Consider the following 113,415-nt stretch of genomic DNA (forward strand, 5'->3'; position numbering starts at 1 on the left):
GACCGCCCGCCCCTCAACGCCGACGGGCGGTCACCAGGTGGGCGGCGGTGCGGAGGCGGACGCCTTCGGGGCGCTGGTACCCGGCCAGGGCGGACGACAGGGCGACCCTGGCCCGCCCGGCGGCGTCGGGGTCGCCCGCGGAGTCGAGCAGGCCCACCAGGTGCCGGCCGGGGCCGGAGCCCAGCAGCAGGTCGGCCGCGGCGTCGGCGTCGCGCCCGAAGTCGCCGTCGGCCTCGACGGGCTCGGTGCGCACCTCGGCGAAGCCGGCCGCGTCGAGGACCTCGCGGATCACCTCGGGGTCGGCGAGGGAGAACATCCCCGGACCCTCCGTCCCGGCCTCCTCCGGCGAGGGAAGCGGCAGGGCGGCACGCACCGCGCCGTACACCTGGACCCATTCGGTGCGGGCCGGGTCCGACATGCAGACGAAGGCGAGGCGGCCGCCGGGGCGCAGGGCGCGGCCGACGTTGCCGAACGCGGCGACCGGATCCGCGAAGAACATGATTCCGAAACGGCTGATCGCGGCGTCGAAGGCGGCGCTCGGGAGCGGGTGGACCTGGGCGTCCCCCTGCTCGAAGACGATCCGGTCCAGGCCCTCCTCGGCGGCCAGGGCGCGGGCTCTGGCCAGCATGGGAGCGGAGAGGTCCAGGCCCAGGACGGAGCCCCGGAAGGCGGTCGCGGCGGCCAGGCGGGTGGTCTGGCCGACGCCGCAGCCGACGTCGAGGACCCGGTCCGCGGGGCCGATCGCGGCCGCCGCGAGCAGCAGCGGGTTGAAGCCTTCGTTGACCGCGTTCCAGCGGTCGTGGTGGTCGCTCCAGTAGCGGCCCTCGTCGCCGTTCCAGGCCTCGGACTGTGCGGTGTTGACGATCGTGCGCATCGGATCGCTCCTGTCGGAGAGCTAGTATGGGCACCTGCCCATTCCACGGTATGGGCAGGTGCCCATACTCGCAAGAGCCGATCCGGAGGACCCGATGTCACCGCGTGGCGTAGCCATCCCCGATGCCAGGGAGCGGCTCTTCGCCGCGGCCGAGCGCGTGCTCGCCAGGGAGGGGCCGGCCGGGCTGACCAACCGGGCCGTCACCGAGGAGGCCGGGTGCGCCAAGGGCCTGCTCTACAACCACTTCGCCGACCTGGACGACTTCGTCGCCCGACTCGTCCTCGACCGCTTCGAGCGGATCGCCGCCCAGGTCGGCCCGCTGCCCGAGCAGGCGGGCCGGGGGGACGTCAGGGAGAACCTGGCCGAGGCGGCGCTCACCCTGCTCGGCGCGAACGGCCCGGCGATCGCCGCGGCCGCGGTGTCCCGGAACGGCGTGGCCGAACGGGTACGGCAGGCGTGGGCCGAGGGCGCCCCGGGACCGGGCGCGGTTGAGGACGCGATGGCCAGGTATCTGGCGGCCGAACAGCGGCTGGGCCGGATTCCCGCGGACACGGACGGCGCGATGCTGGCGCTGGCTCTCGCGGGGACCGTCCACCATCTGCTGATGCACGACAGCGCCCAGCCGGCCGACCGGCAGGCGCTGATCCGCCGCCTGGTCGCCGCGCTGGTGCCGCCGCCGCTCGGGTCCGGCGCGCCCGGCTGAGCCGGACACGCGGCCGCCGGCGGACCCGTACGGCGTATCCGGCAGCGAAAGCCGCGGCGCGCATCTATCGGCGGGGCGGGGTGTTCGCGGGAGACTGGAGGGACCCGCTCCGGGAAAGGACTCCGCGCCGTATGGCTGATTCACCGCTGCTCTCCCTGCGAGACGTCTCCAAGCGCTTCGGCGCCGTGCACGCCCTCGTGAACGTCGACCTCGACGTGAAGGCGGGCGAGGTGGTCGCCGTCGTCGGGGAGAGCGGTGCCGGCAAGTCGACCCTGATCCGGGTGATGGCCGGGGTCGAGGCGCCGGACACGGGCAGCGCCAGGTGGGACGGCCGGGCCGTTGACCTGTCCAGGCCGCGGACCGTCCGGCGGCTCGGCGTGGCCGCGGTGCACCAGGACCCCGAGCTGTGCCTCAACCTGGACGTGATCTCCCAGCTCTTCCTGGGGCGGGAGATGCGGCGTTTCGGGCTGCTGGACGACGTCGGTATGGAGCAGAAGGCCAGGCGGCTGCTGGAGAGCCTGCACGTGCACATCGCCGACCTGCGGGCGCCGCTGGCGACGCTGACCGCCGCGGAGCGCCAGTCGGTGGCCATCGCCGCCGCCCTGATCGACGATCCGGCCCTCCTCCTGCTGGACGAGCCCACCGCCGGGCTCGACCCGCAGCAGAGCGCCCTCCTGCTCAACCTGGTGCGCCGGCTGCGGCGCAGCGGGCTGGGGGTCGTCCTGGTCAGCCACAACATCGACGACGTGCTGGCGGTCGCCGACCGCGTCGCCGTGCTGCGCATGGGCCGCAACGCCGGGGTCTTCGAGACGCGCTACGCCAGCCAGGAGCAGATCGTCTCGGCGGTCACCGGCAACCAGATCCTCGCCGCGGCGCTGCAACGCAGCCTGCTGCCGCGGGACCTGCCGAAGCTGGAGACCCTCGACACCGCCTTCCGCTACCTCCCCGCCCAGGCGGGCGCGGGCGGCGACTGGTTCGACGTCATCCCGCTGTCCGGGGCCCGGATCGCCCTGGTCGTCGGGGACGTGGTCGGCCACGGCCTCAGCGCCGCAGCGACCATGGGACGGCTGCGCACCGCCGTCCACAACGTCTCCCATCTCAACCTTCCGCCCGGCGAGCTGCTGGCCCACCTGGACGACCTGGTGAGCCGACTCGACGAGGAGCGCGGAGCCGCCGGGGGACACAACGACATCATCGGCGCCACCTGCATCTACGCCGTCTACGACCCGGTCGCCCGGCAGTTGGAGGTGGCCCGCGCCGGGCATGTGCCGCCGCTGCTGGTCCAGCCCGACGGCCGGGCGGCCTTCGCCGACGTTCCGGCCGGGCCGCCGCTCGGCCTCGGCGGGATGCCCTTCGAGACGGTCGAGCTGCCGCTCCCCGACGGCGCCCGGTTCCTGCTCTACACCGACGGACTGGTCGAGCGGCGGGACCGCGACATCGACGCGGGGCTGGACCGTTTGCTGCAGGCGGTCCGCCAGGACGGGGACCCCTCCCCCGGCCGCCTGTGCGACGACGTGATCAAGGCGCTGCTGCCTGACGACGCGGTCGGTGGGACGCCGGACGACGTCGCCCTGCTCGTCGCCCGGGCCAAGGGGCTTCCCAACGGCCACGTGGCCTGCTTCGACGTCCCCACCGACCCGGCCGCGGTCGCGGAGATCCGCGCCGCGGCGGCGCGGCGGCTGCACGAGTGGGACCTGGACGACCTGACGTTCACCACCGAGTTGATTCTCAGTGAGCTGATCACCAACGCCATCCGCTACGCGAGCGGCCCGATCACCGTCCGGATGCTGCGGACCCGTTCCCTGGTCTGCGAGGTCGCCGACGCCAGCAGCACCTCACCGCACGTGCGCTACGCCGCGACCACGGACGAGGGCGGGCGCGGGCTGTTCCTGGTGGCCCATCTGTCGGAGCGCTGGGGCACCCGCTACACCGACCGTGGCAAGATCATCTGGGCGGAGCAGCGCCTCCCCTGAGAGCCGGACCCGCCGTACGGCTCACGACCCGGAGGCGCTCGCGGCCGGGCTCGCGCCGCCGCTGAAGCAGGGGCGGATGTTCTGCCGCGTGGCGGCGCTCACCTGGGCCGGGAGGGCGGCGGGGAGCGCGGCGTCGGGACCGCCGAGCACGACGGTGTTCACCGCGCCGGCGCGGCGGAGCGCCGCTGCCACCTGGTCCGCCCGGTCCGCGTGCACGCACACGACGACCGAGCCGAGGCCGGGGATCAAGGGCACCGCGTAGACCACGCCGCCCTGGCCCCGGACGGCGTCGATCATGGTCCGGCCCGCAGAAGAGGGCGAGGTCTCGAACCCGAGCACGACCTTGTTCCGCCCGTCGCCGCCCTCGAGCGCCAGCGCGGTGACGCCCGCCGCCGCGAGCAGGACGACGCCCGCCGCGGCGCCGACGACCGCCGGCCGACGCCACAGGCCGCGCCGGCCGCCCGCGACGCCCGCCTCGGCGCGCAGGCGGACCGTGTCGGGCCGGGGGCCGTGGGCCTGCGGGGCGGCGGATGCGGGCGCGGACAGCAGCTGCGCCGCGGTCGCGGCGTCAGGGCGGAGCGCGGGGTCCTTCTCCAGCAGCGCGGTGATCAGCGGGGCCAGGGCGCCGGCACGGCGAGGCGGGGGCGTCGGCGCGTCGAGGATGGCGCGCATCAACGCCTCGGGGGTGTCCGCACGGAACGGGCGTTCCCCCTCCACGAGTTCGAACAGGGTCACCCCCAGCGCCCAGAGGTCGACCGTCGCCGTCACCGGCGCGCCGCGGAACTGCTCGGGCGCCAGATAGGGCTGGGTGCCGACCAGCACGCCCGGCTGCGTGAGGCTCGTCGCCTCCGCGTCGAGCAGCGTGGCGATCCCGAAGTCGACGACGACCGCGCGTCGCCCGTCCCAGAGGATGTTGGCGGGCTTGACGTCGCGGTGCACGACGCCCGCCGCGTGGACCTCGCGCAGCGCGTCCAGGATCTGGCGGGCGATCTCCGTCGCCGACGGCACGCCCAACGGGCCCTCGCGGCGGGCGAGCGCGTCGAGTGGCTCGCCGTCGACCAGTTCCATCACCAGCACCGGCACCCCGCCCGCGTCCGCGACGATGTCGTGGACCGCCACCAGGGACGCGTGCCGCAGGTTCGCCGCGGAGCGCGCCTCCCGCCGGATGCGCCGCACGAGCTCCTCGCGCAGCGGTGCGTCGGCGCCCTCGGGCGGGAGCAGCTCCTTGACCGCGACCGCGCGGCGCAGCTGGAGGTCGAACGCCCGCCAGACCCGGCCCATACCGCCCGCGCCGAGCCGCTGTTCCAGCCGGTAACGCCCCGCCAGAACGTCCCCGACCTGCCAACCCGCCACGAGCCCTCCCCAGAGCGACCGGCGAGTTCCGCCGAACGTCGCCGGGGCCAGCGTGACATGACGACATCGCAGGGGGTCAAGTGGCCATGGGTGCGAATCCGCAGGGCGTCGTCCCGCGGGCCCGCTCCGTGGGCGGCGCGGGGGTCGTCCGTCAGGGGACGACGACCAGCTTGCCGCGGGTGTGCCCGGTGCGGCTGGCGTCGAACGCCTCGCCGGTCCGGTCCAGCGGGAAGGTCTGCGCAACCTCCACGGTCAGCGCGCCGCGGTCGGCGATCGCCGCGAGTTCGGCCAGTCTGGCGCCGTCGGGGCGGACCCAGATCCAGTGCCCGCCGTGCTGCTCCACCTGCGGGTCGGCGACCGAGACATGCCGTCCGCCGTCGGCGAGCACGGCCAGCGTGGTCTCCAGCTGGCCGCCGACGAAGTCGGCCACCGCCGACACTCCGTCGGGGGCCAGCGCGCGGACCCGTTCGGCCAGGCCGTCCCCGTAGCTCACCGGCTCGCCGCCGAGCTCGCGGACGAAGGCGTGGTTGCGCTCCGAGGCGGTGCCGATCACCCGGGCGCCGAGGTCCCGGCCGAGCTGTACCGCGAGGCTGCCCACGCCGCCCGCCGCGCCGTGCACCAGCAGCACGTCGGCGGGCCCGACCGCCAGCTGTTCCAGGCTGCGCAGCGCGGTCAGACCGGCCAGCGGCAGCCCGGCCGCCTGCGCCCAGTCGAGGGCGGCCGGCTTGCGTGCCACCGAGGGGGCGGAGACCGCGACGTACTCGGCGAAGGTGCCGGCCTGCACCGCCTCCTTGCGTGCGTAGGCGATCACCTCGTCACCGGGTGCGAACTCGGGCGTGTCGGGGCCGGTCCTGACCACGACGCCGGCCACGTCCCAGCCGGGGATCACCGGAAAGACCGTGTCCATCATGCCGTCGAGGCCGCCCGCCATGATCTTCCAGTCCACCGGGTTGACCGCCGCCGCGCGCACCTGGATCAGCACCTGGCCGGGGCCCACCTTGGGGTCCGGATGCTCTCCGTACCGCAGCACCGAGTTGTCCGGGGCGTAGGAGTCGTAGGTGATGGCGCGCATGAGCGGACCTCCAGGGGGCCTGTCGTCGTCTCGCGCACCGCCTTCCGGTGGCGGACACCACTCGCCACGCTAAGCCGCGCGGACGGGCCCGGCACGCCCACGGCCCCGAACGAGGGGCGGCCTGCGGCGGCCGGGCTGCCGGTGGAGTCGCCCGGGCCCACGAGGGCGCCGGGGACAGGGAGAGTGCCAGAGATGTCCGACCGGAACCGTCGACCGCACGACGGTGCTCCCGTCACCGCGTCCGCCCGGGTGCCCCGGTCGCGGTCCGGGTCGGCGCCTTCGTACGCGCCGCCGGCGCCCCGGCCGAACAGCCGCCGCAAGAACATCGCGGGAGGGCTGGTCTTCGGCGTCATCGGCCTGCTCCTCGTCGGCGGATGCGCGCTCATGCTGGCCTATTCGACCGGGCTGACCGGGACCCCGGGGCAGCTGCGGGTGGACGCCTGCGCGCAGGTGGGCTCGGGTCGTGGGCAGCACCTCGACTGCTTCGGCACCTTCCGGTCCGACGACGGCAGGGTCGTGGACCAGGACGCCGTGCTGGCACACCACTACTCCCCCGGCACCGAGGTGCGCGTGGAGCGCTCCGGCGGCGGCACCTACTACCCGGTCGGTCCGGCCGGGACGGCGGGCGCGCTGGCGGGCGCCGGCTTCGGGGTGATGTTCCTGGCACTCGCCGGAGGCCTGTTCGTCCAGACCTCCCGCCGCTATCCGCCGGTGGCGCCCGGGCAGCGGCTGCGGACGGCCGACGTGCCGCGACCGCTGAGCGTCTTGCTGCGGGCCCTGGCCCGGACGATGCTGGCCGCCCTGGTGCTGTTCGTACTCTTCTTCGTGATCGCTCTCGCCAACGGGATCTGACCGTCCCTCCGCTGACAACCCGCCATATCGGCTGCTGGGACGGGTCCGTCCGGGTGCTGCCGCGTGCCGAACGGGGGAAGGCGGCGCGCCGGTGGCGTGGGAGCGGGTACGGATCGACCCGAAGTCGGCCGCGCGGCGCGCCGACCCGTGGGAAAGAAGGCAGGCGGATGACGGTCGACCGACGGAGCTTCCTCGCCGCGTTGGGCGGGGGCGGAGTGGCGGTGCTGGCGGGGGCCGGCCCGGCGGCGGCACTGGTCGACGCGTGGCCGGGTCGTGCCCCGGCCACGAACCGGATGCCGCCCGACTGGGCGAAGCTGCGCAAGCGCCTGGGCAGTCGCCTGGTGCTTCCCGGTGACCCGGGATACGCCGTCCACCGGCTCGGCTACAACGAACTGAACGACGGTCACCGTCCGGCCGCCGTCGCGCGCTGCGCCTCCGCGGCGGACGTCCAGGCCTGTCTCGACATCGCCCGCGGCCACGGCATCCCGATCGCCGCCCGCAGCGGCGGTCACAGCTACCTGGGCTACAGCGTCCCGAACGGCGGCCTGGTGATCGACCTGCGCCTGATGGCCCACGTCGAGGTGGGCCGTGACGGCATCGCGTTCGTGGGTCCGGGCGCCCGGCTGATCGAGGTCTACGCGGCCCTGGCCCGCGCGGGCCGGCTGCTTCCCGGCGGTTCCTGCCCCACCGTCGGCATCAGCGGACTCACCCTGGGCGGCGGGATCGGCGTGCTGACCCGCAAGTACGGCCTGACCTGCGACCGGCTCGCCGCGGCCAGGGTGGTCACGGCCGACTGCAGTCTCCGCACCGCCTCGCCGGGCTCGGAGGACGCCCTGTACTGGGCGCTGCGCGGCGGTGGCGGCGGCAACTTCGGCGTGGTGTCGCAGTTCGCCTTCAGGACCGCGCCCGCCCCCGCGCTGACGGTCTTCTCACTCTCCTTCCCCCGCGGCTCGGCCGCGGAGGTGATCGGGGCCTGGCAGAACTGGATCGCCCACGCGCCGTTCGAGCTCTGGGCCAGCTGCCAGGTCTCCGGCGGCAACCCGCCCACCGCCCGCCTGGTCGGCTGCTACGTGGGCGGCCCCACGGCCGCGAACCGGCTGCTGGACCAGCTGGTCGCCGCCGCCCGCGTGCGGCCGAGCTCGCGCAGCGTGCAGCCGAAGACCTACCTGGGCGCGATGATGTACATGGCCGGCTGCTCCAAGGACACCGTCGCGAACTGCCACCTCGTCACCGAGGGCGGCCGCCTCCCGCGCGAGTCCTTCGTCGCGGTCTCCCGGATGCTCGGCCCGCGGCCCCTCGACGCCGGAAGGGTCGCCGCCCTGATGACCGGCCGCACCGGCGTCGACCTCCTCCTCGACGCTCTCGGCGGCGCGGTCTCCCAACTCGCTCCCAGGGAAACGGCGTTCCCCCACCGCTCCTCGCTGGCCAGCGCCCAGGTCTACGCGAGCGCGACCCGGTCCGGCCAACAGGCGGCGACCCGCACGGTGGACGCGATCCGGGACGGACTGGCCAGGCTGGGCGCGACCGGCGCGTACGTGAACTACATCGACGCCGGCCTGCCCGACTGGGGCCACGCGTACTACGGCCAGAACCTGGAACGGCTGAAGCAGGTGGCGCAGCACTACGACCCGGACCACGTCTTCGCCTTCCCGCAGTCCGTGGCCCGCGCCTGAGCCGAACGGCCGGACCTCCGGAGTTCGGCAGCCGTCCAGGCGCGGGGCCGCAGGCGTGCTCCGGCTGCCGCGGTCGATCGGGCGTCAGTCCCTGTCGAACTCCTTCAGCAGCTCCTCGGCCTGGGGCCAGGGGCCGTAGCCGGAGGCCGGGTTGAGGTGCCCGACCGCGCCGAGGCCGACGACGAGACTGCCCCAGTCCCTGGCCAGGTCGAGCACCCGGTCCAGGGCGGCCAGCGGGTCGTCGGTGCTGGTGGCGACCACGCTGGGGAACGGCAGCCGGTCCTGCGGGACGGGAAGCCAACCGTTGGCCTTCAGGTCCTCCGTACTCGGATGCGGCGGATGCATCGGCTGGTCGAGGTCGGGAGGGGTGGCGAGCAGCGCGCCGCGCACCTGGTCGGTGCGGTGCCCGCGGGCCCAGTGGACGGTGGTGATCACGCCGGCGCTGTGGGCGACCAGCACGACCGGACCTGCGGCGGAGGTCACCGCCTCCTCCAGGGCGGCGACCCTGGCGGCGCAGCTGAGCCGGTCGTCCGTCAGCGGCGCGAGCGTGCGCACCGCGCGCCCGGCGGAGACGAGTGCCGCGGCGAGGTGGGTCTGCCAGTGGTCGGCGACGTGGTCGCGCAGACCGGGGACGATGATCACGGTGGCTTCGCCGCCCGCGCCCCGGCCGGAGGGTACCTCGTCGGCGGGAGCCTGGTCGGTGGGGACGGGAAGGATCATCACAGGAGGTCCAGTCGGTCGCTGGCGATGTCGCGCTGGAGGGCGACGACGAGCCTGAGGTGGAAGTACCGGCGGCCGACCAGGAAGGCGAGCGTGGCCGGGAGGGAGACCAGCGGCAGCAGTGCGAGGGCGCTCCGCAGGCCGACGTGGTCGGCCAGCATGCCGGTCACCGCGGGGCCCGGGGCGAGACCGAGCAGGCTGTTGGCGAGGGTGAGGGTGGCGAAGGCGGTCGCCGAGATCGCGGTCGGCGTCAGGTTGGCGACCATCGCCGCGGCGGGTCCCGCGGTACCCGCCGAGAGCAGCGAACCCAGGGCCAGCAGCAGCAGTTGCGCGCCTCCGTTCGGCAGCTGGAACGCGCCGGTCAGCAACGCCATCGAGCCGAGGCAGCAGGCCATCGCGACGGTCCACTTGCGCGCCGGGGCGATCCGGTCCAGCCGGTCGGAGAGCATGCCCGCGCCGATCATGCCGATCCCGATGATCAGCGCGAACACCCCGGCGGTGGCGCCCGCCTTGGCGGAGGCCATGTGGTAGTAGCGGTTGAAGAAGCTGGGCAGCCAGGCGATGAGCGCCGCGCAGACCGCGAACTGGAGCCCGCTGCCGATGTAGGCGCACACCACCGAGACCGAGGAGAACAGTTTGGGCAGATGCCCGCGCAGCGGAGTCCTGGACCCGCCTTCCTCGCCCGCTTCCTGCGCGGGCCGCAGGCGCTGCTCGGTGACGACGAAGGCGTACACGGCGGCGAGCACCAGTCCGAAGACGCCCATCACCCCGAACGCCCAGCGCCAGCCCGCCTGTTGGGCGATCGCGCCGCCGAGCGCGACACCCAGGACCGAGCCGAAGGCGCCCCCGGCGATGAACGCGCCGGAGAGCGTGGCCCGCAGGGTCACCGGGAAGATGCTCAGCACCACGGCGATGCCGACGCTGCCGTAGGCCGCCTCGCCGATGCCGACGAAGACGCGGCCGAGGAACAGCTGCCCGTAGTTCGCCGCCAGCGCGCAGCCGATGGTGGCCAGGCTCCACAGCGTGGCGGCGAGCACCAGGCTGCGCACCCGTCCCCAGCGGTCCGCCAGCAGGGACATCGGGAAGGTGAGGACGCCGACCATCAGCGCCACCACACCGCTCAGCGACCCCAGTTTGGCGTCGGAGAGCAGCCATTGAGCCTTCAGGAGCGGAAATACCGCGTTGAGCACCTGCCGTGACATGTAGTCACTGAGCAGCAGGCCGAACGAGAGAGCGAAGACCAGCCAGGCGTACTGCCTGGAGACGGCCGGCCCTGAGGACGACGTCGTCCCCGGCACGGCCCCGACGGTGGTGGGGAACCCCATTGTCGCCACCTCACCTTTCCCGGTTCATCCGGTTCGAAGCGAAACTCAGAAGGGTCTGTCGCCGACGATCTCCGCGCGCTCCATCTTGCGAACGGCGGGCCAGTAGTCCTGGACGGCGTAGTGCTGGGTGGAGCGGTTGTCCCAGATGGCCACGGAGCCCGGCGTCCAGCGCCAGCGCACCTGGTACTCGGGGACGGCCGCCTGGCTGATCAGATAGCCGAGCAGCTGGGCGGCCCCCGGCGCGTAGTCCTGTCCGAACCGGACCCGCTCGGGCGTGTGGAAGTTGACGAAGTGCGTGGTGAAGGCGTTGACGAACAGCGCCTTCTCGCCGGTCTCCGGGTGCGTGCGCACGACCGGGTGCTCCGCGTCGGGGAACTGGGCCGCCAGGGCGTGGCGCTGCTCGGTCGGCAGCACCGCGCCGAAGGTGGCCTCGATGCTGTGGCGGGCCCGCAGGCCGTCGAGCTGCGCCTTGACGTGCTCCGGCAGCCGCCGGTACGCCTCGACCATGTCGACCCAGATGGTGTCGCCGCCGACCGGCGGGGTCTCCACGCAGCGCAGGACCGCGCCCAGGCCCGGCCGTTCGCGCCACGTCCCGTCCGTGTGCAGGGCGTTCTCGTAGTCGGGCTTCCGCTCCGACCCCCGGCTGATGCGCACCAGGCCGGGGTGGTCCGGGTCGCTGCCGGCGACGGGGTGGTCCATCAGCGGACCGAAGCGCTGCGCGAAGGCGACGTGCTCGGCGCGGCTGAAGGTCTGGTCGCGCAGGAACAGCACCCGGTGTCTGAGCAGCAGCGCGTGGATTTCGGTGAAGAGCTCGTCGTCACCGATGGCGTCGGCGAGGTTCACGTCGTGCAGCTGCGCGCCGATGGTGGTGGTCAGCGGCTCGGCCTCGACGATCCCGCGGACCTGCGGCGACGCCGGGGTGGTCAGTGTCTGGGTCATGGTCTGGTTCTCCTGACGGTCAGGGGATCAGGACGGAGGAGCCGGTGGTGCGGCCCGACTCCAGGTCCTGGTGCGCCCGCACCGCGTCGGCGAGGGCGTAGCGCTGGTTGATCCCGATGGCGATGCGCCCGGCCGCCACGTGGCCGAACAGCTCTCCGGCCAGCTCGGCCCGCTCGGCGGGGTCGGCGATGTAGTCGGCCAGCGCGGGCCGGGTGACGAACACCGAGCCGGCGCGGGCGAGCAGCATCGCGTCGATCGGCGGCACCGGGCCGGAGGCCGTGCCGAAGCAGACCAGCAGGCCACGGCGGCGGAGCGAGGCCAGCGAGGCGGCGAAGGTGTCCTTGCCGACGCTGTCGAAGGCCACCGGCACGCCGGCGCCGTCGGTCAGCTCGCGCACCCGCTCGGCGAGGTTCTCGCGGCGGTAGAAGACCACGTGGTCGACACCGTGGGCGCGGGCCAGCTCGGCCTTCTCCTCGGTGGAGACGGTGCCGATGACGGTCAGCCCGAGCAGCTTCGCCCACTGGGCGACGATCAGCCCGACGCCGCCCGCCGCCGCGTGCACCAGGATCGTGTCGCCTGCGGCCAGCGGCGCGATCCGCCGCATGAGGTAGGCGGAGGTGAGGCCGCGCATGGTCATCCCGGCCGCGGTCTCACAGCTGATCGCCGCGGGCAGCGGGATCAGCGAGTCGGCGGGCATGACGCGCTCGGTGCTGTAGGCGCCGAGCGGGCTTCCGGTGTAGGTGACGCGGTCGCCCGGCGCGACATGGGTCACCCCGGCGCCGACCGCCTCGACCACGCCGGCGCCCTCGACGCCCATGCCCGCGGGCAGCGGCGCGGGGTAGAGGCCGGTGCGGAAGTAGGTGTCGGCGAAGTTGAGCCCGACGGCCTCGTGCCGGACCCGGACCTCTCCCGGCCCGGGCTCGCCGACCTCGACGGCCTCCAGGCGCAGCACGTCGGGGCCGCCGGTCTCGTGGAAACGGATGGCCTTGGCCACGGGGATACTCCGATGCTCGATGGTGCGTACGGCGACGGCCTTGCCGCCGCCGCGAGGAAGGACCGTGCTCCCACGGGAGCCGCCCGCATGCGCGGCCGGAGGCCGCGAGGGAGGGAACCCGAAGACCCCGAAACCCTGGCCCCAGGCTCCGATGCCGGAGGACACGAGCCCGGAGGAACCAGGCCGGGGGCGGCGGGCTCCGAACCCGGAAGCCGAAGGCCACGGGCGGGGAACCCGGAAGCCCTGGACCCGGGTCCGGCTGCCGGAGGCCGCGAAGCCAGAGCCGCCAGGCCGGAGGCCTGCGAGCCCCGGGCCCGGCAGCCGGAGGCCGCGAGGCAGGGATCCCTGGACCCAGGCTCCGGGGCGGGAGACCGCGAGAGCCGACAGGTCGGGCCCGGTGGGACGGGCGGGAGGCCGATCCGGCGGTGGGGACCGCAGGAGACGCCGGATCGGCCGGGGGCGGTCACGGGCGTGCCGCGTGACGAGAGTGGGCGGTGCGGCACCCTCCCTCCCGTGACCGCCGGTCGGGGCCCCGGTCGGTCAGACCAGGGCGCGGTCGCCCTCGGGGCGCAGCATGAAGCCGCGCTGTCCGGGGCGACGGTTGGGCACCATGCCGAGGCGGGCGAGCGTCTCGTCGGCGTCGGCGTAGTACTCGCCGATGTGGTAGATCTCGCGGGCCTCGCGGCCGGTGGCGATGTCGCGGCCCAGGCCCTCGGAGATCTTCACCATCTGCTCGATCTGCCGGACCGTGGTCATCCGCTCGCCCTTGCGGGCCCACAGGTTGTCCTCGTTGCCGACGCGGACGTGCTGGCCGAGCGCGATGCCGACCGCGCACATCGGCGCGACGGCACGCATCGACGCCTCGATGGTGAGCGTGGCGCCGTCCGGGACCCGGCGGATGAACTCGACCAGGTCGGCGGGGTGGCGGCCGGCGAAGCCGCCGCCGATGGCGACGTAGTTGAGCGTCAGGGGGCCGGTGTAGATGCCCTTGCGGATCAGCCGCTCCACGGTCTCCAGCTGGGCGAGCGTGGCGAGTTGGAAGTGCGCCTGGATGCCGTTGGCCTGGAGGCGCTTCAGGTGCTCCAGGTAGAAGTCGGGTCCCGCCTCCACCACCATGTTGCGGTAGGCGGTGTGCAGGGCCGGGCTGGCGCCGATCGAGGTGCCCTCGATGTCCTCGTCGTCGAAGAGCTCGACGATGTTCATCTGGCTGGTGTTGATGGCGATGGTGACCTGGTCCGGCTTCGGGTCGACCTCGGCCAGCAGGTGGCGGGTGTCGTAGCTGAGCCACTTCGCCTGCGCGCCGTCCTCGTCGGACTCGGGGGCGAAGGAGATGGAGCCGCCGATCTGCAGCACCATGTCGGGCACGGCCTGGCGCAGCCTGCCCATCAGCTCGTTGAACATCGACATGCGCTTGGAGCCGTGACCGTCGAGCTCGCGGACGTGGATGTGCAGGACCGTCGCACCCGCGTTGTAGCAGTCGACCGCGGCCTGAACGTGCTCGTCCATGGTGAGCGGGATGTCCTCGGCGTCGCCGGGCAGCCACTCGGGCCCGTAGGGGGCCGCCTGGATGACGAGCTTCTCCTGGTTCTCCGGGTACAGCGAGTCGTCGTGGAAGTGCACGGTCCGTCTCCTCAGAGGGGTGGGGATGGCCGGCCGCTGAAGCAGGGGGCGGCGGAGTGCAGCCACCGTAGGTCGGCCGGAAGGACCGCGCTTTACCCCCGGAGACGAGGTACTTGCCAATTCGGGACATCCCTCGGATCGGGCCGCGGGGACGGCGGTGCGATCACCCGCGCCGGGCGCGCCAGTCGCGGGCGCTTTCACCGAACTGCTCGCGGAACCACCGCGAGAACGCGCTCGGCGAGGAGAAGCCGAGCAACCCGGAGATCTCCGTCAGCGACCGCCGCGGACTGGCGACGAGCTGCTCGGCCAGCTGCCGGCGGGTGGCGTTGAGCAGCGTGGAGAAGCTCTCGCCGGACTCGGCGAGCCAGCGGTGCACCGTGCGGCGGTCGACGCCCAGGCTGTGCGCCACCTGCTCGACCGAGCAGTTGCCGATCGGCAGCAGCACCTCGATCAGCTCGCGGACCCGGTCGACCGCCGTGGCCTCGTCCTTGGGCGAGGCGATGGCGTCGAAGAACTGGCGTGCGTAGGTGAGCAGTTGGGGGTCGGCGAGGGCGTTCGGCGTGTCCAGGTCGGCCGCGTAGAAGACCATGCCGTTGAACTCGCGCTCGAACTCCACCACCGGGCCGAAGACGTGTCGGTGCGTGGCGGTGTCGGCCGGGGCGCGGTGGGTGAAGCAGACGCTCAGCGGCTGCCAGCGTCCGCCCATGAAGCCGCGCAGCACCCGATGGAACGCCGCCACGGCGAGCTCGGTCGACTGCCGTATCTCCATCCACTCGCCCGGATCGACGGTGACCTTCAGGCTCGCCAGCCCCTGGGCCTCGACCAGCCGGGTGTGCAGGGCCTCGTTGTACATGTCCTCGTGCCGCAGCAGCAGCTCCACCGCGCTGCGGACGTCGGGCTCCTCGCGGACGACCAGGCCGATCGGCCCGAGCGTGGACAGGCGCCGGTACTCGGCCACGCGCAGCCCGAAGTCCTCGCGGCCCGACGCCGCGGCCGACAGCTCCAGCAGCTGCACGCAGGCCGTGGCGGAGATCCAGCGGTCCTGGACGGCGAGCGCGGCCGCGTCCAGTCCGACGCTCCGCAGCAGCGTCTGCGGGTCGAGGCCCAGGGAGCGGCTGAGTTCGACGTAACCCTGCAGCGCGGCGGTGCGGACCAGCGGTTTCACAGGCGGGTCTCCAGGACTCTCGACGCCCCCGTGTCCCGAGAAGGTAAGCGATCCGTCCCGCCAGGACAAGCACCCGGCCGCTCGGCTGCCTACTGTTCGTGCCACCGGGTGAACGCCGTCGTCGCTCCCCCGGCGTCCAGGAGGATCCCATGACTCAGCGTCCGCGACTGCGGCGGCAGCCCTTCCACCCGCCCTTCCCGATGGCGAAGGGCCCCGCGGTCTGGCGCGGCCCGGAGCTCAGCGCGACCGTAACGACGGCCGAGCTCGACCCCGGGCATGTGCGTGAGCTGGAGTCGGCGCTGCGGACCGCCAGGCGGCGGGGCGTGCCGCTGCTGCGGCTCACCGCGGAGGACTTCCCACTGCCGCGCACCGGCGCGCTGCTGCGCCGGATCGCGAAGAAGCTGGAGCACGGGCGGGGATTCGTCGTGCTCAGGGGCCTGCCCGTCGAGCGGCTCGGGCCGGCCGACGTGAGCACGGTGTTCTGGTCCGTGGGCCGCCATCTGGGCACCGCGGTGTCGCAGAACGCGGCCGGCCACATGCTCGGTCACGTCAGGGACACCGGCCGCGACCTGGCCGATCCCGCCACGCGCGGCTACCAGACCCGCGCCGCGCTGCCCTTCCACAGCGACCCGGCGGATCTGACCGCGCTGCTGCACCTGAGCGCGCCGCGCCGCGGCGGACGGACCTCCCTGGTCAGCTCGGGCGCGCTGCACAACGCGGTGCTGGAGCGTCGGCCCGACCTGGCCGCCCGCCTGTTCCGCCGCCATCGACTGGACCGCAGGGAGGAGCAGGCGCCAGGCGAGCGCCCCTGGCAGGAGCTCCCGCTGGCCGCCTGGCAGGCCGGGCGGCTGAGCCTGCGCTACGACCGGTTGCGGCTGGACTCCGTCCGGCGCTTCCCGCAGTCCCCGCGCCGGGAGCCGGCGGACCAGGAGCTCTTCGACCTGTTCGACGAGCTGGCCGCGTCCCCGGAGTTCCGCCACGGCCTGGAGCTGAAGGTGGGCGACGTGCTGTTGCTCAACAACCACGCGGTGCTGCACAGCCGCGAGGCCTTCGAGGACGGCCCCGACCCGTCCGGGCGGCGTCATCTGCTGCGGCTGTGGCTCACCCCGCACCAGCCGCGGGAACTGCCCGCCTCGTTCTGGGGCGGGGCGGCCGGGCCGGGAGGCGGCCGGGGCGGCGTCCCCCCGCGCGACGTGGTCTGCGCGGCCCGGCCCCCACTGGCCGGCTAGGCCCGGTCGCCGCGGCCCCGGCCGCCCTGGTCGGCGTCGTCCTGGGCGCGGTCGGCGTGGGTGGGGTCGGCGTGGGTGCGGAGGCGTTCGACGATGGGGCGCGTCAGGGGGTGGCAGACGGGCGGTTCGGTGCTGGTCCGCCACCACTGGCAGGGCCCCGTCCAGGCCAGCGTGCCGTCGGCGGGGACGGTGATGTCGAAGGCGAGCTGCAGGGTCTCGACGCCGTCGGGCGACTCGTAGCCGACCGTCCCGGCGAAGCCCACCGCCCAGTCGAGCAGGCCCAGATGCTCCTCGCACAGCCAGTCGAGCGCGTGCGCGAAGGTCTCCGTGGGGTGAACCCAGGCGACCGGCACCGTCCAGACGTCGTCCTCGGCGCGGTCGAGCATGAGCACCAGGTCCTCGGCGTCGCCCGGGCGCACCAGCGCCAGCACCTGGAACCGGGTCAGACCGGAACGGCGGGCGTCGTCGATCAGCCGCTGCGTGGTGCGTATGTCCGTGTCACTGAGGCCTGCCGCTCGCTCGATCATGGTCACCAGTCCAGCATGAGGCCCGGAGGGCGCACACGCCGCCCCCACTGGGCCGGGCGGGCGACTGCGGGAGCCGACGCAGATCAGCGACTGTTCAACATCTGAACGCAAGGCGAGCTTGAAGAGCTGTCATGTCACAAGGCTTGACGGGAGCATGTTGCCGGACGGTAACCTCAGCCCGTCCTGCACGAGTTGTGCAGCCGCGCGTGGGGGCGCGGTCCGGCTCTTCCTTGGAGTGCCCTTGCTCTCACGACGTACCTTCCTCACTGCTGCCGCCACCACGGCGGCGGCCGCGCTCACCGCGCCGGCCTGGCTGCCCGGGCTCGCCTCCAGCGCGTCCGCCGCGGTCTCCCTCCCCGTCACGCTGCAGAACAACTCCGGTTCCGGCGCGGCCGTCTACGCCTACATATCCGGTGCGGACAGCAGCGGGTGGCCCGGGTTCGTCGGGCCGGACGGGGCCTTCCACCGGCTGCCCAACCCCTCGGCGACGCTGACGCCGGTCCCGGACTACTCGATCGCGCTGGGCGCGTCCGGCACCTCGACCACGCTCACGCTGACCGACTACGTGATCAGCGGCCGGGTCTGGTTCTCCGTCGGCAAGAAGATCCAGTTCTTTGTGAACCCGGGCGCGGTTCCCGGCCTGGTGCAGCCGGGATTCACCAGCTCGGACCCCAACTGGCTGACCGACTGGACCTTCTGCGAGTTCACCTACAACAGCACCAACCTGTACGCGAACATCAGCTACGTCGACCTGGTCGCCTCACCCATCTCCATGCAGACGACCGGCAGTTCGGGAACCCAGACGGTCAGCCCGCTGCCCGCGGGGGCGCTGGCCGCCATCGCCTCGGGGCTGAACGCCCAGCACGCCGCCGACGGCGCGCCGTGGAACACCCTGGTGGCCACCGACAGCTCCGGCGCCGTGCTGCGGGTCATGTCGCCGATCCACGCCACCACGGACTTCGGCGGCTACTGGAACTCCTACCTGGACCAGGTGTGGAGCCGTTTCGCCGGTACGCCGCTGACGATCGACACCCAGTCCTTCGGCACGTTCACCGGCACCGTCTCCGGCGGGGTGCTCACCTTCTCCGGCCTGAACGACGACGGCGTCGCCTTCACCCGCCCCAGCGCCGCCGACATCTTCAGCTGCAACAGCGGTCCGTTCTACAACTCCGGCGGCGACGCCCGCGGGGCCGTGGCCGCGCGGCTCAGCGCGGCCCTGAACCGGAGCACGCTGCTGCTGGCCGGCGGCCAGAACCAGCCCGGCGGGGTCACGGCCGCCCAGTACTACACGAACGCCGTCACCAACCACTACGCCAGGCTGGTCCACCAGCACGCGTCGATCGGCTACGCCTTCCCGTACGACGACGTCGGCCCGACCGGCAGCGCGCCGGTCGACGGGCACCTCCAGGACTACGCCCCGACCTCCTGGACCATCTCGCTCGGCAGTGGGGTCACCGGATCGGGCGGCGGAGGCGGCGGTGGCGGTGGCGGGTCGACCGTCAGCGCGTACTCCACCATCCAGGCCGCGAGTTTCACGGCCCAGAGCGGGACCGCCACGGAGTCCTGCTCCGACACCGGCGGCGGCCAGGACGTCGGCTGGATCTCCGCAGGCGACTGGCTCCGCTACAAGGGCGTCGACTTCGGCGGCACCTCGCCGCTGCGGGTGCTGGCGCGCCTGGCCTCCGGCGCGGCGGCGGGCGTCAGCGGCGCCGTCCAGTTCCGGCTCGACAGCACGAGCGGCCCCGTGCTCGCGGAGATCGACCTCGCGAGCACCGGCGGCTGGCAGAGCTGGCAGACCATTCCGATGAACCTCGGCGCCAAGGCCACCGGCGTCCACGACGTGTTCCTCACCTTCAGCGGTGGCAACGGCGGCGACTTCGTCAACGTCCACTGGTTCAGCTTCTCCGCGACGTAGCGGTCGCCGAAGCGAGCAGGTCGCAGGGAGGGGAGGTCGTCACGGCCTCCCCTCCCTGTTCGTCTCCCTGTTCGTCGCTCGTCCCGTCCGCGGGTCAGCTCGCCGTGGTGGCCGTTCCGCCCGAGGGGACGTCGCCCCGGTGGTCGACGATCGCCCGCCCGAGGATGGCGGTCAGCCCGATGAGCATGCCCGCTTTGCCGTTGACCGTCGTGCGCACCAGGTAGTCGCGCTCTCCGAGGAACGCGTAGGTGGACTTGTCGAAGATCCACTCGTGGCGCTCGCCGCCGGACTCCACCCGCGCGATGCCCAGGCCGTGCCGACCCGCCGCGTCGACCGCGTCGGGGACCAGCTCGACGCCGGGGATCAGCGCGGTGGCCCGGTACAGCGCGGCGGTCGCCTGCGGCGGGAGCACGTTGAACCAGAGCAGCTCGCCGATCGTCTCGAAGGCGGTCTCCTCCTTGCCCGCGGAGGCGGTGGAGCCGTTGCCGGCGGTCTCCCGGTAGATCTCCTGGAGCAGGGCCGCCGGGTCGGTCGGCAGCCGGGAGGCCCAGGCATAGGTGGGATGGCCGATGTCGCCCCCCGGCGGGATCGGGGTGGTGATCGTGCTGTCGTCGATCTCCACGTCCGGGCCGCCGTTCTCCCGGTACATGTCGACGCCCTTGCCGGGGTCCTGGGTCCGCCAGTCCTCGCGCGTCTTCATCGGGCCCATCCGCCACGGCGAGTCGAAGGTCCTGTCCGCGGTGGGCTCGGTGAACTCGGAGAGGAACCTGACATAGGCCCACTGCCCCGGACGGACCGTCAACTGCGGTGCGGCGGACGCGGCGGCGGCGATCCGCTGGAGCGTGAACGCGGCGGCCTGGGCGTTGCCGGGCTCCACCGCGACGTACTGGACCGGGCGGGTCCCGTCGGCCTGCGGGCCGTGGACGGCGGCGCGGTCGGCGGCGGCTCCGTACACCACGGCCCCGCCGACCAGCGCGGCGGCGGTCGCCGCGGCGACGAGGACGGTGCGGAAGCGTGGTGCGGTGCGCGGCCCGGCCGCCGGTGCGGCGGGCCCGGAGTGTGCGGCGGTCTCGGCCGTGATGTGTCGCATGAGGAGTTCCCGGTACTGGGCGTGGCGTCCGGGAGGCAGGTCGCGCTCGGGCAGGGTCTCGTGCTCGGTCACCGGTGTGCCTCCTGCGTGGACGGGGCCGCTGTCGCGCGCCCACCCTCTTCCTGGCGTGGGACGGGATCCGGTTCCCGCCGGTTTCGCGCGGGGACCCGGCCGCGCTGTGAGCGCGTCAGTTCCCGCTCGGTGAGCCGCTGCAGCTTGGCCCGCGCCCGGGAGAGCCGGGAGCGGACGGTGCCGACCGGAACGCCGAGCGCCTCGGCGGCCTCGGCGTAGCCGAGCCCCGACCAGACGCACAGCACCAGCACCTCGCGCTCCGAGCGGCGCAGGCCGTCGAGCGCGGGCCGGAGGACCGCGAGGCGTTCGGCGTCGTCCAGGCGGCCCGCGGCCTCGTCCGCGAAGTCCGGCTGGACGTCGACCGGCGGCGGCATGTGGGCCAGCACCTCCCGGTGGCGGCGGGCGGCACGGCGCAGGCTGCGGCAGGTGTTGGTGGCGATGCCCAGCAGCCACGGCCGCAGCGGGCCGCCGTCGGGCTCCACCCGGGCACGGCAGCGCCACGCCTCCAGGAAGGTCACCGCCATCACCTCCTCCGCGGTCGACCAGTCACCCGTCATGCGATAGGCGTGGTTGTAGACGGCGCGGGCGCAGGCGTCGAAGAGCCGCCCGAAGGCCGCCGGGTCGCCCGCGCGGATCCGCTCCCGCAGTTCACGATCGATTGGTTCCACACCGGGATACTGGGCGTCCGCCGCCCGGCAGTTCCCGTGAGCTGCGTCACAGGCGCCGGCGGGGGCCCGCGGCCGTCACGTCGGGCCGGGCCCACCGGCTGATCGGCCCGGACGGGGATAGGCTCGAACCAGCGCGGGGCACCTCGACGCCGCGTGCGGGAGCAGCCATGGCCACTGTGAGCGTCCGCTACATCGTCCACGACGTGGACGAAGCCATCTCCTTCTACACCCGCAGGCTCGGGTTCACCGAGGTCATGCACCCGGCCCCGGGATTCGCCATGCTCGCCCGCGGCGACCTGCGGCTGGTGCTCTCCGCGCCGGGCGGCGGACCCGGAGGCGGCCAGGCCCTGCCCGACGGGACCCTGCCCACCCCCGGCGGCTGGAACCGGTTCATGCTCCAGATCGACGATCTCGAGCATCTGGTGGCGGAGTTGCGCGAGGCGGGCGTCCGCCTTCGCAGTGACGTCGTCCACGGCGTCGGCGGCAACCAGGTGATCGCGGAGGACCCCTCGGGCAACCCGGTCGAGCTCTTCCAGCCCACCCGCGAGGAAGCCCGGCTCCGACCCGGCGCCGGCCAGGGCGGCTGACTACGCTGGAGAGCGGCGACGGAGCAGGAGGCGGCGAGATGGCCGGAAACCCAGCTGAACGCCCGAGCGCCCCGGGTCCGCCGACGAGGGGACGGGGGCCGGCGTCGCCGGGAGCGACCGAGAGGGCGCCGCGCCCGACCCCCGCGCCGAGCACCGCAGGATCCTGATCATCCTCTCCGCCCTGATGATGGGCATGTTCCTGGCCGCCCTCGACCAGACCATCGTGGCGACCGCCCTGCCCACCATCGCCGGGGACCTGCACGGGCTGAACCACCTGTCCTGGGTGGTCACCGCCTACCTGCTGACCTCCACGATCTCCACCCCGCTCTGGGGCAAGCTCGGAGATCTCTACGGCCGCAAGCAGCTGTTCCAGGCCGCGATCATCATCTTCCTCATCGGCTCGGCCCTGTCCGGGCTCTCCCAGAACATGATCGAACTGATCGCCTTCCGCGCGATCCAGGGCGCGGGCGCGGGCGGCCTGATCGTCGGCGCGCAGGCGATCATCGGCGAGGTCGTCAGCCCGCGCGAGCGCGGCCGGTACATGGGGTACTTCGGTGCGGTCTTCGGCGCCTCCTCGGTCATCGGACCGCTGGCGGGCGGATTCTTCACCGAGCACCTGAGCTGGCGCTGGGTCTTCTACATCAACCTGCCGTTGGGAGCGGCAGCCGTCTTCGTGATCTCCGCCGTGCTGCACCTGCCGCGCAGCCGCACCCGTCACACCATCGACTACCTCGGCGCGGCACTGCTCGGCGCCGCCGCCACCGCGGTCATCCTGCTGACGACCTGGGGCGGAACCACCTACAGCTGGACGTCCCCGGTGATCCTCGCGCTGGCCGTCGGCGCGGTGGCGCTGATCGTCCTGTTCGTCCTGGTCGAGCGGCGGGCGGCCGAACCGGTCCTGCCGCTCGGCCTCTTCCGCACCCCGGTCTTCGTGGTCGCCAACGCGATGGGCTTCCTCATCGGCGCGACCATGTTCGGCGTCATCATCTACATCCCGCTCTACCTGCAGACCGTGCACGCGGCCAGCCCCACCAGCTCGGGACTGCAGTTGCTTCCGCTGATCCTGGGCATGCTGATCACCTTCATCACCAGCGGCCGCCTGGTCACCGCGCGCGGCCGCTACAAGATCTTCCCCATCGTCGGCACGGCCGTGATGACCTTCGGGGTCTGGCTGCTCTCGCTGCTGACGCCGGAGACGAGCCTGGCCGTCTCCTCCGCCTACATGTTCGTGGTCGGCTTCGGCATCGGGCTGGTCATGCAGGTCCTCGTCGTGGCCGTGCAGAACGCCGTGCCACGCGAGCAACTGGGCGCGGCGACCTCGTCGACGACCTTCTTCCGGACCATCGGCGGCTCGTTCGGCGTCGCCGCGCTGGGCGCGGTGTTCAACCGCCGGCTGACCGCCAACCTCCCCAGGTACCTGCCGCCCCAGGCCGTCGAGCAGATCCACGGCAGCACCGTGACGGTCAGCCCCGAACAGCTGAACGCGCTGCCGGCGCCCATCAGGCACGGCTTCATCCAGGCCTTCGACGACTCCCTGCACACGGTCTTCCTGGCCGGGGTGCCGCTGGGGCTCGCCGCCTTCGTGCTGTCCTGGTTCCTGCGGGAGCTCCCGCTCCGCGACAAGGCCTACGTCTCGGCGACCGAGGCCGCCGACCCCGCGGATCCCTGACCGGCGGCCCGGGGCCGGGCGCCGGGCCGCGCGCTGCGCTCAGGGCCGGCGGAACAGGGAGCCGAGGGACCTGACGGCGGTGTCCGCGACCTTGGTGATCGCCTGGGCGAGGTCGTCCAGGTCGGCGGCGAACGTGGGCGGCCCGGCGTGGTCCGCGTCCTTCGGGCGCTCGGGCTCGGGCTCGGCCACGACGGCGGCGCCGCGGTAGCCGACCGGGCCCTCGTTGACGCGCTGGGACCACCCCTGGAAGGAGCCTCCGTCCGGGGCGAGTCCGACGGACGCGGAGCAGGCCCGCTGATCGGTCCAGGCGATTCGGTCGTAGGGGCCGTCGCCGGTGACGAGGTGGAGCGTGAGCGGGCCGCCCTCGTGCCAGCGGCCGCCCCAGCCGGCCTGGGTGGTGAAGGCGAGGGTGGCGGCCGGGTCGGCGTCACCGGGGAAGGCCTGACGGTCGGTCAACGTCCCGCGCAGCTCGTACCACCGGCCGTCGGCGTCGCGGGTGTGGCCGTAGAAGGTGTGCAGTTCCAGGGCGAAGCAGACCGAGGCCTCGGCCCCGGTCCCGGCCCGCCAGTCCAGGCGCGACGGCAGCGCGCCCTCGCCGCCGTCGACGTGCAGCCGCCAGTCGCCGGCCGGCTCCCACTCCGCGGCGCCGGGGGCGCGCCGGTCGGTGCGGTAGGTGAGCAGGGAGGAAGCGAAGGAGTCCGCGAGCCAGGCGCGTTCCGCGGCGTCGCGGTCCCAGACGGGCTCGACCAGCACCCGGTACAGCCACAGCTGCGTCCGCGCGTCGGCGGCGCTCCCCACCGTCAGCGTGTTCTCGGCGCCGGGGACGAGCAGGTCCGCCGGCACGGCGAACGTGAGCTGCTGCGGGATGTCACCCCCGCCGGGTATGCGGAAACCGGTGACCACGGCCTTGCCGTTGACGGAGATCTCCAGCGGGGCGTGGCCGGGGTGCCGGCCCAGCTTCGAGACGAGGGCCCGGACCTTGACCGTGAGCTCGTCCGTGACGCCCTCCTCGGGGACCTGGAACTCGATCGTCACCGTCCCTCCGCCGCCGAGGGCGACGTGGTCGCGCGCGAAGCGGGCCCTCTCGGACCGGACGGCGGCGTTGCCCGTCCGCGGGACGGCGGTGGCGAACTCGGCGAAGACAGGCAGCACTCGGACTCCTACGGACGATCTCTGCGGCACACGGTTCGGTACGCCGGCCGGCGCACCACGACACCCTCACTGACACGGGGCGGCCGCTCGGGCGGTTCCCGCGTGCTGCCCATTGTGCTGAGGGGCTCTGACACACCGTCCCCGGTCCCCGTGCGAGGGCACCCGGTCCGCATCATCGAGCCGGCCGGGCACCGCGCCCACCGGCCGGCGGGCCGACGCCGGTACGGTGTGGCGCGTGGCTCAGTTTCGGATGCAGGGATCGCGGGTGCTCGCGGTCGATCTCGTGGGGGACAGCGTGAAGGCCCGCAACGGATCGATGGTGGCCTACGACGGCCAGATGACCTTCAAACGGATGACCGGAGGAGGTGAGGGCCTGCGCGGCCTGGTCACCCGGCGGATCACCGGCGAGAAGATGACCGTGATGGAGGTCCAGGGCAACGGCACCTGCTGGTTCGCCGAGCGGGCCACCGAGATCAACCTGGTCAGGCTGAACGGCGAGCGGCTCCACGTCGAGGCGAGCAACCTGCTCTGCACCGAGGCCACGCTGCGCACCGGCACCGAGTTCACCGGACTGCGCGGCGCCTCCGAGGGCAACGGCATGTTCACCACCAAGGTCGAGGGCCACGGCTGGGCCGCGATCACCTCGGACGGCCCGGCGGTGATCCTGCGCGTGATGCCGGGCCTGCCGCTGCGGGTGGACCCGGGCGCGTACGTCGCCCACACGGGCAGTCTGCGGCAGAGCTTCCGCACGGACGTGACCTGGCGCGCCCTGGTGGGCGAGACCGGCGGCGAGAGCTTCCAGATCGAGTTCGAGGGCGAGGGGCTGGTCTACGTACAGCCGTCCGAGCGCCGCACGATCGCGGGTGAGGTCTGATGGCACCGGCGTTCACCCAGATCAACAGCAAGATGGTGGAGGCCGCCGTCGTCCCCGGGCAGCGGCTGTACAGCCAGCGCGGCGCGATGCTGGCCTACCGGGGCCAGGTGACCTTCACCCCCGACCTGATGGGCGGGCAGGGCGGCTTCGGCTCGATGCTGGGCCGGCGGCTGGCCAACGAGGACACCCCGCTGATGACCGTCGAGGGCAGCGGAAGCGTCATGTTCGGGCACGGTGGCCATCACATCCATCTGATCGAGCTGACCGGCGACACCCTCTACGTGGAGGCCGACCGGCTGCTGGTCTTCGAGGGCTCGCTGCGGCAGTCCACGATGTTCATGGGCTCCCAGGGCGGTCTGCGCGGCATCATCCGCGGCCAGGCCACCGGGCAGGGCCTGTTCACCACCACCCTGACCGGCCACGGCTCGGCCGCGGTGCTGGCCCACGGCGGGGTCTTCGAGATCCCGATCACCCCGGCGCACCCCGTCCACGTCGACCCGCAGGCGTACGTCGCCCACCGCGGCGAGGTGCAGAGCAAGGTGACCGCCTCCATCGGCTGGCGCGAGGCCGTCGGCCGGGGCTCCGGCGAGGCCTTCCAGCTCGAACTGACCGGCAACGGAACCGTCTTCGTCCAGGCCAGCGAGGAGAAACTGTGAGCGCCCCCTACCCCGGCCCGGCGGCGGGACCGGTGATCTGGGACCCGTCGACGCTCCCCGCCGACGACAACGTCAACCCGTACGCCTTCTCCGTGGCGCTCGACGGCCGCTGGTTCCTGCAGAAGGGGAAGATGGTCGCCTACTACGGCGACATCGCCTTCCACCCCATCGGCTACGGCCCCCTGGACACGCTGATCTCCACCAGCTTCCACTCGCCGCTCCACGTCGGCGACTGGGTCGTGGCCGAGGGCCGCGGTCACATGATCCTCGCGGACCGCGCCTACGACGTGAACTCCTACGACCTGGACCGGGGCAACCTCACCGTGCGGGCCGGGAATCTGCTCGCCTTCGCGCCGACCCTGACGCTGAAGCAGTCGATCATCCCCGGCTTCCTCACCCTGATCGGCTCGGGCAGGTTCGTGGCCGCCTCCAACGGTCCGGTCCACTTCGTGGAGCCGCCCATCCGCGTGGATCCGCAGGCCCTGGTCGGCTGGGCGGACTGCCCCTCCCCCTGCCACCACTACGACCACAGCTACATGCGGGGCTTCCTGGGCGGGGTGCGCCGGTTCACCGGCATCGGCGGGGCCTCGGGCGAGGAGCACCAGTACGAGTTCGTGGGCGCCGGGCAGGTGCTGCTCCAGTCCACCGAGGTGCTGATGAACGAGCCGCCGGCGGTCGGCGGCCCGGGCTCCGGCCTCCCGCACCAGGGCGACCGGCAGCAGCCGGGGCTGGGCGTGCTGGGAGGGCTGGGCGGACTGCTCTAGCCACGGCGCGGACACGCGGCGCCGTTCGGGCGGCGCCGGCGCGGCGTCGCCCGAACGGCGTAGCCGTGCTCGCCGCCCGCGTGGACCCCCTGCTTGACTCACCAGCAAGAGCCGGGCAGGGGGTGGCATGCGCGAGGAACGCCGACCGTTCGCCCGGATCGCCGACCCGCGCGAACGGAGCTCCGATGACCACCGAGCCGGCCCACCCGTCGTTCGAGGACCGCACCGACTTCGAGGACGCCGACCGCGGCTTCATCGACCGGCTGTCGCCCGGCGTGGTCAGGGACGCCGCCGGGCGGGTGGTCTTCGACGGCGACGCCTACGCCTACCTCGACGCGGAGTGCCCGCCGACGGTCAACCCGAGCCTGTGGCGGCAGGCCCAGCTCTGCGCCAAGCAGGGCCTGTACCAGGTGACCGACCGGATCTACCAGGTACGCGGCCTGGACCTGTCCAACATGACCCTCGTCGAGGGCGACCGCGGCGTCATCGTGATCGACCCGCTGATCAGCACCGAGACGGCGGCCGCCGCGCTCGGCCTGTACCGCCGGCACCGGGGGGACCGCCCGGTCACCGGCGTCGTCTACACCCACTCCCACGGCGACCACTTCGGCGGCGTCCGCGGCGTGCTGCCGCACGGCAGCGAGCAGGGCGTGCCCATCCTGGCCCCCGAGGGCTTCCTCGAGCACGCGGTCAGCGAGAACGTCTACGCGGGCAACGCCATGGTCCGGCGCGCGATCCTGATGTACGGCAGCAACCTGCCCAAGTCCCCGGAGGGCCAGGTCAGCACCGGTCTGGGCATCGGCGTCTCCGAGGGCACCATCTCGCTGATCCCGCCCACCGTCGACATCACCCGCACCGGACAGGAGGAGACGGTCGACGGCGTCCGCATCCGCTTCCAGCTCACCCCCGGCACCGAGGCGCCGGCCGAGATGAACTTCCTCTTCCCCGAGCTGCGGGCGCTGTGCCTGGCGGAGAACGCCACCCACAACATGCACAACGTGCTGACCCTGCGCGGCGCGCTGGTGCGCGACGCGCGGATCTGGTCCCGCTACCTGGACGAGGCGCTCACCTGGTTCGAGGGCGGCTACGACGTGGCCTTCGCCTCCCACCACTGGCCCACCTGGGGAGCGGACAGGGTCGCGGAGTACCTGACCGTCCAGCGCGACCTGTACGCGTTCCTGCACGACCAGTCGGTGCGGCTGCTGAACGAGGGCCTGACCGGTCCCGAGATCGCCGAGGTCATCCAGCTGCCCCCGGCCGTCGAGCGGGCCTGGCACGCGCGCGGCTACTACGGGTCGCTCAGCCACAACGCCAAGGCGGTCTACCAGCGCTACCTCGGCTGGTTCGACGGCAACCCCGCCCACCTGTGGGAGCACCCGCCGGTCGAGCTGGCGAGGCGCTACGTCGACCTGGCCGGAGGTCCCGAGCAGGCGCTGGCCACGGCGCGCGGGTACGCCGAGCGCGGCGACCTGCGCTTCGCCGCCACCCTGCTGAACCATGTGGTCTTCGCCGCACCGGAGGACGGGAGGGCCCGCGAGGCCCTCGCCGAGGTCTACACGGCCCTCGGCCACGGCGCCGAGAACGGGACCTGGCGCAATTTCTACCTGACCGGGGCCCAGGAACTGCGCGACGCCCCCGTCGCCCAGGCGGTCGACACCACCAATCCCGAGATGGCCATGGCCCTCACCGTCGGGATGCTGATCGACTCCCTGGCCGTCTCCCTGGACGGGCCGCGCGCCTGGCACGACGCGCTCACCGTCGACCTGGTGCTCACGGACGAGCGGCGGCGCTACCGGCTGATCCTCAGCAACGGCGCGCTGACGCACCGCCGGTCATCCGTCGACGAGGAGCCGAGGGAACCCGCCGGGCTCACCCTCACCCTGGACAAGCCGCGACTGCTGGGCGTCCTGGCGGGAGGCGGGCTCGACGGTGTGGCGACGCAGGGCGACCCCGGCCTGCTCGTCCGGCTGCTGTCCTACGCCACCAGGCCGGACCGCGCCTTCCCGATCGTCACGCCCTGAACGGCGCCACGGACCGGAGGCACCGCCGTCCTGAAACACCGCCGTCCTGGAGACCGTGAGGTCTCCAGGACGGGACGGCTTGCCGGACGCCACTGCGCCTACTCGTGCAGATACGTTTCCGCAAAGCTGGTGCCGCTGGAACCGAGCGCGCCGGTGCGGGCCTCGGTGGTGCCGTTCGAGCTGGGGTCGAGGGCGACCGGGCTGTAGGACCCGAGCGACTTGCCGTTGACGGTGGCCGAACTGAAGTTCAGCGTCCCGAAGTTGGGGTAGGCCCCGGTCGGCGACTCGATGATGACCTCGGCGCTGGCCCGCGAGGCGGAGAGCGACTTCGAGGTGGTGTAGGTCCAGCCGCGTGTGGAGTCCGTGAGCTTCAGGGTGTACTTGCGGCTTCCGGCGTAGGTCACCGAGGCGGTGATGCTGTCGCCGGCCGACACCGGGTAGGAGCTGAGGCTCAGGTACACCGGGTTCGCCGGGTACATCTCGTACCAGGCCTGGTCCACGGGGCTGCCGCTGGAGCAGTCCGTCGCCACACCGGTCTGCTCGACGGTCGAGGTGCCGTAGCCGTCGATGCCGACCCACGGGGCGTAGAGGTCGTTGGTGGAGTTGCAGGTCGCGCGCGGTTCGGTCCAGGTCGCCGAGACCGAGGTGAAGCCGCTGCCGGTGGCGGCGTAACCGCCCCAGTTGTAGCCGTTGATGTTGTAGTGCAGGGGGCGGAACGACAGTCCCTGAGCGGCCGCCGCGGTGACCGGCGCGGCAGGGGCGGCGAGGGTTGCTGCGGCCGCGAGGGTGGCGACGCGTATCAGGAATCTGCGCATGCTGGCTCCTTCGTGAGTGACGATCAGGACGCTCGTTACGCGGGTCGCGGTGTGGGCGACGGAGGAGAGCTTGCCTACTGACATGTTTCATGGCAAGGGTGTGTGCGGCGCGGAGTGTGGCACGGATCGTCGGGCCGGGCTGAAGAATCACGAAGTGTCAGGCGATAACGCCCAGAAAAACTTCAGAGATTCGGCTCCGGTTCGGGCAGCAGCAGACCGAGCAGCAGTGCGAGCGGCGGGACCGCGCAGAGGGCGAGCAGGGCGCCGCGCGGGCCGTGCGCCTCCGCGACCAGTCCCAGCACCGGCGAGATCAGGCCGCCGACGCTGACGGCGAGACCCAGCGTGACGCCGGCCGCGGTGCCGGGACGGGTGGGCAGGTAGTCCTGGCCGAGCTTGACCAGCACGGCGAAGGGCAGGTTCAGCGCCGCCCCGGTGAGCAGCGCGAACACCAGCGGCGCCCACTCCCCCGGCGCCAGCAGCAGCGCGGCCAGCGACGGCAGGACCAGAGCCGCACCGCACTGGATGGTGCGGACCATCCCCCACCGGTCGGCCAGCCGTCCGCCCGTCAGGGTCCCTGCCACGCCGCCGGCCAGGAAGCAGGTCAGCGCCGCCCCGGCGAGGCCGCGGGAGGCGTGCAGGTCACGCAGCCAGTACAGCTCGACGAAGGTGCTGATCCCGAAGAACGCCACCGAACGCAGCACCTCGACCCCGGTGAGCACGGCGAACGGTCCCCACCGGTCCGTTCCGTCCGCCGCTCCGACGCGTGGCGCCACCGGAGGGGTGCGGCGGGCGCGGGCCAGCAGCACGAAGGCCGTCAGCGCGGCGGGCGGCAGGAAGAGGACGGTCGCGCCGACGCCCCAGGCGGCCAGCGCGGGCGTGGCGAGCACCGGAGCCAGGAAGAAGCCGACGCTGCCGCCGGCCGCGAAGACGCTCATCGCCGCCGCGCTGTCCCCGGCGTCCAGCCGGGCGGCCTTGCCGGCGGCCGGGTGGAACATCGCGACACCCAGGCCGGACAGCAGGATCAGGCACCACACCCCCGGGTACGGTCCGACCAGGCCCGCCAGCCCCAGGCCGAGCCCGGCCAGGCCCACCCCGGCGCCGGCCAGCCACGGCAGCCGGAACCGGTCCACGGCCAGGCCGAGGAACGGCTGCGGTACCGCGCTGCCGAGCGTGGCCGCCAGGGTGAGGCCGGTGGCGGCGAGGTAGCCGTAGTGGCGGTCGAGCACGAAGTAGGGGACGGCGGCGGGAACGAGCCCCTGGTAGAGGTCGTCCACGGCATGGGCGGCGCCCCACACACGCATGCGCCGCCACGGTGAAGGCGTCGGCGCGAGAGGAGCTCTGGATTCGACGGCGGAGGTCATGGCCACCAGGATCGCCGTCGGAGCGGGTTGCGGGCTGTCGCTATCCTGCCGTCATATGTCGTCCGACCGCCATGTTCCGACGCCGCGCCTGGAGCTGCCGGGCCCCCGGCTGAACCGGCTCGCGCGCCACGAGCGGATCGACTGGCACCACCACGACCGGCACCAGCTGATCCATCCCGGCAGCGGCCTGCTGCAGGTGGAGACCCCGGCGGGCAGCTGGATCGTGCCGCCGCAGCGGGCCGTGTGGATTCCCGCCTTCACCGACCACGCCCATGTGGCCCGGACGCCCACGCGCATGCGTTCGCTCTCGTTCCCCGCCGCGACCGACCCGGTCGGCGGAGCACAGCCCGCGGTGCTGGTCGTCGCCCCGCTGCTGCGCGAGCTGGTCGCCGCCCTGGCCGAGCCGGATCCCGGCTGCACCGAGGCCGAACTGGCCACCCTGCAGCAGGCCGCCGCCGACCGGCTGGCGCGCGCGGAACGCCTCTCGCTGCACCTGCCGGCGCCGGTCGACGACCGCCTGCGCGCGGTCGCCGCACTGCTGCACCGCGATCCTGCCGATCCCCGGTCGCTCCGCGAGTTCGGCGCGGCGGTCGGCGCGAGCGAGCGCACGCTGAGCCGCCTCTTCCGTGCCGAGACCGGCCTCACCTTCCCGCAGTGGCGGACCCGGCTGCGGCTGCACCACGCCCTGGACCGGCTGGCGGCCGGACGCAGTGTCACGGCCACCGCGGCGGACTGCGGCTATGCGACCCCGAGCGCGTTCATCGAGGCGTTCAAAGCCGCCTTCGGGACCACGCCGTCCCGGCACCGCGCCGCGCCCTGATACCCGCATTACCCATATGACCTGCGGAAACACTCGTACCGGTGATTCATTGCCCGTTACATCGACCAGGCTCTGGTCTCCCACATAAAGCCGCCGTAAAGTTGATAAATGTGAGGTCCTGATCGAGCCGCTCGGAAGGATCACAGCCATGAGCAACGAGACACCCGCGCCGTCGAGCCCCCTCACGGCGACCCCACCCACCCCCGCCCACGCCGACCCGGCACCCCTCGGGCTGGCCGGTTTCGCGCTGACGACACTGCTGCTCTCCTTCGTCAACGCCGACATCATCAAGGAGACCGGCGCGATCGTCGTCGTGCTGGGCCTGGCCGCGTTCTACGGAGGCCTGGCGCAGTTCGTCGCCGGCGTCCTGGAGTGGCGACGCGGCAACACCTTCGGTCTGATGGCGTTCTGCTCGTACGGAGCGTTCTGGCTCTCGTACTGGTGGATCGTCACCCATCTCTCCGCGGCGAGCGGGGACGTGCACCAGGCTGTCGGGCTGTACCTGATCGGCTGGTGCATCATCACCGCCTACCTGGCCCTGGCCTCGCTGCGCACGAACCTCGCGGTGGTCGCGGTGTTCGTGCTGCTGACGGTCACCTTCCTGCTGCTGGGCATCGGTTCGTTCCAGAACGGCACCCCGGCGCCCGACGCCATGACCAAGGTGGGCGGGTGGTTCGGCATCATCACGGCCGCCGCCGCCTTCTACGCCTCGGCCGCGACCGTGGTCAACGCGCAGCACAAGCGGGCCCTGCTGCCGCTGCCCACGCTCCCCGGCGCCTGAGCGACCGCACCTGCCCGTCCGAACAGGAGGGAGCAACACCCATGGCTGCGGATGAGGCGGCCCCGCAACAGACGCTGTCCAACCTGCTCCACGAGGGGCGTCGCTTCGCCCCTCCCGCCGCATTCGCCGAGCACGCCAACCTCCGCGCGGACGCCTACCAGGCGGCCCGTGCGGACCGGCTCGGCTTCTGGGCGGAGCAGGCGAGACGCCTGGACTGGGAACGCGAGTGGGACCAGGTCCTGGACTGGAGCGGCGCGCCGTTCGCCCGCTGGTTCACCGGCGGGCGGCTGAACGTCGCCTACAACTGCGTGGACCGGCACGTCGAGGCGGGCCACGGAGACCGGATCGCCCTGCACTTCGAGGGCGAGCCCGGCGACCGACGCTCCGTCAGTTACGCGGAGCTGCACGGCGAGGTGTGCCGCGCGGCGAACGCGCTCACCGAACTCGGGGTGCGCGCGGGCGACCGGGTCGCCATCTACATGCCGATGATCCCCGAGGCCGTGGTGGCCATGCTGGCCTGTGCCCGCATCGGCGCGCCGCACTCGGTGGTCTTCGCCGCCTTCTCCCCCGCCGCGCTGCGCTCGCGCATCGACGACGCCCAGGCGAAGGTGCTGATCACCGCGGACGGCTACCACCGTCGCGGCTCCGTCGTCGCCCTGAAGGCCAACGCCGACGAGGCCGTGCAGGCGGAGGGCGGCGCGCACAGCATCGAGCACGTGCTCGTGGTACGCCGCACCGGCGCGGAGACGCCCTGGACCGAGGGCAGGGACCTGTGGTGGCACGAGGTGGTGGGGCGTCAGTCGGACGCGCACACACCGGAGTTCTTCGACTCCGAGCACCCGCTGTTCATCCTCTACACCTCCGGCACCACCGGTAGACCGAAGGGCATCCTGCACACCAGCGGCGGCTACCTGACCCAGGTCGGCTACACCCACCGGGCGGTGTTCGACCTGAAGCCGGAGACGGACGTGTTCTGGTGCACGGCCGACATCGGCTGGGTGACCGGCCACTCGTACATCGTCTACGGTCCGCTGGCCAACGGCGCCACGCAGGTCATGTACGAGGGCACGCCGGACACCCCCAACCAGGGCCGCTTCTGGGAGAACGTGGACCGCTACGGCGTCACCATCATCTACACCGCGCCGACCGCGATCCGCACCTTCATGAAGTGGGGCACCGACGTCCCGGCCCGCTACGACCTGTCCTCGCTGCGCCTGCTGGGCAGCGTGGGCGAGCCGATCAATCCCGAGGCCTGGATCTGGTACCGGGAGAACATCGGCAGGGAGCGGTGCCCGATCGTGGACACCTGGTGGCAGACCGAGACCGGCGCCATCATGATCAGCCCGCTGCCCGGCGTCACGGAGACCAAACCGGGCTCGGCCATGACCCCGCTGCCCGGCATCTCCGCCGAGGTCGTGGACGCGGACGGCACCCCGGTGCCGAACGGCGCGGGCGGACTGCTGGTGCTCGACCAGCCCTGGCCCTCGATGCTGCGCGGCGTCTGGGGCGACGAGGAGCGCTTCCGCCAGACGTACTGGGCACGCTTCGCCGACCAGGGCTACTACTTCGCGGGGGACGGCGCGAAGAAGGACGAGGACGGCGACCTGTGGCTGCTCGGCCGGGTCGACGACATCATGCTGGTCTCCGGGCACAACATCTCGACCACCGAGGTCGAGTCGGCTCTCGTCTCGCACCCGGCGGTCGCCGAGGCGGCGGTGGTCGGCGCGACGGACGAGACGACCGGGCAGCGGATCGTCGCCTTCGTGATCCTGCGGGGCGGCAACGAGGAGGTGGCCGAGCTCGCCGACGAGCTCAAGGCGCACGTGGCCAAGGAGATCGGCCCGATCGCCAAGCCCCGGCAGATCCAGGTGGTGCAGGAGCTGCCCAAGACCCGCTCGGGCAAGATCATGCGCCGGCTGCTCCGCGACGTGGCCGAGGACCGCGCCCTCGGGGACACCACGACGCTGACCGACGCCTCGGTGATGGAGCTCATCGCGGCGAAGCTGCCGCACGCGGCGGACTGAGCACCGCGACGAAGGAACGGCCCGGGGCGGCGCAGCCCCGGGCCGTTGCGCTGCCCGGGCGGGAGCCCCCGTCGAATTCCGGACCACGCCCTGTTATCGAACGGATGCACTTTTCGGCGGCCGCCCCGCACCACTTTTCGTGGGGGCAGAGATTTGAGCAGGATTTGAGGCGTCGGCCCGGCGAATTCGGGCGGGGACTTCTGCGCGCCGCATTTCCCCCCTAACGTGGCGGCATGATCGCGTCAGTCGGCGACGATCGCGGCCCGGCGCGGGCCCAGAAGTTCGACCAGGTGGCAGCCCGCCCCCACGAATCGGGCGGCAATGGCCCCGGCGGCGGAGTCGTGGAGGGAGAAGACGAAGTTTCCCGGAATGAGCAGTACGGTGACCACCCGCTCGTCCACCAGCACCATGAGGCGGCGGAGGGCGGGACCGGGTCCGGACGACCGGGTGCCGTTGTCCATGAACAGCAGGGGAACGGGCAGCCCGAGCCGCTCGGCCTGGGCCAGCAGCGCGTCCTGGTGACTTCTCATGTATCCGTCGTCGAAGGGGTAGCAACGCAGATACATGGCGGAATTCGGGCAGCGACTCCTGCCCCTCCATGACAGGCGGGTGTGCTGGGACGGCTTTCTGTGCACTTCCATGGGAATCTCCGGCGGTTCACGCGTTTGCGGCAGGCGGGCACGGGTCCGGCTCGGGGCCGGAATCATCGACCGGCGGATCGCGCCGCGTCGGAGGCTGCCGGGCAGGGGGTGGCATTTCCCGGAGATGTGATCGATGATGTCACGGAAGCCCAGTAAGAGGAATGCTTGATTCCTCTGGCTGGGCTCCATACGAGGTAAGGTGATCACCATGCTGGAACTGCGCCAGTTCCAGGTGCTGCGGGCGATCGCGCGCGAAGGCTCGCTCGCGGCGGCGGCTCGCTCCCTCCACTACAGCCAGCCGACCATCGCCCACCACCTCGCGGCGATGGAGTCGCATTTCGGCGTGCCGCTGGTGCACCGGAGCCCGCGCGGAGTCCACCTCACCGAGGCCGGGCAGTTGGTGCTGCCGCACGCCGAGGCGGCGTTGCGCCGCGTCGGCCTCGCGGAACAGGAGGTCCACGCGCTGATCGACCACGGAACGCGGACCCTGCGGGTGGGCACCTTCCCCACCGCCGGAGCGCAGCTGCTGCCGCCCGCGGTGCGCCAGCTCGCCGAGAAGGGCGTCAAGGTCTCCCTGCTGGAGGGGGAGCTGCCCACCGTGGTCGAGGCGCTGCGCACCGGCGGGCTGCAGATCGCCCTGGTCTACTCCCAGCCGGGCGAGCCGCTGGACCTCGGCGAGGAGTTCGTGCTGCACCCGCTCCTCGACGATCCGCTGCAACTCGCTCTGCCCGCCGCCCATCCCCTGGCGCACCTCGACAGCGTTCCGCTGGGCCGCCTGCGCGACGAGGGCTGGATCATGGGGGCCTGCGACTGGGATCCGAGCGACCGCGTCCTCAGCTGGGCCTGCGCGCAGGAGGGCTTCGAGCCCGTCCGCGTCATGAGGACGGACGACTACGGCATGCTCAAGGGGTTCGTGGCGGCCGGCACCGCCATCGCCCTGGTGCCGAGGCTCGCCCTGACCGGCAACGAGCCGGATCTCGACCTGGTGATCCGCGCCCTCGACGGCCCGCCGCTGGCCAGGCGGATCAGCGTGGCGATGCTGCGCACCACCGTGTCGGACTCCGCGCACGCCCTGCGCGAGGCCCTCTCCGAACAGGCCTCGAGGATCACCGCCTCCTGGGACGAACGCGCCCGCTCGGCGGCCTGACCGCCCCCTCAGACCTCCTTGACGTGCGCGAAGGACTCCCGGCAGTCACGACAGGACCGCAGTTCCGTGCAGGCCGTCGGACCGTACCGGGCGACCTCCCGCGTCCGCAGGGATCGGCACCGGGGACAGCGGACCGCAGGGCGGAGCGGACCGAGGCACAGGGGTGTCGAACGGTCGTGGTTCGGCGCCGACGAGGGCGGAGCGATGCCGTGGCGAGCCAGCTTCCGCCGGCCTTCGGGGGTGATCCAGTCGGAGCTCCACGCCGGCACGAGCAGGGTGACGACGTCGACCCTGTCGAATCCGGCGGCGCGCAGCTCGGCGCGGATCGCGACCCGGATGGCCGCGACGGCGGGACAGCCGCCGTACGTCGGCGTCAGCTCCACGGTGACGTGTCCGGCCGCGTCCACGGCGACGCCCCGCAGCACCCCGAGGTCGCTCACGGTCACCACGCGCAGGAGCGGGTCGCGGACCAGGGCGACCACACGCCGCGCGAGCTCCGCCCGGTCGACGCCGCCGCCCGGAGGGCGGGTCACCGCGATGCCGCCGCGTGGAGTGGGACCTCTTGCCGAGCTTCCGTCAGCATCTGTTCCAGGTACTGGTGTTGTCCGGCACGGCCCCCGCCGGGATGGGCGCGTCGGTGTGCCGGCGATTCGTCGGGGCCGGTCAGCGCCGCAGCGCTCAGCACCGGTGCGAGTCGGCGCTCGAGCTCCGAACGCACCGCCGCCGGGTCGAGACCGCAAGGCGGCGACGCCTCGCACAGCTCGTCCAGATGGGAGACGACGGCGCTCATCGCCTCTCCCATCCTCCGGTGCGACGTCCGGGCGCCCCGCCCCAGCCGGACCACCCAGCGCGCGGCGAGGTCGGCGTGACCCGCGAGCTCCCGCAGCCCCATCGCGGCGACGGCCGCCAGCACCGGGTCCGCGGCGTCGACCAGCGTCTCGAACAGAACCGCCCGCCACAGGGAGAGCAGCAGCAGGCGGCCCGCGCCGAAGGCGAGGTCCTCGGTCGGCGCCTCGCACAGCAGGGCGTTCCTGAACCCCTCGGCGGCACGGCCCCGGGCGAGCTCCTCCTCCGTCCGCCCGGTGCCGTCGAGTTGCCCGCTCCGCGCGAGCAGCATGCGGGCCTGCCCCACCAGGTCCAGGCCGATGCCGGCCAGTGCCGCCGTGTCCGCGGGCCCGAGGTCGCCGGTGAGCCATTCGCCCAGACGCAGAGCGGTGACCAGCGCGTCGTCGCCCAACGCGAGGCAGAGCGCGGCCGTCTCCTGACGGTCGACCTCGTCGGGGACGGAGACGTCGACTCCGAACAGGGGCCGGGCGAAGTGCCGATGGCCTCCCGCGAGATCCGGGTCCCCGGGCACGGCCAGCAGTTCGTTGTCGTCGGGCATCGGCGGGGCATGCTGCTCGGTCATCCGGTGGAGACTTCCTTTCCGTCGGTGAACGCGGGGCGGGACCGGCCACCGCGACGGCCTCACGGTCGCTTCGCCCTCAGGGCGGCTGCCGGTCGTACAGCCGCACCCCCAGCCGCTCGGCCTGGGGCGCCGTCCTCGCCACGAAGCTCCGCCTCAGCTCCTCGCCGCTCGGGCGCGCCACCTTCCAGGCGTCCGCCCGCGCGTCGCCGGACGGGCCGGCGCCCGGCGGGCCGAACATCAGCAGCGCCGGCCACCACCAGCGGTCCACGGCGGCCTGGACCACGGCCCGCTGCCGCGCGGAGGCGTGCGTCGTCGTCAGCAGCAGCTCGTAGCCCTGACGCCGGTGGAAGAACTCGCCGCGGCAGACGAGCAAGGTCGCGCGCGCGAGCGGACCGTAGGAGCTGCGGCGCAGCGGCGCCAGGAGGCAGAGGGCGGCGCCGTCCACGAGCCAGCCGATGACGCCGACCTCGGCGAAGCCGCGGGCCGGGCGGCCGAGGATCGAGCAGTCGCCCTGAGGCCCTGTCAGCAGTCGCTCCGCCGTGCCGGAGCGGTCGGCGGAGAGCGTGTCGGCTGTCGAGGTGAGATGCAGCACGTGGGCGGCTCTGGCCTGGACCCTGGCGAACAGGGACGCCCGGTGCTGCAGTGTGGGCGCGCGGGTGATCCACTCCCGCTCCGCCCGGAGGCCGCGGGCGAAGTGCCGGGCGTGCTGCGCGATCTGCCGCCCCACCGCCGTCCGGTAGGCCTCGGGCATCCAGTCCCCCGGCTCGATCCGCTCGTCCCGTGCGAGCACCGCCTCGAAGCCCGAGCGATCGCGCGCCGCGGGTCGAGGCGTGCCAGGAACTCCCGGTGAGCCGTCCTGACGGCCGCCGGCGCGCCAGATGGGACGAGCCGTCACATCCAGCCCTTCTGACGGGGGAGGAACCAGGTCGCCCGGGGTTCCCCCTCGCCCGGCCGACGCGGCCACAGGCGCTGGGCGAGCGCCTCCGAGGGCGAACTGCCGGGGTTCACGGCGACCAGCTTGGTGAGCCTGAGCGCCTGGGGGGACATCCGGTTCATCCGGTCGAGCAGGCTGTGGCAGTGGTCGAGGAGCTGCCCGGCGGGAATGACGGCGAGTACCAGGCCCGCCGTCAGGGCCGCGGCCGGGTCCAGCCTTCGCCCCGCCAGCAGCATCTGCATCGCCAGTGACTCGCCCACCAGCTGCGACAGGCTCCAGCAGGCGCTGACGGCCGAGAGGACGCCGCACCCCGGCACCGGACTGCCGAAGACGGCCCGCTCGGTGGCGATCCGCACGTCGCACGCGTAGGCCAACGCCGCCCCACCGCCCAGGGCCCGACCGTCGACGGCGGCCAGCGTCGGCATGGGCAGTCGCCGGATCCGGGTGAACAGACGGCTGGTGACGCTGTGCTCCGCGTCGTCGCAGCCGTGCTCGTGCACCTCGGGGCTCTCCCGCCCGGACGAGGGACCACCGCCGTCGAATCCGGTCAGCAGGAGCAGCCTGGGGTCGACCTCCAGGGAGAGACACACCTCGTGCAGTTCGGCGACGGCACCCTCACTGACGCCGCGCCCCGCGCGGGAGTCGGCGAGAGTGACGACGAGCCGGTCGGGGAGTTCCTCGACGTACAGATGGTCGAAGTCGTTCACGGCCGGCCCGCCGGGGTGGTGGCCCGCCCGGCCAGGGACTGATCAGGCATGAGTCCTCCAGATGCGAGAGTCGAAGGAGCAGGGCGGAGCGGCCCGCGCTCAGCGCGCGGGCCGAACGAGGGCGGTCTCAGAGGACCTTGGAGAGGAACGCCTGGGTGCGTTCGTGCTGCGGGTTGGTCAGGACCTCGCGCGGGTGGCCGGACTCGACGACGATGCCGTCGTCCATGAAGACGAGGGAGTCGCCGACCTCGCGGGCGAAGCCCATCTCGTGGGTGACCACGATCATGGTCATGCCGTCCTCGGCGAGTTGCCGCATGACGTCGAGGACGTCGCCGACGAGTTCGGGGTCGAGGGCGGAGGTGGGCTCGTCGAAGAGCATCAGCTTGGGTTCCATCGCCAGTGCGCGGGCGATGGCGACGCGCTGCTGCTGGCCGCCGGAGAGCTGGGAGGGGTAGTTGCCGGCCTTGTCGGCCAGGCCGACCCTGGCCAGCAGTTCCATGGCGTGCTCGCGGGCGGCCGCCTTGGGGACGCCCTTGACCTGGACCGGCGCCTCGATGATGTTCTCCACCGCGGTCTTGTGCGGGAAGAGGTTGAAGCGCTGGAACACCATGCCGATGTCGAGGCGCTGTTCGGCGACCTCGTGGTCGCGCAGTTCGTGGAGCTTGCCGCCCTTCTCCTTGTAGCCGACCAGCTTGCCGTCGACGTAGAGGCGGCCGGCGTTGATCTTCTCCAGGTGGTTGATGCAGCGCAGGAAGGTCGACTTGCCCGAGCCGGACGGGCCGACCAGGCAGAACACCTGCCCCGGCATGACCTTCAGATCGATGCCTCGCAGCACCTGGACCGGTCCGTAGGACTTGTGCACCTGCTCGGCGCGGACCATGGGTTCGACGGTCATCCGGTACCTCCGGAACGCTTGACGCTGAAGAGGTTCTTCCGCACGGTCTGCCAGGGGGTGTCGGGCAGGAGCCGGTTGGCGCCCCGTGCGTAGTAGCGCTCGACGTAGTACTGGCCGACGGACAGGACCGAGGTCAGCAGCAGGTACCAGAGGCTGATCGCGACCAGGGCCGGGATCTCGTAGAAGGTGCGCGAGGCGATGTCCTGGCCGGCGCGGGTCAGGTCCTCCAGGGCGATGGCGGAGACCAGCGAGGTGGTCTTCAGCATGGAGATGGTCTCGTTGCCGGCCGGCGGGATGATGACCCGCATGGCCTGCGGCAGCACGATCCGGCGCAGGGTCTGTATCCGGGTCAGGCCGAGCGAGTGGGCGGCCTCGGTCTGGCCCTCGTCGACGGACTGGATGCCCGCGCGGACGATCTCCGCCATGTAGGCGGCCTCGTTCAGGCCGAGGGCCAGCACGGCGGCGGTGAACAGCCCGATCAGGTCGTTGTAGCTCCACGACACGAAGGTCGGACCGAACGGGATGCCCAGTCCCACCCTGGGCACGAGTGCGCCGAGGAAGTTCCAGACGTAGAGCTGGACCAGGACGGGGGTGCCGCGGAAGACCCAGATGTAGATCCAGGAGACCCCGGACAGCACCGGGTTCCCCGAGAGCCGCATCACGGCGAGCAGGACGCCGCCGACCAGGCCGATGAGCATGGCCAGCACGGTGAGTCCCATGGTCCGGCCGAGGCCGGCGATCACGGTGGGGTAGGTGAAGATCTGGCCGACCACGTCCCAGTGCAGGACGCTGCTGGTGAGGGCCAGATGTCCCAGCATCGCGGTGAGCACGCCGATGACGGCGACGGCGACCCAGCGGCCCGGGTGGCGGACGGCCACGGCGTCGATGGCCTCGGGGGCGTCGACGGGTGGCGAGCCCACCTTCTGATGAATCGTCATGAAGAATGTCTCTCGTGGGGAGCGCGGGGAGCGGTCAGCCGGCGGCGGCGTTGATGAGGACCTTGTCCGCGGTGAGCGCGCCGGACTCGACGCCCCACTTGGTCAGGATCTGGGTGTAGGTGCCGTCGGCGATGATGTCCTTGATGGCGCCCTGGACGGCCTGGGCGAGCCGGCCGTCGCCCTTGGGGAGCGCGATGCCGTAGGGGGCGGTGTTGTAGTCCTGGCCGATCTTGATGAGCTGGCCGTTGCTCTGCTTGACGGCGTAGTCGATGACCGGGGAGTCGGCCATCATGGCCTGGTCGCGCTTGGCGATCAGGGCGGAGGTGGCGTCGGTCTGGGCGTTGAACTGGTCGCCGTTGTTGGGGACCTCGGGCTTGCCGGCCTTCTTGCAGGCGGGGTTGACGGTGTTCTTGATCTCGTCGGCCTCGGTGGTGCCGGTCTGGACGGAGACCTTGATGCCGCACAGGTCGGCGGCGTTGCCGGTGAGCTTGTCCGGGTTGCCGGTCAGCGTGGCGATGGCCTCGCCAGCGTTGTAGTACTGGACCATGTCGACCTGCTTCTCGCGGTCCTTGGTGTCGGTGAAGGAGGAGAAGCTGAGGTCGTACTTCTTGGCGGTGATGCCGACGAGGATGCTGGAGAAGTCGGCGCTCTGCCAGTTGGCCTTGAGCCCGAGCTTCTTCATGATCGCGTTGCCGAGCTCGATGTCCATGCCGACGATGTTGCCGCCGGCGTCCTTGAACTCGGAGGGCGCGTAGGTCGAGTCGGTGGCGATGGTGACGGTGCCCTTGGCCTTGAGGTCCGCGGGGACCATGGCGACCAGCGCGGCGTCCGTGCCCTCGGCGTTGACGGACTGCGTGGCGTCGGGGGCCGCACCCGAGTTGCCGCCGATCTTGGAGCTGCCGCAGCCGGTCAGGAGCAGCGAGCCCGACAGGGCGATCATCGCGGCAGAGGTCGTGGCGCTGGTGCGTCGGGAGTGTCTCATCCGTGGTCCTTCATCTTCGAGGGGTGACGACGCGCAACGTCCGGACCTCGGGGTCCGCCGCTCCGCGTACATGGCCGCCCTGGGTCGCGGCGGTGTTCCGGAGGAAGTCGACAAGCTCGGCTGTGATCACCTCACCGGGCAGGACGTTGGGGACGCCGGGCGGGTAGGCGGCCAGCGTGCTGGCCGACACCTGACCGATCGCCTCGGCGGCGGGAACGCTGCGGGCGCCGGCGAAGAACGCCTGACGCGGCGTCATGCGGACCTCGCCGGGGACGGGAAGCTTGATGCGGCGGCCGCCCAGGGGTGCGGTGGCCCACCCGCCCGGCAGGTCGTGCAGCGCGTCCACGAAACGGTCGACGTCGGGAACCGCGCCGGCCCCCACCACACCGACCACGACGGAGTCGGTGGCCATCTCGACCAGGACGGCCTGCTCCGACTGCAGCCGCCACCGCGCCTCGTGGCCCGTGATGCCGCCGGCGCGCGTGTCGACCGCCACCCGCAGCCGGTCCGTCGCCACGATGTCGGGGAAGTCGCCGAATCCGTCGCTCACCACGCCGAACCGGCCGCGCTCCCTGATGCGCTCGCGGATCCGATCGCTCGCGCGCAGCGAGCGGCCGATCCCGACCTTGTCCGTCGCGAGTTGACGCCGTGCCAGGTCGAGGGAGGCGAGCAGCAGGGAGCTCTCGCTGGTGGACTGGGTGAGCCGGAACGCCTCCTCCAGCAAGGGCTCCAGGGCGTCGGCATGGGGGCCGTGTCCGAGATGGAGCATGGCGGACTGGGTGAGGCTGCCACCGAGCTTGTGGGTGCTGGAGACGACCAGATCGGCTCCGAGCGCGAGGGCGTTCGGCGGCAGTCCCGGATGGAACCCGAGATGCGCGCCCCAGGCCTCGTCCACCACCAGCGGCACTCCGGCCGCGTGGGCCGCGTCGGCCAGCGCCCGGACGTCGGCGACCGCGCCGAAGTAACTGGGCGTCACGACATAGGCGGCGACCGCGTCCGGGTGCGCCGCGAGGGCGGCCTCCACGTCGCAGGCCGTGACGCCGTGCGCGATGCCCAGGTCGTCGTCCAGGCTGGGGTGCACGAAGACCGCGTTCAGGCCGGAGAGGACCAGGCCGTCGATGACGCTGGCGTGCACGCTGCGCTGGACCACCACCCGCGACCCCAGCAGGCCGAGGGCAAGCGTGGCGATGCGGTTGCCCTGCGAGGCGCCGTTGGTCAGGAACCAGGTGCGCCGGGCACCCCAGGCTCCGGCGGCGAGCCGGAGGGCCTGGTCCTTCGGATTGTCGGCGCCCAGATCGATGCCGTCGATCAGCGGGGGGACGTCCGTGCCGAGCGGCACGGCGCCGACGAGGTCGGCGAGCCCGGCGAAGGCCTCGGAGCTCGCCGCGTGTCCGGGGACGTGCAGTCGCAGCCAGGGCACCTGTCCATGGGCGGCCAACGCCTCGGCGTAGGGGGCGGAAGTCTGGGAGAGGGAGGGTTGTTGCTGAGCCACGGGGCGATCTTCGCACCGGGGTCGGGCGACAGGAATGCGGGAGTTTTCTTCAGACGTCCATAGCCCGTATGGCAGCCGGCCCCGCCCATTCGGGGCGGGCCGGCCGGGTCGACCCGCCGTGGGGCGGCCGGTCAGAGGGCTTCGGCGTTCCTGATCGCTGCCTGGATCTCCGCCGTTCCGAGGGCCACCGCGACCGCCCAGTAGTACACGACCAGGGACAGGACGGTGATCAGGGCGATGTCCCAGCCCAGCGGGATCCGGCCGGCGCCGCCGAACCCGCCCTGCCAGGAGATCAGGCCCACCCCGAGCAGGTAGACCGGCAGCCACTGGGCCGGACGCATCTGCATGCTCGGCGCCTGGGGCAGGTTCATCGCCCGCGCGTAGAGCGCGTAGCAGCCCATCAGCCCGTAGCCGAGCAGGACCGCGAGGCCGAGCCGCCAGAGGGTTCCCCAGCCGGACCAGTAGATGATCAGCGTGGCGATCACGAAGGAGAGCGGCGAGATCACGCCGCCCGCGGGCAGCCGGTAGGGACGGTGGTGGCGCGGGAGGTTGCGGCGCAGCGCGCCGTAGGCCAGGGGCGCGCCCGCGTACATCAGCACCGAGGCGGAGGTGATGAACGAGACGAGCTGCTGCCAGCTGGGGAACGGCAGGAAGCAGACGACGCCGACCACCAGGGAGACCAGCAGTCCCAGCCAAGGGACGCCGCGTCGGTTGGTCCTGGCCAGCGCCTGCGGGAAGTAGCCGTTGGCGGCGAGGCCGTAGGAGACGCGCGAGGTGGAGGTGGTGTAGATCAGCGCGGTGCCTGCGGGCGAGACGACGGCGTCGATGTAGAGGAAGGTCGCCAGCCAGCCGAGGCTGAGCACCCCGGCCAGCCCGGCCCAGGGGCCGGAGATGCCCTGGTAGGCCAGGGCGGCCCAACCGTGCCGCAGCGCCGCGCTCGGCAGCGCTCCGATGTAGACGACCTGGAGCAGCACGTAGACCACCCCGCCGATCACCACGGAGCCGAGCACGGCCCGCGGGATGTGGCTGCCGGGGTTGCTGCTCTCACCGGCGAGCTGGATCGCCTGCTCGAAGCCGAGCAGGGCGAAGATGATGCCGCTGGTGCTGATCGCGGCGAGCACGCCCTTCGAGCCGTAGGGCGCGAATCCGTGCGAGGTGAAGTTGCCGGTGTCGAAATGGGCGAGGGCCACCACGAATATCGTGAGCAGCGGCACGAAGATCTTCCACCAGGTGGCCGTGCTATTGGTATGGGCCAACACCTTCACGCCGAGGAAGTTGACGGCCACGAACACGCACATGAGCACGGTCGCGAAGACGAAGCCGGAGAGGGTCAGCGTCCCGTCCGCGTGCTGCAGTCCGGCCGCCCAGGACCAGTGACCCGCATATCCGATGACCGCCTCGACCTCGATGGGGGCGACCGTCACCGCCTGCAGCCAGGAGAACCAGCCGAAGGACATGCCCACCACGCCGCCGAATGCGTAGTGCGGATAGCGTGCGGTGCCGCCGGAGACCGGGAACATCCCGCCGAGCTCCGCGTGGACCAGGGCGAGCAGGCCGATCGCCACCGCGCCGACGCCCCAGCTGATCAGCGCCGCGGGGCCGGCGGCGGTGACGCCGTTCTTGGCTCCGTAGAGCCAGCCGGAGCCGATGATCGAGCCGACCGAGGCCCACATCAGGCCGATGAGGCCGACCTCCCGGCGCAGGTTCCCCGATCGCCGCGCGGTGGTGACCGGACCGGAAAGTTGATCGAAAACCATGGAACTCCTCGTTGTTCGCGTCCTGGGCTCCCGAAAGTGCGGATCACGTTAGGTGTCGCTACCTGACACAGAAAGTCCCCGTTATCAAAAAGTCATGGCCGGGGGCCCAGGAGGCGCTGCGGAGGGGGAATCGGGCGCCATTTGAGGAAAATTTGAGGCTGCTCGTCGTATTGGCCCACTCCAAAGGCTTCGCAAGAGCCTGTCCGGCTCGTAGCGTCGCTCCATGACCTTCATGGCACGCGGTCGGCGGACCATTCCCCGCCTCGCCCCTGAGCTCGATGACGAGCCATTGGGAATCGTCTGCCGACAGCTGTGCAATACACCTGTCATGCCTGGGGCGGTGGACAATCAGGTCGACGCGGCGACCCGCCTCTTCGACAGCGCCGCCGGGGACTGGGACCGGATCGGGCACCGGATGTCCGTCCTCGCCGAGGAGTTCGCCGATCCGTCCTTCGCCCGCTCCTGGGTGATGCGGCACCCGAGGAGCGCGGACGCCCGGATCTTCCGGGCCAGGGTCGCCTACGTCCGGCTGCGCTCCGACCGCTCCCTCACCGACGAGGCGGCCGCCGCCATGCACGACTGCGCCCAGGCCGCCGCCCTGCGGACGGGCGATCCGACCCCCTGGGTGGTCAGGCTGGGCCTGTGCCGGCTGCTCAGGCGACCGGCCGGAGAGGTCATCTCGCTGTGGCAGGAGGCGGTGGCCCGCGACCCCTGGAACCGCGAGGCCGACCTGCAGATGCTGTCGTACCTGACGACGGTCGACGACTCCTCGCACTGGCGGGTCGACGACTTCGTCGACCGCCGCTGCTTCGAGATGCCCGCCGACGCCCCGGGAATCGGACTGGAACTGGCCACGACGCTCGGCCGCTCCGGCCAGTCGGCGGACACGTCCGGGCTCGGCGGACTGCTGGCGGACCGCTGGTGGCAGTCGCCCCGCCGGGCGCGGTTCCTCGACCGGGCGGTCGAGCAGTGGACCAGGCCCGGGTTCCTCCACCACGCCGGGGCGCTCGCGGACCTCAACGGCCTCGCCTTCGCCCTGGTCCAGGCCAACCGGCTGCGCGACGCCGGTCTGGTCTTCCTCCGGATCGGCCCCGTCGTCACCTCCTGGCCCTGGGCCGCGGAGGGGGAACCGGTCCGGCAGTTCGCGACCCACCAGAAGCAGGCGCTGCGCTTCGTGACGCCCTGACCCCGCGAGCCCGCCCACGAGCGCGCCAGGCCACGCCGGCCGGCGCAGTCACCGCCGCACCAGACCGCACCGCACGAGAGCCAGGAAGCAAGCAGATCATGGTGAAAGTCCGACCGACCCTCCTGCGTGTCCCCGCCTCGGTGCCGGGGGGAAGGTCGCCGGGCACCGCCTCCCTGGCCCGCAACGAGTGCCCGTTCGGACTGCTTCCGGCCGTGGCCCGGGTCCTCGCCGCGGCGAACGCCGCCACCTCGCGCTATCCGGATCCGCACGCGACCGGACTGGTCGGCGCCCTGGCCGCACATCTGCGGGTGCCGGCCGACCGGATCGCCGTGGGCGCGGGATCCTCGGAGGTGTGCAGTCAGCTGCTGCACACGGTGGTGGGCCCCGGCGACGAGGTGGTCTTCGGCTGGAGGTCCTTCGAGGCCTACCCGATCCTCACCATGGTGGCCGGCGGCGCGCCGGTCCGGGTGCCACTGGCCAGGAAGAAGCTGGACCTGGACGCCATGGCCCGGGCGGTCACGCACCGGACCCGTCTGATCTTCGTCTGCAATCCCAACAACCCGACCGCCACGGCGCTCGACGCGAGCGCGCTGCGCGCCTTCGCGGACCGGGTCCCGACCGAGGTGCTGATCGTGGTCGACGAGGCCTACCGCGAGTACGCGGCCGCGACCGCGGTGCCGGACGCGTTGGCGCTGCTCGGCGACCGGCCCAACGTGGTGGTGATGCGCACCTTCTCCAAGGCCTACGCACTGGCGGGCCTCAGGGTCGGCTACTGTGTGGGCCCCGCGGAGCTGATCGCCGAGGTCCGCAAGGCGCAACTCCCCTTCAGTGTCGGAGCCCTGGCCCAGGACGCCGCCGTGGCGGCGCTCGGCGAACGGGCCGAGGTGGCGCGCCGGGTCGGGCTCACCCTGCTGGAGCGCGAGCGGGTGATGTCCGACCTCCACGAGCTCGGCTACCCGGTCCCCTCCTCGCACACCAACTTCCTGTGGCTGCCCCTGCGGGAGGCCAGTTCGGCCTTCACCGAGTTCTGCCTGAACCGCGGCGTCGCCGTGCGCGGCTTCCCCGGGGAGGGCGTCCGCGTCACGGTCGGGCTCGCCGCCGAGAACTCCGCCTTCCTCGCCCTGGCCGCCGACTGGACGGCGGCCCGGCGGTTCACCGGACGGTGACCTGATCGCTTCGACCGGATCACGAACGACCGGCTCGACTCCGTCGGCTCCCACCGGGCCTTCGCCGCCTGCCCCGCTCACCCGGCGTCGGGACCCACCGGTCATCCCCCGGCTTCACTGCAGAGCCACGGGAGGTGCCCACCCGGGCCGACTGGTCACACAGCGTCACATCGTGCGCCGCTGCGGTGGCGGACGGAACGGGGCGGCGGCACGGTCGAGCCAGGCGGGCCGGTCCGGCGGTCCCGTCCGCCGGCCCTCGACGCCCTGACCTGGAGCTCGGACGATGCGACTCTCACGGTTTCCCGTCCTCGTCGGCGCTGCCGCGGTCCTCGCGATTCCCGGCGGGCTCTACGGCCTGACCGGCTGTACCGGCGCGCCGCAGGACGCCTCGCCGCCCGGGGCCTCGTCACCGGCGACCGCTCCGTCCGCGGGCCTGTCGGCCGCGCCGCCCGCGCAGGAGCCGCCGCAGCTGTCGCAGGCGCAGGTCACGGGGGCGCTCGGGCAGTTGGACGGGGTGGTCGAGGCGGCGATGAGACGCACGGGCGTGCCCGGGGTGGCGGTCGGCGTCGTGTACCAGGACAGGACCGCCTACGCGAAGGGGTTCGGCGTGCGCGAGGTGGGCCGACCCGACCGTGTCGACCCCGACACCGTGTTCCAGCTGGCCTCGATGTCGAAGCCGCTGGCCTCCACCGTGGTGGCGGAGGCGGTGGGCCGGAAGGTCGTCGGCTGGGACACCCCGGTGGTGGCGCACGAGCCCGGCTTCGCGCTCAAGGACCCCTACGTGACCGCTCACGTGACGGTCGCCGACATGTTCTCGCACCGCAGCGGCCTGCCCGACCACGCGGGCGACCTGCTGGAGGATCTCGGCTACGACGGCGACTACATCGTCTCGCACCTGCGGCTGGAGCCGCTGGACCCGTTCCGGGCGAGCTACGCCTACACCAACTACGGCGTCACCGCGGCCGGTCTCGCCGTGGCCGCCGCGGCGAAGTCCTCCTGGCCCGATCTGGCCGCCGCGTCGCTGTTCCAGCCGCTCGGGATGGACCACAGCAGCTACCGACGCGCCGACTACGACCGGGCCGCCGACAGGGCGTCCGCGCACGTGAAGGCGGGGGGACACTGGGAGCCCTCCACCACCGAGAACGCGGACTCCCAGGCTCCGGCCGGCGGCGCGAGCTCGACGGTGGACGACCTGACCCGGTGGATGCGGCTGCAGCTCGACAACGGGTCCTACGGCGGCAGGCAGCTCGTCGACGCCGCCGCGCTGGACGAGACCCGCGTTCCGCACTCCGTCGCCGCCCCGCCGCGCTCCCCCGGCGGCGGGGAGCCCCAGTTCTACGGACTGGGCTGGAACGTCAACTACGACCAGCTCGGCCGGCTGCGGCTGAACCACTTCGGCGCGTTCACGCTGGGCGCGGCCACCACCGTCACCCTGCTGCCCACCGAGCGGCTGGGGATCGTGGTGCTCAGCAACGGGCAGCCGATCGGCGTTCCCGAGGCCGTCGCCGCCGCCTTCTTCGACATCGCCCAGAACGGCCGGCAGACCGTCGACTGGCTCAGCCTGTACGGCAAGGTCCTGGGCAGCGCCACCGGCGCCGGCGTCTCCCCCACCGACTACGCGAAGCCGCCGACCTCCCCGGCGCCCGAGATGGCGAACAGCGCCTACACGGGCAACTTCGGGAACGACTTCTACGGACCGGCCACTGTCACCGCCGGCCGCGACGGGCAGCTGACCCTGGTGCTCGGCCCGGACAAGCAGTCGTTCCCGCTGCAGCACTACAGCGGGAACACCTTCAGCTACCGCACCCGCGGCGAGAACGCCGTCGGCCTGTCCGGCGTCGCCTTCCACCTCGGGTCCGGCGGCACCGCCGACAGCGTGACGCTGGAGAACCTGGACGCCGCCGGCCTGGGCACCTTCAGCCGTTGACCGCGTCCCGCGCGGGCACGGAGCGGGTGGTGAAGGCCGAGGCGACGGCGGCGACCAGGCAGGCCGCCAGGGCGAACCAGAAGGCGACCGCGAGGCCGTCCCTGAACGGCCCGGTGACCAGGTGCGGGAAGAAGTCACGGCCGGTCAGGTACTCCGCCCGCCCCGGCGGCAGGTGCTGGAGCACCTGCGGGCCGAGCAGCTGCCGGATCGGGTTGTAGCCGAGGAACGCCGCGAAGAGCACCGCCAGCGGGGGAAGCTGGCTGACCTTCGCCGCGACCGGCGCCGGCACGTTCTGCGCGACCAGCCCGTGGTCGAGGGCGCCGGGGAGGCTCTGGGCCAGACCGAGCACGATCAGGCTGAAGAACAGTCCGATCGACAGCACCATGGCCGCGTTCTGGAACGTCGCGGTCATGCCCGCGCCGACGCCGCGCTGGCGGGCGGGGACGGCGTTCATGATCTCGGCACGGTTCGGGGAGGCGAACAGTCCCGCGCCCAGGCCGTTCAGCACGAGGATGGCGGCGAACGCGGGGTAGGGGAAGTCGACCGGCAGCACCATCAGCAGGCCGAAACTGGCCGCGTTCAGCAGGGCGCCCGCGATCGTGAAGAGCCGCGAGCCGAAGCGGTCGGAGAGCAGACCGGAGACGGGCGCGGCCACCAGCAGTCCGACGGTCAGCGGGATCATGTAGATCCCGGCCCACAGCGGGGTCTGCTCGAAGCTGTACCCGTGCAGCGGCAGCCAGATGCCCTGGAGCCAGATCACCAGGATGAACTGGAGGCCGCCGCGCCCGAGCGCGGTCAGCAGATTGGCCAGGTTGCCTGCGGCGAAGGTCCGCAGCCGGAACAGGGAGAGGTCGAACAGCGGCTCGGCGACCTTGGACTCCACCACGCAGAACACCGCCAGGAGCACCACCCCGACGCCCATCGCCGCGAGCACCCACGGGTTGCCCCAGCCGGTGGTCGCGCCGTGGTAGGGCTGGATGCCGTAGGTGATGCCGACCAGCAGCGTGATCAGACCGGCCGCGAAGGTGATGTTGCCCCACCAGTCGATCGCCGCGGGCTGCCGGTGGCCGGTGTCCTTGAGCTTGAGGTAGGCCCAGACCGAGCCGAAGACGCCGACGGGCACGGAGACCAGGAACACCCAGCGCCAGCCGACCGGGCCGAGGACGCCGCCGAGCATCAGCCCGATGAAGGCCCCGGCTATACCGGCGATCACGTTGATGCCCAGGGCGGTCCCGCGCTGCCGCGCCGGGAAGGCGTCGGTGATGATCGCGGTCGAGTTGGCGAAGATCAGCGCACCGCCGACGCCCTGCACCACGCGCCAGCCGATCAGCCACAGCGCGGCCTGTGTCCCGCTCCCCCAGGTCAACGACAGGGCGACGGAGCACGCGGTGAAGACCGCGAAGCCGAGGTTGTACATCCGGACCCGGCCGAACATGTCACCGAGCCGCCCGAAGGTCACCACCAGCACGGCGGTGACCACCATGAAGCCCATCATCATCCACAGCAGGTAGCTGGTGTTGTGCGGGTCGAGCGGGTCGAGGTGGATGCCGTCGAAGATGTTCGGCATGGCGATCAGCACGATCGACTGGTTGATCATCACCATCAGCATGCCGAGGGTCGTGTTCGACAGTGCGATCCACTTGTAGTGGGGCCCGTGCCGGTCCTCGACCTCGGAGGGAGCCGGGGAAGCCACGTCGGGCGAGGAGGTCGGACCGCCGGACGGCGAGGCGGCGGATGAGCTGGCCATACGGGCTTCCCTTCGGTCAATGTGCCCTACAACTATTTCAGGTCGACAGTCTTCCTGTCATCATTGGTCGGTCCTCGAACCTGCGTCCCCGAAGATGGGGAGCTCTCCCCATGTGCCGGGCGGCCCGGCGGCGGATTCTCGTGGCAGCACGGAGACGAGTCCGTCGACACGAGAGGAGCCGAGGCCATGACCGGCACCGCAGGAGCACGCTTCGCCCAGGCGCTGGCCGCCAAGGACCGGGAGGGGCTGAACGCGCTGCTGGCCCCCGGAGTGGATTTCCAGGCGCTGACCCCGGGCCGCTTCTGGCAGTCCGGCGACCCCGACGAGGTGGTGGACCAGTTCGTGCTGGGCCACTGGTTCGGCCCGTCCGCCGAGATGCGCGGACTGCGGATGCTGGCCGACCGTGAGGTCGCGCAGCGCCGTCACGTCGCCTACGAGCTGCGGGTACGCCGCGAGGGCGCGGACTACCTGGTCGAGCAGCAGGTCTACTACGAGGCCGGGGAGGACGGGCGGATCGGCTGGCTGCGGCTGCTGTGCGCGGGGTACCAGCCGGACGCCTCAGCCGTCGCGGGCCCCGAGACCGTCGAGTCCGTCGTCGCCGCCGCCGGCTGAGCCCGCGTCCTGGACGGCGCCCGTCGTGGGACCGAGGCCGTGGCGGGCGGCGAACAGGCCCGCCAGGGCCCGGTTGGTGGCGCCGGTCTTGGCGTAGATGTGCTCGATGTGGTGCCCGGCGGTGCGCGGGGAGATGTGCAGCGACTCGGCGATCCGGCGGGTGGAAAGGCCCAGGGCCAGCAGCCGCAGCACCTCCACCTCACGGGTGGTCAGCCCGGCGGGCCAGGTGCCGCGGCGCGGTCTGGTGTGGCCCGCTGCGCCCAGCACCGCCTCGGCCGCTCCGGCGTCGATCCGGCCGGCCCGCACCTCGGCGCGGAGCAGCGCGGCCGCCTCCGCCGGACTGCCCGCGGGCCGGTGCGGACGGCCCTCGGTGTGCGCCCGGTACAGGTCGGCGGCGGCCAGCAGCCGGCCCTCGGGGGTCAGCGCGGCGCCGGACAGGCCGCGCGGATAGCCGGAGCCGTCCAGCCGCTCGTGGTGCTGCACCGCGACCGCCGCGATCTGCGCCAGGGCGGGTGAGCAGGCCAGCATCCGCTCCGTCAGGTACGGGTGCAGCCGCACCCGTTCGGTCTCCCCCAGGGTGAGCGGCCCCGGCTTGTCCCAGACCGTGTTGGGCACGCCGAGCCGCCCGAGGTCGTGGACCAGCGCGGCCCGGCGCAGGGTGGCGCGGGTGGGGGCGGGCAGCCCGGCGAGCCCTGCGGCGGCCTCCACCAGTTCCGCGACCCCGCGTGAATGACCGATCGTCCAGGGGGACTTGACGTCGGCGAAGTCCGCGACCGCGAGCAGCGCGGCGTCCAGCTCGGCCTCGGTCAGGGGGGTGCCGGGGGCCGGGTCGGCGCGCTGCACCTGGTCCCAGCCGCCGTCCAGGTCGGCCAGCAGCTGCGCGGCGCGCGCGGTGAACGCGTCCACCACGGCCGGATCGAACTGCGTGCCGCGCCGTTCCCGCGCCACCGCGACCGCGGCCGCCGTCCCGCCCGAGCGGTGGTAGGCCACGACCACATCGGCCAGGTTCACCAGCCGCGAGGTGAGCAGGATCTCCTCGCCGCGGGCGCCCTTGGGAGCGCCGCGTCCGTCCCAGCGCTCGAAGGTCTGCTCCACGCAGGCCCGCACCCGGGGGGCGAGCCCCAGCTGGGCGGCGAGAGCGTCGGCGGCCTGCCAGTGGTTGCTGAGGATGGCCTCGGCGTCACGCCGTCCGGGCCCGAGGAAGGCGAGGCCGAGCCGGGCCCGGCCGCCGACCCCGGCCGGCTGGGGGCCGCCGCCCAGATGACGCAGCATGAACCGGGCCTCGACGGCGGGCCCGGAGAAGTCGGTGCGCCGGAAGTCGGCCTTCAGCACGGTGTCGTCGCCGAACCACTTGGCCTGCTCGTAGGCGTCGACGTGGCAGCCCACCCAGGAGACCAGCGAGGCGTAGTAGACGACCTCCCGATCGGCGTCGTCCAGGCCGAGCTCGCCCGCCAGTCGCAGCGCCACCAAACACTGACACAGCACATGCTCCATGGGCTGGCCCATGCCGAGGTCCGCGCCGAGCGACAGCACCGCCAGCAGCTCCGCCAGCCGCACCCGCGAGAACGCAGAGGGCTCCGCCACGGAGCCGATTCTAGGGCCCGGAGGGGCCGACGGGCGGCGGCGCCCCGCGCGTGGGCGCGGGGCGCCGCCGCCTGCCGGCCGACCGGGGTCAGCCGGTGAAACCGGCGAAGATCTTCGAGAACTGGTAGGGCGACTGGGGGACGTTGGTGCACTTGGACAGACCGCCGGTGCAGGCGTTGGCGTCCCTGGTCATCTCCCAGAAGGCCAGCTCGCCCAGGTGGTTCTGCTGCGCGAAGGCCACCAGCTGCGAGGCGTCGGACAGGCCGAACACCTCGGAGGTGTTGTCGTTCTGGCCGAGCATCGGGGTGACGCCGACCATCGCCCAGGCCTGGGCCGCCGTCAGCGTGGGCCAGACGGAGAGGATCTGGGCCCGGGTGGACTGGGCCGACTGGATCGCGTAGGCGCCCATCTTCCCCGAGGGGTTGGGGGCCTCGGAGTCGCCGAAGTCCATCGCCATCACGTTGACCACGTCGACCTTGAGCCCGGCCGCCTTGGCCGACTGGAGCACGTAGAGGCCGTCGGCGGTGAGCCCGGACGGCAGCACCGGCAGGGTCAGGCTGACCTTGAGGTCCCGGCCCTTGGCGGCCTGGGCCGCCTGCAGTTGGGCGAGGGCCTGCGAGCGGCGGTCGATCGAGGCGTGGTCGGTGACGGCCGTGCCTTCGATGTCGAAGTCGATCCGGTCCAGACCGTAGGCGTCGACGACCTTCTGGTACTGGGTCTCCAGCGCGGCCGTGGTGGTGCAGGACTGCGCCAGCTCGGTGCCGTTGGCCCCGCCGAAGGAGACCCGCACGTCGCCGCCGGTGGCCCGGAACGCATCGATGTCGGCCTTGTCCCAGCCCGCGGTGGCGTCGTACGCGCCGAACCAGCTGGCGCTGCACGCGGTGCTGCCGTTGATGACGAAGGCCAGCGAGAACTGCTTGAGCCCGCTGTTGGCGGCCAGCGTGCTGAGACTGGGGGTCGGGTACGCGCCCAGGTCCACGTAGGGCGCGGCCGCGCCGGGGACCGTGCCGCTGCCGGCGACCGCGGTGACCGCGGCCGAGGCGGGGGACTCGTTGCCACTCGGGTCGAAGGCGGAGACGCTGACCGCCAGGCTGCTGCCCTGGATCAGCCCGGTCACCGTGGCGCTGGTCCCGGTGACGGTGGCCAGCACCGCGCCGTTGGCCCACAGGTGGTAGCCGGCCACCGACTGGTTGTCCGTGGCGGCGTTCCAGGAGAGCGAGAACGCGCCGGGGGCGCTGCCGCTCACCTTGAGTCCGGCAGGCGTCGAGGGCGGTGTGGTGTCGGCGGGGAGTCCGGCGCAGGGGGCGTTGTTGATGGTGCAGTTGGCGGGTGCCGTCTGCGGGTTGCTGCCGTTGGAGACGTCGAACCCGACGACGGCGGCGGTGGCTCCGGGCGCGAGCGGACCGGCCCAGCTGGGGGCGGAGATCGTGTAGTGCGTGCCGCTGGCCGTGAGCGTGCCGTTCCAGGCGCTGGTGACCGTCTCCCCGGCGGGCAGGTCGAAGGAGATCGACCAGGTGGCGACGGCGGCGTTGGTGTTGTTGGTGACGGTGTAACCGGCCTCGAAGCCGCTCGACCAGGTGGAGGTGACCGCGTAGTTCGCGATCAGCCCGGTGAGTCCCCCGGCCGCCTGGGCCGTGGTCGCGGTGGCCGCGGCGGTGAGCGGCGTGGCCAGCAGCCCTGCGGCCGTGGCGAGGGACAGAGTGACGCGCCTCATGGGCGAGTCCTCCTCGACAGTGTCAGGTGACGGCGCGGTGTGGGGCCGCGCCGCACGAGGGATGTGGGGGTGAACCGCGCGGCTCCTCCAAGATGGTCCAGACCAATACGGATCGTCAATAGACAGGTTTCTTAACAGTCCCCTAAGGCGCGTCCGGCGTTCACCGGAGCGTGGGGTTGTCCCCACCGGCGCGTCGGGGGCAGGCTCCATGGGCGCCGGGCTCGGCGACTGCCAGGCTGAAGGCGACCACCGCACCCGTCCGGACGAGGTCCCCACCCATGCGCCGCCCTCGCGTCCTCCTGCCGGCCCTCTGCGCCGCGCTGCTGGTCTGCGCCGCCGTCCCCGCGAGCGCGTCCGCCGCGGCGTCGGGCGCCGAACCCGCGCCGCTCGCCGCCGCGCTGCGCACCGCGACCGCCCGGGCGGTGGCCGACGGCTACCCCGCCGCGATCGCCTACGCCCGCCGGGGCGACGCGAGCGCCACGGCCACGTCGGGCTCGGCCGACCTCGCGACCGGCCGCCCGGCCGACGCCGGGGACCGGTTCAGGATCGCCAGCAACACCAAGTCCTTCGTCGCCACCGTGCTGCTGCAACTGGTCGCCGAACACCGGCTCGGCCTGGACGACCCGGTGCAGAGGTGGCTGCCGGGCGTCGTCTCCGGGGCCGGCAACGACGGTCGGCGGATCACCCTGCGCGAGTTGCTGAACCAGACCAGCGGCCTCTACGACCCCACCACCGACCCGGCCTTCTTCGCCCCCTACCTGCAGCGCCACGACATGGGCTACGTCTACACCCCGCGCCGGGTGGTGGCCGAGGCGACGGCCCACCCGCCGCTCTTCGCCCCGGGCACGAGGTGGAACTACTCCAACACCAACTACCTGCTGGCCGGTCTGGTGATCGAGGCGGTCACCGGACACAGCGCGGGCCGGGAGATCGCCGACCGGATCCTGCGCCCGCTCGGCCTGACCCGCACCACACTGCCGCGCACCGATCCGCGGATCCACGGCCGTCACCTGCACGGCTACGACCTCTCCCACCGCGACGTCACCGTGTTCAGCCCGTCCTACGACTGGACGGCGGGCGCGATGATCTCCACCCTGGCCGACCTGGCCGCCTTCGACCGGGCCCTGTTCGCCGGACGGCTGCTGCCCCCGGCCGAGCAGCGCGCCCTCGAGACAGTCCCCGACGTGCCCGGCGAGGACGGCTACGCGCTGGGCGTGACCAGGTCCACGGTCGACTGCGGCGACGGCCGCACGGCGGCGGTCTGGGAGACCGACGGCGGCGGACCCGGCTTCACCAGCCTCTCGCTCACCTCGGCCGAGGGCCGGGCCGACCGCCAACTCGTCCTGGTCGGAACGGTCTTCGACCTCGGCCAGGATCTGCGCAACGAGCGGCCGGTGCCCGCGTCCGGCGCCTTCGGTCCGGCCGAGACGGCGGTCTTCTGCGACTGACCCGGCGCCCGCCGTCCGGTCAGGGCCTCAGCAGGACCGCCCCGACGCTGCGGCGGTCCTCCAGGGCCGCGTGGGCCTCGGCCGCCCGCTCCAGCGGCAGGACGGCGTGGACCTCCGGCCTGAGCGTGCCCGCCGTGACCGCGCCGAGAGCCTTCTCGGCGTCGGCGCGCTGGTCGGCGTGGGGCTTGGCGAAGGCGACGCCCAGCGGGCCGACGACGGTGAGGCCGCGACGTCCGATGTCGAAGGCGTCCAGCGCGGTCCACCGACCCGAGGTGAACGACCGGCCCGTTCCGCCGCGCGAGATCGCGCTGCGGTCCCCACGCCTGGCGGGGGCGGTGATCCGCGAGGCCAACGCCCCTGGCTTCCCGCACCACGTCCCGCACCACGACGTCCCGCCCCGGCACGGTAACCCGTGAGGCCGGGGCGGACACGCCGGTCCGTCAGGCGCAGATGTACTGGTCGGCCCAGGCGCTGATGATGTGGGCCGCCCGCTTCGCCTGCCCGCGGGCGGTCAGCAGGTGGTCCGCGCCTTCGAGGGAGACGAAGCTGCGCGGGTGGCGCGCCTCGCGGAAGATCTCCCCGGCGTTGGCGATGTCGACGGTGTCGTCCGCGGGCGAGTGCAGGACGATCAGCGGCAGGTTCAACTCGCGGATCCGGTCGCGCAGGCGGGCCTGACGGACGTCGTCGACGAAGGCCCGCTTCAGCACCAGGGTGCGTCCGCCGACGAACCACTCGTGCGAGCCCTCGCTGATGACGCGGTCCACGACGGCGTCGTACTGCCGCTCGACGGTGCGGGGATCGGCCGGCGCGCCGATCGTGGCGACCGCCCGGACGCCGGGCACCTCGGACGCCGCCGCGATGGCCGCGGCGCCTCCCCAGGAGTGGCCGACCAGCAGGTCCACCGGCGTCCCCCGCTCGGCCATCAACGCCGCCGCGCGGACGGTGTCCTGGACCTTGACGGTGAAGGAGCCGTCCCCCCAGTCCCCGTCCGACTCCCCGATCCCGAGGTTGTCGTAGCGCAGCATGCCGATCCCCTCGCGGGCCAGCTGCTTGCTGACCCGCGAGGCGGCGGGCGAGTCCTTGCCGAGAGTGAATCCGTGCACGAACAGGCCCCAGCCCCTGACCTCCCCCTCGGGCAGGTCGATCGTCCCGGCCAGTTCGGGGCCGACGACGCTCTTGAATCTCACATCTTCACTCATGCTGGGCTCACTTCGGCGGAACTGTGCGCGGAACGGGGGGCGGACGACGCGGGCGGGGCGGCGGAAGGACAGGTCAGACGGCCGGCGTCCAGTCGGACCTGCTGCCGGTCAGCAGCGCGGTGATCTCCTCGGCGAGGTGCGGGCCGAGCTCGCCCCAGCCGTCCTTGTAGCCGTAGACGCCGGCCAGGGTGCGGGCCTCGTAGTCGCCGTTGAGGATCTCGATGTCGTTGGCCGTGATGAGCGCCGGGTGCGCGACGCCGACCGCCGAGGAGACCTTGGTCAGCTCCTTGCGCAGAGTGCGCAGGTAGACGGCGGCCCGGGTGGACTTCGAGCTCGGGTCGAGGCCGCGGGCCAGCCACGGGTTCTGCGTGGCGATGCCGGTGGGGCACTTGTCGGTGTGACACTTCTGCGACTGGATGCAGCCGATGGACAGCATCGCCTCGCGGGCCACGTTGACCATGTCGGCGCCCAGGGCGAACGCGACCGCGGCGTTGTCGGGCAGGCCGAGCTTGCCCGAGCCGATGAAGGTCAGCTGATCCGTCAGCCCCAGCTCGGCGAAGGTGCCGTAGACCCGCGAGAAGCCCATCCGGAACGGCAGCGCCACCGAGTCCGCGAAGATTCGCGGCGCGGCGCCGGTGCCGCCCTCGCCGCCGTCGACGGTGACGAAGTCGACACCGCGGTCACCGCGCTCCATCAGCGTGGCCAGCTCCTGCCAGAAGCCCATCTCTCCGACCGCGCTCTTCACCCCGACCGGCAGGCCGGTCTCGGCGGCGAGCAGCTCGACGAAGTCGAGCATCGAGTCGACGTCGCCGAACGCGGAGTGCCGCGAAGGGGAGGCGCAGTCCTTGCCGACCGGGATGCCGCGGATCTCGGCGATCTCCGGGGTCACCTTGGCTCCCGGGAGCATGCCGCCCAGGCCCGGCTTGGCACCCTGGGAGAGCTTGATCTCCAGCGCCTTGACCGGGGCGCTCGCGACGACGTCCTTGAGCTTGTCGAGGTTGAAGCTGCCGTCCTCGTTGCGGCAGCCGAAGTACGCGGTGCCGATCTGCAGCACGAGGTCGCCGCCGTTGCGGTGGTACGGCGACAGGCCGCCCTCCCCCGTGTTGTGCATGGTGCCGGCCTGCGCCGCGCCCTTGTTCAGCGCCGTGACGGCCGCGCCGGAGAGCGAGCCGAAGCTCATCGCGGATATGTTCACCACGCTCGCGGGCCGGAACGCCTTGGCGCGCCCGCGCGGCCCGCCCAGCACCTTGGCCGAGGGCAGCGGGGACTGCGGGTCGTGCGCGTCGGGCAGCGCGCCGGCGAAGGTGCGCTGCTTGATGTAGGCGTGTCCCTGCACGTGCTCGACGTCGACCTCGGTGCCGAACCCGAAGTAGTTGTTCTCCTCCTTCGCCGAGGCGTAGATCCAGCTGCGCTGGTCACGGCTGAAGGGGCGCTCCTCCTCGTTGGAGGTCACGATGTACTGCCGCAGCTCCGGCCCGATGGTCTCCAGCAGGTACCGGGCGTGCCCGACCACGGGGAAGTTGCGGAGCAGTGCGTGCCTCTTCTGGATGAGGTCGCGGGCGGCGACCAGCGCCACAGCTGTCGCGGCGACCGCGCCGATCCTCCGGGCGTGCATGAACGTTTCCTCCTTGGGGCACGGCTCCGTTGCCGTGCGGGGTCGAGCGTCGGAATGCGAAAGGCATCGTAGGAGGCCCGGATGACCGGCAGGTGCGCAGGGTGGCCGGTCGGCCTCGGGGACGTGAACCGGCGACTCAGGCCGGGGGCACGAAGCCCTTGAGCGCGTGCTTGCCGAGCGTGGCGCGCACGGCCTCCGGCAGGGTGGCGACGAGGCTGAACTCCAGGCCCTGTTCCTTGCGGGCCGCGTCCGCCTCGTTGCCCGCGGGAAGCACCAGGACGGTCGAGTAGCCCTTCCTCGTCGCCCGGGCCCTGCTCTTCGTCGCGGTGACGGGCAGCACCTCACCGGTCGCGGCGATGCCGCCGGTCACGGCCACCTCGGCGCGGGCGATGCGGCCGCTCAGCAGGGAGACGACGGCGACGGCGACCGCGAGCGCGGCGCCCGCGACGTCCTCGGCGGTCGCGCCGGGCGGCACGTCGCCGTAGGGCTCGTCGATCCGCAGGTCGTGCCGGGCGAACCAGTCGGCCGGGAGCTGCGGCAGCAGCAGCCCGGCGAGGGCGCGCACGGCGGCGACGGCGGTCTCGGCGTCGTGCTGCAGCACGACGCCCAGCGCGCCGGTGGCGGTCACCCGGCCCCTACCGGGCGTCAGCATCACCGCGACGGGGAGCAGCGTGTCGGCGACGGGCGTCCAGACCATGCCGAGCCGTTGGTCGTAGCGGTGGGCGAGCCGGTCGAGGTCGGCGCTCAGGTGCACCTTCTCGCGCAGGTCGGCCTCGTAGTCGACGACCACCCTGCTGTGGTCGGCCGGGTCGTACCAGACCGGCACATGGCCGCCCTGCAGCTTCATCGTGTGGACGCGGGTCAGCACACTCGCCTCGAACGGCAGCTCGGCCCGGTCCTCGGGCACCACCCTGAGCTTCATCGAGCAGTCCGTCCAGCCGGAGGAGAGATCCGTGTCGGACGCCCAGACGGCCCGGATGCTGCTGCCGCTGCCGACCGTCTTGATCGACAGGATCTCGGCCGTGGCACTGCGTCCGTCGCGGCGCAGCTCGTTCAACAGGTGCTTGTGCTTGAAGAACATCGACGCCCCTCCGCAGGACCACCCCCGGCGGGCGGCGCCCCTCACCTTACGAGCCGCGACCGCGGGCGCCGCACCCGGAGATCGCCTGGTCCCGATCGGTGCCGCAGTTGTGACGTGGCGGTGACGAGGGGCGGGGACGCCGTCGCGGGCCCTACGGCCGCGGCGCGGGCAGGCCCGCGATCGCGCGCGGGAAGTAGGTCTGCAGCGGCTCTCCGATGTGGTGCAGCCGCCGGACGAAGTCGCGGGCGCTGCGGACGGCCTCTGCCTCGAAGTAGCGGGTGGCCCCGTCCGGAGCGCCTCCGGGGGTGTAGTGGATCTGGTACACCGCCTCGTCGCCGAGCACCACCAGATCCGGCAGCGGGCCGGCGCCGACGAGAGCAGCCGCCTGGTCGTCGGTCAGCACGGAGACGTTCTCGCCGCAGCGGTCCTTGGCGTGCAGGACGTGCAGTTCCCACTGCACGTAGGGACTCAGCGGTTCCGCCACCACGCGTGCGCGACGGTGCCCGATCCCGGCCGCGGCGAGCTTCGCCAGTTGCCGCTCGATGTCGGGCTGCGACTCCCGGATCAGGCTGAGCGACTTCTCCCAGTCGCCGCCCTGGAAGGCCTCCCAGCTGGTGCACCCGCTCTCCTGGTAGTCCTGGAGGCTCTCCAGCTTCCAGAAGCCCTCGGGGCCGATACGCCAGAACCTGTCCTCGAAGTCGGCGAGGTAGGTCTCCGGGTCGAGACGCAGCCCTCTCGCCCGGTCGAGGAGTGCCCGCAGTTCGAGGAGTCCGCCCATTCGCCGCATGCGCCTTCCGCCCAGTGCCATGGCTGATGCGGGGCGAGTGCGCCGACTCACTCCGCGTACGCATCACATCCTGATCGCATCGCCCCTGCATTGACAAGGGCACATCACAGCAGCCGCCCCCGCCCACGGGGGCGAAGGGCGGCTGCCTGATCGACCCTCAGCGGAGGCTGTCCCTCAGGCGGCGGAGCGTCTGCGCCGCCTGGGGCAGGCGCGCCGAGTCCGCCTCGGCGATCGCCCTGTCGAGTCGCTCGCGCGCCGCGCCCGACCGGTCCAGCACCCGGCTCTCCACGATGGCGGCGAGCCGGATCGCCTCGAAGCGCGGTGGGGCGGCCGCGTGGCCCGCCTGCTCGTAGACGGCGATGGCCCGCTCGAACGCCGCCAGCGCCGCTTCTCCCTCCCCCACGGTTCCGTGCACCTGCCCGCGGGTGTACCAGCACTGCGCCACATCGACCTCGACGCTGCGGAACTGCTCGCGGGCGGCGTCGGGGAACTCCTCGCGCAGCCGGTCGGCCCGGTCCAGGTAGCCGAGGGCCTCCTCCATGGCCTCCTTGCCCGTGGCCTGGACAAGCTCGAACGCGAGGGTGCGCAGCGCGTCGCTCAGCTCGGGCAGGTTGGGCGCCTCCGCGTTGGACGCCAGAGCCCGCTCCAGCGCCGCGCGGGCGCCGTCCCAGTTGCCCGCCTGCGCCAGCGCCGCGGCCGCGGCTGCGGCGGCCGAGGTGAGCGGCCCCTGGTCAGGCCAACGGCCCACCATGTCGGCCAGCAGCAGGAACTCCCGCGCGGCGTCGCGCGGCTCCTCCAGCGCCAGCAGGCAGTTGGCCAGATCGATGCGGATCTGCGCGGTCAACTGTTCTGCGCCGGAGGGCCCGGACGACTCCACGGCGCCGTCCTGGTCCGCGCCGTCCTGGTCCGCACCGTCCTGGCCCGCGCCCTTCGCGGCGCCAGCGGACGGCGCGTCGAGCAGCGACTCCAGCACGGCGGCCGCGTCGCCGGTCGCGCCCTGTGCCCGCAGCACCCGGCTCAGCTCCCAGCGCGTCTCGCGCGCCTGCTGCACCTCGCCCTCGCGGTCCATCCGGGCCGCCGCCTCGGAGAACGCCCGCACCGCCGTCGCATGCTGCCCGGCCCGCAGCGCGACGGAGCCCAGCATCCGGTGCAGCGGCGTCAGCTCGTTGGGCGGCACGTCCGAGGGAGCCTCGGCGAGCCCACGCTCGAGCTCGGCCATCGCCTCGCCGTGACGCTGCTGCGCATCGAGCGCCAGGGCCAGCAGCAGACGGGCGCGGGGCAGCCGCCACGGCCAGCCCTGCTCGGTGAAGATCGCGATCGCCGCGCGGGCCGAGGCCTCACCCTCGATCGGGGCGCCGTGCAGGGCCCGGAACTCGGCGAGCAGTTCGTGCGACATCGACACCTGCCGGAGCCGACCCGCGGCCGTTCCTTCGGCGATCCCGGCCTCGGCCTCGGCCGCGAACACCTCGGCCCAGCGCGCGTGCTGCTCCGGACCCTGGGCGCGGAACAGTGCGTGGCGAGCCGTCAGGACCCGGCTCTGCCGGACCACCAGCCGCCGGTCCAGCGTCTCGCCTTCGTCCTCCCGGCCGCCGGACCCGGCTGCCGCGAGCGCGTCGATGCGCGTCAACAGCTCGTCCAGCTCCGGCATCGCCGCCTCAGCGGCGGCGACACCGTCCGCGACGTCGCTCCGCACCGACTCGCACCAGACGAGCCTCGCCTCGGACGCGATCACGCGGGCGGTCCGGCCGATCCGCCGGTAGTGCTCGATCGCCTCGCGCAGGCGGGCGGCGCAGTCGTCCCAGTCCTGCGCGTCGGCCGCGCGCTGGGCCAGCTCCGAGGAGACCTCCCCCGGCAGCAGCTCGTCCCCGTCGACGGCGGCTGCGGCAGCCTCGGCGTCACCGCCGACCGCGTCCGCACGGGCGACGCGCTCCAGCACGGCGTCCCACAGGGCCCGGACGGCCGGGCCCCCGATCCGGTCACCGGCACGCGCCGCGGCCACCAGTTCCGTGAAGTCCTCCGGCACCTCGGTCGCCGACGGCGCCGACGGGGTGCCGGTCTCCGTGGCGGTCGGCGCAGCGGTCGGCGCGGCGGTCGCCGCGGCATCGGCCCCGGGCAGCGCCGAGGTCTGGACGCCCAGGTTCAGCGAGGCGGTCAGCGGCCGGCCGGCAAGCCGTTCCCTTCGGCGCGCGGAGACGGCGTCGTTGCCGTTGCGCGCGTCGAAGCGCGACGCCAGCTCGTCCGCCTGCGCGGCGACGGCATCCCGCAGTGACGAGACGGTCCACTCCGTGCCGAGCGGCCCGGCGCACGGCAGTTCGCCGTGGCCGGTCCCGACCAGCCGGGCCAGCAGCACCTGGACGCCGGTGAGGAACTCGAGTCGACTGGACGGATCGGCGGCGAAACCGAACGCCGCGCGGTTCTGCGCCAGCAGTTCGAGGCCCCGTGCCGCGTTTCCGGTCAGTGCGCAGAACTCCAGGTGCTGACCGACCGGGGTGAGCTCCGCCTCGTTCCCGCGGACCTTGCGGTAACCGGTGAGGTGCGCGGCCCGGGCCTCTTCGAGCCGCCCCAGGCGCAGCAGCGGGAGCAGGGCCAGGGCCTGGCTGTTGTGCGGCTCCTCGTCACAGCTGTGCTCGCCGTCGAAGGTCGGCCGCAGCTCCGCCAGTCCGCGCTCGTCCTCTCCGCAGCGGAAGTGGTAGCCCGCCCGGGACCTCGCCTCGCAGGCGGCGCAGTCGCTGAACTGCGTCCGCCCCCTGGTCGCCCACAGCTCGTAGGCCAGTTCCTCGCCGTCGCCCAACTGCCGTGCCAGGAAGAACTCCTGTGCGTAGACGGGCTGCAGCTCGTGTCCTGCCTCCTGGTAGCGGCGCCGCATCTCGGCGATCCAGCCGCGGATCGAGGCGAGCGGCACGTCGGGGGTGGTCAGCAGGCCGGTGCCGACCCACTTGAAGAACCAGAACAGCCGGTAGACCTCGTCCTCGCTGAACGCCTTGGGGTTGGCGTCCCACAGACGCAGCAGGCGGGCGAAGGCGACCGGGTACTTCACCGACTCGCCGCTGCCGTGGTAGGCGCGCATCAGCTCCACCAGGGCCGAGACGGTGACCTCGTCGTCGCCGAAGGCCTCGGCGGCCTCCACCAGGTCCTCGGCGATCGCGGCCGTGGGGCGCCCCTTGGGCCGCTCCCGGTTCTCACCGAGGGCCTGGAAGAACTCGTCCCTGGTGGTGGGCGTCATGGTGGGTGCGGTCATGACTGTGCCCTCCCGTCTCCGCTGCCGTTGTTGTGTCCGCTGTCGTTGGTGTTCCCGCCGCCGATCGCCGCCTGGGCCGCGAAGTCGATCAGGCCCAGGAAGGACCGGTTGAGCAGCGCGTGGTCCGACGGCCGCAGCGGTCGCCGGGAGAGCAGCAGGGCCTGCCCGTAGAGCGCTTCGATCGCCGTCTCCGACAGCTCCGTGTGGGACGTCCCCGCGAGTTCCGCGAGCTTGCGGATCAGCGGATTGAGGTGGTTGACGATCAGTTGGGCACGCGGCGCGGACGAGCTGAGCGACCCGAGGATCCCGGCCCACAGTTCGTCCGCCCCCGCGGACAGCTCGCTGCGCCGGCGCTCGTGCCTGGCCTCGCGGTTGTCCACGAGCATCGCCGGCACCCCCACCGGCTGGAAGGAGCGCAGCACCACGTCGGTGTCGAAGCGGTCCACGACCTTGCGGGCACGGGCCAGGAACGGTGCGGCCGCAAGCTCCGCCGCCGGGTCGACGCTGTCGAGATGCGCGCTGACGGTCTCAGGGTCCAGGTCCGCGACCGTCACGCCGGGCCGGACCTGCGGGAGTTGGTGCACCAGCTCCCGGTCGTACACGTAGCCGCCGTTGACCACACCGAGCCCGGCGGCAGCGGCGATGGGAGCGACCTGCCGGAACTCCTCGACCGACTGCGTGACCAGCACCACGGGGTGCGCGCGGGCGAACTCGTCCAGGCTGACGGTGCCGTCCGTGGTCTCGAACGGCAGCCACGGCAGCAGCAGTCGGAGCAGTTGGTCGTCGTAGCGGGCCAGCGCCTTCACCGCGAGGTGGTGAACGTCGAGGAAGCGGCGCAGCAGGGAGAGGTCCGAGGCCGCGAGTCCGGTCAGCCACTGCCGGATCCGCTCGCCGATGGCGTCCCTGACCGCGCCCAGGGTCTCGTCCTCGTACAGCGCCTCGCGTGAGGCGGTCGGGCGCAGACCGGTGGTGTCGACCACGCAGGAGACGAAGAAGGCCCAGTCGGGGACCAGTTCCGTCGCCTGGTCGGACAGGAGCATCCCCTTGAGGTGCACCCGGTTGCCGGACCGCTTGGTCGGGTGCGCGGGCGTCGGCAGCACGAAGGCCACGCCCTTGAGCCCGACCAGCGGGATGTCCAGGTCGATGGTGTCGAGCGGGGTGAAGTCGAAGACGGACTTGCCGTACGCGGCCAAGGCCTCGCGGCGGGCGAAGGGCGATCCGTACGGCCGCTCCCACACCGGCGGCGTGTCGTTGACCCGGATCAGGTCGCCGTTCCGGTCGACCACCTCGACCTGGTACCGCAGCAGGGAGCCGAAGTGCCGGGCCAGGCCCACCACCTGGCCGTGCTGCAGCCACTCGCTGCCCTCGGCGCGCGGGGTCAGCGTGACGGTGGTGCCGGGCTGCGCCACGGTGCCGGCGGGCAGGGTGCGGATGCTGTACGTGCCGTCGCTGCGGCCACGCCACTCGACGGCGGGCGCGCCCGCCTCCCGCGCGCTGCGCGAGACGACCGTGATCTCGTCCGCGACGACGAAGCAGGCCAGCAGGCCGATGCCGAACTGCCCGATGAAGTCGGCGCGGGCGGCGGAGAGGTCGAGTTCCCCGTCGGCGCTGCGCTTGGAGGAACGGCCGATGGTGGCCAGGAAGGTGTGGACGTCCGATTCGGTGAGCCCGACGCCGGAGTCCTCGACGACGATGCCGCCGCCGACGCCGGTACGGATGGTGATCCGCGCCGGAGCCTCGGGGTCGAGCAGCCGCCGCGCGGTGATCGCGTCGACGGCGTTCTGCATGAGCTCCCGGAGGTAGACCTTCGGCGAGGAGTAGAGATGGTGCGACAACAGGTCGACGAGACCGCGCAGGTCGACCTGGAAGGTGTGGCCCGGCGGCTGGGGTGTGGTCACTGGAGCGGTTCCTACTTCCTCTTCTTGCTTTCCTGCCGTGCCTTGGCGAACAACCGTGCCGGGTCCCCGACGTAGGCCCAGGGGAAACGGGTCGGGTGGTCGCCGATGCGCCGGAACATCTCCGTGGCGGAGGCCCGTTCACCGGCGAGCCAGAACGCCACGGCGAAGGCGTTGAGCGCGACATAGGGCGACTCGGTCGGGGCGAACGCCGGATGCAGCACGGACGCCTGGGCCGCCGCCTTGAGCTCGGCGCGGACCTCGGCGCCCCTGATGTAGGCGGCGTCCTCACCCTTGGGGAGGTCGAGCCAGCGCTCCAGGTGCGCGTAGGCGACCAACAGGCCCATGGCACTGCCCGGCGGCGCCTCGGCCAACGCGTTGCGGGCGAAGGCGAACATCTCCTCGTGCGAGCCGCCCCACTTCTCGCACACCTGCTGCAGCATCTGTGCGTGCAGCGCCACGTGGTGCGGAGCGCGGCGGACTCCGGCCTCGAAGCGCCGCCGGGTCACATCGTGCCCGTGCTGCAGACCGCGCGAGGAGGTGGTCAGCGAGCACCAGGGCGCAGCCGACTTCGGATCCAGCTCGATCGCCGCGTAGAGGTGCTCCTCAGCGGTCCTGAGCCGCTCGTGGAAGATCCGGAACTGGTCCTGCGAGACGTGGGCTCCGGAGGCTCGACCCCGCGCCTCCCAGGCCCACGCGACGTGCCGCGCGCCGGAGACGGTGCGGACGAGCGGGTTGTCGGGGTGCTGCCGGGGCAGCTCGAGCAGGAAGTTCCCGCCGCTCTCCTCGATGCCGCCGATCAGCCAGGTGAGCCGGGCATGGTCGCCACGGTCCCGGCAGGGCTGCAGGATCGCCTCGGCCGCGGGCCAGTTCCCCGAGCTCACCGCCTGCCGCAGGGCGGCCAGCTCCGGGTCCCCGAAGGTGAGGTCGATCGGAACCGGCTTGGGCCCACGGGCCGCGGCGGGGGTCGGCTTGCGGTTCGCGAGCGCGCGGACCGCGGCGCCGGCCGCGATCACGGCAGGCACCACCAGCGGAAAGCTTGACACGTGTTCCTCCAACAACGGCCGACTCCGCTCGGCGGTTCGCGCGCGGTCGGCAGCCGCAGGTTAACCGACTCCGCTGACAGCGCGACACCGGGTTCTGGAGGGCTCCGCCGCAGATGGGAGGCCATATGCCCGGTTCTGCAGGCCTGCGCCTGAATCCTCCCCGGCGATCACCGCTCCCGTCGGGCTCCCGCCGGCCGGACACGCGAACGCCCGCGATCCCGTCCGACGGAGTCGCGGGCGCCGAGGACGCCTCAGGAAGGGCGTCAGTGCCCGAATCGCTGGAGCAGTCGGCTGCGCAGGGAGGCGCCCGGAGCGCCCGGGGCGCCGGCCGGGCGGCGGGTGAGGCGGGAGAGGGCGCGGTGGGCGGTGCGGAGGCGGGTACGGCGGCGACGGAGCAGGCTCGCGCCGGCGCCCGCGGTCACCAGGCCGAGGCCGAAGACCAGCGCCAGTGCCGCCCCAGCCAGGAAGATCTCCAGGCCGTTCATCGTCACCGTGGTGCTTCCGAAGAGCACGACGGTCTGGTCCTGGCCGCCGGAGATGTTGTTCGCGATGAGCAGTCCGGTGAAGGCCGCCGCCCCGCAGAGCAGCAGCAGGCCGAGCAGGAGCATGCCGATCTCCTTCGTCGTGACCGTCCCCCGTAGCTCATCTGACCGCTTTTCAGTTCCACAAACGGTACGGGCCGGGGCGGGCCGGGCAGGCTCCGCCCCGGCCGTGGTCAGCGCAGCGTCCAGACCTGGTTGGCCTGGGTGCCGCCGCCCCCGTAGCAGTCCCAGATCTGCAGCAGGGTCCCGTTCGCCGTGCCCTGGCCGTCCGCGTCCAGGCAGCGCCCGGACTGGGGGTTGGTGACGGTGCCGTTGGCGTTCACCTGCCACTGCTGGGCGCCCGAGCCGTTGCAGGTCCACTGGCGCACCTGGGTCCCGTTCGCCGTCGCGCCGCCCGCGACGTCGAGGCACTTGCCCGAGGTGGCGTTGACGAAGGTGCCGCCGCTGCGGGTCCACCGCTGGTTGGGCCACGTGCCCGAACCGGCGTAACAGTCCCATAGCTGGACGGCGGCGCCGTCCGCCGTGCTGCCGTTCTGGTCGTCCAGGCAGCGCCCGCTGCCCTGGCCGACGATGCTGACGCCGCCCGCTCCGCCGCCACCGCCGCTGCTGCTGCCGCTGCCGTTGGCGGTGTAGGAGAAGGAGTTGACAGCCAGGCCGGGGCCGCCCTGCCAGGGCTCGAAGCCGAACTGGACGCTGGTCAGGTACCAGGCCGGCTGGAGGTAACCGCGGGCGGTCGAGTCGTTGGTGAAGTCCTTGATGTCGACCGTCAGCGCGTCGGTCGGCTGCTGCCGCACGTAGGAGACGGTGTTCCAGGCGGGGCTGCTGCCCTGGCGTCCGTACCAGACGTCCCAGGTGGCGCCCTCCAGCGAGACGGTGCCGACCTTGCTGCCGAACGGAGCGGGCGGGCCGGAGTGGTTGGCCCAGATCATCAGCTCCTCACCGTCGTTCTGCCCGGAGGGGTTGGGCTGGGTGTCGAACCAGATGTCGTAGGAGGCGTCCCAGGAGCCGGAGGTGGTCGTGAAGGCCACGCTGGACTGCGGGTCGGCGAACGCGGACACCTGCTGCGGCAGGCCGTTGCCGGTGGAGCAGTTGCCGTAGTGGCAGCCCGCGTAGATCGAGGGATAGGCGGCCGGGGCGCCGCCGGTGCCGACGTTGTGGTTCCCGGTGGTGACCGTGAAGCCGTCGTTGGCGACGTCGATGCACTGCTGGATCGAGTCACCCCATTCGTTGTTCTGGACGATGTACGCGCCACCGGACACGGCGGCGCTGCCGAACTTGTCGCAGATCGTCGTGTCGGCGTGCGCCACGCCGGCGGACGCCAGTGGCAGCAGGCAGGACGCGGCGAGCACCGCGACCGAGACACCGGCTCGCCGGACTGCGCGCAGGGCGGATCCGAACATGCGTCGTCCCTTCGTCGTCGAGAGGTGCGGAAGTGGGCCCCGGCGCTTGGGAGCGCTCCCAGGCGGGGCCGTAGGAGTATCAAGCCAGGCATGACGGAGCAGCGTCAATAACCGTGCCGCCTTCAAGGACTGAAGACACCGACAGGCGAGCGCTCGGCCTCCGGACCCCATCGCCCGACTTCCGTCTCCCGAGCAGGGCGTTGACACCTTCACAAGTTGATGGTCCGTCAGGACGAGTTAGCATGGCAGCATGCGATCCGGCGGGGGCGGGACTGGCAGCACGGCCATGTGGGATGTCGCGCGTCCCCAGGGGCCGAGCCCACTGGCCGGGGTGACCATGGCCGGCTTCCGGGACCGGCGCGTGCTGCCGGTGGACCTCAGGGTGATCCCGCATCCCACCGTGATGCTGGCGTTGGAGTTCGGTTCCGGCTCGACCTGCGTGGAGGATGCCGACGGCCGGCGGCATCACGGCAGTCTGGTCTGCGCGCTCGGGACCGGGTCGCGAGGCACGGTCCGGGTGCGCGGTGAGGGATTCGAGCTCGTCCAGGTGCGGCTGTCCCCGGTCGTCGCCCGCGCGGTGCTGGGCGTCGCACCGGCCGAGCTGGACAGCGCCGTGGTGACGCTGGACGACCTCTGGGGCAGGGAGGCGTCCCGGCTGCGCGAACAGATGGACGACGCCTCTTCCTGGGGGGAGCGCTTCGCGCTGGCCGACGCGCAGCTCGCCCGACGTGCCGCGGCAGGACCAGCCGTGGACCCGGAGGTCGCCTGGGTCTGGCGCCGTATGGTGCTCGGCTGCGGCCTGGTCAGGATCGAAGCACTGGCCGACGAGGTCGGCTGGACCCGCAAGCGGCTGTGGTCCAGGTTCCAGGCACAGATCGGTCTGCCGCCCAAACGCGCGGCGAACCTGGTCCGGTTCGACCATGCCGTCCACCGGCTGGTGGCGGGTGACGGCGCGGCAGGAGTCGCGGCCGACAGCGGCTACGCCGACCAGTCCCACCTGCACCGGGACGTCGTGGCGCTCTCCGGGGCGACCCCGGCGACCGTGGCCAGGGAGCCCTGGCTGGCGGTCGACGAGATCGCCTGGCCGGGCAGCGGGCACCCTCGGCGAGCCTGACGCCCACGCCCACGCCCACGCGCGCACCGACGCCGACGCCGACGCCGACGCCGGGAACATTTCTTCAATACGCCTGCCCCCCGGGCTCGTCACGCTGCGGGTATGTCGAAGAACCTCAGCGGCGCACCGGTGTCGCCACCCCCGCCCCTCTCGCTCTCCGGTCCCCGTTTCGGCGTCGACGCACCCGGATTCGTGGCCCTCACCGGCGCCGCCGGCACGGCCTCCTGCCTGGCCGCCGCTCGTTGGCGGCGCGGACGGATCCCCGCGGCGCTCGCGGGGAGTGTGCTGCTCGCCTCCACGGGCGTCTATCTGCACACCACCCTGCGCGGCAAACTCCGCTTCTGGGCCGGGGAGCTGGACCGGATCGGGCTGAAGGGCGACGAGGAGCTGCTGGATCTCGGCTGCGGTCGCGGCGCGGTGCTGGTCGAGGCGGCCAGGCGGCTTCCTGCCGGGCGCGCCCACGGCGTCGACCTCTGGTCCGGGGCGGACCAGAGCGGGAACCGCCCCGAGGCGACGCTGGCCAACGCCGCCGCGGCCGGGGTGGCCGACCGGGTGGAGGTGCACACCGCCGACATGACGGAGCTGCCCTTCCAGGACGCCTCCTTCGACGTCGTCACGAGTGCGATGGCCATCCACAACATCCCCGCCCGCGAGGCGCGCCGCCGCGCGGTGGAGGAGGCGATGCGGGTGCTGCGGCCGGGTGGCCGGCTGCTGATCGCGGACATCTGGTGGGCGGCCAGGGACTACGCCGCCCATCTCGGCCAGGGCACCCTGCGTCCGCTCGGGGTCGGGTACTGGTACGGCGGCCCGTGGCTCGGCGTCACCCTGCTGCACGTCGTCAAGGAGCACTGATCATGTCGGCCCTCGCCCGCTGGTGCTGGCGGCACCGCCTCGTCGTGATCGCCGCCTGGGTCGGACTGCTCCTCGCCCTGGCGGTGCTGTCACAGGCGGTGCGGACCTCCTACGACAACACGCTGACCCTGCCGGGCACGGACTCCGGCAGCGCCCAGCGACTGCTGCAGCGGTCCGCGCCGGACCGTGCGGGCGACTCCGACCAGATCGTCTGGCGGGTGAGCCGGGGCGGTGTCGCCGACCCTGCGGTCCGGCAGAGGGTGTCGGCGATGCTCGCGCAGGTGTCCCGGCTGCCCGAGGTGGCCTCGGTCGTCGGCCCCTACCGACCGGGCGGACAGGTCCGGTCGAGCCGGGACGGGCGCACCGCCTACGCCACGGTGACCTTCACCGGGGCGGCGGACGATCTGGAGCGTGCCGACGTCGGGCGGGTGATCGCGACGGCGACCGCCGCCCGTGCGCCGGGCCTGGCGGTCGAGCTCGGCGGCAAGGCGATCGCGGGCGCGGAGGAGACTCCCGCCTCGAACGCGTCGCTGATCGGGATCGTCGCCGCCGCGGTCATCCTGCTGGTCGCGTTCGGCTCGGTCCTGGCCATGGCGCTGCCGATCGTCACCGCGGTGGCCGGCGTGGGCAGCGGCCTGCTGCTCATCGCCCCGCTCAGCCATCTGATGTCCGTCAACGCCATCGCGCCGATCCTCGGCGCACTCGTCGGCCTCGGCGTCGGGGTCGACTACGCCCTGTTCATCGTGACCAGGCACCGCCGCGGCCTGCGGTCGGGGATGGATCCGGAGCAGTCGGTCGTACAGGCCTTGAACACCTCGGGCCGCGCGGTGCTCTTCGCCGGCGGCACGGTCTGCATCGCGCTGCTCGGACTGCTCTCGGTCGGCCTGCGGTTCATCGACGGACTGGCCGTGCCCGCGGCGGTCACCGTGGTGTGCACGGTCCTCGCGGCCGTCACCCTGCTGCCCGCGCTGCTCGGCGTCCTCGGCCATCGGGTCCTCAGCCGCAGGGAACGCCGCGCGCTCCCGGCCGCCGGCCCCGTCCGGGTGGAGCGGGACGACGGCCCGTGGGCGCGCTGGTCGCGGACCGTGCGACGCTTCCCCGCCGCCCTGGCCGCCCTGGGGCTCGCGGTGATGCTCGTCGTGTCCGTTCCCGTGCTCCACCTGCGGCTCGGCTTCGCCGACGCCTCCAACGACCCTGGCGTCGACCCACACCCACCGGGCCTACGCGATGCTGGCCCAGGGCTTCGGACCCGGCTTCAACGGCCCGCTGTTCCTGGTGGCCCGAACGCGGTCCGCGGCCGACCGCGCCGCCCTGGACCGGCTCGACCACGCGCTGGCCGCGGTGCCCGGGGTGGCCGCGGTGGAGACGGGGCCGGGCGCGCCGGGTGCCGGGCCGGAGACCGAGGTGACCCAGGTCGTCCCCACCACCGCCCCCGAGGACCCGGCCACGGCCGCCCTGATCGACCGGCTGCGCGGCGACGTCCTGCCCCGGTACGTCCGCGGCACCACGCTGGAGGTCCACGTGGGCGGCCTGACGGCGACCTTCGCCGACTTCGCGACGGTGACCGCCGCCGAACTGCCCTGGCTGCTGACCACAGTCGTGGGGTTCAGCTTCCTGCTGCTGGTGCTCGCCTTCCGCAGCCTGCTCGTCCCCGCGCTCACGGCGGTGCTCAACCTGCTGTCGGCGGCGGCCTCGTTCGGCGTGCTCACCGCCTTCTTCCAGTGGGGTTGGGGAACCGACGCCTTCGGCCTCGGCTCGCCCAGCCCGATCGAGGGCTACCTGCCCGAGCTGGTGCTGGCGGTCCTCTTCGGCCTGTCCATGGACTACCAGGTGTTCCTGGTGAGCCGGATGGCCGAGGAGTGGTCGCACTCCCGCGACAACGCCCGCGCGGTGCTCGCCGGGGTGACCCACACCGCGCGGGTGATCACCGCCGCCGCGCTGATCATGATCGCGGTGTTCACCGCCTTCGTCCTCACCGGCCAGCGCAGCATCGCCGAGTTCGGCGTCGGGCTGGCCGCCGCCGTGGCGCTGGACGCCTTCGTGCTGCGGACGGCGCTGGTGCCCGCCGTCATGTACCTCTGCGGCCGGGCCAACTGGTGGCTGCCCGGTTGGCTGGACCGCCGCCTGCCGCGGCTGACGGTCGAACCACCCCCGGAGGAGGAGCGGCCCGCCCGGGCGCCGGGAGCGGCGCTGGTCTGACCGGCCGGACCGGTCGGGCCGTGGGCGCGCTCGGGCACGCGCCGAGGCGGACTTGCTATAACTGGCCATGCGCTCGGCCGAGATCTTGCGCACGAGGGCGGTTCGCCCCCGGTCCCCGTGACGGCATGGCTAAGGTGGGCGCGTGGCTGGAGCAGCAGGCAACGACGTGAACGACAGCGCACCCGTGGCGGCCCGCACGCCGGTCGGCACGGCGCGGAAGCCCCGGGTGTCGGCCAAGGGCGAGCAGACCCGCGCCCGCCTGATCGCCGCCGCGCGCAGCCTGCTCGCCGGGGCCGACGACGTGCCCTTCACCACCAGGAACGTCGCCGCCCTGGCCGGGGTGACCCACGGGATGTGCCACTACCACTTCAAGGACCGCACCGACCTCATCGTCGCGGTGATCGAGGACATCCGCCCGGAGTGGGTCACCCCCATGGAGAAGGCCGTCGCCGAACCGGGCGACTTCACCGCCCGGGCCGATCGCGTCGTCGACCTGCTCTCCCACCCCGAGGCCGCCGACCTCGCCCGGATGCACTCCGCGCTGCACTGGTTCTCGCTGACCGACGAACGGGTGCGCGAATCCCTGGAAGCCGAGTACGCCCGCTGGCGCGCCTGCTTCGTCGACCTGTTCCGGGTGCTGTCCACCGAACGTGAGGGCGGGGTCGACGCACTCACCCTCGGCGAGGCGCTGGCCGCGGCCGCCGACGGTCTCGCCGCCATCCAGTCCCTCGGCTCCGACGTCGACGCCCGGGCCATCATCCGCGCCCTCGTCCTCGGCCTGGCCACCGGCGCCGACCGGCTCTCCGACGGCTGAACCGGTGACCCAGCCCACCCCGGAGGAGAAACTCGCCGACGCGAAGAGGCTGTTGAGCCTCCCGCGTATCGTCGTCGTCTGCGGCTCGACCCGCTTCATGACGGAGATGAACGAGGCCGATCTGCGGGAGACCACCGCCGGAAGGATCGTCGTCAAACCGGGCTGCGACCTGAAGTCGCCGCACGCACTCTGGTCCGATCCGGTCGAGGCCGAGGCGCTGAAGGCTCGACTCGACGATCTGCACCGAGCGAAGATCCGGCTCGCTGACGAGGTCCTCGTCGTCGGCGACTACATCGGCGACAGCACCCGAGCCGAAATCGCCTACGCCCGCTCGCTGGGCAAGCCCGTGCGATTCACCCACCCCGACGTCGACCCTGACGCCTGACCCCCCGCCGCCCTTCCGGCGAGGCGGTCATCGGCTCGACCGGCCCGGACTCGGCATGGCGGCCGTGGCCGGGGCGGGGGTGAGCCTCGGTGGGCGGTGGCGGGCGAGGGCGGCGGCGGTGAGGGCGGTGACCGTCATCGCGGCGACGCCGACCAGTGCTGCGGTGGTGTAGGCGTGGTCGTTCGGGAAGAGACGACCGGTGTCGGTGCCGGCCGCCAGGACCAGGCCGCCCATCGCGCTGCCCAGGGAGTACCCGACGCTGCGGACGACGTAGTTGAAGCTCATCGCGCTCGACGTCTCGCTCTGTGGTGTGACGGCCAGGATGACACCGGGCATCGCGGCCGAGAAGCTGCCGACGCCGAAGCCCAGCACACCCATCGCGACGAGCAGTTCGGCCAGGTTCGACCGGGCCGCGGCGAAGAGGACGAACCCGCCGCCGACGACGACCGCGCTGCCGGCCAGGAGCACGGGTGCGTCGACCAGCGTCCGGACCCGGGGCGTGAGCCTGCCGGCGACGAACCCCAGCACCGAGAACGGGACCAGGACCAGCCCGGCGACGAAGGTGGTCAGTCCGAAGCCGTAGCCGGCGCTGTGCGGCGTCTGCGCGTACCGCGTGATGAGCGTCAGCAGGAGGTACATGCCGCTCCCGCCGACGAACATGGCGATGTTCGCTCCGGCGACCGCCGGGTGCCGTACCGCGCGGACATCGACCAGGGGCGTCCTGCTGCGCAGCTCGGAAACGGTCCACACGCACAGCAGGAACACGGCGGCGACGGCGAGGACCACCGCCACGGCGAGGTGACGGCTCCACAGGCTCTGCCGGCCGGCCAGGAAGAGGACGAGGAACAGCCCGCCCGCCAGGACGAGCGCGCCCGCCAGGTTCACGTGGGCGGATCGGCCTTCGGGAGCCGCGGGTACGGAACGCCAGGCGGTCAGGAGGGCGACAGCGGTGACGAACAGGCCGAATCCGTAGGCCGCCCGCACGCCGCCCGTCTCGGCGAGCAGCGCGGTGAGCGGGTAGCCGACGCCGGCGCCGATGATCGAGACCACCGAGATCAGGGCGATCGTCGCCGCGCTGCGCTCCTCGGGAAGGTGGTCCCGGGCCACGCCCATCATCAGCGCCGTCAGACCGAGCCCGACGCCTTGGGCCGCGCGACCGACGAGCAACCCCGCGAACGGCAGCGGCAGCACGGTGAGCGCACTGCCGACGACGACGATCGCCAGCGTGGCGAGGATCGTGGCCCGCCGGTGCGGGCCGGCTCCGAGCCGGCCCAGGACGGGCGTGGCGACGGCGCCGCTGAGAAGTGCGACGGTCAGCGTCCACTGCGCACTGTCGAGCGACACGTGGAACGTGGTCGCCACGCTGGTGATCAGCGGCGTCCCGAGGCTGCCGACCGCCGCCACGACCAGGGCGATGAACATCAGGGCGGGGACCAGCGACCGCGCCTCGGACCGCTCAGGGGTGCGCCCGGTCACCGCTTCGGCCCTTCGTGGTACTGGCTTTCGAGCTCCGCCAGGTGCGCCAGCGCCGGAAGCGCCGCCACCAGGGCCTCGACCTCGTCGTCGGCGAGTTCGTCGATCAGCCGCGCGAACGCCTCGACGCCCGCCTGGTGCCGCGTCCGGACGTACGACGCGCCGGCCTCGGTCAGACACACCAGCGTGACCCGCCGGTCGGACGCCTCACCCCTCCTCTCGACCAGTCCCGACTCCTCCATCACCCGGACCAGCACGGTCATCGCGGGCTGGGTGACACCCTCGATCGCGGCCAGATCGGTGATCCGTCGCGGGCCGGTCCTGTGCAGGGTGGCCAGGGTGGCGGCGGACGTGATGCTCATGTCGCGCGGAAGGCGCCTCACGGCCCTGGTGGCCAGCCCGTAGAGGGCCGACCCGATCGCAGTGGACGCGCCGCGGGTGGGGTCTTGACGGCTCATGAGTGAAGCATACAAGATTTATATGAATCGTTTATACATCTGGCCGATCACAGGAGGTCTCCATGGCCAAGGGCTACTGGGCCAGCGTCTACCCCGCCGTTTCCGACCCTGAGACGCTGACCGCCTACAACGAGCTGGCGGGCCCGGCGGTCCGGGCTGCGGGCGGGCGCGTCCTCTCCCGTGGCGCTCGAGTCGTCGCCCACGAGGCCGGAATCGCCCACCGTGTCGTTCTGATCGAGTTCGACAGCTTCGAAGAGGCGGTCGCGGCATACGAGAGCGAGGCGTACCAGAAGGCGCTGGCGGCCCTGCCCGCCGGCTTCGAGCGCGATCTGCGCATCGTCGAGGGCGTCGACTGACCGGCCGCCGCCGTCACGTCCGGTGAACCACGGGCCGGAGCGTCAGAAGGGCGGCCAGTCGGCACCGGGCGGCGGCGCGGGCCGCGCCCGCTCCCGCTTCTCACCTCGCACGTCAACGGGCCAGCGGCTGTCGATGACGACGGCTGCCGCCCTGCATCCCGGGCAGGCGTCGTCCCATTCGGGGACCCACGGGTAGGGCGTGGGGACCACGTCCTCCCGCTGCATGCCGCACAAGGTCGCGCCGAACCAGCCGTACGCGTGGGAGACGCCAGTGGGAAGTTCCGCGGCCTCGGCGCGCTCCCACCGCAGGTGCGCGGGCTCGTACCACGACCGGCTGACCAGGCCGGGATGAGCCCCCAGCTCGGTCCACGCGTAGCACCAGGAGCAGGCCCACCGTTCCTTCACCCGCGGGTCCGCCTTCGGCACTTGTCGCATCTCGTGCCCGCACACGTCACACACCACGGGCCGATCCTTCCACCCGGCCCGACAGCGTGGTCCGGGCCCCGTCGCCCCACGGAGGCCGCGACGTCCGCGAAGGCCGCGAAGGCCGCACGATCGTCGGAAGGCTCGACGCCCTCATGGGCCGTCAGGCCGGCGGCGTGGCCCGGTCCACCGCGAGGGATCGGCGTTCCTGGCGGACCCCCAGCGCGGCGGTGAGGGCCAGGCTCGCGGCGATCAGGCCCTCGGCCCAGAAGAAGGCGACGTAGTCGATCAGGGAGCCGATCGGCGGGCTGCCGGGAGCGGCGTTGCGCAGGCCCACGAGGGCGAACAGGGTGGCCGCCATCCATCCGAGCGCCGGCCAGACCATGCCCTGACGGCGGCGGGCCAGGACCTCGGCCCCGGCCAGGACGGCCAGGGCCAGCGCCCACATCGCGATCATCATGAACCAGGCCAGGATGAAGGTGCCGCGCGAGCGGCTCGCCCGGGCGTCGAGCCGTGCGGCCTGTCCGGCTGTCGCGCTCCTGGTGGGCTTGACCACGAAGAACGAGTCGGAGTCGCTGAAGGTCAGCGAGAGCGGCACCGGGTGTCCGTTCACCGTGGCGATCCAGCCGGCCGAGACGTCGTAGCGGTCGAAGGGGTAGTCGGTCGGGGTGCCGTTGTTGAGGCCCGCAGTGACCACCTGGAGCGGCGCGGGCTCGCCGGGCGTGGTGTGGAAGGTCGTGGTGGTCAGCGAGACCGTGGTGATCTCCACGTCCTTGGTGAAGACGATCGAGTCGGGCTCCTCGGCGAGCGAGCCGTGCGGGATCGCGAAGACGGAGAGGGAGAGCTCCAGCGCCGAGGTGTCCACGCCCTGGCTGGTGACGTCGAGTTCGATCCAGTCGTTCGCGGTCGGGTTGCCGATGACGGCGACCTGCTGGCGGCTGTTCCGTTCGTTGAGATAGAGCCCGACGCCCGCGCCGCAGAGCAGCGCGACCAGCAGCGCGAGGACGATCGGGTGCCGCAGCCTCCGCAGCCCGGCTCGGCGGCGCGGTCCGGCCACCGGCCTCATGAGGCGGATGCCTGCGGCGAGGCGGCCCCGAGCCTTGGCTGCTGCTGGGTCGAGCAGTGGATGCCGCCGCCGCCCGAGGCGACGGCGTTGATGGAGACCTGGACGACGTCGCGCCCGGGATGCAGCTCGCGCAGGGTCGAGGCGGCCTTGTCGTCGGCCGCCCGGTCGCCGAAACGGGGCGCGATCACGGCGCCGTTCACGACGTAGTAGTTGAGATAGGTGGCCAGGAAGTCGTTGCCGGTCCCCTGGATCTTGTTGAAGTCGGGTTCGGTGATCTCGACGACCCGCAGGCTGCGGCCGGCGGCGTCGGTGGCCTGCCGCAGCACGGTGAGGGCCTGGTCCGAGGCGGCCGACCAGATGTCCGGCGGGGTGTCCGGGCCCGGCCGGTGCAGCGCGACGACGCCGGGCTCGACGAAGCGGGCGAGCGCGTCGACGTGGCAGTCGGTGATGTCCTTGCCGGCCACTCCCCGGAACCAGATGACCTTGTCCACCCCGAACAGGTCCATCAGCGCGGCCTCGATGTCGTCGCGGCTGCGCCCGGGGTTGCGGTTGCTGTTGACCAGCGAGCTCTCCGTGGCCATCAGGGTGCCCTCGCCGTCGATCTCGATGGCCCCGCCCTCCCCGGTGATCGGCGCCTGGATGCGCCGGATCCGGTACCTGCTCAGCAGGTTCGCGGCCACCCGGCTGTCGGCGGCGTGGGTCTGCTTGCCGCCCCAGCCGTTGAAGTTCAGGTCCACCCCGGCGAGCCCGGCCGGGCCGGTGACGAAGGTCGGCCCCGTGTCGCGCGCCCACAGGTCGTCGACCTGCAGCGGAATGACCTCGACGTCGTTGCCGCACTGCTGCTGGGCCTGGTCCGCCTGGTCGGGGCGGGCCATCAGCACGACCGGCTCGTACGAGGCGATGGCCCTGGCGACGGCGGCGATGTCCTGCCGCACCGCGCCGAGCTGGTCGCCCCAGACCTCGCTGAGAGCGGGCCAGGCCATGAAGGTGCGCTCGTGCTCCAGCCATTCGGCGGGCATCGCGTAACCGCTCGACGCGGGACTTCCGCCTTCCGAGGCGGCGCCCGAAGGGCTCGGGGCGCTGTTGTCCGCACCGCTGGAGCCGCAGCCCGCCAGGGCGGCCGCGGTGAGCACGCCCGCTCCGGCCCGGAGCAGGCTGCGTCGGTTCAGGTCGGGCTGGTGCATGGCGCCCCGATCGGCAGGCAGAGCGGTTTTCAAGGCTTCGACGAATTATGTCGCTTTTGTTCCGCCTGCTCCCGGTCCCTCGGCCGTCCGGGCGAGCCCGGCCGCCCCTCACCATGAGCCCTGACCAGCACTTCCCTGGTTCCCGCTCGGGTGGGCCCGCCCTCGGTACCCCACGCACCGGGGACAGGCCCACCGGTTCGGGCCCTACAGCGCGCGGCGGGCCGCCGCGATGCGCTTCGGGTCCCAGCCGGGGCGCGGGACGGAGTCCAGCAGCAGCCGGGCGTAGGGGTGTCGCGGGTCGTCGAGGACCTCGGCGGTCGGCCCCGCCTCGACGATCCGCCCGTTCCGCATGACCACCACGTCGTCGGTGACGCAGCGGACCACACCCAGGTCGTGGGTGATGAAGAGGTAGCCGATGCCGGTCTCGCCGCGGATGTCGGCGAGCAGGTTGAGGATCTGCGCCTGCACCGAGACGTCCAGTGCGGCCACCGCCTCGTCCAGCACCAGCACCGTCGGTTCGACCGCCAGCGCACGGGCGATGGCGACCCGCTGGCGCTGGCCGCCGGACAGCTGCCGGGGCAGCGCTCCGGCCTCCCGCGAGCCGAGGCCGACCTGGTCGAGCAGTTCGCCGATGCGGCGCTCGTGGTCGGCCCTGCCCTGGGGGAAGTGCAGCCGCAGCGTCTCGCGCAGCACGTCGTGGACGGTGGTGCGGGGATCGAGCGAGAGGAAGGGGTCCTGGAAGACCATCTGCACCTCGCGGGCCCGCTCCAGGCGGTTCGCCCGCCCGCGCCCCGCGGGCCCCGACCGGTCCCTGCCGCGGACCAGGACCTCACCGGCGTCGGCCCGCTCCAGACCGACGACGATGCGCGCGGTGGTCGTCTTTCCGGAGCCCGACTCCCCCACGATCCCCAGCGATTCGCCCCTGGCGAGGCTGAACGAGACGTCGTGGACGGCCTGGACGCTGCCGAACGCCCGGTGCAGCCCGGTCACTTCGAGGACGGTCTCAGTCATGGCCGGCGCTCCCTGCGAGTTGGTCGGCGAGCTGGTCGCTGTGGTGACAGGCGACCAGCCGGAGCGGCTCGTCGCGCACCGGCCGGTGCGGCGGCAGTTCCTCGCGGCACTCCTGCGTGGCGAAGACGCAGCGGGCGGCGAACGGACAGCCCGTCAGCTCCTCGCGCAGGCTGGGCGGCTGGCCCTCGATGGCGGACAGCCGGCCCTGCGGGGCGTCGAGGCGGGGCGTGGACCGCAGCAGCGCGGCGGTGTAGGGGTGGCGCGGCCGCTGGAACAGCGCCTCGGCCGGGCCGGTCTCGGCGATCCGGCCGGCGTACATGACGTACACCCGGTCGCTGATGGCCGCGGCCAGACCCAGGTCGTGGGTGACGAACAGCAGACCGGTGCCGAAGCGGTCGCGCAGGTCGCCGAGCAGTCCCACGACCTCGGCCTGGGTGGTGACGTCCAGCGCGGTGGTGGGCTCGTCGGCCAGGATCAGGGCCGGATCGCCCATCAGGGCAGCGGCGATGACGACGCGTTGCAGCATGCCTCCGGAGAGCTGGCCCGGGTACTGCCGCAGCACCCGGTCGCCCAGACCCACGGCGTCCAGCATCTGCACGGCCCGTTCGGCGGCCTCGGCCGCCGCCAGGTCGGCGTTCAGGCGCAGGCTCTCGGTGAGGAAGTCGCCGATCCTGCGCAGCGGGTTGATGGCCGCCCGCGGGTCCTGGAAGATCATCGCCGCGGTGTGGGTGCGCAGCCGCCGCAGCGCCTTGGCGTCCATGGTCAGGACGTCCTCGCCCTGGACCCGGACCACGCCCTCGGTGCCGGCGCCCGGCGGCAGCAGCCGCAGCACGCTGCGCGAGGTGAGGGACTTGCCCGAGCCCGACTCGCCGACCAGCGCCACGGTCTCGCGTTCGGCGACCCGCAGGTCGACGCCGGCCAGCACCGGCCGGGCGGCGCCGGGGAGGCTCAGTCGCAGCCCCCGGATGTCGAGGGTGTCGGTCATCGGTCCCTCCTGGCGACCTGGTCGGCCCAGCGCTCGCCGACGACGTTGAAGGCGACGACCGTCAGCACGATCGCGACGCAGGGCAGGATCGCGGAGAGCGGGTATCCGGCCTGGATCGCGCTCTCACCGTCGAAGACCATCCGGCCCCAGTCGGGAATCAGCGCCGGGACGCCGAGACCGAGGAAGGAGAGTCCGGCCAGGTCGATCAGGGCGTAGCCGAAGTTGATGGTGGACTGCGCCAGGATCACCGGCGCGATGTTGGGCAGCACGTGGCGCAGACAGATCTGCGGCCCGGAGTGGCCCTGCACGCGGTACGCCTCGACGTAGGGGCGTTCCCGCTCGGCCAGCACCAGCGAGCGGGTGAGCCGGCTGACATAGGGCAGGTAGGCCACACCGAGCGCGATGACCGGGGCGGTCAGGCCCTCCCCGTAGACGGAGACGATCAGCAGGGCCAGCAGCAGGCCGGGGAAGGCGAAGACCAGCTCGGTGCTGCGCGAGAGCAGCGAGTCGAGCCAGCCTCCGCGCCAGCCGGCCGCGACGCCGACCACGACGCCGGCGATCGTGGAGAAGACCACCACGCCCAGCGGGCCGAGCAGCGAGGTGCGGGCGCCGGTGATCAGCCGCGACGCGGTGTCGCGTCCGGAGCCGTCGACGCCGAGGGGGTGGGCGGCGGAGGGTCCGGCCAGCGCGTTGCCGAGGTCCACGGCGTTGGGGTCGTGCGGGGAGAGCCACGGCGTGAACAGGGCGAGCACCACGACGAGCCCGAGGAAGCCCAGACAGAGCAGGTACCGCCAGGAGCGGTCGGTCCTGACGCGGGCGAGGCCCGGTCGGCGGACGACGGTGAGGGTCATGCCGCCGCTCCTCTCGTCCCGAGGGTGATCCGCGGGTCGACCAGCGGGAGCACGAGGTCGACCACGAGGTTGACGATCATGAACATTCCGACAACGATCAGCGAGATGGCCTGCACGACCGGGAAGTCCTTCGTGGTCGTCGACAGGTCGAGCAACTGCCCGATGCCGTTGACGCTGAAGGCCGTCTCGACCAGGACGGTGCAGATGAGCAGGGTGGAGACGATCAGGCCGCCCATGGTGAGCACGGTGCCGAGGGTGTTGCGGAACACGTGACGGTGGATCACCTGCCGCTCCGGCACCCCCCTGCTGCGGGCCACGGTGACGTGCTCGTGGCCCATGGCCTCCAGCATGGTGCTGCGGGTGACCCGGGCGAGCATGCCGATCAGGTACAGCGCCAGGGCGATCGCGGGGAGGGTGAGATGCCAGAGCATCTGGACGAACCCGGTGCCGCTGCCGCTGCTGGGGAACCAGCCGAGCTTGACGGAGAACAGGCCCTGCAGCAGCACCGCCGCCACGAAGGACGGGGTGCCGACCGCGAACGTGGTCGCCAGCAGGATCGAGGTGTCCGTGGCGCCGCCGCGGACCGCGCCGACCCAGCCCAGCACCAGGCCGAGGACCACGACCAGGATCAGCGCCATCGCCACCAGCAGCAGCGTGCTGGGCAGTCGGGACGCGAGCAGCGTGGACACCGGTGTGCGGTACTCGATGGACCGGCCGAAGTCCCCGTGCAGTACCTGGCCGAGCCAGCGCAGGTACTGCTGCCAGAACGGGTCGTCCAGGTGGTACTGCTCGTTGATCGCCCGCATCGCCTCGGGGGAGGCGGAGCGGCCCGAGAGCAGGAAGCTCGCCGGGTTGCCCGGAGCCAGGTACAGCGCCCCGAAGATCACGAAGGAGGCGGCCAGCAGGGTCGCCGCCATCTCCGCGACGCGTCGCAGGGCGAAGCGCAGAAAGGTCATCTCGCGGCTCCGACATCGGCGGCCCACGGGTAGTACAGGTAGGAGATGGTGGTGGGCGCGCCGGTGATCCGCTTGTTCATGAACACCGCCGTGGGCCACTCGGCCGCCGGGATCCACAGGTTCGCCCTGACGGCCATCTGCTGCAGCTCGGCCTCGATCGCCATCCGCTGCGCCGGGTCGTCGGTCGCGACGGCCTGCTCGACGAGCCTGTCGTACGCGGGGTCGCTGTAGCCGGGGTAGTTCTGGTAGTTGCCGGTCTCGAAGTTGGTGAGCAGGTCCATCGGGTCGGTGATGGACAGGTAGTACGTCTCGGGGAACATGTCGATCCCCTCACGTGCCTTCGGGTCGGTGAACAGCGCCGAGAAGGCGTCCGGCGCGATGGTCTTCACCTTGACGTTCAGACCGATCTCGGTGCCGGCCGACTGCACGGCGGTGGCCATCAGCGAGACGTCCTGGCCGATGGCGCTGGTGGCGACGGTCACGGTCTTGCCCGTCGCCCCGGCCTCCTTGATCAGCTCCTTGGCCTTGGCCAGGTCGGGCGTGGTGGAGGGCAGGGTGTCGAAGGCCGCCTTGAGGGTCTCCGGATTGGCCCCTGCCCAGGCGGCCCGGTCGGTGAGCGCGTTGGTGACCCTGCCGTTGCCGGCCAGTCCCTGCTTGACGAAGCCGGCCCGGTCCAGGGCCAGCGAGAGCGCCTGCCGCACGCGGGCGTCGCCGAGCGCGCCCTTCATGCTGGTGATGTTGACGTTGACGGTGCTGAGGCTCTCGCCGAACCAGAGCGTGCCCACGCCGCTCTTCTGCAGCCGCTGGTAGCTCTCGGTCGGGATCAGGTAGCCGCCGTCGACCGCGCCGGTGAGCATCGCGTTGGTGCGCGCCGAGGGGTCGGTCAGGAACTCGAAGGTGACCTTGCCGGACTTGGCCGGCGTGCCCCAGTAGTCGGCGAAGCGGTCCAGCTCCAACGACTGGCCCTTGTTCCACGCGCCGAGCTTGAACGGCCCGGTGCAGTCCACGCTCGCGCTGCCCCAGTTCGCACCCGCCGCCTTGATGCCCTTCTCGCTGGCCACCACGCCCGCGGCCGTGGCCATGTACTGCGGGAAGACCGCGTCAGGCCGCTTCAGCTTCACGGTGACCTGCAACGGGCCGGTCCTGGTGATCGAGCCGACGTTCTGGAAGACGCCGCCCCAGGCCGCGCCGACCTTCGGGTCCATCTGCCGGCCGAGGCTGTAGACCACGTCGTCGGCGGTCATCACGCCGCCGTCGTGGAAGTGCACGCCGGGGCGCAGGTCGTAGACCCAGGTGGTCGGGTCGGGGTGCGAGGCCCGCTGCGCGAGGCCGGGGACCTCCTTGAGCTGCGGCGTCCACTTCATCAGGCTCTCGCAGACGTTGGAGAGGATGGTGTTCGACGGGTAGTCGAAGGCCATCGCGTAGTCCAGCGTGAGCGGTTCGGCGTAGGAGGCCCAGGTGAAGCCGGAGATGTCGCCCGCGGCGACGGGCGTCCCCGCCGAGAGCTTGAAGGCGTCGGCGTTGCCGCCACCGGTGGCGGGCGGTCCGGAGCAGGCCGCCACCAGGCCGAAGGCGGCCGCGGCGGCGCAGGCGAGGCCGAGCGGGCCGGAAGAGCCGTGACGGCGGGATCTGCGGGCCGGCGCTTCCGATCCCGTGCCGGGCAGGATTCTTGACATCGGTGCTCTCTTTCGTGCGCGGGCGGGCCTGCGCGGGGAGGGTGCGAAAGGCTGAGTCAGCGATCAGAGCGGGCCGGGGTCGGGGCCGTGGGGCCCGACCCCGGTGGGAGGGGTCAGCCGGCCGCGAAGGCCCGGGGCACCTGCTGGGTGATGCAGTGGACGCCGCCGCCGCCGAAGGCGATCACGCGGGAGCGGACGCCGACGACCTTGCGCCCGGGCAGCGCGGCCGCGAGCACGGCGAGCGCCTCCTCGTCCTGCGGGACGTCGGCGGTCGGGACCACGACGCCGCCGTTGGCGATGTAGAAGTTCAGGTAGCCGACCTCGGTGTGCTTGCCCTCGACGTCGACGAAGGCGCTCTGCGGCAGGTCGATGATCTCCAGCGCCCGGCCCTGCGCGTCGGTGGCGGCCTCCAGCACCGCGCGGTTGACCTTCATCCGCTCGAAGTCGGGGTGCTCCGGGTCGCTCGGGAGCTGGATGACGACCTTGCCCGGCGCCACGAACGCGCAGACGCCGTCGACGTGCCCGTCGGTCTCGGTGTCGAGCAGTCCGCCGTAGGGCAGCCAGATCACCTTGGTCACGCCGAGCCGCGCCTTGAGCTCGTCCTCGATCTGCTCCTGGCTCATGCCCGGGTTGCGGTTCGGGTTGAGCAGGCACTGCTCCGTGGTGATCAGCGTGCCCTCGCCGTCGACGGTGATCGCGCCGCCCTCGAGGATCATCGACGACTCGATGCGCTCCACGCCGAGGCGCTCCAGCAGCAGGGCGGAGATCCTGTCGTCGGTGTCCCAGGGGAAGTGCTTCTCACCCCAGGAGTTGAAGCGGAAGTCCACGCCGGCGCGCTCGCCCTGCGGACCGAGCACGAAGATCGGGCCGGAGTCGCGGAACCAGGAGTCGTCGATCGGCAGTTCCACGACCTCGACGCCCTCCCCGCACAGGGCGCGGGCCCCGTCGCCCTGGCCAGGAACCGCGACCATGGTCACCGGCTCGAACTCGGCGATGGCGTTGGCGACCTGCGCGTACTCGCGCCGGGCCTCGTCCAGCGCCTCCTGGCCCCACAGCTCGGCCCTGGTCGGCCAGGCCATCAGGCAGCGCTCGTGCTCGGTCCACTCGGCAGGCATACGCAAAGTCATGAGGGCTCTTTCCTTGTGAAAGTCATGCGTCGGTCTCTCCCGACCGGAGAGCGCCCGGCGCTCCCGGCACGCCCGGCGGCGGGACGCAGCGCGCGTCCCCGTCGGTGGACGTCCCTTCGGGGGAGTCGCTCCCCACGGGCCTCGGGCCTGGGCGTGCAGGCGGCGTGGGTGTGGACGCCGGTTTCCGTTGCCCGCTGCACGGCGGCAGCGGTGGTGTCCCGAATCTTGCACCGAACTGAAACTTCAGTCAATACTTGGCGACCGGGACCCCACCCGCATCCGACGTCTGCCGAATCCGCCCCCGCGGGAGTGTGCCGTGTCCGACCGCCGTACCGAGATCCTCCGCGCCGCCACCCGCGTCATCGCACGTCGGGGCGTGCGCGGACTGCGCGTGGCCGAGCTCGCCGCCGAGGCCGGCGTCTCGGTCGCCCTGATCTACTACCACTTCGACGACCGTTCGGGGATCCTGCGCCGAACCCTGGAGTTCATCGTGGACCGGGCCGAGCGGTACACCGCCGCGAGCGAGGACGAGGACCCCGGCGATCCGCGCTCCGAACTGGAGCGGGTCCTCATGCTCGAACTCCAGGACACCCCCGAGGTGCGCGAGAACAGCACCGCCTGGGGCGAGTTGCGGGCCAGCGCCGTCTTCGAGCCCGAGCTGCGCGAGGACCTGGCCAAGGCCACGCTGACCTGGGTGCACGAGACCGCCGAACTCCTCGGCCGGGCCGACCCCGGCGGGACCGCGCCCGCCCATGCGGCGGCCGCCGAGCGGCTGACCGCCCTGCTCGAGGGGCTGAGCCAGCGCTGGCACAGCGGCTCGCTCCCCCTGGAGCACGCCCGGCGCCTGCTCAGCGAGGCGATCGAGGTGGAACTGGAACGCGGGTGACCTGCCCGCAGTCGCCCCACAGGGAGGCCGAACAGTGTTCTTCGACATAGGCGTGTTCAAGCTGGCGGCGCTCGTGGTGCTGGCCGTCCTGATCTTCGGCCCGGACAAGCTGCCGAAGCTGATCACCGAGGCCGTCGGCTTCGTCCGCAGGGTGCGGCGGTTCGCCGACTCCGCGAAGCAGGAGGTCCGCGACGGACTGGGTCCCGAGTTCCAGGACCTGGAGTTCGAGGACCTGAACCCGAAGACCTTCGTCCGCAAGCAGCTGGCCGCCCACGGCGACGACCTCGGCCTGGCGGAGATCAAGGACGCTGCTCGGCGGCTTGACTGAAGTTTCAGTCAGTGCCAGAGTGATCCTCATGAACCAACCCTCCTGGACGGGCGCACGGGTCGGTCCGGACGACGCGCCGCACTCACGCACCTGGATGTCGTGGCCCTCGGCCCGCTCGATCTGGGGACGCCACCTGGGCGGGGTCCAGCAGGACATCGCCCTGATCGCCCGGACCGTGGCGCAGTTCGAACCGGTGGTGATGTGCGCGGCCGACGAGGCCGCCGCCCACGCCGCCCGGTCCGCCTGCGGACCCACGGTCACGGTGACCGCGCTGATCCCGACCGACGACCTGTGGATGCGCGACACCGCGCCGGTCTTCCGGCGCGACCCACAGGGCCGGCTGGAGGCCGTCGGGCTGAACTTCAACGGCTGGGGCCGCAAGCAGGCCCACGGCAGGGACGCCGAGGTCGCCCGCGCGATCGCCGGGCGGGAGGGTCTCCGCTTCCACGCCGCCGCCTTCGTCGGCGAGGCCGGGGCTGTCGAGACCGACGGCGACGGCAACGTGATGGCCACCGAGAGCAGCCTGGTCAACAGGAACCGCAACCGCGGCATGAGCCGCGACGAGATCGAGCGGGCGGTCCTGAGCGCCTACGGCGCCACCAGGATGATCTGGGTGCCGGGGGTCGAGGGACGTGACATCACCGACGACCACATCGACGTGACCGCGCGCTTCGTCCGGCCGGGCGTGGTGATGGTCCAGGTCCCACCGGCGGAGCGCAACGACATCTGGGCCCGCGACGCCCGCGAGCAGTTCGCGCTGCTGGCCCGGGCCACCGACGCCAGGGGTCGGCAGCTGCAGGTGATCCGGATGGAGGGCCCGGACACCGTCCGGTCCAGGCGCTCCACCTTCGTCGACTCCTACCTCAACTTCCACGTCGTCAACGGTGCGGTGATCACCGCCCAGTTCGGCGACCCGGCCAAGGACGTCGCGGCCCACCGCACCCTGGCCGCGGCCTTCCCCGGACGCCTGGTCGTCCAGCTCGACGTCGACCGCCTGATGGCGGGCGGCGGCGGCATCCACTGCTCCACGATGCACCAGCCGCTCCCCTAGGGCCGGCCCGACCCTCCGCCCGCACGCCCGCACGTCGCTCCTGGAGTCCTGCCATGCCGACCCACCTTTCCCGCCGCGCCATGCTGCAGTCCCTGGCCGGAGCCGGGCTGCTCGCGCTCGGCGCGGCCGCCTGCTCCTCCTCCGTCCCCGCGGGCGAGTCCGACGGGAGTGGCGCGGCCGGGGCCGCCGACTCGCCCGGTCCGGCGACGAGGCCCGCCGGCCGCGTGCTCGGCGCCGAGTGGGAGAAGCACGCGCGCACCTTCATGTCCTGGCCCGCCTCCGACGGCATCTGGGGTGACCAGCTCTCCGGCGTCCGGCAGGACATCGCCGGTCTGGCCCGCGCGATCGCCGGCTACGAGCCGGTCGTACTCTTCGCCCGGCCCGGGCAGGCGGACGACGCGCAGGCGGCGGTCGGCGACAACGTCGAGGTCGTGCCGATGCCGGTGGACGACCTGTGGGCCCGCGACACCTGCCCCGTCTTCGTGCACGACCGCGGCACGCTGAAGGGCGTCGACTTCAACTTCAACGGCTGGGGCGAGAAGCAGAAGGAGCACGGCGACGACTCCGCGCTCGCGGCCGCTCTGCTCGACAAGTACCGGATCCCGCGGATCGAGACCCCGTTGGTCGGCGAGGGCGGCGCGTTCGAGACGGACGGCCAGGGCACCCTGCTGGTCACGGAGAGCTCCGTGGTCAACGACAACCGCAATCCCGGCATGAGCCGGGACGACGTCGAGGCCGAGCTGATGAAGGCGCTGAGCGTCACGAAGGTGATCTGGTTGGCCGGGGTGCGCGGCAAGGACATCACCGACGCCCACGTCGACTGCCTGGCGCGCTTCGTCGCGCCCGGGGTGGTGCTGCTCGACACGCCCTTCCCCGGAGCGCCCGCCGACGTGTGGTCGCAAGCCTCCGCGCAGGCCCGCCAGGTGCTGAAGTCGGCCACGGACGCGCAGGGCAGGCCGCTGCGGATCATCGACCTGCCCCAGCCCGACCCGGACAGGATCACCGGGCGCGGCGACGCCTTCGTCTCCTCCTACATCAACTTCTATGTCGCCAACGGGGCCGTCTTCATGCCCAAGTTCGGCGACGACGACGCCGACCGCGCCGCGCAGAAGATCGTCGGCGACCGTTTTCCCGGCCGCGACATCGTCGCCCTGAAGATCGACAACATCGCCTCGGGCGGCGGCGGGATCCACTGCTCCACCCACGACCAGCCCGGCACCCCCGCAGCCTGATCCGCACCACCCTTCGACCACGGCCTACCAAGACGAGGCACCATGCGACTGACACCCACCGAACGGGACCGGCTGCTGATATTCACGGCCGCCGAGCTGGCGCGCGCCCGGCGCGCCCGCGGGCTGCGGCTCAACGTGCCGGAGGCGACCGCGTTGATCGCCGACACGGTCTGCGAGGCGGCCCGTGACGGCCGCAGGCTGGCCGAGGCGATCGAGGCCGGGCGGACCGTCCTGACGGCGGACGACATCCTGCCGGGGGTCGCGGACATCGTGACCCAGGTGCAGGTGGAGGCGGTGTTCGAGGACGGCACCCGGCTGTGCGTCATCGACGCCCCCTTCGGCGACGCAGCCTCACTGGGTGACGAGGCGCCGGGTGCGGCACTGCCCGGGGACGGCGCGGGCTACGAGCCGGCCGAACCGGTCCTGCGGGTGCCGGTGCGCAACACCTCGGCGGTCCCTGTCAGTGTGACCTCGCACTTCCACTTCTTCGAGGCGAATCCGCGGCTCGCGTTCGACCGTGCGGCAGCCTTCGGGATGCGGCTGGCGGTCCCGGCCGGCTCCTCGGTCCGCTTCGACGCGGGCGCGGTCGTCGAGATCGGCCTGCTGCCCATCGGCGGCGACCGCATCGTGATCGGCTTCGCCGGACTGGTCGACGGCCCCCTCGACGCCCCCGGCGCCCGCGACGCCGCCCTGGCCAAGGCCACAGCCTGCGGCTACCTGACCAACTTTGAGGAGGCGGGACTGTGACCGCGAGCAAGTTCGACTACCAGGGCTGCCACGGCCGCCCCGGCGCCTCCGTCGGTTCGACGGTCAGCGCGCACGACTACATGGCGGTGCACGGGCCGCGGGCCGGGGACCGGATCCGGCTGGGCGACTCCGGACTGATCATCCGCATCGAAACCGACTCCCAACACCCCGGCGACGAGTTCCTGGCCGGCTTCGGCAAAACCGCCCGCGACGGCCTCAACCTCAAAGCCACCACCGTGAGGGAGACCTGCGACCTCGTCATCTCCAACGTCACCCTCATCGACGCCGTCCAAGGCATCCACAAAACCAGCATCGGCATCCGCGAAGGCCGCATCCACGCCATCGGCCGCGCCGGCAACCCCGACACCCTCGACCACATCGACATCATCGTCGGCACCGGCACCACCATCATCTCCGGCGAAGGCCTCATCGCCACCGCCGGCGCCATCGACACCCACGTCCACCTCCTCTCCCCCCGCATCATGGAAGCCTCCCTCGCCTCCGGCGTCACCACCATCATCGGCCAGGAATTCGGCCCCGTCTGGGGCGTCGGCGTCAACTCCCCCTGGGCCCTACGCCACGCCTTCAACGCCTTCGACGCCTGGCCCGTCAACATCGGCTTCCTCGCCCGCGGCTCCTCCTCCGACCCCGGCCCCCTCATCGAAGCCCTCGCCGAAGGCGGCGCCTCCGGCTTCAAAGTCCACGAAGACATGGGCGCCCACACCCGCGCCCTCGACACCGCCCTGCGCGTCGCCGAAGACCACGACGTCCAAGTCGCCCTCCACACCGACGGCCTCAACGAATGCCTCTCCGTCCAGGACACCCTCGCCGTCCTGGAAGGCCGCACCATCCACGCCTTCCACATCGAAGGCTGCGGCGGCGGACACGTCCCCAACGTCCTCAAAATGGCCGGCGTCCCCAACGTCATCGGCTCCTCCACCAACCCCACCCTCCCCTACGGCCGCGACGCCCTCGGCGAACACTTCGGCATGATCGTCTCCGCCCACGACCTCAAAACCGACCTCCCCGGCGACGCCGCCATGGCCCGCGACCGCATCCGCGCCGGCACCATGGGCGCCGAAGACGTCCTCCACGACCTCGGCGTCATCGGCATCACCAGCAGCGACGCCCAAGGCATGGGCCGCGCCGGCGAAACCGTCCGCCGCACCTTCGCCATGGCCGGAAAAATGAAACACGAACTCGGCCCCCTCGACGGCCACGACAGCTACGGCGACACCCAAGCAGGCGACGACAACGAACGCGTCCTGCGCTACCTCGCCAAACTCACCATCAACCCCGCCATCGCCCACGGCCTCGCCCACGAAATCGGCTCCATCGAAACCGGGAAACTCGCCGACATCGTCCTGTGGCGCCCCGACCACTTCGGCGCCAAACCCCAACTCGTCCTCAAATCCGGCTTCCCCGCCTACGGCGTCACCGGCGACCCCAACGCCTCCACCGACCGCTGCGAACCCCTCGTCCTCGGCCCCCAATTCGGCGCCCACGGCACCACCCCCGCCGACATCTCCGTCGCCTTCGTCGCCACCGCCGCCCTCCACAACGGCGACCACCTCCCCACCCGCCGCCGCCGCGTCCCCGTCCAACACACCCGCGGCATCGGCCCCAAGGACATGCACCGCAACCACCGCCTCGGCACCGTCGACGTCAACCCCACCACCGGCCTCGTCACCCTCGACGGAGACCCCCTCCACTCCCACCCCGCCGACACCGTCACCCTCAGCCGCCTCTACTTCCTCTGACCGCCCACGGACGACGCGACGGGCGCACGGCGATTGCCGTGCGCCCGTCGCGTCGTCCGTGGGCGGGCGCCGGATCAGGCTGCGGTCATGAGCGCCCAGACGGCCTTGCCGCGGGCACCGGCCGGGATCACGCCCCAGGCCTCGGCCAGAGCCTCGACCAGCAGGATGCCCCTTCCGTTGGTGCTGGTCGGGCTCTCGGCCCGGCGCTCCACCTGGGCGGGCGAGCGGTCCGCGACCGCGATGAGCAGGCGTCCGGCGCGCAGTTCGACGACAACGGACGGGTCGCAGCCGTGCACCAGGGCGTTGGTCAGCAGCTCGGTGAGGAGCAGGCACGGGGAGTCGTGGTCCAGCCGCACGGCGGTGAGCGCGTCGCGCAGAAGCCGCCGGACGCCCCCGACCCCGGCGGGCGTCGCCTCGGGACGCACGTCGAAGCGGAAGGTCGGCTGCTCGTCGTCGGGGCGGAAGATGCCCGACAGGGACGGCTGAGGGACTGGCATCAGGGGCCTCCATCGGCTGCCTGGCCGCGCCTCCCCCGGCGCGATGTCGTCGCCTGCGGCGACATGGCTTCGGCCTCTCCAGTGTCGCACCAACTAAAAATTCAGTCAATGCGTACGACCCGCCGGATCCCACGCGTTCCACGGTGCCCGGCCCGGCCCGGCCTATCCGGCCAGTCGCGCCAGTTCGGCGTCGACGGCGCCGACCACCAGGGCGCGCGCGTGCACCAGCGGCAGGCTGCCGCTGAGCCAGCGGCTGCTCAGGCCCTCGACCAGCGCGGTCAGTCGCTCGGCGGACATCGCCAGCGCGCCGGCCCCCGCCGTCGGGTGGACCCGGCCGAGCAGCTCGGCGATGTCCTGGACCCAGACGAGCGTGGACTTGGCCACGTCCTCCTGGAGGTCGGTCTCGAAGACGGCACAGGCCCTGAGCTCGCCCCAGGCGGTGCTGTTCTCGCGCACCTCGGGGACGTCCTGGAACTCCAGCAGCAGCGTGTGCTCCAGCTCGCCGCGGGCGTCGAGCGGCGGCGCCGCCGGGTCCCGCTCGGCGGTGTAGAGGTCCGCGCGGTCGTTGATGAACTCCAGGGTGGCGCGCAGGATGCCCGTGCGGTTCTTGAAGTGGTAGTAGATCAGCGCCGTCGAGACGCCGGCCTCGGCCGCGAGCTCCTCGACCCGGAGACCCCGCACCCCACGGCGCGCGATGACCCGCGCGGCGGCTTCCAGTAGCATCGTCCTGCGGTCGGCCACTGTGCGGCTTCCTCTCGGTCGCGGGCCCTGGTCAGTCCCCTCTGACTGAAATTATAGTCTGCACACGACGGGGATCTCCAGGGTGTCCGCCCACCGCTCACATGGTGAACGCCCGGCACGGGCCGGAACCGCCGTTCCGACGCGCGCACCGGGCGCCTCACGATGTTTCGGCCGCTCTCCTTACGGAGCCGGCTGCGGCTGGGTGACGCAGTGGATGCCACCGCCGCCGAGGCCGATGTAGTCGATGTTGATCTGCTCGACGACCCGACCGGGGAACATCCGGGTGAGCACCGCCTTGGCGTTGGCGTCGCCGGTGGCGTCGCCGAACTGGGCCGAGATCACCGCGCCGTTGCAGACGTAGTAGTTGGCGTAGGAGTCGACGAAGCTGCTGCTGGTCTGGCGGATGTAGTTGTAGTCGGGCGCCTGCAGCTTGGTGACCTGCATCGCGGCGCCCTTGGCGTTGGTGGACGCAGACAGCATGTTGTACTGCTGCTGCTCGTCGTTGGACCAGATGTCCGAGGGGTCCGCCGGGTTCGGCGTCTGGACGAGGGCGGTGCCGGCGCCCACGAAGCGCGAGGTCGCGTCGACGTGGTCGTTGGTGATGTCCTGGCCGGAGATGCCGGTGAACCAGATCACCTTCGAGGCCCCGTAGGCGGCGCACATGGCGGCCTCCAGCTGGGCCTGCGTCATGTTGGGGTTGCGCTTGGGGTCGATGATGCTGCTCTTGGTCGCCATGAGCGTGCCGAGGCCGTCGTTCTCGATCGCGCCGCCCTCGCTGACGAACCCGGCGGCCGTGAACGGCACCCCGGCGTAGGCGGCGACGGCAGCCGCGACGTGGGCGTCGTTGGTGACCGTCTGCTGGCCGCCCCAGCCGTTGAAGTTGAGGCCCACCGCGTCGACGCCGCCTGCGCCGTTGGTACGGAAGACCGGGCCGGAGTCCCGCATCCAGCAGTCGTTGACCGGGATCGAGGTGATCACGGTGACGTTGGCGTTGGTGCAGGCCGCCCGCGCGGACGCGGCACTGGCCGGGTTCGCGCACATGATGACCGGCTCGTACTTCGCGATCGTGTTCGCCACCCGGGCGATGTTCGACTGGATCTGCGCGACCGACGGTGACGATCCGCCCCGCCGCCCACCGCTGCCGCCGGTCCAGATGGTCGGGTCGTCCGGCCAGGCCATCCAGGTGCAGGTGTGCCTGGCGCTGTCGATCGGCACCACGAACGTTCCGGTCCCACCGCCCGACGGCGTCGGGGAGGGCGTCGGGGTGGGCGAGGAGGAGCCGCAGGGGTCGGGGGTGGTGGCCGCCCGGGCGGCCGGGGAGCCGGCGCTGTTCGCCGCCCAGACCACGCCGACCGTCGTCAGCCCCGCGATCGCCAGAAAGCTGCGCCGGTCCACCGGTCGACGGTGCTTCGCCGCAGGCTGTGGCTCCTCGGCCCGCTGCTCCACCGGCTCCACGGGCTCCGCGTGATCGTTCATGTCGTGCCTCCTGTTCGACCGCCCACGGGGCTTCCCGTCGGCTGCCGCGAAAGCTATAACTGACCATGCGCTCGGTCAATACTTTGGACCGGTCCCGTCCACTTCCCCTTCACCTCGAGAACGAAATGGGTGTCAGATGCTTGAGAACCGCGGACTTGAGATCGTCGTCATCGCCGTCGTCGTGCTGCTGCTCTTCGGCGCGAAGCGCCTGCCCGACTCCGCCCGCGCGCTGGGCAAGTCCCTGCGCATCCTCAAGTCCGAGGTCGGCGCGATGAAGACGGAGCCGGCCGGCGTCGAGGCGACGGCGTCGGAGGCCGACCCGGTGCTCCTGCCCTCGCGGCCCATCACGGCCGCTCCCGGCGAGGCCACGACCGCACGGTGACCGGAGCCTCCACCGCCGCCCCTCCTGCGACCGGCCGGGGACGCGACACCGGGACCATGCAACTGACGGACCACCTGCGGGAGTTGCGTCACCGCCTGCTGATCTCCTGCGCCGCGCTGCTGGTGACCACCGTGGTCGGCTGGATCGTCCACGGGCACGTGGTCGACCTGCTCACCGGTCCGGCCTGCGGCATCAAGGGCGTCCACGGCGTGGGCGGGCCCACCCCGCAGTGTCCCAACGGGCTGCTGGTCAACCAGGGCGTCCTCGCCCCGCTGTCGCTGAGCTTCAAGGTCTCCATGACCGTCGGCCTGGTGCTGGCCTGCCCGGTGTGGAGCTACCAGCTCTGGGCCTTCGTCGCCCCGGGGCTGCACCGTCGGGAGAAGCGGTACGGCCTCGGCTTCACCGCCGCGGCCGCACCGCTCTTCTGCGCCGGCGGCACGCTCGCCTACTGGGTGTTCCCCAAGGCCCTGGGTGTGCTGGCCGGGTTCAACCCCGGCTCCTTCGCCCTGGCCCTGCCCGGCGACCAGTTCCTGGACTTCTTCGTCCGCCTGGTGCTGGTCTTCGGGCTCTCCTTCGAGATGCCCCTGCTGCTGGTCGCGCTCAACTTCGTCGGCGTGCTCAGCGCGGCGCGGCTGCGCGGGTGGTGGCGCGGCATCGTGTTCGCGATCTTCGTGCTCTCCGCCGTCGCCACACCCACCGGCGATCCCCTCACCATGACCGTGCTCGCGCTGCCGATCTGCCTGCTCTTCTTCGCCGCCCTCGGCGTCGTCAGCCTGCACGACCTGCGCAGCGGTCGGGCCCCGCGCACAGGGGAAGCACGGGGCCCGTCCGGGACGGAGGTCGAGCGGGGGGATGACGCCTGACGCTCCGTCGGTCCGGATGTGTTGTCCGGTCACATCCGGTCCACCGGCGTCTAACCCCGGAATCCCGGCCCAAACGCCGGATCGCGAGAATTCTCGGGTGCGTGGGGGTGGACGGGGGTTCAGCGGGCGGAGCAGAGCCGGCGCGGCCCCGGCGCGGCGGGGTGGAGTGCGAAGGAGCGCCGCAGGTCGCAGACCGCGAGGAGTCGGGAGACCGGATGCGGAGGCGCCGTCAGATACACGGGCGAGCCCGCCGTTTCGGCCAGCCGCCTGACCCGCAGCAGGGCGGTCAGCCCGGCCGCGTCGCAGAAGGTGAGCCCGCCCAGGTCCAGCACCAGGCCGGGCCCCGCGGGACCCGGCGGCCGGTCGAGCGCGTGTCCGACCGCGACGAGCAGCGTCGCCGTCGCCGCGACGTCCAACTCGCCGGTCAGGTGCAGGACCCGGCAGCAGGCGCGACGGCGCGGGCGGCGGCAGGCGCGCACCCGGAACGCGACGCGGCGCGGCGCGCGGATGCCGCAGGGGCGCAGCGGTCGGTGGTGGCGCATGGCGGTTCTCCGGGAGGGGTCATCCGGCCCGGCCGGTCACGCCGGTCAGGACGGCGGTGACGACGAGGTTGTCCGGATAGGTGTGGGTGGCCGCGTTCGGGCTCCCGGCGCAGGTGACCAGGCGCAGTACCGGTTGCGGGTCGGGGCCGTAGACCTGCTGGTCGGGGAAGGCGGACTTGGCGAAGGTCTGCGTGGAGGCGACGGTGAACTCGGCGGTGGTGCCGTCCGCGCGGGCGACCTCGATCCGGTCGCCGGCGGTCAGCTTGCCGAGCCGGAGGAACACGCCGTCGCCGTACCGGCCGACGGTGACGTGCCCGAGGATGACCGAGGACCCCTGCTGCCCGGGGGTGACCGAGCCGTCGTACCAGCCGGCCGGGGAGTTCGCCGCGATCGGCGGGACCTGGACGGTGCGGTCCGGGGCCAGCCCCAGGCGCAGCAGCGAGGTGTCCACGCCGATGGCGGGGATGGCCAGGCGCTCGGGCGTCGACGCCGCCAGCGGCGCGGCGGCGGCCGGGGAGCCGGCCGCGCCGGCGGTGGCCCCGGGCGCGGGGCCCCGGCGGAGGGGCTGTCGGTGGTGAGTCCGGCGGCGCACCCTGCGGCGGCCGCGAGGACGGCCGCCGCCACCGTGAGACCGACGACCCTGGCCCGTCGCCCCGGGCGGGACGGGGCGGCCCGGCCGGGGCCGGGCCCGGCCGAGGAGCGCTCGGCGCTCCCCGGGGCCGATGCCCGGTCCTGGCCGGGAGTACCGCCGTCCTGGGGCCTGTGGCCGCTCACTTGCCGACGCCCTGGTGGTGACGGGCCCACCAGATGCCGAACACCGTGCCGCCGGCGAGCACGCCGGTGCCGGCGACGGCCAGCGGCCAGCCAGGGTCGTTGGCGCCGTTGCTGGCGACCCCGGTGTCCGGTGCGCCGGAGGGGATCGTGCCGGAGGTGCCCGGGTGGGAGGGCGTGGTCGGGGTCGTCGGGTGGGCCGGGGTGACCGGCTTGGTCGGGGTCGTCGGGGTGGAGGCGGGCGACACGGTGAACGAGCCGTTGAAGCTCTCGACCTTGCCGCTCTTGTCGGTGCAGGTGACGGTGACGCCGTGGGCGCCGGTGGGGATGTCGGGCAGCACGGTGGCGCTGCCGGTGAACGCCTGGGGGTCGTTCTTGCCGATGGTCGCGTGGCCGCCCGCGAAGAACGGCGAGGAGATACCGTCCAGCTTGACCGCGTCGACGGGGCAGGTGCCGCTCAGGTGGACGTCGCTGCCGCCGTGGATGGGGGCGGACGCGTCCTTGGCGGAGGTGACGCTGACGACGCCGCCGGTGGGGGCGGTGGCGGCGAACGCCGGGCCGGTGGTGAGGGCGAGGGTGCCGAGGGTGAGTGCTGCGCCGGTGATCAGAATGGCCTTCATGACAGTACCTGCTTCGCTGGCTCCCGGACCGCTGTGGTGTCGGTCCGTACAGGCCCTTCGGCCTGCACCACCAAGGTCCTTCGGCAGGGGCCCGCGCAGGGTCATCCGATCGGTGGACCGGGGGGATGAAGTGGTCTGAACCAGTGAGTGGTCTGCGCCGGACGGCCTACTCCAGCAGGCCGCGCCTGAGCGCCTCCGCGACGGCCGCCGCACGGTCGGAGACGCCGAGTTTCGCGTACAGGTGCTGGACGTGGCTCTTGACCGTGCTGGGCGCAAGGAACAGCTCGGCGGCCACGTCGGGGACGCTCTTGCCCTGGGCGAACAGCTCCAGCACCTGACGCTCGCGCTCGGAGAGCACCGGCTGGTCGCTCTCGTGGCGCATCCGGATCTCGGCGGCCAGGCCGGTGGCCAGCCCGGCGGGCAGCACGGTGGCGCCGGACGCCGCCTGCGCCACCGCGCCGACGATCTCGTCCCTGGAGGAGTCCTTGAGCAGGTAGCCGGCGGCGCCCTCCTGGACCGCCTTGAAGACCAGCGCGCTCTCCTCGAAGGCGGTCAGCAGCAGCACCCTGGTCGGCAGCTCGTCGCGGACCACGGCGTGGACCACGGCGATGCCGTCGAGGCCGGGCATCTGGTAGTCGACCAGGGCCACCTGGGGCCGGTGCTCCTTGATCGCCGCCAGCGCCTCGCGGCCGTTCTCCGCCTCGGCGACCACGTCGATCCTGCCGCTCTGCACCAGGGCCCGGCGCACCCCCTCCCGGTACAGCGGATGGTCGTCGGCCACGACCACGCGGATCTTGGCGTTCTCCAGGACGGTGCGTCCCATCGTGCTCACCGTCCGTTTCCGCGAGGCCCGGCGCCGACGTCGGCGCTGACGCCGGCGCCGGAGTCCGTGAGGGTTCCCGCTCCGGCCGCGGCGGCGGGCCGTCCGTCCTGGCCCGGCCGGTCCAGCGGCAGGGTGATCCGGGCGGCGGTCCCCCTGGGCTCGTTCGCCGTGAGCACCATGGTGCCGCCCGCCTCCTCGACCCGCACCCGCTGGGCCGCCAGGCCGATGTGTCCCTGCGCGAGCCGGTTGCCGAGCGGGCTCGCCCCGTCGCGCAGGCCGACGCCGTCGTCCCTGACCTCCAGCACCGCGAGCGGTCCGCTCAGCGTCAGCAGCACCTCGACATGAGCGGCCCGCGCGTGCCGCACGACGTTGGCGAGCAGCTCGCGACCGCACTGGTAGAGCACCCGGTCCGCCTCGCGGCCCGCGGTGGTCGCGTCGCTGCTGAACCGCACCTCGAAGCCGCCGCGCCGGGCGGAGCGCTCGGCCAGCTCCTCCAGCGCACGGGCCAGCCCGGCCCGCTCCAGCACCGCGGGGTGCAACTGGGTGACGGAGGAGCGCAGCTGCCGTGCGGCGTCGCGCAGCGCCTCCTCCGCGCGGCCCAGGGCCTCGCCGAGGCCACCGCCAGGTTCCGCGCCGCGCGCCTCGTCCAGGTCCAGCCGGGCGGCCAGCACGTTCTGCAGCGGGCCGTCGTGCAGCGCCTCGGCGAGGTCCCTGCGCTCGCGGTCGCCCGCCTCGACGGTGCGGGCCAGCAGCTCGGCGCGCTGCCGGGCCAGCTCGGTGATCATCCGCACCCTGGACTGCTGGATCAGCGAGAGCACGACGCCGGCCACGCTGATCATCGCGATGAAGAGCCCGTGGCCCAGGGTGAACTGCAGGTCGGGGTTGGCGTGCAGGTGCCCGACGCCCGAGGCCGCGGCGTAGGTCAGCGTCGCCGCGGCGCCGGACAGGGCGGTGATCCACGGCCGCAACTGGAAGGCGGCCAGGATCGGGACGAAGACGAACGCGTCCTCGCTGAACGGCGAGGACCACTGCGGGTCGCTGAAGTCACCGGAGACGACGACGATCAGCGTCAGCAGCGGCAGGTCCACCAGCGGCACGGCCAGCGCCAGCGGCTCGCGACCCCGCCCGCGCCAGGAGACCAGCATCATCACGGCGCTCCACGCGGTGTAGACCAGGGTCATCGCCACCGTGGCCCACAGGTGCTCCCGCGGCTGGATCAGCCCGATCACGGCGAAGGCCACCACCACGACGGAGACGCGCAGCAGCGCCTGGACCCGGACCGCGCGCTGCTGGTGGGCCCGCAGGATCTGTTCGACGGCGCTCGTGTCCGTCGCGTCCGTAGGCTCGGGGGACCACAACCGCCTGGCGTGCATGACCACCGCCCCGTCGGCGCGCCGCCCCCGGCCCGGACCTCCCGGGCGACCGCGGCGCCCTCTCGCTCGTCTCCCAGTCTGCACCGCCCCGCCCGCCGCCACCGGCCGGGCGGAACCGTCAGGAGCGGCAGCCGCGCGGGGCCCTACTGCTGCTGCGGCAGCGGGAACGGGAAGGCGACCCCGGTCAGGGTCTCCGAGACCTCCCAGAGGCGGCGGGCCCGTTCGGGGTCGCGGGCGTTGTCGCTGAGGACCGCCGGGGCCGGGTGGCCCTTGAGCTCGCCGCGGCCGTCGGGTCCCGTGTAGCTGCCGCCGGGCAGGTCCTGGGTGGCGGCGTAGAGGACGGGCAGCGCGCCCATGGACTCGGACTGGGCCACCAGCCGGTTGGTGACCGTCATCATGGCGCGCTGCAGGGCGCTCCCGGTGCCGCGCTGCAGGTTGGTGGCCGCGTACCCGGGGTGGGCCGCGTGCGCGGTGACCGCGGAGCCGGCCCGGGTCAGGCGGCGCTGCAGCTCCTGGACGAACAGCAGGTCGGCGAGCTTGGACTGCTGGTAGGCCCGCCACGGGCTGTAGTCCCGCTCGGAGTTGAGGTCCGCGAAGTCGATGTCCACGCCCGGCCTGCGGTGGGCGTTGGAGGCGACGCTCACCACCCGGCCGGTGATCTGCGGCAGCAGCAGGTTGGAGAGCGCGAACGGTCCCAGGTGGTTGGTGCCGAACTGCATCTCGAAGCCGTCGACGGTGCGGCGCTGCGGGATCGCCATCACCCCCGCGTTGTTGACCAGCACGTCGAGCGGTCCCTCCCAGCCCGCGGCGAACCGGCGCACCGAGGCCAGGTCGGCGAGGTCGAGCTCGCGCACCTCGGTGCTGCCGCCGCAGGACCGCGCGGCCTCCGCGCCGCGCGCGGTGTCCCTGACGGCGAGCACCACGTGCGCGCCGACACGGGCCAGCTCCCGGGACGTGATCAGGCCCAGACCGCTGGTCGCGCCGGTGACCACGACCGTGCTCCCGGTCAGGTCGGGCAGGTCCGCGGCCGTCCACTTCTCACCCATCCCTCGATTCTTCTCCGGCCCACGCCCCGGGGCGAGTGGGCGGGAGGACCCGCGTTACGCGTCCGGGTGAGGGTGGCCGCAGCGGGAGCGCCGGGAGGCCGCCGCGGCAGCACACTGGCAGCATGAACGCTCCCGATCCCGCCACCGTGGCCGCACGCGCGGCCGAACGCGAGCGGCTGCGCGCCGCCCATCTGCGCCCGCAGGGGCGACGCCCGGCGTCCTCCGCGCGCGGCATCCACCACACCGCGCTGATCAGCAGCGACGTGGAGGAGACCATCCGCTTCTACCAGGACCTGCTGGGCTTCCCGCTCGTCGAACTGATCGAGAACCGCGACTACCCGGGGTCCTCGCACTTCTTCTTCGACCTCGGCAACGGGAACCTGCTCGCCTTCTTCGACTTCCCCGGCCTCGACGTGGGCCCCTACGCCGAGGTGCTGGGCGGGCTGCACCACGTCGCCATCTCCGTCGAACCCGAGCGCTGGCGCGGACTGTGCGAGCGGGTCGCCGACGCCGGTGTCGCCCACGAGGTGCACAGCGAGGTCTCGCTCTACTTCCGCGATCCCGACGGCGCCCGCATCGAGCTGATCGCGGACCCGCTGGGCGAGATGTACGGCAGCGAGATCCTCGGCGCGGACGGGCCGGCCGCTACGGACGGCTGAGCACGCCCCTGGCCAGCTGCGGAATCCTGGCGCTCTGGAACGCCCCGTACCCGCCGCCTGCCACCAGCTGGAACTTGACCCCCTCACGGCCCTGGGGCCGCTCGTAGCCCCCGGGCACGAAACGCTGGTACTGCTCGCTCGCCCGCCGGAAGAACTGCGGGCGCTCGGAACGCGCGAGGCAGCCCGAGAGGTGGAGCAGGAAGAGGTGGTGACGGACCATCCGGGTGAACAGGAAGGGCGCGGCCTCGGTACGGGCGTACTCGCCCAGCAGGCCGAAGCTCTCCTCGTAGCGGTCGAAGACGTCGAAGTGCGTGGCGCCCGGCGATCCCGCGGGGTGCTGGGTGTGCCTGCGGCGGATCTGCACGCAGTCCCACTTCAGCGCGGCCACGCGGTCCGCGGCCAGCAGGGCGCGGTGCACGACGGCGACCTCCTCGTGCAGCCCCTCGGGGAAGCTCAGCGCCTGCGCGGCCCAGAAGTCCCGCCGGATCAGCCGGTCCCACACGTAGGCGGGAGCCCCGAGGAGCTCGGGCCGGTCCGCGGGGTCGAAGGGACGGGAGTCCAGGCCCGCGAGCAGTTCGGCCGCTGCGCCCGGCCAGGACCGGCCCTTGTGCAGGCGGGTGTGGCCGAGCAGCAGCACGTCCGGTTCGTCGCAGGTCCGCAGCCGGTCGGCCATCGCCTGCAGGGTGCCGTCCCAGAGGATGTGGTCGGTGTCGAGGAAGAGCAGGTACCGGCCGGTCGCCCGGTCGGCCCCGGCGTTCCTGACCCGGCCGACGCCGACGACCCCGTCCAGCCGGACGAGCGAGACCCGCTCGTCGCTCCGGGCGAAGGCCTCGACGACCGCCGGACGGCATTCGGGGGACTCGTCCGCGACGACGACGACCTCCACGTCCTTGAAGGACTGGCACAGGATCGACTGCAGGCAGCCCTCCAGGCCTCCCTGCCGGTCATGGGCGATGACGATGACACTGATCAATGGTGAGGTGAGCACGACACCGGAACATAGAGTGCCCGTTCCGTCACCGACAAGTTCGGTTGCCGCCTCTGAGCTGCATCGTTATGCAAGATCACGCAACCTTCACAGACCGTCCCCAGGTGGGCCGCTCCCCACTTCTTCTCCTCCGCCTTCGCGTGGGGCACACAAGTGCCGCGCCGCGGAGCCCCGCTTGCGCCGGAGCGCTACGCCGCGCACGCATCTGCGCCACGTCGTTCACAGAAGCCCCATTTTTCCGACCGAGCCGCCGCATATCGCACCCGTAAAACGCCGGGAATGTTCACATAAAAACCGCATCAGCGAGATTGGACATATATCCGGATTACATGCTTGGATCATGTCAAGAAAGGGAACCGCAGCCACCGGTTCCCGGTACTCGAATTACTCAGAGCCTTGAGAGGAAAAAGAATCGTGCGCAGCGACTTCACGCCCCAGGTCGAGACCCGCGAGATCGACGACACGGACCTGGACGGCGTGGCCGGCGGCATCGGCCTGGCCGGCGGCGTCCGCCTCGGCGGCGGCATCGGCGTGACCGGCCTCTCGGACACCCTGGGCGCCGTCGGCTCCGCGGTCCCGGTCGGCGGCCTGCTGAACACCGCCACCGGCCTGACCGGCCTCACCGCCCCGGTCAACAGCCTGACGGGCATCGTCTCGGGTCTCTGACCGGGATATCCGCCACCGCGCGGAGATGTGATCGACCGGGCCCCGGATCACTATTCCGGGGCCCGCGTCACGCCCTGCCGCAATTCTGCGGAATCAGCGTCGAACAGATCGAGGAAAACCTCCGTGCAGTTCCGGCAGCAGGCGCTCGCCAAACAGCAGTCGGCCGACGATCTCGACGTGCCCGCCCATCTGGCCCGGCCGCAGGGCCGCCTCGTGCTGGCCGTCACGGCCGCCGTGGTCGCGGCCGCGTGCTTCTGGGCGGTCGCCGGAACGGTCGCCTCGAAGCTGAGCGTACCCGGGGTCCTGATCCACGCGGGGGGCGACTACACCCTGCAGAGCCCCGTCGCCGGGCAGGTGGTCGCCGTCTTCGCCGGCGCGGGCGACACGCTGGCCGAAGGGAGCCCGTTGCTCGAGGTGCGGCCGGGCCAGGGTCAGAAGGTGCAGACCGTACGGACGGTGGCGGCCGGACGCCTGACCGCGCTCGCGGCCGGGCTCGGCACGGTCGTCGAGACCGGCTCGGCTCTGGCGACGGTGGAACGCGTCTCCAGCCCCGCGGAGCCGCTGGTGGCGGTGCTCTACACGCCGGCCGGCACCGCCGCGTCGATCCCGGTCGGCGCGACGGTGGACGTCACCGTGCAGTCCGTGCCCGCGCAGCAGTACGGCGTCCTGCGCGGGCGGGTCCTGGCGGTGGGGACCGGCCCCCAGACGGAGCAGCAGATCACCGGCTTCCTCGGCAGTGCGGAACTCGGCCGGCAGTTCAGCGCGGAGGGCGAACCGGTCGCGGTCGTCGTCGGCCTGGAGCGGTCCGGCCGGACCAGATCCGGATACGTCTGGTCCTCCACGCAGGGACCGCCGTACCCACTGCGGTCCGAGGTGCTGGTGAGCGCCGCCGTCCAGGTGGCCACGGAGCACCCGGTCTCCTGGATCCTGCCGTGAGCCCCCGCACCACCGCGCGGCACGGCGGCCCACCGCCAGGCGCCGGAACGCGTCGGCGCCCGAAGAACCGGACGAAGCGACAGAAGACCGTCAGGACCGCCACGGTCCTCCAGATGGAGGCCGTGGAGTGCGGCGCCGCGGCCCTGGCCATGGTGCTGGGACACCACGGCCGGCACGTCCCGCTGGAGGAGCTGCGGACCGCCTGCGGCGTCTCCCGCGACGGCTCCCGTGCCGGCAACGTGCTGAAGGCGGCGCGCGGCTACGGCCTGACGGCCAAGGGCATGCAGATGGAGCCCACCGCGCTGGCCACGGAGGTGCGCACGCCCGCCGTGCTCTTCTGGGAGTTCAACCACTTCGTCGTCTACGAGGGGATGGGACGCCGCCTCGGCCGACGCGGGGCGCACCTCAACGACCCCGCCTGCGGCCGCCGTTTCGTGGACGAGGCGGATTTCGACGCGAGTTTCACCGGCGTGGTGCTGACCTTCGAACCCGGCCCGGGGTTCCGCACCGGGGGCAGACGGCCGAGCGTGCTGAGCGCGCTGCCCTCCAGGCTGCGCGGCACCGGCGGCGCGACCCGGGCCCTCGTCCTCGCCAGCCTGCTGCTGGTCTGCGTCGGAGCCGTGGTGCCGGCGCTGAGCCGCACCTGGATCGACTCGTTCCTGATCGGCGGCCGGACCTCCCTGCTGCCGGTGCTGTTCGCGTCGATGGCGGCCATGCTGCTGTTGACCGCCGTGCTGACCGCCGTGCAGCAGGCGAACCTGCTGCGCGCGCGGATGATCTCGTCCACCCTGAGCAGCGCCCGCTTCCTGCGGCACCTGCTCAGGTTGCCGGTCTCCTTCTTCGCCCAGCGCAACCCGGCCGACCTGGTCCAGCGGCTGCGGTCCAACGACGCCGTGGCCGAGGCACTGGCCAGGGACCTCGCCGCGGCGGGCGTCGACGCCGTGGTCGTCGTCCTCTACGCGGTCCTGCTGTGGAACTACGACCCGCAGCTGACCCTCCTCGGCGTCGGCGTCGCGCTGCTCAACGTGGCGGCGCTGCGGCTGGTCGTACGGGTCAGGGGCACCGGCGTGCAGAAGCTCCGCGCCGACAGCGCCAGGTTGACCAACACCTCGTACAGCGGGCTGCAGTTGATCGAGACCATGAAGGCGACCGGCGGCGAGACCGGGTACTTCCGCCGCTGGGCCGGGCAGCACGCGGTCACCCTGAACGGGGAGCAGCGCCTCGGCGTGCCCAGCGCCGCTCTGGCCGTCGTCGCGCCGACCCTCGCCGCGCTCAACAGCGCCCTGATCCTGCTGATCGGAGGGCTGCGAGCGGTGGAAGGCGGGATCTCCGTCGGCCTGCTGGTCGCCTTCCAGGCGCTGGTGGCGGGCTTCACCGCTCCCGTGGCGCGGCTGAACGGGGCCGCCGGCCGGATCCAGGACTTCGCGGCCGACATGGCCAGGCTCAGGGACGTGGAGAGCTTCCCCGCCGACCCGCGGCTCGGCCGGTCCGGGCCCGACACCGGCGCGCGGCGGCTGAGCGGTCATGTGGAGCTGCGCGACGTGACCTTCGGGTACAGCGCGCTGGACGAACCACTGCTCCGCGGCTTCTCGCTGGACGTCGGCCCCGGCCGTCAGGTGGCGCTGGTCGGCGGGTCCGGCAGCGGGAAGTCCACGGTGGCCCGGCTGATCTCCGGCCTGTACCAGCCCTGGGAGGGCGAGATCAGCATCGACGGACGACGGCTGCCGGAGATCCCGCGCGGCTCGCTGGCCGCCTCGGTGGCCTCGGTCGACCAGGAGATCTTCCTCTTCGAGGGCACCGTCCGCGACAACGTCGCGCTCTGGGACCCCTCCGTCCCCGACGAGGCGGTGACCGCGGCGCTGCGCGACGCGGCGGTCCTCGACGTGGTCGCGCGACGACCCGGCGGCATCCACGGCCGGGTGGAGCAGGACGGCCGCAACTTCTCCGGCGGTCAGCGGCAGCGCCTGGAGATCGCCCGGGCCCTGGTCCGCGGGCCCAGCGTGCTGGTCCTGGACGAGGTGACCAGTGCGCTGGACGCGGCGACCGAGCAACTGGTCATCGACAACCTGCGGCGGCGCGGCTGCGCCTGCGTGGTGATCGCCCACCGGCTGAGCACCGTGCGCGACAGCGACGAGATCGTGGTCCTGGACCGGGGCCTCGTCGTCGAGCGCGGCCGGCACCGGGAGCTGGTCGCGGCGGGAGGGCCCTACGCCGCTCTGGTCGGGGAGCACTGACGTGACGTTCGGTCAGCAACCGGTCCCGCCCCTGACCGAGGCTCCGGCCGAGGACGGGGTGCTCGCCGCCCTCGGCGCCCTGGGCACACCCGTCGACTGCACCGGCCTGCGGCGGCTGCCGTTGGAGGGGCCCCAGGTGGTGTGGCTCGTCGTCGCGGGCGCGCTGGACCTGTTCGCGGTCGACGCGACGGTGGAGGGCCGCTGGCAGTTCCTCGGCCGCCTCGAGGCGGGCGGCCTGCTGCCCGGCCCGGCCGCCGGACCGCGGCACACCGTGATCGGCAGGCCGCTGGCGGGCTGTGCCCTGCGCCGGATCCAGTTGCGCGAGCTGTTCTTCGAGCCCCAGTACGCGCCCGAGTGGCCGTACTACGGCGCCCACGGCCTGCTGACCCCGCTGGAGGGCGCCTTCGCCCGGGGCGTCGGCCGCAGCCTGCGCCTCCTGTTCGAAGCCCGCGCGCTCGGCGGGTCCGCGAACGCAGGGGGTTCCGGTGAGCTCGGGGGGATGGGCGAACTCGGCGAACTCGGTGACGAGGACGTCCAGTGGCTGACGGTCACCCCGGGCAGCCTGATCCACGGCGGGGTCTACAGCCAGGAGACGGCCCAGGACCTCTTCGTCGCCCCGGCGACCTGGCGGCAGCTGGTCGACCAGCAGAGCCGGCTGCTGGTGGCGCTGGACCAGTGGATCGACCGCCTCGAACGCGACTACGAGGAACGCGCGGCGGCCGGCCTGAGGGCCGGTGACGCGGTGCGCGCCCAGGCGGACCAAGCGCTGATCGCCTCCCTCGACCGCCCGAACCGCGACCGGTCGACCCAGGAGCGCCCCGGCGCCGGGTCCCGGGGAGCGGCCGATCCCGACCAGGCCACCCTGGCCGCCTGCCGGATCGTGGGCCGCGCGGCCGGGATCGAGGTCCTCGCACCCACCGCAGGCGCCACGGCCGAGGACCGGCTGACGCCGGTCGAGCGGATCGCGCTCGCCTCCGGTTTCCGCACCCGGGCGGTACGGCTCACCGGGCGCTGGTGGCGGCAGGACGCCGGTCCGCTGCTGGCTCACCGGGCGGGATCCGGAGCCCCCGTCCCGCTGCTCTGGCGGCGGGGCGGGTACGTGTCGTCGGACCTCGCGGGCCGCCGGCGCACCCGGATCCGCGAGGCGAACGCGGACCAGTTCGAGCCCCGGGCCGACCTGTTCTACCGACCGCTCCCCGAACGGCCGCTCTCCGGCCGCGGGCTGCTCCGCTTCAGTCTCCACGGCACCGGGGCCGACCTGCGGCGGATGGCGCTCAGCGGTCTGGTCGCGGTGCTGCTCGGCACTCTCGTGCCCATCGCGACCGGCCAGGTGCTCGGCACGTACGTGCCGAACGCCGAGAACGGGCTCATCGTCCGGACCTCGGTGGCGATCGCCGTGACCGCTCTGGTCGCGGCCGCCTTCATGCTGATGGAGAACATCGCGATCCTGCGGCTGGAGGGACGTGTCGAAGCAGGCCTGCAACCCGCGGTCTGGGACCGGCTGTTGCGCCTGCCGACGCCGTTCTTCGCGGAACGGTCGACCGGGGAGCTGGCCTCCGCCGCGATGGGCATCAGCGCCATCCGCCGGGTTCTGTCCGGCATCAGCTCGGTGGTGGTGCAGGCCGGCACGGTCGGCCTGGTCAACCTCGGTCTGCTGCTCTGGTACAGCGTCCCGCTGGCGCTGGCCGCGATCGGCATGCTGGCGCTGGTCGGGGCGGTCTTCCTCGGTCTGGGTCTGTGGCAGTCCCGCTGGCAACGCAAGCTGACCGCGCTCGACAACAAGCTGAACAACCAGGCGTTCCAGACCCTGCGCGGACTGCCGAAGCTGCGCGTCGCGGCGGCGGAGGACTTCGCCTACGCGGCGTGGGCCCGCGAGTTCGCCCGGAGCCGTGAACTGCAGCGGCGGGTGGGCCGGATCAAGAACCTGATCACCGTGCTCAACTCGGTCTACCTGCCGTGCTGCATGCTCGTCATGTTCGTGCTGCTGTCCGGTCCGGCCCGCGGCAGCATGTCGGCGAGCGACTTCCTCACCTTCAGCACCTCCGTGACGATGGTGCTGACCTCGGTGACCCAGCTGACCGGCTCGCTGCTGTCGGCGGCGTCCACGCTGCCGCTCTTCGAGCAGATCAGTCCGGTCCTCGCGGAGGTCCCCGAGGTGCGGAGCGGCAGCGCCGCGCCGGGCAGGCTCGCGGGCGCGATCGAGGCCAGGCAGCTGTCCTACCGCTACACGGACGGCGGCCCGCTGGTGCTGGACGACGTCTCGTTCCGCATCGAGCCGGGCGAGTTCGTCGCCATCGTCGGCGCCAGCGGCTGCGGCAAGTCGACGCTGCTGCGGATGCTGATCGGCTTCGACCGGCCGACCTCGGGCAGCGTGCTCTTCGACGGCCAGGACCTCGCCTCCCTGGACCTGGCGGCGGTCCGGCGTCAGTGCGGCGTCGTGCTGCAGAACGCCCAGCCCTTCACCGGTTCGATCCTGGACTGCATCCGCGGCACCGGCGGCCACACCGTCGAGGAGGCCTGGCAGGCGGCCGCGATGGCGGGCCTCGCCGCGGACATCGAGGCCATGCCGATGGGGATGCACACCGTGCTCTCCGACGGCGGCGGCACCGTGTCGGGCGGCCAGCGCCAGCGGCTGATGATCGCCCAGGCACTGATCCGCCGCCCCGGCATCCTGCTGTTCGACGAGGCCACCAGCGCCTTGGACAACGAGACCCAACGCGTCGTCATCGAGAGCACCCGCGCTCTGCGCGCGACCCGCGTGGTGATCGCCCACCGGCTCTCCACGGTGCTGGACGCGGACCGGGTGATCGTGATGTCCGCCGGCCGCGTCGCCCAGCAGGGCCCGCCCGCCGAACTCCTCGCCGACACCGCAGGCCCGTTCCACGCACTGGTCCGGCGCCAGCTCTCCTGAGCGGGGGCGGAGGCCCGAGCGGGGTGGCGGCTTCGGGATGCCCCGCCGTCGGTGCGGGGGCAGGCTGGAGTCGCGGGGTCGGCAGGAGGTGGACGTGATGCAGACGATCGTCGGCTGGCACGTCGAGGTGGAGTTCGAAGAGGTCGACAAGAGGACGCGCGCGGCCGCGCTGCTCAGGCTTCCGGACGGCACGGAACTGCGCGCGCACGCGCATGCGACGCGGCATCCGAGCGATCCCGGCCAGCAGCGGGTGGGCGAGGAGCTGGCCGCGGCGCGGGTGCTCAACGCGCTGGCCAGGGAGTTGATGGAGAAGGCGGCGGCCGAGCTCGCCGCGGCTCCCTGATCCGGACCTGAAACGTCCGGCATACGGACAGGCGGGTGGCCACTGCAAGGAGTGGATGCGCGGACAAGTTACCCTGTAGTAGTCATAGTGGCATGAACACGCCAAGTGAGTCTCTTGGGTACACAAGCACCCGACGCGTGCCGCGCCCCCGCCGCGAGCAGCAGATCCTCGCGGCGGCCGTGGAGCAGTTCGGGCTGCACGGTTACGACGCCGCCTCGGTCGCCGCCGTCGGCGCGCGGGTCGGTGTGACGAAAACCTTGGTCCATCACTACTTCGGTTGCAAGCGTGACCTGCATCTCGCCTGCCTGGCCTGGGCCGGCGAGGAGCTGCTGGCGGACCTCGAGTCCACCCTCGTCCGCGCCTCCGCGGACGGGGACCCCGAGGCGGCCCTGCACAACCTGTTCACCCTGCTCGAGCGCAGGCGCGAGACCTGGCTGCTCCTCTCCGACGCCCTCCAGCAGGGCGCGGGCAGCCTGGTCCCCGCGGTGGGCCGCTGCCGCGTGGCGATCGACCGCGTCGCGTCCGCCTGCACCGCGGGCCTCGTCCACCCGGGCGCGGACGAGGACACCGCGGAGTCGGCGGCGCTGCGTCAGGGCTGGTGGGGCCTGGTCACCGGCATGGTCCGTTGGTGGGCCCGCCACCCCGAACAGCCGGCGCGCACCATGGCCGACCGCTGCGCCCGACTCCTCGCCGTCACCAGCCCGGTGGGCTGAGCGCGTCGGCCGGGACCGACCGGCTTGATCGTTCCGGGTCGGACCGCGGACGCGGCGCGCTCAGCCGCAGGAGCCCCCGGTCGCACGCCGGGAGGCGCCCCTCGATCGGCCCCGCCGGACGCTCTCGGCGATCCGGCCACGCGGACGAGAGGCCCCTCGTGGCCACGCCTCAGCGGCACTGGCCGGAACGGGGCCCGGCCGTGGTGTCGTCGGACTGCACGGGTGCGGGGTCGTTGCCCGCACACTGCAGCGGACCCGCGACGGTGTCGCCCGACAGCTCGACGCCGCCGGTGTTGCCGGTCAGCGTCACCGGGCCGTGGATCGCGTTGCCCGCGCAGCCGTCGGCGGCGTCGGCGGCTCCGAGCAGGACCTCGCCGGTGGTGCCGTTCACGGCGAACGGACCGTCCACGGTGGAGCCGCAGACGGTGAGGGCGAGCGAGCCGCCGGCCGTCAGCGGGCCGTGGATCTGGGCGCCGAGGACGGCCAGCGCCCCGCCGGGACGGACGGAGACGGGACCGTTCTGGCTGCCGCCGGCGGCGATGCAGAGCGAGCGGCCCGCGTCGACCGTCAGCGGGCCGTGGTGCGCGGAGGTGAGGCACGGTTCGCTGAATCCGACCGTGACGCCGGTCGGGGCGGCGGTCCCGCCCGGGGTGAAGACCGGGTCGCCCCCGTAGGTCGCCGTGATCGGGTGCGTTCCCGGCTGGAACCCGGCCGTGGCGAGGGAGGCCTGACCGCCGGTCAGTGGCACGGTGGCCAGCGTGGTGGCGCCGTCGGAGAAGGTGACCGTCCCGCTCGGGGTGCCGCCCGCGGGGTTCGCCGGGGCGACACTCGCGGTGAGGGTGACGGGATGCCCGAAGAGCGGCGTCGCCGTGTCCGCGGTCAGCGTGGTCGTGGTCCCGTAGCGGAAGGAGACGACGGCTCGGCCGTCGCCCTGCCGGACGCCCTGGAGCAGGGAGACGCCGGTGTCCGTCGGCGCGGCGAAGCTGCTGCCGCCGCCTCCGCCCGCGCCGTACAGGTCGCCGGGGTTGCCGCCGCCGGAGCCGCCCGCGCCGCCGAAGTACCCGCCGCCTCCACCGCCGCCACCGTTGCCGCCCCGGGCGCCGTTGCCGCCCGAGCCGCCGCTGCCCGGGTTGTACAGGCCGGTCCATGCGTCGTAGTCGCCGCCGGGCGCGCCGGGGCCGCCGAGCACGGAGTTGGGGCTGCCCGCGCCGGGGGCGGTCTGGGTTCCGCCGTCGCCGGCGACCCCGGATCCGTCCGGCCCGCCGCCCTGGCCGCCGGAGGCGCCGACCGGTCCGCCGCCCGCGCCGCCGAGCAGCAGCGGACCACCGTTGCCCGCGCCGCCGCCACCGCCCGCGACCAGCACCCGGTCGGCCGCGCCGAACGCCCCGACCCGGACGTCGGAGGCGCCGCCGCCGGAGCCGCCGCCGCCGTGCGCCCCACCCCCGCCCGAACCGTGGCCGAAGCCCCCGGGGCGGGCGAACTCGCCGTGCCGCGAGCTGCCGGGGATGCCGGCGGCTCCGACCGTGATCTGCAGGACCTGACCCGGGGTCACCGCCAGGGTGGCCAGCGACTCGCCGCCCAGGCCGCCGGCCGCGCCGTCGTTCGGCGGATTGGGCATCACGAACCCGGCCGCGCTGCCGCCCTCGGCCCCGAACAGGTCGACGGTGACGGCGGTGACGCCGTCGGGCACGGTGAAGGTGTCCGTGCCGGTGGCGGAGTAGGTGCAACTCGGCGTGCCGGCCGTGCCGACTGCGAGAAGCCCGCCGCTTCCGCAGGGCGAGGCCGAAGCGGGGTCGGCCGCGGCGGCGGTCGCCGCGACCGGGACGAGCGCCGCCGCGAGCAGGCCGACGGCGACGGCCTGCGCGGTCAGGGCGGAGCCGAACGGGTGCGAGTGTGTGGTGACGGGTCTGCGCATGGGAACTGACGCTGCCTCTCCGGGCGCGATGGGCGGCCCGATCGGGGGGCGGGGAACCCGCGGGCAGGACGGCATGACCGCCGTCCTGCCCGCGGTTGCGATAGGGAGTCGGTGCAGGGGTGACGTGGCGGATCAGACGCCGTCGTTGGCGCAGAGCGCCCACGCGTCGGAGTAGTTGGACGAGGACCCGGCGCCGCCGGTGTGGGTGTAGGCCGTCCAGTACGACGCGGTCGTGGTCCCGTCGCTGACCGGGTTGCCACCGGAGTCGCTGGGGAAGCTGCCGTTCAGGTGGTCGCCGCCGGAGCCCGGGCCGGTGAAGTCGGTGGTGGTGACGTTGCCACTGCTGATCGCCGCGCCGCCGCTGACGAGCTTGCCGTCGTTGGCGCCGCAGCCGACGGTCACCGTCTGGCCGGTGGTCGCCGAGTTGGGACCGCTCGCCTCGCTGTTGCGCACCGTCACGGTGACCCCACTGACGTTGATGCCACTGCCGCTGCAGATCGCGTACGCGTAGGTCTCGTTGCCGGTGCCGCCGCCACCGCCGTTCCAGCCGACCGCGGCCCAGGAGTCGGGGTTGGTCGAGCCGTCGGCCGCGGCCTTCTGCCCGTA

The 113,415-nt window shown here is 72.7% G+C and carries 104 protein-coding genes and 2 pseudogenes (1 of these 106 cut by a window edge); 43 read left to right on the plus strand and 63 right to left on the minus strand.

Features of this window, described 5'->3' with window-relative positions:
• Positions 1–13: 13 nt before the first annotated feature.
• Positions 14–874: a class I SAM-dependent methyltransferase gene (locus BS83_RS31915; RefSeq protein ID WP_037606885.1), complete on the minus strand. Its 861-nt coding sequence runs from the start codon at positions 872–874 to the stop codon at positions 14–16.
• Between the two features lie 94 nt (positions 875–968).
• Here BS83_RS31915 and BS83_RS31920 point away from each other — a divergent pair, with 94 nt between their 5' ends.
• Positions 969–1,577, plus strand: a complete 609-nt coding sequence (locus tag BS83_RS31920) for a TetR/AcrR family transcriptional regulator (protein WP_037606888.1) — start codon at positions 969–971, stop codon at positions 1,575–1,577.
• 131 nt (positions 1,578–1,708) lie between these two features.
• Positions 1,709–3,550, plus strand: a complete 1,842-nt coding sequence (locus BS83_RS49030; protein WP_051944415.1) for a SpoIIE family protein phosphatase — start codon at positions 1,709–1,711, stop codon at positions 3,548–3,550.
• Positions 3,551–3,571: 21 nt separating this feature from the next.
• Here the strand turns inward: BS83_RS49030 and BS83_RS42420 are convergent, their stop codons facing one another.
• Both BS83_RS42420 and BS83_RS31935 read right to left on the minus strand, forming a co-directional pair.
• Complete coding sequence (locus BS83_RS42420; protein WP_051944416.1) at positions 3,572–4,903, minus strand: serine/threonine-protein kinase; 1,332 nt, start codon at positions 4,901–4,903, stop codon at positions 3,572–3,574.
• 151 nt (positions 4,904–5,054) lie between these two features.
• A complete protein-coding gene (locus BS83_RS31935; protein ID WP_037606891.1) occupies positions 5,055–5,975 on the minus strand; it encodes an NADP-dependent oxidoreductase in 921 nt (306 codons plus the stop codon).
• Between the two features lie 192 nt (positions 5,976–6,167).
• Between BS83_RS31935 and BS83_RS31940 the strand changes: the two genes are divergently transcribed.
• Positions 6,168–6,827 carry a hypothetical protein gene (locus tag BS83_RS31940; RefSeq protein WP_037606894.1) on the plus strand — a complete coding sequence of 220 codons (660 nt, stop codon included), beginning with the start codon at positions 6,168–6,170 and terminating at the stop codon, positions 6,825–6,827.
• 167 nt (positions 6,828–6,994) lie between these two features.
• The gene (locus BS83_RS31945; protein ID WP_037606896.1) at positions 6,995–8,500 is read left to right on the plus strand and encodes an FAD-binding oxidoreductase; all 1,506 of its coding nucleotides are present in this window, start codon (positions 6,995–6,997) and stop codon (positions 8,498–8,500) included.
• Between the two features lie 84 nt (positions 8,501–8,584).
• On the opposite strand, the gene BS83_RS31950 is transcribed toward BS83_RS31945, so the two are convergent.
• From BS83_RS31950 to BS83_RS31975, 6 genes are all read right to left on the minus strand, one after another.
• On the minus strand, positions 8,585–9,220 hold the full coding sequence (locus BS83_RS31950; RefSeq protein WP_084714469.1) for an RBBP9/YdeN family alpha/beta hydrolase: 636 nt from the start codon (positions 9,218–9,220) through the stop codon (positions 8,585–8,587).
• Positions 9,220–10,545 carry an MFS transporter gene (locus BS83_RS31955; RefSeq protein WP_037606898.1) on the minus strand — a complete coding sequence of 442 codons (1,326 nt, stop codon included), beginning with the start codon at positions 10,543–10,545 and terminating at the stop codon, positions 9,220–9,222. The genes BS83_RS31950 and BS83_RS31955 overlap by 1 nt, the downstream gene beginning before the upstream one ends.
• Positions 10,546–10,590: 45 nt before the next feature.
• A complete protein-coding gene (locus BS83_RS31960; RefSeq protein ID WP_037606905.1) occupies positions 10,591–11,484 on the minus strand; it encodes a TauD/TfdA dioxygenase family protein in 894 nt (297 codons plus the stop codon).
• Positions 11,485–11,503: 19 nt separating this feature from the next.
• Complete coding sequence (locus BS83_RS31965) at positions 11,504–12,478, minus strand: quinone oxidoreductase family protein (protein WP_037606907.1); 975 nt, start codon at positions 12,476–12,478, stop codon at positions 11,504–11,506.
• 540 nt (positions 12,479–13,018) lie between these two features.
• Positions 13,019–14,098, minus strand: coding sequence for a BKACE family enzyme (locus BS83_RS31970; protein ID WP_037606909.1), 1,080 nt, complete (start codon positions 14,096–14,098; stop codon positions 13,019–13,021).
• A 163-nt stretch (positions 14,099–14,261) separates the two neighbouring features.
• The gene (locus tag BS83_RS31975) at positions 14,262–15,263 is read right to left on the minus strand and encodes an AraC family transcriptional regulator (RefSeq protein ID WP_037606911.1); all 1,002 of its coding nucleotides are present in this window, start codon (positions 15,261–15,263) and stop codon (positions 14,262–14,264) included.
• Positions 15,264–15,412: 149 nt separating this feature from the next.
• Between BS83_RS31975 and BS83_RS31980 the strand changes: the two genes are divergently transcribed.
• Positions 15,413–16,492 (plus strand): TauD/TfdA family dioxygenase, encoded by a 1,080-nt coding sequence (locus BS83_RS31980; RefSeq protein WP_051944417.1) that lies wholly within the window; start codon positions 15,413–15,415, stop codon positions 16,490–16,492.
• Here the strand turns inward: BS83_RS31980 and BS83_RS31985 are convergent.
• Positions 16,489–17,025: a hypothetical protein gene (locus BS83_RS31985; RefSeq protein WP_157597407.1), complete on the minus strand. Its 537-nt coding sequence runs from the start codon at positions 17,023–17,025 to the stop codon at positions 16,489–16,491. The two genes, BS83_RS31980 and BS83_RS31985, sit on opposite strands and share 4 nt — an antisense overlap.
• Before the next feature lie 235 nt (positions 17,026–17,260).
• On the opposite strand from BS83_RS31985, the gene BS83_RS31990 reads away from it, so the two are divergent.
• Entirely contained in the window at positions 17,261–18,934 is a 1,674-nt protein-coding gene (locus tag BS83_RS31990; protein WP_037606915.1) for a beta-1,3-glucanase family protein, read from the plus strand.
• Between the two features lie 94 nt (positions 18,935–19,028).
• On the opposite strand, the gene BS83_RS31995 is transcribed toward BS83_RS31990, so the two are convergent.
• On the minus strand, positions 19,029–20,096 hold the full coding sequence (locus BS83_RS31995) for a CU044_5270 family protein (protein ID WP_037606917.1): 1,068 nt from the start codon (positions 20,094–20,096) through the stop codon (positions 19,029–19,031).
• Entirely contained in the window at positions 20,093–20,755 is a 663-nt protein-coding gene (locus tag BS83_RS32000) for an RNA polymerase sigma factor (RefSeq protein WP_051945684.1), read from the minus strand. Before BS83_RS32000 ends, BS83_RS31995 begins: the two co-directional genes overlap by 4 nt.
• Positions 20,756–20,931: 176 nt before the next feature.
• Here BS83_RS32000 and BS83_RS32005 point away from each other — a divergent pair, with 176 nt between their 5' ends.
• Positions 20,932–21,351: a VOC family protein gene (locus BS83_RS32005; protein ID WP_037606920.1), complete on the plus strand. Its 420-nt coding sequence runs from the start codon at positions 20,932–20,934 to the stop codon at positions 21,349–21,351.
• A 184-nt stretch (positions 21,352–21,535) separates the two neighbouring features.
• Entirely contained in the window at positions 21,536–23,020 is a 1,485-nt protein-coding gene (locus BS83_RS32010) for an MDR family MFS transporter (protein WP_051944418.1), read from the plus strand.
• A gap of 39 nt (positions 23,021–23,059) precedes the next feature.
• Here the strand turns inward: BS83_RS32010 and BS83_RS32015 are convergent, their stop codons facing one another.
• Positions 23,060–24,172, minus strand: coding sequence for a hypothetical protein (locus BS83_RS32015; protein ID WP_051944419.1), 1,113 nt, complete (start codon positions 24,170–24,172; stop codon positions 23,060–23,062).
• A gap of 235 nt (positions 24,173–24,407) precedes the next feature.
• Between BS83_RS32015 and BS83_RS32020 the strand changes: the two genes are divergently transcribed.
• The 4 genes from BS83_RS32020 (at position 24,408) to BS83_RS32035 (ending at position 28,487) form a co-directional block, all read left to right on the plus strand.
• On the plus strand, positions 24,408–25,046 hold the full coding sequence (locus BS83_RS32020) for an AIM24 family protein (RefSeq protein ID WP_037606922.1): 639 nt from the start codon (positions 24,408–24,410) through the stop codon (positions 25,044–25,046).
• On the plus strand, positions 25,046–25,702 hold the full coding sequence (locus BS83_RS32025; protein WP_037606924.1) for an AIM24 family protein: 657 nt from the start codon (positions 25,046–25,048) through the stop codon (positions 25,700–25,702). Before BS83_RS32020 ends, BS83_RS32025 begins: the two co-directional genes overlap by 1 nt.
• Positions 25,699–26,466 (plus strand): AIM24 family protein, encoded by a 768-nt coding sequence (locus BS83_RS32030; protein ID WP_037606930.1) that lies wholly within the window; start codon positions 25,699–25,701, stop codon positions 26,464–26,466. The genes BS83_RS32025 and BS83_RS32030 overlap by 4 nt, the downstream gene beginning before the upstream one ends.
• A 185-nt stretch (positions 26,467–26,651) precedes the next feature.
• Positions 26,652–28,487 carry an alkyl/aryl-sulfatase gene (locus BS83_RS32035; protein WP_037606932.1) on the plus strand — a complete coding sequence of 612 codons (1,836 nt, stop codon included), beginning with the start codon at positions 26,652–26,654 and terminating at the stop codon, positions 28,485–28,487.
• A 98-nt stretch (positions 28,488–28,585) separates the two neighbouring features.
• Here BS83_RS32035 and BS83_RS32040 read toward each other — a convergent pair whose 3' ends face one another.
• Both BS83_RS32040 and BS83_RS32045 read right to left on the minus strand, forming a co-directional pair.
• Positions 28,586–29,302, minus strand: coding sequence for a G1 family glutamic endopeptidase (locus BS83_RS32040; protein ID WP_037606938.1), 717 nt, complete (start codon positions 29,300–29,302; stop codon positions 28,586–28,588).
• A gap of 182 nt (positions 29,303–29,484) precedes the next feature.
• The gene (locus BS83_RS32045) at positions 29,485–30,603 is read right to left on the minus strand and encodes an MFS transporter (protein WP_198035348.1); all 1,119 of its coding nucleotides are present in this window, start codon (positions 30,601–30,603) and stop codon (positions 29,485–29,487) included.
• 115 nt (positions 30,604–30,718) lie between these two features.
• On the opposite strand from BS83_RS32045, the gene BS83_RS32050 reads away from it, so the two are divergent.
• From BS83_RS32050 to acs, 3 genes are all read left to right on the plus strand, one after another.
• Positions 30,719–31,483, plus strand: coding sequence for an AraC family transcriptional regulator (locus BS83_RS32050; RefSeq protein WP_051944422.1), 765 nt, complete (start codon positions 30,719–30,721; stop codon positions 31,481–31,483).
• Between the two features lie 148 nt (positions 31,484–31,631).
• Entirely contained in the window at positions 31,632–32,264 is a 633-nt protein-coding gene (locus tag BS83_RS32055) for an acetate uptake transporter (RefSeq protein WP_037606941.1), read from the plus strand.
• 41 nt (positions 32,265–32,305) lie between these two features.
• Complete coding sequence (acs, locus tag BS83_RS32060; protein WP_037606944.1) at positions 32,306–34,288, plus strand: acetate--CoA ligase; 1,983 nt, start codon at positions 32,306–32,308, stop codon at positions 34,286–34,288.
• A 242-nt stretch (positions 34,289–34,530) separates the two neighbouring features.
• Here acs and BS83_RS32065 read toward each other — a convergent pair whose 3' ends face one another.
• On the minus strand, positions 34,531–34,818 hold the full coding sequence (locus BS83_RS32065; RefSeq protein WP_157597408.1) for a hypothetical protein: 288 nt from the start codon (positions 34,816–34,818) through the stop codon (positions 34,531–34,533).
• Positions 34,819–35,137: 319 nt separating this feature from the next.
• Between BS83_RS32065 and BS83_RS32070 the strand changes: the two genes are divergently transcribed.
• On the plus strand, positions 35,138–36,076 hold the full coding sequence (locus BS83_RS32070; protein ID WP_051945686.1) for a LysR family transcriptional regulator: 939 nt from the start codon (positions 35,138–35,140) through the stop codon (positions 36,074–36,076).
• 8 nt (positions 36,077–36,084) lie between these two features.
• On the opposite strand, the gene paaD is transcribed toward BS83_RS32070, so the two are convergent.
• The 9 genes from paaD to BS83_RS32115 form a co-directional block, all read right to left on the minus strand.
• A complete protein-coding gene (gene paaD, locus BS83_RS32075) occupies positions 36,085–36,609 on the minus strand; it encodes a 1,2-phenylacetyl-CoA epoxidase subunit PaaD (protein ID WP_037606949.1) in 525 nt (174 codons plus the stop codon).
• On the minus strand, positions 36,606–37,484 hold the full coding sequence (locus BS83_RS32080) for a 1,2-phenylacetyl-CoA epoxidase subunit PaaC (protein WP_051944423.1): 879 nt from the start codon (positions 37,482–37,484) through the stop codon (positions 36,606–36,608). Before BS83_RS32080 ends, paaD begins: the two co-directional genes overlap by 4 nt.
• A 76-nt stretch (positions 37,485–37,560) precedes the next feature.
• On the minus strand, positions 37,561–38,379 hold the full coding sequence (locus BS83_RS32085) for a Phenylacetic acid catabolic protein (protein ID WP_198035349.1): 819 nt from the start codon (positions 38,377–38,379) through the stop codon (positions 37,561–37,563).
• Positions 38,376–39,125, minus strand: a complete 750-nt coding sequence (locus BS83_RS32090; protein WP_037606952.1) for an enoyl-CoA hydratase/isomerase family protein — start codon at positions 39,123–39,125, stop codon at positions 38,376–38,378. The genes BS83_RS32085 and BS83_RS32090 overlap by 4 nt, the downstream gene beginning before the upstream one ends.
• Positions 39,126–39,252: 127 nt before the next feature.
• Complete coding sequence (locus BS83_RS32095; protein WP_037610290.1) at positions 39,253–40,005, minus strand: amino acid ABC transporter ATP-binding protein; 753 nt, start codon at positions 40,003–40,005, stop codon at positions 39,253–39,255.
• Positions 40,006–40,016: 11 nt separating this feature from the next.
• Entirely contained in the window at positions 40,017–40,958 is a 942-nt protein-coding gene (locus BS83_RS32100) for an amino acid ABC transporter permease (protein ID WP_037606955.1), read from the minus strand.
• A 34-nt stretch (positions 40,959–40,992) separates the two neighbouring features.
• Positions 40,993–41,940, minus strand: coding sequence for an ABC transporter substrate-binding protein (locus BS83_RS32105; RefSeq protein WP_037606958.1), 948 nt, complete (start codon positions 41,938–41,940; stop codon positions 40,993–40,995).
• A gap of 10 nt (positions 41,941–41,950) precedes the next feature.
• Entirely contained in the window at positions 41,951–43,432 is a 1,482-nt protein-coding gene (locus BS83_RS32110) for an aminotransferase class I/II-fold pyridoxal phosphate-dependent enzyme (RefSeq protein WP_037606959.1), read from the minus strand.
• Positions 43,433–43,563: 131 nt separating this feature from the next.
• Positions 43,564–45,189: an APC family permease gene (locus BS83_RS32115; protein ID WP_037606961.1), complete on the minus strand. Its 1,626-nt coding sequence runs from the start codon at positions 45,187–45,189 to the stop codon at positions 43,564–43,566.
• A gap of 340 nt (positions 45,190–45,529) precedes the next feature.
• On the opposite strand from BS83_RS32115, the gene BS83_RS32120 reads away from it, so the two are divergent.
• The 3 genes from BS83_RS32120 (at position 45,530) to BS83_RS32130 (ending at position 49,468) form a co-directional block, all read left to right on the plus strand.
• Entirely contained in the window at positions 45,530–46,375 is an 846-nt protein-coding gene (locus tag BS83_RS32120) for a hypothetical protein (RefSeq protein WP_051944425.1), read from the plus strand.
• Between the two features lie 98 nt (positions 46,376–46,473).
• Positions 46,474–47,541, plus strand: coding sequence for a histidinol-phosphate transaminase (locus BS83_RS32125; protein ID WP_084714474.1), 1,068 nt, complete (start codon positions 46,474–46,476; stop codon positions 47,539–47,541).
• 283 nt (positions 47,542–47,824) lie between these two features.
• A complete protein-coding gene (locus tag BS83_RS32130; protein WP_037606965.1) occupies positions 47,825–49,468 on the plus strand; it encodes a serine hydrolase in 1,644 nt (547 codons plus the stop codon).
• On the opposite strand, the gene BS83_RS32135 is transcribed toward BS83_RS32130, so the two are convergent.
• On the minus strand, positions 49,458–51,077 hold the full coding sequence (locus tag BS83_RS32135) for an MFS transporter (RefSeq protein WP_232248768.1): 1,620 nt from the start codon (positions 51,075–51,077) through the stop codon (positions 49,458–49,460). The genes BS83_RS32130 and BS83_RS32135 overlap by 11 nt on opposite strands.
• Before the next feature lie 324 nt (positions 51,078–51,401).
• On the opposite strand from BS83_RS32135, the gene BS83_RS32140 reads away from it, so the two are divergent.
• The gene (locus BS83_RS32140; protein WP_051944427.1) at positions 51,402–51,827 is read left to right on the plus strand and encodes a hypothetical protein; all 426 of its coding nucleotides are present in this window, start codon (positions 51,402–51,404) and stop codon (positions 51,825–51,827) included.
• Here BS83_RS32140 and BS83_RS32145 read toward each other — a convergent pair.
• Both BS83_RS32145 and BS83_RS32150 read right to left on the minus strand, forming a co-directional pair.
• Positions 51,774–53,411, minus strand: coding sequence for an HD domain-containing phosphohydrolase (locus BS83_RS32145; protein ID WP_232248558.1), 1,638 nt, complete (start codon positions 53,409–53,411; stop codon positions 51,774–51,776). The genes BS83_RS32140 and BS83_RS32145 overlap by 54 nt on opposite strands.
• 88 nt (positions 53,412–53,499) lie before the next feature.
• Positions 53,500–55,125, minus strand: a complete 1,626-nt coding sequence (locus tag BS83_RS32150; RefSeq protein WP_037606968.1) for a cellulose binding domain-containing protein — start codon at positions 55,123–55,125, stop codon at positions 53,500–53,502.
• A 278-nt stretch (positions 55,126–55,403) separates the two neighbouring features.
• On the opposite strand from BS83_RS32150, the gene BS83_RS32155 reads away from it, so the two are divergent.
• Entirely contained in the window at positions 55,404–56,573 is a 1,170-nt protein-coding gene (locus BS83_RS32155; RefSeq protein WP_037606970.1) for a serine hydrolase domain-containing protein, read from the plus strand.
• A 19-nt stretch (positions 56,574–56,592) separates the two neighbouring features.
• Here the strand turns inward: BS83_RS32155 and BS83_RS32160 are convergent, their stop codons facing one another.
• From BS83_RS32160 to BS83_RS32205, 10 genes are all read right to left on the minus strand, one after another.
• Complete coding sequence (locus tag BS83_RS32160) at positions 56,593–56,925, minus strand: zinc-binding dehydrogenase (protein ID WP_037606972.1); 333 nt, start codon at positions 56,923–56,925, stop codon at positions 56,593–56,595.
• Positions 56,926–57,013: 88 nt separating this feature from the next.
• Positions 57,014–57,772 carry an alpha/beta hydrolase family protein gene (locus BS83_RS32165; RefSeq protein ID WP_037606973.1) on the minus strand — a complete coding sequence of 253 codons (759 nt, stop codon included), beginning with the start codon at positions 57,770–57,772 and terminating at the stop codon, positions 57,014–57,016.
• 73 nt (positions 57,773–57,845) lie between these two features.
• On the minus strand, positions 57,846–59,387 hold the full coding sequence (locus tag BS83_RS32170) for an FMN-binding glutamate synthase family protein (protein ID WP_037606975.1): 1,542 nt from the start codon (positions 59,385–59,387) through the stop codon (positions 57,846–57,848).
• A 136-nt stretch (positions 59,388–59,523) separates the two neighbouring features.
• The gene (locus tag BS83_RS32175; protein WP_037606976.1) at positions 59,524–60,468 is read right to left on the minus strand and encodes a S16 family serine protease; all 945 of its coding nucleotides are present in this window, start codon (positions 60,466–60,468) and stop codon (positions 59,524–59,526) included.
• 151 nt (positions 60,469–60,619) lie between these two features.
• A complete protein-coding gene (locus BS83_RS32180) occupies positions 60,620–61,246 on the minus strand; it encodes a DUF6879 family protein (protein WP_037606978.1) in 627 nt (208 codons plus the stop codon).
• Positions 61,247–61,412: 166 nt separating this feature from the next.
• Positions 61,413–64,493: a hypothetical protein gene (locus BS83_RS32185; RefSeq protein ID WP_084714477.1), complete on the minus strand. Its 3,081-nt coding sequence runs from the start codon at positions 64,491–64,493 to the stop codon at positions 61,413–61,415.
• Positions 64,490–66,391 (minus strand): HSP90 family protein, encoded by a 1,902-nt coding sequence (locus tag BS83_RS32190; RefSeq protein ID WP_037606980.1) that lies wholly within the window; start codon positions 66,389–66,391, stop codon positions 64,490–64,492. The genes BS83_RS32185 and BS83_RS32190 overlap by 4 nt, the downstream gene beginning before the upstream one ends.
• 11 nt (positions 66,392–66,402) lie before the next feature.
• On the minus strand, positions 66,403–67,434 hold the full coding sequence (locus BS83_RS32195; protein WP_157597409.1) for a hypothetical protein: 1,032 nt from the start codon (positions 67,432–67,434) through the stop codon (positions 66,403–66,405).
• Between the two features lie 263 nt (positions 67,435–67,697).
• Positions 67,698–68,042 (minus strand): hypothetical protein, encoded by a 345-nt coding sequence (locus BS83_RS42985; protein ID WP_063774269.1) that lies wholly within the window; start codon positions 68,040–68,042, stop codon positions 67,698–67,700.
• 107 nt (positions 68,043–68,149) lie between these two features.
• Positions 68,150–69,376, minus strand: a complete 1,227-nt coding sequence (locus BS83_RS32205) for a GH12 family glycosyl hydrolase domain-containing protein (RefSeq protein WP_037606982.1) — start codon at positions 69,374–69,376, stop codon at positions 68,150–68,152.
• Between the two features lie 250 nt (positions 69,377–69,626).
• Between BS83_RS32205 and BS83_RS32210 the strand changes: the two genes are divergently transcribed.
• The 3 genes and pseudogenes from BS83_RS32210 to BS83_RS47965 form a co-directional block, all read left to right on the plus strand.
• A complete protein-coding gene (locus tag BS83_RS32210; RefSeq protein ID WP_037606985.1) occupies positions 69,627–70,490 on the plus strand; it encodes an AraC family transcriptional regulator in 864 nt (287 codons plus the stop codon).
• Positions 70,491–70,592: 102 nt separating this feature from the next.
• Positions 70,593–71,342: a class I SAM-dependent methyltransferase gene (locus tag BS83_RS32215; RefSeq protein WP_037606988.1), complete on the plus strand. Its 750-nt coding sequence runs from the start codon at positions 70,593–70,595 to the stop codon at positions 71,340–71,342.
• Between the two features lie 2 nt (positions 71,343–71,344).
• A pseudogene (locus tag BS83_RS47965) lies at positions 71,345–71,695 on the plus strand (MMPL family transporter); the annotation flags it as partial.
• A 14-nt stretch (positions 71,696–71,709) separates the two neighbouring features.
• Here the strand turns inward: BS83_RS47965 and BS83_RS47970 are convergent.
• The gene (locus tag BS83_RS47970) at positions 71,710–72,024 is read right to left on the minus strand and encodes a hypothetical protein (RefSeq protein ID WP_232248559.1); all 315 of its coding nucleotides are present in this window, start codon (positions 72,022–72,024) and stop codon (positions 71,710–71,712) included.
• A 45-nt stretch (positions 72,025–72,069) separates the two neighbouring features.
• Positions 72,070–72,297: a hypothetical protein gene (locus BS83_RS47975; RefSeq protein ID WP_232248560.1), complete on the minus strand. Its 228-nt coding sequence runs from the start codon at positions 72,295–72,297 to the stop codon at positions 72,070–72,072.
• Between the two features lie 272 nt (positions 72,298–72,569).
• On the opposite strand from BS83_RS47975, the gene BS83_RS47980 reads away from it, so the two are divergent.
• From BS83_RS47980 to BS83_RS32230, 3 genes are all read left to right on the plus strand, one after another.
• Complete coding sequence (locus BS83_RS47980) at positions 72,570–73,541, plus strand: MMPL family transporter (protein WP_232248561.1); 972 nt, start codon at positions 72,570–72,572, stop codon at positions 73,539–73,541.
• A gap of 142 nt (positions 73,542–73,683) precedes the next feature.
• Complete coding sequence (locus BS83_RS42425) at positions 73,684–74,355, plus strand: TetR/AcrR family transcriptional regulator (RefSeq protein WP_157597410.1); 672 nt, start codon at positions 73,684–73,686, stop codon at positions 74,353–74,355.
• Between the two features lie 4 nt (positions 74,356–74,359).
• Positions 74,360–74,740 (plus strand): hypothetical protein, encoded by a 381-nt coding sequence (locus tag BS83_RS32230; RefSeq protein WP_037606990.1) that lies wholly within the window; start codon positions 74,360–74,362, stop codon positions 74,738–74,740.
• A 27-nt stretch (positions 74,741–74,767) separates the two neighbouring features.
• On the opposite strand, the gene BS83_RS32235 is transcribed toward BS83_RS32230, so the two are convergent.
• A complete protein-coding gene (locus BS83_RS32235) occupies positions 74,768–76,162 on the minus strand; it encodes an MFS transporter (RefSeq protein ID WP_084715166.1) in 1,395 nt (464 codons plus the stop codon).
• A 50-nt stretch (positions 76,163–76,212) separates the two neighbouring features.
• Positions 76,213–76,671 carry a MarR family winged helix-turn-helix transcriptional regulator gene (locus BS83_RS32240; protein WP_232248562.1) on the minus strand — a complete coding sequence of 153 codons (459 nt, stop codon included), beginning with the start codon at positions 76,669–76,671 and terminating at the stop codon, positions 76,213–76,215.
• Between the two features lie 62 nt (positions 76,672–76,733).
• On the opposite strand from BS83_RS32240, the gene BS83_RS32245 reads away from it, so the two are divergent.
• Positions 76,734–77,027 (plus strand): DUF1330 domain-containing protein, encoded by a 294-nt coding sequence (locus tag BS83_RS32245; protein WP_037606994.1) that lies wholly within the window; start codon positions 76,734–76,736, stop codon positions 77,025–77,027.
• 42 nt (positions 77,028–77,069) lie between these two features.
• On the opposite strand, the gene BS83_RS32250 is transcribed toward BS83_RS32245, so the two are convergent.
• From BS83_RS32250 to BS83_RS32290, 9 genes are all read right to left on the minus strand, one after another.
• On the minus strand, positions 77,070–77,432 hold the full coding sequence (locus BS83_RS32250; RefSeq protein ID WP_232248564.1) for a hypothetical protein: 363 nt from the start codon (positions 77,430–77,432) through the stop codon (positions 77,070–77,072).
• A gap of 181 nt (positions 77,433–77,613) precedes the next feature.
• Positions 77,614–78,507, minus strand: coding sequence for a DUF4436 family protein (locus tag BS83_RS32255; RefSeq protein ID WP_051944431.1), 894 nt, complete (start codon positions 78,505–78,507; stop codon positions 77,614–77,616).
• Between the two features lie 5 nt (positions 78,508–78,512).
• Entirely contained in the window at positions 78,513–79,700 is a 1,188-nt protein-coding gene (locus BS83_RS32260) for an agmatine deiminase family protein (protein ID WP_037606998.1), read from the minus strand.
• A 204-nt stretch (positions 79,701–79,904) separates the two neighbouring features.
• On the minus strand, positions 79,905–80,711 hold the full coding sequence (locus tag BS83_RS32265) for an ABC transporter ATP-binding protein (RefSeq protein ID WP_037607000.1): 807 nt from the start codon (positions 80,709–80,711) through the stop codon (positions 79,905–79,907).
• Positions 80,704–81,696 (minus strand): ABC transporter ATP-binding protein, encoded by a 993-nt coding sequence (locus BS83_RS32270; protein WP_037607001.1) that lies wholly within the window; start codon positions 81,694–81,696, stop codon positions 80,704–80,706. The genes BS83_RS32265 and BS83_RS32270 overlap by 8 nt, the downstream gene beginning before the upstream one ends.
• Positions 81,693–82,547 (minus strand): ABC transporter permease, encoded by an 855-nt coding sequence (locus BS83_RS32275; protein WP_037607002.1) that lies wholly within the window; start codon positions 82,545–82,547, stop codon positions 81,693–81,695. The genes BS83_RS32270 and BS83_RS32275 overlap by 4 nt, the downstream gene beginning before the upstream one ends.
• Positions 82,544–83,503, minus strand: coding sequence for an ABC transporter permease (locus BS83_RS32280; protein ID WP_037607003.1), 960 nt, complete (start codon positions 83,501–83,503; stop codon positions 82,544–82,546). The genes BS83_RS32275 and BS83_RS32280 overlap by 4 nt, the downstream gene beginning before the upstream one ends.
• A complete protein-coding gene (locus tag BS83_RS32285; RefSeq protein ID WP_037607004.1) occupies positions 83,500–85,179 on the minus strand; it encodes an ABC transporter substrate-binding protein in 1,680 nt (559 codons plus the stop codon). Before BS83_RS32285 ends, BS83_RS32280 begins: the two co-directional genes overlap by 4 nt.
• A 113-nt stretch (positions 85,180–85,292) precedes the next feature.
• A complete protein-coding gene (locus BS83_RS32290) occupies positions 85,293–86,306 on the minus strand; it encodes an agmatine deiminase family protein (protein ID WP_037607005.1) in 1,014 nt (337 codons plus the stop codon).
• Positions 86,307–86,622: 316 nt separating this feature from the next.
• On the opposite strand from BS83_RS32290, the gene BS83_RS32295 reads away from it, so the two are divergent.
• The 6 genes and pseudogenes from BS83_RS32295 to BS83_RS32320 all read left to right on the plus strand — a co-directional run bounded on the left by BS83_RS32295 (position 86,623) and on the right by BS83_RS32320 (position 92,310).
• Entirely contained in the window at positions 86,623–87,192 is a 570-nt protein-coding gene (locus tag BS83_RS32295; protein WP_037607006.1) for a TetR/AcrR family transcriptional regulator, read from the plus strand.
• 34 nt (positions 87,193–87,226) lie between these two features.
• Positions 87,227–87,502 (plus strand): annotated as a pseudogene (locus BS83_RS32300) (sec-independent translocase); the annotation flags it as partial.
• Between the two features lie 46 nt (positions 87,503–87,548).
• Positions 87,549–88,571: an agmatine deiminase family protein gene (locus tag BS83_RS32305; protein WP_084714483.1), complete on the plus strand. Its 1,023-nt coding sequence runs from the start codon at positions 87,549–87,551 to the stop codon at positions 88,569–88,571.
• 53 nt (positions 88,572–88,624) lie between these two features.
• Positions 88,625–89,803, plus strand: a complete 1,179-nt coding sequence (locus BS83_RS32310) for an agmatine deiminase family protein (RefSeq protein ID WP_037607007.1) — start codon at positions 88,625–88,627, stop codon at positions 89,801–89,803.
• A 42-nt stretch (positions 89,804–89,845) separates the two neighbouring features.
• Positions 89,846–90,550: an urease subunit gamma gene (locus tag BS83_RS32315; RefSeq protein WP_037607008.1), complete on the plus strand. Its 705-nt coding sequence runs from the start codon at positions 89,846–89,848 to the stop codon at positions 90,548–90,550.
• Complete coding sequence (locus BS83_RS32320; RefSeq protein ID WP_269664878.1) at positions 90,547–92,310, plus strand: urease subunit alpha; 1,764 nt, start codon at positions 90,547–90,549, stop codon at positions 92,308–92,310. Before BS83_RS32315 ends, BS83_RS32320 begins: the two co-directional genes overlap by 4 nt.
• Before the next feature lie 74 nt (positions 92,311–92,384).
• Here BS83_RS32320 and BS83_RS32325 read toward each other — a convergent pair whose 3' ends face one another.
• From BS83_RS32325 to BS83_RS32335, 3 genes are all read right to left on the minus strand, one after another.
• Positions 92,385–92,807 carry an ATP-binding protein gene (locus BS83_RS32325; protein WP_084714485.1) on the minus strand — a complete coding sequence of 141 codons (423 nt, stop codon included), beginning with the start codon at positions 92,805–92,807 and terminating at the stop codon, positions 92,385–92,387.
• Between the two features lie 162 nt (positions 92,808–92,969).
• Entirely contained in the window at positions 92,970–93,530 is a 561-nt protein-coding gene (locus tag BS83_RS32330; RefSeq protein WP_037610305.1) for a TetR/AcrR family transcriptional regulator, read from the minus strand.
• Between the two features lie 198 nt (positions 93,531–93,728).
• The gene (locus BS83_RS32335) at positions 93,729–95,024 is read right to left on the minus strand and encodes an agmatine deiminase family protein (RefSeq protein WP_084714487.1); all 1,296 of its coding nucleotides are present in this window, start codon (positions 95,022–95,024) and stop codon (positions 93,729–93,731) included.
• 136 nt (positions 95,025–95,160) lie between these two features.
• On the opposite strand from BS83_RS32335, the gene tatA reads away from it, so the two are divergent.
• Together tatA and tatC are read left to right on the plus strand one after the other, a co-directional pair.
• Positions 95,161–95,406, plus strand: coding sequence for a Sec-independent protein translocase subunit TatA (gene tatA, locus BS83_RS32340; protein ID WP_037607009.1), 246 nt, complete (start codon positions 95,161–95,163; stop codon positions 95,404–95,406).
• 56 nt (positions 95,407–95,462) lie between these two features.
• Positions 95,463–96,269 carry a twin-arginine translocase subunit TatC gene (gene tatC / locus BS83_RS32345; protein WP_063774414.1) on the plus strand — a complete coding sequence of 269 codons (807 nt, stop codon included), beginning with the start codon at positions 95,463–95,465 and terminating at the stop codon, positions 96,267–96,269.
• Positions 96,270–96,388: 119 nt separating this feature from the next.
• Here tatC and BS83_RS42430 read toward each other — a convergent pair whose 3' ends face one another.
• The 6 genes from BS83_RS42430 to BS83_RS32375 form a co-directional block, all read right to left on the minus strand.
• Positions 96,389–96,811 (minus strand): STAS domain-containing protein, encoded by a 423-nt coding sequence (locus tag BS83_RS42430; RefSeq protein ID WP_051944435.1) that lies wholly within the window; start codon positions 96,809–96,811, stop codon positions 96,389–96,391.
• 19 nt (positions 96,812–96,830) lie between these two features.
• Positions 96,831–97,403, minus strand: a complete 573-nt coding sequence (locus BS83_RS32355) for a class F sortase (protein WP_157597411.1) — start codon at positions 97,401–97,403, stop codon at positions 96,831–96,833.
• Between the two features lie 178 nt (positions 97,404–97,581).
• Positions 97,582–98,202 (minus strand): hypothetical protein, encoded by a 621-nt coding sequence (locus BS83_RS32360; RefSeq protein WP_037607010.1) that lies wholly within the window; start codon positions 98,200–98,202, stop codon positions 97,582–97,584.
• A gap of 166 nt (positions 98,203–98,368) precedes the next feature.
• On the minus strand, positions 98,369–99,025 hold the full coding sequence (locus BS83_RS32365; RefSeq protein ID WP_037610309.1) for a response regulator: 657 nt from the start codon (positions 99,023–99,025) through the stop codon (positions 98,369–98,371).
• 5 nt (positions 99,026–99,030) lie between these two features.
• The gene (locus tag BS83_RS32370) at positions 99,031–100,398 is read right to left on the minus strand and encodes a sensor histidine kinase (RefSeq protein WP_157597412.1); all 1,368 of its coding nucleotides are present in this window, start codon (positions 100,396–100,398) and stop codon (positions 99,031–99,033) included.
• Between the two features lie 143 nt (positions 100,399–100,541).
• Positions 100,542–101,444 (minus strand): oxidoreductase, encoded by a 903-nt coding sequence (locus tag BS83_RS32375; protein WP_037607011.1) that lies wholly within the window; start codon positions 101,442–101,444, stop codon positions 100,542–100,544.
• A gap of 122 nt (positions 101,445–101,566) precedes the next feature.
• Between BS83_RS32375 and BS83_RS32380 the strand changes: the two genes are divergently transcribed.
• Positions 101,567–102,103, plus strand: coding sequence for a VOC family protein (locus BS83_RS32380; protein ID WP_037607012.1), 537 nt, complete (start codon positions 101,567–101,569; stop codon positions 102,101–102,103).
• Here the strand turns inward: BS83_RS32380 and BS83_RS32385 are convergent.
• Positions 102,090–103,091 carry a glycosyltransferase family 2 protein gene (locus BS83_RS32385; RefSeq protein ID WP_084714489.1) on the minus strand — a complete coding sequence of 334 codons (1,002 nt, stop codon included), beginning with the start codon at positions 103,089–103,091 and terminating at the stop codon, positions 102,090–102,092. The genes BS83_RS32380 and BS83_RS32385 overlap by 14 nt on opposite strands.
• 414 nt (positions 103,092–103,505) lie before the next feature.
• On the opposite strand from BS83_RS32385, the gene BS83_RS32390 reads away from it, so the two are divergent.
• From BS83_RS32390 to BS83_RS32415, 6 genes are all read left to right on the plus strand, one after another.
• Entirely contained in the window at positions 103,506–103,757 is a 252-nt protein-coding gene (locus BS83_RS32390) for a hypothetical protein (protein ID WP_037607014.1), read from the plus strand.
• A 123-nt stretch (positions 103,758–103,880) separates the two neighbouring features.
• Complete coding sequence (locus BS83_RS32395; protein ID WP_037610312.1) at positions 103,881–104,693, plus strand: HlyD family efflux transporter periplasmic adaptor subunit; 813 nt, start codon at positions 103,881–103,883, stop codon at positions 104,691–104,693.
• Between the two features lie 113 nt (positions 104,694–104,806).
• The gene (locus tag BS83_RS32400) at positions 104,807–106,927 is read left to right on the plus strand and encodes an NHLP family bacteriocin export ABC transporter peptidase/permease/ATPase subunit (RefSeq protein ID WP_157597413.1); all 2,121 of its coding nucleotides are present in this window, start codon (positions 104,807–104,809) and stop codon (positions 106,925–106,927) included.
• Positions 106,928–106,958: 31 nt separating this feature from the next.
• Complete coding sequence (locus BS83_RS32405) at positions 106,959–109,838, plus strand: NHLP bacteriocin export ABC transporter permease/ATPase subunit (RefSeq protein ID WP_037610314.1); 2,880 nt, start codon at positions 106,959–106,961, stop codon at positions 109,836–109,838.
• A 97-nt stretch (positions 109,839–109,935) separates the two neighbouring features.
• A complete protein-coding gene (locus tag BS83_RS32410; RefSeq protein ID WP_037607015.1) occupies positions 109,936–110,181 on the plus strand; it encodes a dsRBD fold-containing protein in 246 nt (81 codons plus the stop codon).
• A 137-nt stretch (positions 110,182–110,318) separates the two neighbouring features.
• Positions 110,319–110,894 (plus strand): TetR/AcrR family transcriptional regulator, encoded by a 576-nt coding sequence (locus tag BS83_RS32415; RefSeq protein WP_051944439.1) that lies wholly within the window; start codon positions 110,319–110,321, stop codon positions 110,892–110,894.
• A 169-nt stretch (positions 110,895–111,063) separates the two neighbouring features.
• Here BS83_RS32415 and BS83_RS42435 read toward each other — a convergent pair whose 3' ends face one another.
• Both BS83_RS42435 and BS83_RS32425 read right to left on the minus strand, forming a co-directional pair.
• Positions 111,064–112,809, minus strand: a complete 1,746-nt coding sequence (locus BS83_RS42435) for an Ig-like domain-containing protein (protein ID WP_051944440.1) — start codon at positions 112,807–112,809, stop codon at positions 111,064–111,066.
• A gap of 132 nt (positions 112,810–112,941) precedes the next feature.
• Positions 112,942–113,415, minus strand: partial view of a hypothetical protein gene (locus tag BS83_RS32425; protein WP_037607017.1) — the final stretch only. It continues 606 nt past the right edge of the window; the window shows 474 of its 1,080 coding nt (coding positions 607–1,080); its start codon lies beyond the right edge, outside the window; its stop codon occupies positions 112,942–112,944.

Origin of the sequence: Streptacidiphilus rugosus AM-16, assembly GCF_000744655.1 — a bacterium.
GTDB classification, from domain to species: Bacteria; Actinomycetota; Actinomycetes; order Streptomycetales; family Streptomycetaceae; genus Streptacidiphilus; species Streptacidiphilus rugosus.

Excerpts from the sequence above, each read along its gene's own strand:
- BS83_RS31915 (WP_037606885.1), bottom strand. The coding sequence starts at position 874 with ATGCGCACGATCGTCAACACCGCACAGTCCGAGGCCTGGAACGGCGAC.
- BS83_RS31920 (WP_037606888.1), top strand. The coding sequence starts at position 969 with ATGTCACCGCGTGGCGTAGCCATCCCCGATGCCAGGGAGCGGCTCTTC.
- BS83_RS49030 (WP_051944415.1), top strand. The coding sequence starts at position 1,709 with ATGGCTGATTCACCGCTGCTCTCCCTGCGAGACGTCTCCAAGCGCTTC.
- BS83_RS31935 (WP_037606891.1), bottom strand. The coding sequence starts at position 5,975 with ATGCGCGCCATCACCTACGACTCCTACGCCCCGGACAACTCGGTGCTG.
- BS83_RS31940 (WP_037606894.1), top strand. The coding sequence starts at position 6,168 with ATGTCCGACCGGAACCGTCGACCGCACGACGGTGCTCCCGTCACCGCG.
- BS83_RS31945 (WP_037606896.1), top strand. The coding sequence starts at position 6,995 with ATGACGGTCGACCGACGGAGCTTCCTCGCCGCGTTGGGCGGGGGCGGA.
- BS83_RS31950 (WP_084714469.1), bottom strand. The coding sequence starts at position 9,220 with ATGATCCTTCCCGTCCCCACCGACCAGGCTCCCGCCGACGAGGTACCC.
- BS83_RS31955 (WP_037606898.1), bottom strand. The coding sequence starts at position 10,545 with ATGGGGTTCCCCACCACCGTCGGGGCCGTGCCGGGGACGACGTCGTCC.
- BS83_RS31960 (WP_037606905.1), bottom strand. The coding sequence starts at position 11,484 with ATGACCCAGACACTGACCACCCCGGCGTCGCCGCAGGTCCGCGGGATC.
- BS83_RS31980 (WP_051944417.1), top strand. The coding sequence starts at position 15,413 with ATGACTCAGCGTCCGCGACTGCGGCGGCAGCCCTTCCACCCGCCCTTC.
- BS83_RS32005 (WP_037606920.1), top strand. The coding sequence starts at position 20,932 with ATGGCCACTGTGAGCGTCCGCTACATCGTCCACGACGTGGACGAAGCC.
- BS83_RS32010 (WP_051944418.1), top strand. The coding sequence starts at position 21,536 with ATGATGGGCATGTTCCTGGCCGCCCTCGACCAGACCATCGTGGCGACC.
- BS83_RS32025 (WP_037606924.1), top strand. The coding sequence starts at position 25,046 with ATGGCACCGGCGTTCACCCAGATCAACAGCAAGATGGTGGAGGCCGCC.
- BS83_RS32035 (WP_037606932.1), top strand. The coding sequence starts at position 26,652 with ATGACCACCGAGCCGGCCCACCCGTCGTTCGAGGACCGCACCGACTTC.
- BS83_RS32040 (WP_037606938.1), bottom strand. The coding sequence starts at position 29,302 with ATGCGCAGATTCCTGATACGCGTCGCCACCCTCGCGGCCGCAGCAACC.
- BS83_RS32045 (WP_198035348.1), bottom strand. The coding sequence starts at position 30,603 with ATGCGTGTGTGGGGCGCCGCCCATGCCGTGGACGACCTCTACCAGGGG.
- BS83_RS32050 (WP_051944422.1), top strand. The coding sequence starts at position 30,719 with ATGTCGTCCGACCGCCATGTTCCGACGCCGCGCCTGGAGCTGCCGGGC.
- BS83_RS32055 (WP_037606941.1), top strand. The coding sequence starts at position 31,632 with ATGAGCAACGAGACACCCGCGCCGTCGAGCCCCCTCACGGCGACCCCA.
- acs (WP_037606944.1), top strand. The coding sequence starts at position 32,306 with ATGGCTGCGGATGAGGCGGCCCCGCAACAGACGCTGTCCAACCTGCTC.
- BS83_RS32065 (WP_157597408.1), bottom strand. The coding sequence starts at position 34,818 with ATGAGAAGTCACCAGGACGCGCTGCTGGCCCAGGCCGAGCGGCTCGGG.
- BS83_RS32070 (WP_051945686.1), top strand. The coding sequence starts at position 35,138 with ATGCTGGAACTGCGCCAGTTCCAGGTGCTGCGGGCGATCGCGCGCGAA.
- BS83_RS32080 (WP_051944423.1), bottom strand. The coding sequence starts at position 37,484 with ATGACCGAGCAGCATGCCCCGCCGATGCCCGACGACAACGAACTGCTG.
- BS83_RS32095 (WP_037610290.1), bottom strand. The coding sequence starts at position 40,005 with ATGGTCCGCGCCGAGCAGGTGCACAAGTCCTACGGACCGGTCCAGGTG.
- BS83_RS32100 (WP_037606955.1), bottom strand. The coding sequence starts at position 40,958 with ATGACGATTCATCAGAAGGTGGGCTCGCCACCCGTCGACGCCCCCGAG.
- BS83_RS32105 (WP_037606958.1), bottom strand. The coding sequence starts at position 41,940 with ATGAGACACTCCCGACGCACCAGCGCCACGACCTCTGCCGCGATGATC.
- BS83_RS32115 (WP_037606961.1), bottom strand. The coding sequence starts at position 45,189 with ATGGTTTTCGATCAACTTTCCGGTCCGGTCACCACCGCGCGGCGATCG.
- BS83_RS32125 (WP_084714474.1), top strand. The coding sequence starts at position 46,474 with ATGGTGAAAGTCCGACCGACCCTCCTGCGTGTCCCCGCCTCGGTGCCG.
- BS83_RS32130 (WP_037606965.1), top strand. The coding sequence starts at position 47,825 with ATGCGACTCTCACGGTTTCCCGTCCTCGTCGGCGCTGCCGCGGTCCTC.
- BS83_RS32135 (WP_232248768.1), bottom strand. The coding sequence starts at position 51,077 with ATGCTGATGGTGATGATCAACCAGTCGATCGTGCTGATCGCCATGCCG.
- BS83_RS32140 (WP_051944427.1), top strand. The coding sequence starts at position 51,402 with ATGACCGGCACCGCAGGAGCACGCTTCGCCCAGGCGCTGGCCGCCAAG.
- BS83_RS32150 (WP_037606968.1), bottom strand. The coding sequence starts at position 55,125 with ATGAGGCGCGTCACTCTGTCCCTCGCCACGGCCGCAGGGCTGCTGGCC.
- BS83_RS32155 (WP_037606970.1), top strand. The coding sequence starts at position 55,404 with ATGCGCCGCCCTCGCGTCCTCCTGCCGGCCCTCTGCGCCGCGCTGCTG.
- BS83_RS32165 (WP_037606973.1), bottom strand. The coding sequence starts at position 57,772 with ATGAGTGAAGATGTGAGATTCAAGAGCGTCGTCGGCCCCGAACTGGCC.
- BS83_RS32170 (WP_037606975.1), bottom strand. The coding sequence starts at position 59,387 with ATGCACGCCCGGAGGATCGGCGCGGTCGCCGCGACAGCTGTGGCGCTG.
- BS83_RS32175 (WP_037606976.1), bottom strand. The coding sequence starts at position 60,468 with ATGTTCTTCAAGCACAAGCACCTGTTGAACGAGCTGCGCCGCGACGGA.
- BS83_RS32180 (WP_037606978.1), bottom strand. The coding sequence starts at position 61,246 with ATGGGCGGACTCCTCGAACTGCGGGCACTCCTCGACCGGGCGAGAGGG.
- BS83_RS32185 (WP_084714477.1), bottom strand. The coding sequence starts at position 64,493 with ATGACCGCACCCACCATGACGCCCACCACCAGGGACGAGTTCTTCCAG.
- BS83_RS42985 (WP_063774269.1), bottom strand. The coding sequence starts at position 68,042 with ATGCTCCTGCTCGGCCTGCTGCTGCTCTGCGGGGCGGCGGCCTTCACC.
- BS83_RS32205 (WP_037606982.1), bottom strand. The coding sequence starts at position 69,376 with ATGTTCGGATCCGCCCTGCGCGCAGTCCGGCGAGCCGGTGTCTCGGTC.
- BS83_RS32210 (WP_037606985.1), top strand. The coding sequence starts at position 69,627 with ATGCGATCCGGCGGGGGCGGGACTGGCAGCACGGCCATGTGGGATGTC.
- BS83_RS32215 (WP_037606988.1), top strand. The coding sequence starts at position 70,593 with ATGTCGAAGAACCTCAGCGGCGCACCGGTGTCGCCACCCCCGCCCCTC.
- BS83_RS47970 (WP_232248559.1), bottom strand. The coding sequence starts at position 72,024 with ATGGCGTTGACGGACATCAGATGGCTGAGCGGGGCGATGAGCAGCAGG.
- BS83_RS47980 (WP_232248561.1), top strand. The coding sequence starts at position 72,570 with ATGCTGGCCCAGGGCTTCGGACCCGGCTTCAACGGCCCGCTGTTCCTG.
- BS83_RS32235 (WP_084715166.1), bottom strand. The coding sequence starts at position 76,162 with ATGTTCATCGCCCTGGTCGTGGCGGCGGTCGGCAGCCTCGGGACGCCG.
- BS83_RS32240 (WP_232248562.1), bottom strand. The coding sequence starts at position 76,671 with ATGAGCCGTCAAGACCCCACCCGCGGCGCGTCCACTGCGATCGGGTCG.
- BS83_RS32245 (WP_037606994.1), top strand. The coding sequence starts at position 76,734 with ATGGCCAAGGGCTACTGGGCCAGCGTCTACCCCGCCGTTTCCGACCCT.
- BS83_RS32260 (WP_037606998.1), bottom strand. The coding sequence starts at position 79,700 with ATGCACCAGCCCGACCTGAACCGACGCAGCCTGCTCCGGGCCGGAGCG.
- BS83_RS32265 (WP_037607000.1), bottom strand. The coding sequence starts at position 80,711 with ATGACTGAGACCGTCCTCGAAGTGACCGGGCTGCACCGGGCGTTCGGC.
- BS83_RS32270 (WP_037607001.1), bottom strand. The coding sequence starts at position 81,696 with ATGACCGACACCCTCGACATCCGGGGGCTGCGACTGAGCCTCCCCGGC.
- BS83_RS32275 (WP_037607002.1), bottom strand. The coding sequence starts at position 82,547 with ATGACCCTCACCGTCGTCCGCCGACCGGGCCTCGCCCGCGTCAGGACC.
- BS83_RS32280 (WP_037607003.1), bottom strand. The coding sequence starts at position 83,503 with ATGACCTTTCTGCGCTTCGCCCTGCGACGCGTCGCGGAGATGGCGGCG.
- BS83_RS32285 (WP_037607004.1), bottom strand. The coding sequence starts at position 85,179 with ATGTCAAGAATCCTGCCCGGCACGGGATCGGAAGCGCCGGCCCGCAGA.
- BS83_RS32290 (WP_037607005.1), bottom strand. The coding sequence starts at position 86,306 with ATGACTTTGCGTATGCCTGCCGAGTGGACCGAGCACGAGCGCTGCCTG.
- BS83_RS32305 (WP_084714483.1), top strand. The coding sequence starts at position 87,549 with ATGAACCAACCCTCCTGGACGGGCGCACGGGTCGGTCCGGACGACGCG.
- BS83_RS32310 (WP_037607007.1), top strand. The coding sequence starts at position 88,625 with ATGCCGACCCACCTTTCCCGCCGCGCCATGCTGCAGTCCCTGGCCGGA.
- BS83_RS32315 (WP_037607008.1), top strand. The coding sequence starts at position 89,846 with ATGCGACTGACACCCACCGAACGGGACCGGCTGCTGATATTCACGGCC.
- BS83_RS32325 (WP_084714485.1), bottom strand. The coding sequence starts at position 92,807 with ATGCCAGTCCCTCAGCCGTCCCTGTCGGGCATCTTCCGCCCCGACGAC.
- BS83_RS32330 (WP_037610305.1), bottom strand. The coding sequence starts at position 93,530 with ATGCTACTGGAAGCCGCCGCGCGGGTCATCGCGCGCCGTGGGGTGCGG.
- BS83_RS32335 (WP_084714487.1), bottom strand. The coding sequence starts at position 95,024 with ATGAACGATCACGCGGAGCCCGTGGAGCCGGTGGAGCAGCGGGCCGAG.
- tatA (WP_037607009.1), top strand. The coding sequence starts at position 95,161 with ATGCTTGAGAACCGCGGACTTGAGATCGTCGTCATCGCCGTCGTCGTG.
- tatC (WP_063774414.1), top strand. The coding sequence starts at position 95,463 with ATGCAACTGACGGACCACCTGCGGGAGTTGCGTCACCGCCTGCTGATC.
- BS83_RS42430 (WP_051944435.1), bottom strand. The coding sequence starts at position 96,811 with ATGCGCCACCACCGACCGCTGCGCCCCTGCGGCATCCGCGCGCCGCGC.
- BS83_RS32360 (WP_037607010.1), bottom strand. The coding sequence starts at position 98,202 with ATGAAGGCCATTCTGATCACCGGCGCAGCACTCACCCTCGGCACCCTC.
- BS83_RS32365 (WP_037610309.1), bottom strand. The coding sequence starts at position 99,025 with ATGGGACGCACCGTCCTGGAGAACGCCAAGATCCGCGTGGTCGTGGCC.
- BS83_RS32370 (WP_157597412.1), bottom strand. The coding sequence starts at position 100,398 with ATGCACGCCAGGCGGTTGTGGTCCCCCGAGCCTACGGACGCGACGGAC.
- BS83_RS32375 (WP_037607011.1), bottom strand. The coding sequence starts at position 101,444 with ATGGGTGAGAAGTGGACGGCCGCGGACCTGCCCGACCTGACCGGGAGC.
- BS83_RS32380 (WP_037607012.1), top strand. The coding sequence starts at position 101,567 with ATGAACGCTCCCGATCCCGCCACCGTGGCCGCACGCGCGGCCGAACGC.
- BS83_RS32400 (WP_157597413.1), top strand. The coding sequence starts at position 104,807 with ATGGAGGCCGTGGAGTGCGGCGCCGCGGCCCTGGCCATGGTGCTGGGA.
- BS83_RS32410 (WP_037607015.1), top strand. The coding sequence starts at position 109,936 with ATGCAGACGATCGTCGGCTGGCACGTCGAGGTGGAGTTCGAAGAGGTC.
- BS83_RS42435 (WP_051944440.1), bottom strand. The coding sequence starts at position 112,809 with ATGCGCAGACCCGTCACCACACACTCGCACCCGTTCGGCTCCGCCCTG.